The following is a 92,823-nucleotide window of genomic DNA, read 5'->3' as shown; positions in this document are numbered from 1 at the left end:
TGTCTCCGCATGGAGAATCCCACCGTGGATACACCCCCACTCGCCACGCATCTCACGATGTGCGTCGGCCTCCCCGCAAGCGGGAGGGCGAAGTGAACCAGCCGATAAGCTTACGCGCCTCACATGCGATCGCCCTGCCTTGGAATGGGAGGCCGCTTTGCTCGCCAGAGCAGCGCTCTGGTCTCTCCACGGCACAGCGGTGCGCGGCTGGACCCCCATCCCGGCCTTGCCGTTTTCAAGAGGAAAGAGAAGACGGCCGGGATGACGGTCATCATGCTTTCCGATTCTGCAGAGCTGCTCTGCAGGCGAAGATTTTTCTCCGCCGCCCCTTGGGGTTTTCATGCACCTGCATTAACTCCCTGTAACATTTGGTGCGGGGTGCCCCGCAGCAGTTGCGGGGAACGACATGACTGTAACCACCGGAGACCTGCGTCCGACCTCTGCCACGTGGCGCACGCCGCTCGTCATTATCGTCTGCGGCTGCGCGATCGCGCTGCTCAGCTTCGGCCCGCGCGCCAGCCTCGGCTTCTTCGTGCAGCCGATGAGCAAGGAATTCACCTGGGGCCGCGACGTGTTCGGCCTCGCGCTGGCGCTGCAGAACCTGTTGTGGGGCCTCGGCCAGCCGATCGCCGGCGCGATTGCCGACCGCTTCGGCCTGCTGCGCGTCATGATCGTCGGCGCGCTGCTCTATGCGGCCGGTTTGCTGCTGATGCGCTATTCGTCGACGCCGCTGTCGCTCGATATCGGCGCCGGCGTGCTGATCGGTTTTGGTCTTTCGGGCTCCTCCTTCAACCTCGTGCTGTCGGCGTTCAGCAAGCTGCTGCCGCCGGAGCGGCGCGGCATCGCGCTCGGTGCCGGCACGGCCGCAGGCTCGTTCGGCCAGTTCCTGTTCGCGCCGTTCGGCGTCGCGATGATCGACAATTTCGGCTGGCAGGCCGCGCTGATGCGGCTTCCAACTCGCCTTCATCACCGTACATCTGCCGGCCTATCTCGCCGACCGCGGCATTCCGGCGACGACTGGCGGCTGGGTGATCGCGGCGATCGGCCTGTTCAACATCATCGGCTCGCTCAGCGTCGGCTGGCTGCAGAATCTGTTCCCGAAGCGCTACATCCTGTCGGTGATCTACTTCACCCGCGCGCTGTCGATCGTTGCCTTCATCTCGTTCCCGATCACGACCTTCTCGGCGATCGCATTCGGCGCGATCAGCGGCCTGACCTGGCTCTCGACGGTGCCGCCGACCTCGGCGCTGGTCGCGCTGATGTTCGGCACGCGCTGGTTCGCGACGCTGTACGGCTTCGCCTTCGTCAGTCATCAGGTCGGCGGCTTCCTCGGCGTCTGGCTTGGCGGCATCGTGTTCGAGCAGTTCGGTTCCTACACGCCGATCTGGTGGCTCTCGGTGCTGTTCGGCGTGCTGTCGGCGCTGATCAATCTGCCGATCGTCGAAAAGCCGGTGGTGCGGCCGGTTGCGCAGCCAGCCTGATGGGTTAAACATGCCCGGAAACAGGCTTTCCGGGAGTGCACATCGTGGCAACGTTCAAGGCGATCAGGATCGACAAGGCGGACAAGGGTACCGCCGCCACGCTCACCCAGTTCGACGGCGCCGAACTGATGGACGGCGACGTCACCGTGCGGGTCGAGTGGTCGACGCTGAACTACAAGGACGGTTTGGCGCTGACCGGCAAGGCGCCGGTGGTGCGCCGGTTCCCGATGATCGCCGGCATCGATTTCGCCGGCACCGTCGAGCAATCCGGCCATCCCGCCTGGAAGGCGGGCGACAAGGTCATCTGCAACGGCTGGGGCATGGGCGAGACCCACCTCGGCGCCTATGCCGAGAAGGCCCGCGTCAAGGGCGACTGGCTGGTACGGCTGCCTGACGGCATTTCAGCACGCGATGCGATGGCGGTCGGCACTGCCGGCTACACCGCGATGCTCTCGGTGCTGGCGCTGGAGAAGCACGGCCTGACCCCGAAGAGCGGCCCGGTCGTGGTGACCGGCGCGGCCGGCGGCGTCGGCTCGGTCGCGGTCGCCGTGCTGTCCAAGCTCGGCTACCACGTCATCGCCTCGACCGGCCGCCAGTCGGAAGCCGGTTATCTGAAAGGTCTCGGCGCTGCCGAGGTGATCGACCGCGCCGAACTGTCCGGTGCAGCGAAGCCGCTGGCGAAGGAGCGCTGGGCTGGCGGCGTCGACAGCGTCGGTTCGACCACGCTGGCCAATCTGCTGTCGATGACGAAATACGGCGGCGCCATCGCGGCCTGCGGCCTGGCCGCCGGTATGGATCTGCCGTCGTCTGTTGCGCCTTTCATTTTGCGGGGAGTGTGCCTTCTCGGTATCGACTCGGTGATGTGCCCGATCGAGCAGCGGCGAGTTGCCTGGGCCCGCCTGGCCAGCGATCTGGACAAGGTAAAACTCGCTGATATTACTCACGAAATTGCGCTGGATGAGGTCGTCCCCTATGGCGCGAAAATCCTCGCCGGCGAGGTTCGCGGGCGGATCGTGGTAAAAATAGTCTGAGGGCGTTCAGACTTTACCAACCAAGCTGCTCCAATGTTGCCACTGTTGGTATGGTAAGCAGCGGGTAAAGAGACTTGCAGCATGATCCCGGCGGGGAAATCCTCGCGGATGGCGTCGCCGTAAGGGTCATGCTCAACAAGGAGCGAGCCCGCGCTCGTAGGGTGGAGTAGCTGCATGCTTGCGCGTTTGGTGTTGGGGGCCGTGACGGCCGGAGCAATGGCCGTACCGGCGTTCGCAGGCATGATGAACGCCGACGAGGCGCGCAAATTTGTCGCCGGCAAGGTGTTCGCCTTCACCTGTTTCGACGGCACCCGCGGCGCCGGTCGCATCCTCGACGACATGGGCGCCGCCGGCTCGATCCAGTTCTCCGGCTCCGGTCCGATCCGCCATGTCCGGCTGCCCGGCAACACGCTGCAAGTCCGTGGCCAGAGCGTTTGCGCCTCGCTGAAGGGGATTCCGTTCGAACCCTGCTTCAATCTCGACAAGCAGGACGACCGTTCGTTCCGCGGCTCGGTTTCCGGCATGGGCTTCGCCTATTGCGATTTCCGCCACCAGGGCGCGCAGCAGATGCTGATGGCCCGGTCGGTGGCGCGGCCCCGCTCGCTGCATCCGCGCACCCGTTCGGCGGACGCCTCGCAGACCGAGGTGTCGCGGGTCGAAACGCCGCGGGTCGAGAGCTCAAAGCTCGAGCCGGTCAAGGCCGAGCCGGCCAAGGTCGAAAGCGCCCCGGAATTGCGCCGCTCGACCGACTGACGCGCGACCGTCATTGCACATCAGCTCCTTGTTTGCGCATGATCTTTTCGGAAAACCGGGATCGCGCTCGAAGTCTCGTCCTTTCGAACTGGCCCGAATATCCGCCGCCAAGCCGTAGTCATACGGATGGCGGCGTTTGCGCTGGTGGCTACTCAATAGCCGACGTTCACCGGAACGTGGGGACCACGCATTTGAGCACAGTTATGGCGCAGTATTTTTTTCGCATCAGTGATGGCGATTACGCGGGCGCGTCCGATCATCCGACGGAATTCGAGAGCCGGGACGCGGCCTGGGCCGAGATGACGAAGGTGTGCGGCAACTTCCTCGGCAGCATCTCGCGCAATCTCCAGCAGAACAGCGAATGGCACATGGAGTTGCTCGACGAGGGCAGGAAGCCCGTATTCAGAATCCGTCTGGTCGCGGAATCCGTCGATTGACATCTGCCGCTGCCGCTTATCCTTCCGCCTGCGCGACGGGCGGTGGTGCCTGCCTGCGAAACAGGATCCGCTGGTACAGCCAGCCGATCGCGACCAGCACGATGCCGAGGCACATGAACGACAACGCGCGATAGACGCCGGTCAGCGTCGACATGGCGACCATGAACGCCTTGAGGATCGTCAGGCCGATCACCGCCGCGGAGGCGAGCCGCGCCCGCTGCGAGTTGACCAGGATACCGATGCCAAGCAGCGCGACGCCGAACATCAGCCAGGCGAACGAGTAGGTATATTGCTCCGCATCGGTGGTCTCGCCGCGGCTCAGCACCGGCCCGTGGTAGAGCCGGCGAATTTCGAGGCTGACATAGGCGAGCGCCAGGATCAGCGCGCCGCCGGCGATCGTGTTGGCGTAGCTCGCCGGGCGGTGGCCGGCCACCGCGTAGGACAGCAGCAGCGCCAGCACTGCCGGCAACGCATACCCGAGCAGCAGCAAATTGATGAAGCTGCCGCCGACGTCCCGGTACCACAGCAGCGGGTTCTCCAGCCCGAGCAGCCCGAACACGCTGGCAAGTCCGGCAAAGACCGCGAGCAGGATCGCGGCCACATTGCGGACAATGCTGCCGCTGCGCAGCCGCAGGCGCTCCAGCCCGATCGCCATCGCAAGTGCCACGCAGACCTGCATCGCGATCTCGGTCAGTCCGGCGGCGCTGCGATAGACGTCGCCGCTGTTGACGGCATGACGGATCTCCATGAAGGCGAGCAGCACCGTGAACAGCACGGCGGCGGCTTCGACCATCCGGAGCGGCACGTCGTCGCCGTTGCGGCGCAGGAAATGGCTGCCAGCCCAGAACGACAGCGCCGGGATCCCGTAGCCCCACAGCAGCCAGTTGAAGATCGGCGTGCTGCCGACGGCATCGCCCGCGATGCGCGGCTCATAGCCGATGCGCAGCACCACGATGCCGGCGAGGATCGCGGCAAGCCAGCGCAGGAACGGGATCGGCCGCTGCACCGAAATCCACGCCGTGCCAGCCGACACCAGCGCCAGCGCGATGGTGAGCCAGCCCTTGTCGAGCGCGAAGGTGAGCGCGAGCGCGAGCGAGGCGAGCGTGCCGGTGGCTGACAGCGCGATCGAGGGTGACAGCTCCGGCCGTTCGCCGCGCCGCGTCAGCGCTTCGGTCGCGGCGGCATAGCAAGCCGCGAGCAGCACGGCGAGGATCGCGAACGGCACCGACCGATCCAGATGCGCGATCCGCGCATAGAGCGTGACCAGCAGCGCGATCGGAGTGAAGACCGCCGCGGCGGCCCAGGTCACCATGACCTGCATGGCGGTAAAGCGCAGCTGCGCGAAGAAGCCGGCGATGCCGAACGCCGCGGCGAAAATCGCCGCGGTGATAAGATGCAGCGAGACGGAGCCGTCGGTCGGCAACGGGCCGATGCCCGGGATGGCGCCGCCCGGCAGCACCAGGGTATCGACGTTGGCGCGGACGGCCCATTCGCCGAACACGATGAAGACGAAGATCGATGCGGCGCCGACCGCGCGCACCGCGGCCGGCGCGCGCCAGCCGACCAACAGGGTACCCGCGACCAGCAGCGCGAAGCTGATCATCGCGATGTCGGCATGATAGCTGTTCAGCACGATCAGCATCGCGCCGAGCAGATAGGCGGCAAGTGAGCCTGACGAGATCGGCTCGATCGCCTCGCCGTCGCTCTCGGGGCCGAACATGAAACCGCAGACCACCAGCAGCGCGGCAAGCATGAACCCAGCGATGACATGGAAGGCGTGCGGCGCGACCATGTGGGGTCCGCATTGCAGGCAGGGGAAGGTCCACAGCAGCGCGAACAGGATCGTCGTGACCGCAAGCCAGCGCCACAGGCGGATGCGCGCAAGTCCGAACGAGGCCGCGGTGACGATGGCGAGATAGATATAGAGCGACCAGAAGTCCGGCTTGTCCGACGAGACCAGGAGCGGGGTGACGAAGGCGCCGACGATGCCGAGCCCGGCGAGCGCCGGTCCGTGCAGCAATGCGGCCGCGAGCGTGCCGAGCGCGACCATGCCAAGCAGGATGAACGCGGTCGGCGGCGCGAGGAAGTCGTACAGCGCATAGGCGGCATAGACGGTGGCGAAGGCCACCGCGGTGCCGGCAGCGGTGAGGATCGCCGGAATGTTGGCGATCGGCAGCGGGGCGATGCCCGAGATATTCTCCTTGCGCCGCGTCCATTCGCCGGCCGCAAGCAGCGCCAGTGCGAACAGTCCGCCGAGCATGGTGCGCACGCCGGGGCCGAGCAGGCCGGCTTCGATCGAATAGCGCACCATGAAGAAACCGCCGAGCGCGAGTGTCAGGCCGCCGATCCACACCACCCAGCGGGTGCCGATGGTCTCCTCGAAGCCGGCAGCCGGCTGCTGCAGCGGCGGTGGTGCGGCGCCGGGCGCGCTTGCGTCCGGCTGGTCCTCCGCCTCGGGCAGGATAGGAGGTGGCTCGGGGAGTGGTGGCGGCTGCGTGGCGGAAGGCGCCATTGGTGGCGCCGGCTCGAAGTCCTGCGTCGGCGCCAACGGAGGCGGCATGACCGGCCGTGCCGCAGTCCATGTAGCAACCTCGATCGCATCCAGCCGTCGCCGCAGCGCGGCGACCTGGCTCATCGCCTTTTGCGCGAAAGCAATCGCGATAATGGCGATGGCAAGTGTGAGGAAATCAAACGGCGAGTCGAACATTGCGCCTTCGGCAAAGCGCGCCGGAGCCTTCGGCCCGTCGCAACTTATTATGTGCAGCCTGGAAGCTCGGAAGTTCAAGCCAAGGGGTGTGGCACGTTCGTGCTATTCCAGATCGATCCGGAATGGGCTGCCCTCGACGGTCATGCTGCCCGGCCCCATCGCCTCGAGCGCGCGCAGCATTCTCCCCTCGCGCCCCAGCGCCTTGTCGGCGAGGCTGACGATCAGCCGGTTGGGCTGCGCGATCGGCGAGGCTTCGCGGATCAGCCGGGCGATCGCCATTTCATCGCGGTGCGGATTGAGCGCGCAGGCGGCGGCAAAGGCGCTCGCAGTCGAGCGGCTGATCCCGGCATAGCAGTGCACCACCATCGGCGCGCGGCGATCCCAGCCGCGCACGAAGCTCAGCACCCGCTCAATATGCGTCTCGTTGGGCGCGACGAAGCCGTCCATCACTTCGGTGATGTCGTCCATCGATACCTTCAGATGATTGGCGGGAAGCACCGAGGGCGGCCGCGGTACCTGATCGACATTGGCCATCACGGTCAGCACATGGCTTGCACCAGTGATGCGGACCGTGTCGGACAGCGCGGCAAGCGAGCAGACGTGAAGCATGGTGGTCCTTAGGTACGTTGGCGCAATTATAGCCGCTGCCGCAGGGCGGGCAAAGCGAAGCGGGTGCGCACCCTACGAAACTACAATGCTGCGCTGCTACACGTGCAGTGCGTTGAACCGTTCGAGGAACTGCTTTTCGGCCCGGGCCGCAGTCCACGGCGTCAGGTAGTCGCGCTCGGTCGCCTCGGGCAGGCCGGGATCGCGGCCGAACAGCCGCTTGGCCTCGGCTTGCGAGAATCCCGCAAGATGCGTCGCCTCGAGATAGGCGGCGCCGCGATCGGCGGCCTTGATCTGCTGCGTGATCTCGTCTGCGAGTACGGCGGGCAGGCCGAAGCGGATGTGGATCGCGGACAGCAACCGCTTCTCCACCGCCTTGTAGTCGCCGCCCAGCACCGCCTTGAACGGCGAGATCATGTCGCCGATGACGTATTCCGGCGCGTCATGCAGCAGCGCGGCGAGGCGGTGGCGGATATCGACGCGCGGCGTCTGCTGGCGCATCACGGCCTCGACCAGTAGCGTATGCTGCGCCACCGAAAAGATATGTGCGCCGGAGGTCTGTCCGTTCCAGCGCGCGACCCGCGCCAGCCCATGCGCGATGTCGACGATCTCGATGTCGAGCGGCGACGGATCGAGCAGGTCGAGCCGGCGTCCGGAGAGCATGCGCTGCCAGGCGCGGACGGTCTCCGTCGATGGACGCACGGTCATTTCGCCTTGAGCCGCGGCGTGCGGAGCTTGCCGCTGCAGGCCTCGTGACAGAAGCAGCTGACGAGATGATCGTTGACCATGCCGGTCGCCTGCATGAAGGCATAGACGATGGTCGGGCCGACGAACTTGAAGCCCCGCGCACCGAGCTCCTTGGAGACCTTGATCGAGACCGGCGTCGAGGCCGGCACGCTCGCAGTGGTCTTGAACTGGTTGACCTTCGGCTTGCCGTCGACGAAGTCCCACAGGAATTTCGAGAAGCCGGGACCTTTCTCCATGATCTCCAGATACGACTTGGCGCTCGCCACAGCGCCCTCGATCTTGGCGCGGTTGCGCACGATGCCGGCATCGTTCATCAGCGCATGCACCTTCTTGTCGGTGTAGCGCGCAATCTTCTCGGGCTGGAAATCGTCGAAGGCTTTGCGGAAATTCTCGCGCTTGCGCAGGATCGTGATCCAGGACAGGCCGGCCTGGAAGCCGTCGAGGATCAGCTTTTCATAGAGCGCGCGGTCGTCATACTCGGGCACGCCCCATTCGGTGTCGTGATAGGCGATGTAGAACGGGTCTTCGCCCGGCCACGGGCAGCGCATCTTGCCGTCGGGATGCAGCTTGGCGGTGCGGCTCATGCGATGTTCTGTTTGGGCGGGGTGCGGACGACGTCGGGATCGGCGAGGCGAAGCGACAGCCCGCCCGCGGTCAGCGGCAGACCGGCGTCGAGCGCATCGGCGACGCGGTCGATGCGGACCAGCGCGAGGCCTTTCTCGCCCGCAGTCGAGCCGATGGTGCCGACCTGCTTCTCGCCGGCGAGGATGGTCGCACCGGCTTCGGGCGAGGGGCCGTCGAGGAGGATCTTCACGGTGCGGGTGCGCGCGGTGCCGCGATGCTGCATGCGCGACACGACCTCCTGGCCGACATAGCAGCCCTTGTCGAAGTCGACGCCGTTGAGGCGGTCCATGTTGGTCTCGTGCGGGAACGCATCGCCATACATGAAGTCGAGCCCGCCCCGCGGCACGCCGGTCGCGATGCGGTGCGCCTCATAGGCGCTGCTGTCGACGAGATCGGCACCGAGAATAACGGAGTAATCATCTTCGACGTCCGCATGTGGAGCCACCACGAGACGCCAGCCGAGTGCCGTATCGCGAGGATCTATGAATGCTATACCCGCCGTCATCCTGGGCTCGCCATCCCAGGCTGCCAGCATCTTAAGCCGATCGGAGAAGTCCTCGACGCTGACCTTCGCGCGTAGCTTGTAGAAGGTGAGCTTGTCGGCAAGTCGCTTCGCAAGTGCACGCGGCACATCCAGCAGAAAGCCACCGCCATGGTCGTCCGGGAGCTCGGTGATCAGGAAATCAACGATGATCTTGCCCTGCGGCGTCAGCAGAGCGCCGAACTTCGCCTGCCCCGGGCGCAGCTCGGTGATGTCGGTCGTGATGAGGCCGTTGAGGAAGTTGCGGGCGTCGTCGCCTGCGACCTTGACCACGCCCCGATCCGGAAGAAATGCTGCTTTCATTCGAAAAAACGGCTCTTTTTCAAGTTCCTTTGGGAAATGCCGGAGCCGGATTTCCCCCTGCCAAGCTAAGGCGCTACAGTGCCTCGAACAAGGCCCGCGCGACTGTGGAAAGCGGGCGTCGAGGACCGATGAATCAGCATTTTGACACCATTCTAAAATCCGGCACCGTGGTCAATCAGGACGGCGAGGGTGTGCGCGATATCGGCGTGGTCGGCGGCCGCATCGCCGCGATCGGCTCGCTCGGCCAGGCCTCGGCCGGCGAGGTGATCGATTGCAAGGGCCTGCACATCCTGCCCGGCGTGATGGACACCCAGGTGCACTTCCGCGAGCCCGGGCTGACGCAGAAGGAAGACCTTGAGACCGGCTCGCGCAGCGCGGTAATGGGCGGCGTCACCGCGGTGTTCGAGATGCCGAACACCAACCCCCTGACCGTCACCGAGGCGGCGTTCACCGACAAGATCAACCGCAGCCGCCATCGCATGCACTGCGATTTCGCCTTCTTCATCGGCGGCACCCGCGAGAACGTGCAGGACCTGCCGGAGCTCGAGCGCGCGCCGGGCTGCGCCGGCGTCAAGGTCTTCATCGGCTCCTCAACCGGCGCGCTGCTGGTCGAGGACGACGAGAGCCTGCGACGGATTTTTCAGGTAATCCGGCGCCGTGCCGCGTTCCACGCCGAGGACGAATACCGCCTCAACGAGCGCAAGCCGCTGCGGATCGAGGGCGATCCGCGCTCGCATCCGGTATGGCGCGACGAGACTGCCGCGCTGATGGCGACCGAGCGCCTGGTCAATCTGGCGCGCGAGACCGGCAAGCGCATCCATGTGCTGCACATCTCGACCAAGGAAGAGATTCTCTACCTGCGCGACCACAAGGACGTCGCATCCTGCGAGGCGACGCCGCATCACCTCACCATGGCCGCGCCGGAGTGCTACGAGCGGCTCGGCACGCTGGCCCAGATGAACCCGCCGGTACGCTCGGCCGATCATCGTGCCGGCATCTGGTACGGCGTCGAGCAGGGCATCATCGACGTGCTCGGCTCCGACCATGCGCCGCATACGCTGGAGGAGAAGTCGAAGGCCTATCCGGCCTCGCCGTCGGGGATGACCGGCGTGCAGACGCTGGTGCCCTTGATGCTCGACCACGTCAATGCCGGCCGGCTGTCGCTGGCGCGGTTCGTCGACCTCACCAGCGCAGGGCCGGCGCGACTGTTCAACATCGCCTGCAAGGGCCGCATCGCCGCAGGCTATGACGCCGATTTCACGATCGTCGACCTCAAGCGTAGCGAGACCATCACCAACAAATGGGTCGCCTCGCGCGCGGGATGGACGCCTTATGACGGCGTGCGGGTGCAGGGCTGGCCGGTCGGCACCTTCGTGCGCGGCAAGCGGGTGATGTGGCAGGGCGAGCTCGCGACGCCGTCAACGGGCGAGCCGGTCCGCTTCCTCGAGACGTTGCGGCCTTAAGGTATCTACTGCCGCGCCAGCACCAGCGAGAACTCGCCGTTGCGCAGGCGCGCAGGCAGGTTCTCGGCGAACGTCGCCACCGCGTCCTCGCCATAGGTGGTGACCAGCTCGGCGAGCGCCGCGAACAGGCTGGCCTGCGCCAGGCAGTCGCCGTCGACGCCATCAAGACGTGCTTCCGCCCAGGCCTGATTGAGGTAACTCAGCGCGGCCTGTTTCTGCTCGTGATCGGGACGCGGGTCATGGGGGAGGGGAAAGGACGCTGGATGGCGCATGCAACTTCATCAAAATGTATCCGCGGTCCGGGATCGAACCGCGGCAAGATCGTCGAGGTGTAGCACGCATCCCCCTACCGCCTAGCCCAAATCTTTAGAAAAGGTTAACGGGCCCTTGGGCATTTATGCGAATGAAGCGCCGATATGGTCGAGCACCGCGCGAGGTGAGGCGCAAAGATGGCTCGCGCCTGCCTCGATCAGCTCCGCAGAGCTGCCATAGCCGTAGGTGACGCCGACCGGGCGGATTCCGTTCCGTTTCGCGCCGATCACGTCGTGACTGCGATCGCCGATCATAACGGCAGCGGCCGCATCGACGCCGGTCTGCTCGAGCGCATAGGCCAGCAGCTCGGCCTTGTTGACGCGGGTGCCGTCGAGCTCGGAGCCGAACACGTGGTCGAAATGATCAGCCAGCCCGAAATGCGCGACGATCCGCGTTGCGAACACATGCGGCTTCGAAGTCGCCACGAACATGCGCCGCGGCGCCGCGCGCAGGGCGGCCAGCACCTCGGCAATGCCGGGATAGACCGCGTTCTCGAACAGCCCGACATCGCCGAACCGCTCGCGGTAGAACGCCACCGCCTGGTCGGCATGTTCCTCGCCTCCGAGCAGCGTCGCAAAGCTCGCCCGGAGCGGCGGCCCGATGCACCAGGTCAACTCGTCCTGGGACGGAACCGGGCGGCCAAGTTTGCGCAGCGCATACTGGATCGAGCCGGTGATGCCGGGCTTCGGATCGGTCAGCGTGCCGTCGAGGTCGAAGAAGATCGCAGTCTCAGTTGGCATAACGGGCCGTCAGGTCGCGGGAGATTTTCGAGCCCTCCTCAATGTAGCGGCGGATCGCAACGGCGGCGGCCGGCGTGCAGGTCCGGTAGGTCTGCTGGAACCCGTTATAGCCGCGGTTGAAGCCGGCGATCATGCGGGCGCGGCGGTCGCCGGTGGGGGTTTCGGCGTCGATCAGGGCCTGCATCTCGTTACGCCACTTGGTGCCTTCGTTGGCGTTGCAGATGCCGCGCAGATAGTGCAGCGCGCCGAGGATCTCGGCCAGCCGCTGCAGGTCACCGTCGAACGGCGCGGGCGCGTCCTGCGCGCGGGCGGGCGTCGCGAGGCATGCCGACAGGAGCAAAACAACGGTCAGAAATGCTTTGGTCATCAGGGGTTCCGGGACGGCCCGTGTATGCCCGCGCAATGCGCCCGAGGCAAGGCAGGCGGGAAGCAACTCATCGCCCGGAACCGGCCTCAGACCAGCCTCCGGGCCGCCGCAACCACGTCCTGGAGCCCACCGGTGACCTTGAGATCGCCGATCTCCTCCGGTGCCAGCCATTTGAAGTCGTCATGCTCGTCGTTCAGCACCACCTCCCGGGAGACCCAGCGCGCCGCGAACGACATGATCAGATAGTGCCCGCCGCCGGGCCCGGCCGGCAGCACCTCGCGCCAGCCGGAGAGGCCCAGGATCTCGATCCGCAACGCCGTCTCCTCGTCGACCTCGCGGTGCAGGGCGGCGTGCAGGGACTCGCCGAACTCGACTCGGCCGCCGGGCAGTGAGTAGAAGCCCCTGCCCGGCGAGCGGGCGCGGCGCACCAGCAGCACCTTGCCGTCGCGAAAGATCGCGCCTGAGACGGCAAGCTGCGGGCGGGACGGAGGTTCGGGAGAGGTCACGGTCATCGGGGCAACAGCATGCCCGATAAATCAGGCGCCTGCCATGATGCTGTCGACATCGGCCTCTGCCGCGCCGTTGATCACGCCCGCGGTCTGCATCACCAACGGCTTGACCCAGACGATCGCCTGCTCGGCGAGCGCGATCCGACTCTTGTCCTGCTGCAACCGGCGCATCGCCGAGCCGACCTCGGTCAGGATCCGCGTCATGCTGTCGGTGAGGTGGTCGAATTCGGCGCGAATGTCGACATCCGCCGCCTCATAGGCTTCGATCGCCAAATCGCGCGCCTTGAAATTAGAGGCGATGAAATGCTCGGCATAGGACAGCGGCCGCCATTCCAGGAAATCGCTGGCGCATTCCGGCATGTCCGGAATCATCTCCAGCAGCATGATGGCTTCGTTGAAATGATTGAGGTAGTCGGTCGCAAGCCCGGTGCGCGGATTGATGTTGCCGGCGCGCAACTGCGCTGCCCGCGCCTCGTCGGGATACGTCGGTCGCGGGGATGAGCCCGCTATGGCGGCCGTTGAGGTCATCGCTCGCACTCTTTAACGGTTGGGGTTAAAGCGGAATAAATGGATACTATCCTGGACGGGATATGTGCGGACGCTTTGTGATCACCTCGCCGCCTGCGGCCTTGCGGGAGATGTTCGGTTATATCGAGCAGCCGAATTTCCCGCCGCGGTATAATATTGCGCCGACCCAGCCGATCCCGGTGGTGCTGCTGCAGAATGGCGGCCGGCACTTTCAATTGATGCGCTGGGGCCTGATCCCGTCCTGGGTCAAGGACCCCCGCACCTTCTCGCTTCTGATCAATGCCCGCGCCGAGACGGTACGCGAGAAGCCGGCGTTCAAGAATGCGATCAGGCGGCGCCGCGCGCTGGTCCCGGCCGACGGCTACTACGAATGGCAGGATGCGGGCGGCCGCAAGCGGCCGTTCTTCATCCATCGCCGCAACGGCGAGCCGGTCGCCTTCGCCGCGCTCGCCGAATGTTGGATGGGGCCGAACGGCGAGGAACAGGACACCGTCGCGATCGTCACCGCGCCGGCGAGCCGCGATCTCGCAGCCCTGCATCACCGCGTGCCGGTCACGATCAGGCCGGACGATTTCGCGCGCTGGCTCGACTGCCGCACGGACGACGCCGATGAGGTGATGCCGCTGCTGAAAGGTCCCGATATCGGCGAGTTCGCCTGGTACCAGGTGACGACACGCGTGAACAGCTTTGCCAATGACGATGCGCAACTCACGCTGCCGATGACCGCCGAAGAGATCGCGGCGGAAGAGGCCCCACCGCCAAAGAAGGTAGTGCCGCGCAAGGTGGCGCCTCCGTCGGAGGATGACGGGCAGGGGTCGTTGTTCTAGAGGGCGCACGCACAACTCTCTCCATCCGTCGTCCTGGCGAAAGCCAGGACCCATAACCACCGAATTTGATTGTGAACGAGACCGTGGCCCCGGCGTCGTGCAACCAGTGACGCTTGGGGGAATGAGTCCCGGCTTTCGCTCTTGCGCATTCTGAGATATCTGCTGCCTTGAATGCAATCAAAGATTGTACTACGCTCGCGCAGCCACCGATTTTGTGACGTCATTGCTACACCGGAGATTGTCATGCAAGAGAGCGATTTGAAGCAGTTCGAAAGCCTGCCTCATTCCACATCGTGCCGGCTGATCGATTTCGATGACGTACGGGTTGTGCCCGGCATCGTGCCGAAATCCTTCATTCTGATCGTGTCGGGCACCAAGCCATGGGTGACGATGAAGGTCGAGCTGCACCCTCTGATCTACATCAGGCAGCCCGAATATTGGGGGATCGAGGTGGTCGGATGCCAGAGCGGCATCGGCCTGCCGCAAACCGCGCCCTATCAGGTCTCGCTCGACATTTCCCATCTGCTCGGCACCAAGGGCGTCGAGGTGGTCGGCGCCTCGACCAGGGAGCAGATCAACGTGCCCTGAGTTCGCCCTGAGTTTGCGGGCTGCAAAGCGCAAGCGTGCCATCGCGAACACGGCGAATGATGGGCAGGGCGCTCGGCGCGCCAACGTGAGGTGACCACGCCGGTCGGCTCCCTTCCTCTTGCGAGCTCGCAAGGGGAGGGAAACCTTCCGTTGCTGCTTCCCTCACTCGCGCGGAATCAGCGCCTCGAGCCTCGCCTGGACAAGTGCGATTGCCATCACCCCCTTAGCGAGGCGACGCCCTCGATCTCGATCAGCATCTTCGGGTCGGGCAGCGCCACCACCACGCAGGTGGTGCGGGCGGGATAGGGCGCCGGGCCAAGCGCGCCGGCATACAACACGTTCATCGTTGCGACGTCGCTTGCGCGGGTCAGCAGCACGTTGACCTTGACAAGATCGCGGATCGTCGCGCCGGCCTCGTCAAGCACGCGCTTGAAGTTGATCACGACATTGGCGAACTGCGCCTCGAAGCTGTCGGGCAAGTTGCGGTCGGCGTCGAAGCCCGGAATGCCCGAGATGAACAGCAGGTCGCCGACGCGAGCGCCGAACGAGAGCGGCGGCGCCTTGACGCCGGGCGGAGGAGGAAAATGCTGGATGGGCATGGTTCACCATTCTGTGTACGGAGCGCTTTCAAGCGACGCGAACTACCCGTCCGCGTGAAGGAAGCGCGTCAAAGCTAGGTTTTGGCCCGTGCAAACCGGGTTTCGCGTAAGAACACGCCCCGATGATAGGCTCCGCGGCGTCGGCGACAAGCTCAACTCTGTGTGCTCTTGCGGACACATCAATGGTGTCGCCCATCGGCTAGATTGGCGCGACTCGATCTGCCTCCCACTCCGCCTGGAGAATATCCCATGAGATTGTCGTCCGCCGCCCGCGCCGTGCTGTTTGCATTGGCGCTGCTCACCGGATCGTCCGCCGCGCTGGCTGACGAGGGCGCCGTGACGCTCGTGATCTTCAAGGGCGGCTGGGTGTTCGGCGGCTCCGCCGGCAAGGGCGTCATGACCTTTCACGGCAAGACCTACGGGCTGACGGCTGGTGGGCTGGATTACGGACTCGTGTTCGGCGGCTCCCAGACCACGTTGCAGGGACGCGTGCGCAACATCCGCCGTCCCCAGGACATCGCTGGCGTCTACGCCGCGGCGGGCGCCGGCGTTGCGCTCGGTGCCGGCGTGCGCGGCATCCTCTTGACCAACCCGAACGGCGCGGTGCTCGAATTGAGCGGCAAGCAGGTCGGGCTGATGGCCAATTTCGACCTCAGCGGGCTGGCGATTTCATTGAAGGAATAGCGGAGGCCATGAGCGACGCGTAGCCCGGATGGAGCGAAGCACAATCGGGGCCGACAATCTCCGCGGAAGCGGCCGTCCCGGATTACGCTTCGCTCCATCCGGGCTACGAGTTGATCCACTCCGCCAGCTCACGCCACGGCTGCAACGTCCACGCTCCTGACGCGGCGCCCGATGGCGACGGCAGCACGAATACGTCGGGAAAGCCGCGCAGTGGCGCCTGCCGGCCGAACGCGAGCGCGCTGGTCGGCCGGTGATAGAACAGGCTCGCCGCCTTCTTGCTGGTGAACGCGACCGTCTTCGGCAGATAGGTCTCGATCTTCGCCCGAAAGCCGATCACGTCGAACGACTGCCGCGCGATCTCATGATCCATCCCGGCGCCGGTCTTGGAGAGATCGGTGAAGCCGATGCCAAGCGCAAGCAGCGCCGCGAACTCATCCGGCCGGTAACGCCGCGGCGTGATCCCCGCTTCATGCAGCGCGCGCCAGAAGCGGTTGCCGGGATGGGCGTAGTAATGCCCGACCGCGGCCGAGCGCGTGCTCGCGGCGGTGCCGACGAAGACGAGGCGCAGGTTGGCGCGGAGCTGGTCGGGGAGGCGGTGGGAAACGTGGGACATCTGGCAGGATGGAATGGGTGACGCGTAGCCCGCGTGAGCGATAACGATATGCGGGATGGAAGACCCGGCTATCGCTATCGCTCATCCGGGCTACGTTTATCACGCCTGTTGCTCGAACCTGCTACTGCGCCGGCGCCTTGATCTTTTCCTCGGTCGCAACAGTCTCCGCTGCCCTGCCCGCGCGGACCATCAAGAACGCTCCCGAGAACCGCGTGCCCGGAATGCGCCAGCGGCCATCGATCTCCGTCGCCTCCGCATTGACCGTGCCTTCGTAATGCACCGTGTGGTAGCCGTAGCCCGGCGGCTCGTAGCGCTTGACGAACGACACCGTGCTGCCGGCGCGATGGCCCGCAAGCGAGGCGTTGTGGGTGCTGAGCGGACAGCCGGGCGTCACGCAGGGCTCGGTCACGCTGCCGCTGACCGCGCCGCGGGCCTCGATCAGCGTCGCCAGGAAGGTCACCATGCCGGCGCCCGGCTGAACGTAGCTGCCGTCCCAGACACCGGTCAGATTGTCGGTCATGGCGATCCCAGATCAGGTATGGACGATGCCTAGCCCGCATGAGCGCAAGCGACATGCGGGATGGATCCAAACCCTGGATATCGCCTGCGCTCATGCAGGCTACGCGAGGATCGATCTGGTGTGCGCAGCGCCTCAACGCAAGTTGTGCGTCTGATCCCACGTTGCCTGCTTCGGCAAAAGGGTCTGTAATCGATCTCAATAGATCAAGAAGCCGGAGCGGAAGCATGGGAGAGGCCAAGACCCATTACGAGGTGATCGTCGTCGGCGCCGGCGTCGCGGGTATCTACCAGATCAAGCGGCTGGCCGATCTCGGCATCGACGCCACCGTGCTCGAAGCCGCGCCCGATCTCGGCGGCACCTGGTACTGGAACCGGTATCCCGGCTGTCGCTTCGATTCCGAAAGCTACACCTACGGCTTCTCGTTCTCGCGCGAGCTGCTCGACGAGTGGCACTGGAAGGAGCGCTTCTCCGGCCAGCCGGAGAACCTGCGCTACCTCAACTACGTCGCCGACAAGTTCGATCTGCGCAAGCATATGCAGTTCAATTGCAAGGTCGAGGCGATGCGGTTCGACGAGACGCGCGATCTCTGGCACCTTGTGGTCAGCGACGGCCGCGAGCTGACCTGCCGTTTCGTGGTGCTCGCGATCGGATTGCTCTCGGCGCCGACCATGCCGCGCGTGCCCGGGATCAGCGACTTCAAGGGTCGCTCCTTCCACACCTATTACTGGCCGCACGAGCCGGTCGACCTCGCCGGCAAGCGGGTCGCGGTGATCGGCACCGGCGCCACCGGCATTCAGCTGATCGGCGAGATCGCCGACAAGGTCGGCGAGCTCACCGTGTTCCAGCGCCGCCCGAACTGGAGCGCGCCGCTCAACAACGGTGCGATCTCGGAAGCTGAAATGGCCGACATCCGCGCGCGCTACGACGAGATCTTCGCCGCCTGCGCGGTGACGCCGGGCAGCTTCGTGCATGGACCGCAGAGCCAGGGTTTCTACGAGGTGAGCCGCGAGGAGCGGCTCAAGCTGTGGGACAGGCTTTATGATGAGCCAGGCTTCGGCATCTGGCTGGCGAACTACCGCGAGATCTTCATGGACGAGGCCGCCAACGCCGAGCTGTCCGAATACATCGCCGGCCGCATCCGCCAGCGCGTGAACGATCCGAAGGTCGCCGAAAAGCTGATCCCGCGGGATCACGGCTTTGGCGTGCAGCGCCTGCCGCTGGAGACCAACTACTTCGAGGCCTACAATCGCGACAACGTGCATCTCGTCGATCTCAGCGAGACGCCGCTGGTCCGCGTCACCGAAACCGGCCTGCGCACATCGGCACGCGACTACGAGTTCGACATCATCGTCTACGCCACCGGCTTCGACGCCATCACCGGCGCCTACGACCAGATCGATATCACCGGCGTCGGCGGCGAAAAACTGGCCGACAAATGGAAGCACGCGCCGTCCACCTTCCTCGGCATGCTGGTCCACGGCTTTCCGAATTTGCTGATGCCGACCGGCCCGCAAAGCGCGTCGGCCTCGACCAATTTTCCACGCGGCATCGAGAACGGCGTCGGCTGGTGCACCGATCTGCTGAAATACATGTGGGACCGGGGCTACACGCGTGCCGACGCCACACTGGAAGCGCAGGAGCGCTGGACCGCGCATGTCGCCAAAATGTACGAGATCATGCTGATGCGGAAGGCCAAGTCGTGGTTCACCGGCTACAACTCCAACGTCGCAGGGCACGAGGAGGGCACGGTGCGGTACTTCGTGTACAACGGCGGCACGCCGAAGTTCCTGGGGATCATCAACGGCGTGGCGGCGAAGGGGTACGAGGAGATTGAGTTTCGTGCTGGACCGCGGGACGGTATGCGAGCGGCTGGCGCCAGCGTGTCGGCATAGTTCGTAGCCCGCGTGAGCGGCTTGTCCGCCATAGCTCGAAGAGCGACGGCGGAAGCGACACGCGGGAGAGATGCAGCCCCGGATATCGCTGCGCTCATCCGGGGCTACATCGTCAAACAAAGAGCCAAAGCGCGATGAGGATTGAACCACCTCATTGCGCTATAGTTAGGTTAGCGAAGTGTCACCTTCTTGCTGAAGGCGGCGAATGCCGGTTCCGCCTCTGCCACAAACAAAAAGACCGGGCACTCGGGCCCGGTCTCGTGTTCAGCGGGAGTGCTGTAGCCTCACAACACCCGATTGCTCTCCTTCACCTTGTCCGCATCGAGATACACGCTGCTCCCCATCTCCTTGAACTTGGCGCTCATCTGGGCCATCCCCTGTTCCTTGTCGTTGAGCGTTGCGGCGTAATCCCGCACGTCCTGGGTGATCTTCATCGAGCAGAACTTCGGGCCGCACATCGAGCAGAAATGCGCGACCTTGTGGGCTTCCTTCGGCAGGGTCTCGTCGTGGAAGTTCTTCGCGGTGTCCGGGTCGAGCCCGAGATTGAACTGGTCTTCCCAGCGGAAGTCGAACCGCGCGCGGCTCAGCGCATCGTCGCGCAGTTGGGCGGCGGGGTGGCCCTTGGCGAGATCCGACGCGTGGGCGGCGATCTTGTAGGTGATGACACCGGTCTTGACGTCGTTGCGGTCGGGGAGGCCCAGATGCTCCTTCGGCGTGACGTAGCAGAGCATGGCGCAGCCGAACCAGCCGATCATCGCCGCGCCGATGCCCGAGGTGATGTGGTCGTAGCCCGGCGCGATGTCCGTGGTCAGCGGCCCGAGGGTGTAGAACGGCGCCTCGCCGCATTCCTTGAGCTGCTTGTCCATGTTGATCTTGATCTTGTGCATCGGCACGTGGCCGGGACCCTCGATCATGACCTGGCAGCCCTTGTCCCACGCGATCTTGGTGAGCTCGCCGAGCGTCTCGAGCTCGGCGAATTGCGCGCGGTCGTTGGCGTCGGCGATCGAGCCCGGGCGCAGGCCGTCGCCGAGCGAGAACGAGACGTCATACTTGCGCATGATGTCGCAGATCTCCTCGAAATGCGTATAGAGGAAGCTCTCCTTGTGGTGCGCCAAACACCACTTCGCCATGATCGAGCCGCCGCGCGAGACGATGCCGGTGACGCGCTGCGCGGTGAGGTGGATGTAGGACAACCGCACGCCGGCGTGGATCGTGAAGTAGTCGACGCCCTGTTCGCACTGCTCGATCAAGGTGTCCTTGTAGAGCTCCCAGGTCAGCTTGACGGGATCGCCGTTGCACTTCTCCAGCGCCTGGTAGATCGGCACGGTGCCGATCGGCACCGGCGAGTTGCGCAAAATCCATTCGCGGGTGGTGTGGATATTGCGGCCCGTGGAAAGGTCCATCACGGTATCGGCGCCCCAGCGGATCGCCCACACCATCTTGTCGACCTCTTCCTCGACCGACGAGGTCACCGCCGAGTTGCCGATATTGGCGTTGATCTTGGTCAGGAAGTTGCGGCCGATGATCATCGGCTCGAGCTCGGCATGGTTGATGTTGGAGGGGATGATGGCGCGCCCGCGCGCGATCTCGCTGCGCACGAACTCCGGCGTGATGAAGGCCGGCACCGCGGCGCCGAAGCTCTCGCCGTCGGCGAGCGCAGCCTCGGCACGCTCCAGCTGCTGCTTGCGGCCGAGATTCTCGCGCTCGGCGACGTAGATCATCTCCTTGGTGATGATGCCGGCGCGGGCAAACTCAAGCTGGGTGATCTTGTGGCCGTCGAGCCCGCGCAGCGGCTTGTGATGCGCGTTGAAGGCCTTGGCGGCATGGGCGGCGCCGACATTGCCGTTATCCTCCGGCTTGATGTCGCGGCCCTGATATTCCTCGACGCCGCCGCGCTCCTTGACCCAGGCGAGGCGGTTGCGCGGCAGGCCGGTGTTGACGTCGATGGTCACGGCCGGGTCGGTGTAGGGGCCTGAGGTGTCGTAGACCGGCAGGTTCGGCTCGCCGGCGCCCTCGGACAGCATGATCTCGCGCAGGGGCACGCGCAAGTCGGGCGCGGCTGACGGCGTCGCGAAGATTTTGCGCGAGGCAGGGAGCGGACCGGTGGTGACGGCGGGACGGGTGTTGTCCGGGTTGGAGCGGATATTCATGAGGGATCCTCCTTCTTAACTGTTGTAAATGCTGTTGACCTCGTCACCCTGAGGTGCTCGCGCAGCGAGCCTCGAAGGGTCGACGAGCCGAGCCGTCGACCCTTCGAGGGCCGCTGAAGAAGCGGCCACCTGCAGCGACAAAGGCGAAGCCTTTGCGCGAGGGTGACGGGTTGAATAGTGTGCGACGCCGCGCATCACGCGGCCTCCGCTTCGAGGCCGAGCCACTGCCGCACCCGCGCGTCGGGGTCGGCGTTCTGGGTGACATCGGAGACGACGGCGATCGAGTCGGCGCCGGCCGCGAAGATCTCGGCCGCGTGCTCGAACTTGATGCCGCCGATCGCGACAAGGGGGATCGCGCCGATCCGTTTCTTCCACTCCGTGATCTTGGGAATGCCTTGCGGCTCGAACCGCATCGACTTCAGCGTGGTGAAGAAGATCGGACCGAGCGCGACATAGTCGGGCTTGGCGGCGAGCGCGGTGGCGAGCTCGGCATCGTCATGGGTGGAGATGCCGAGCGTCAGCTTGGCGTTGCGGATCTCGGCGAGGTCGGCGGCCGCAAGGTCCTCCTGGCCGAGATGCAGATGCTCGGCGCCGGCGACGATCGCCGCGCGCCAGTAATCGTTGACCACGAGCTTGGTCGGCGTGCCCTTGGTCACCGCGAGCGCGTCGGTGACGATCTGCAGTGCTGCGCCGTCGTCGAGCTCCTTGGCACGGAGCTGGATGGTGCCGACGCCGAGCTTGGTCAGGCGCTCGACCCAGGCGACCGTGTCGACCACGGGATAGAAGCGATCAGGATACGGCATGCCAGAACGGTGTCCCAACGACAGGGGTGGAGGGGGAGGCGAAGTCGCGGGCCTCCATCAGGCCGGCTTCATAGGCGGTGCGCCCGGCTTCGACGCCGAGGCGGAAGGCATTGGCCATCGCGACGGGATCGGCGGCCTTGGCGACGGCAGTGTTGAGCAGCACGGCGTCGTAGCCGAGCTCCAGCGCCTCGGCGGCATGCGATGGCGCCCCTAAGCCGGCATCGACCACCAGCGTGATGTCGTGCAGCCGGTCACGCAGCAATCTCAAGGCATCGCGGTTGATGATTCCCTTGGCGCTGCCGATCGGCGCGGCCCACGGCATCACCACCTTGCAGCCGGCGTCGACCAGGCGCGAGGCGACCGACAGATCCTCGGTGCAATAGGGAAACACTTCAAAACCGTCCTTGATCAGGATGGTCGCGGCTTCGACGAGGCCGACCACGTCGGGCTGCAGCGTGTCGTTGTCGGCGATCACCTCGAGCTTGATCCAGGGCGTGCCGAACAATTCGCGCGCCAGCTTGGCGGTGGTGACGGCCTCCTTGACGCTGCGGCAGCCGGCGGTGTTCGGCAGCACGCTGACGCCAAGCTCGCGGATCAGCGACCAGAACGCGTCCCCGGTCTTGCCGCCCGCGGCTTCTCGTCGCAATGAAACGGTGACGATACTCGCGCCCGAGGCGCGGATCGCCGCCTGCATGATCGCGGGCGAGGGGTACAGCGCCGTGCCGATCAGAAGGCGGGAGGGGAAGGATTTGCCGTAGAAAGTGACCATAGATCCGTGTCTCTCTGCTCTCAGCCCCGCACTCGATCGTCGTCCCGGCGCAGGCCGGGACCCATACTCCGCGGCCCTTCAATGGGGCGCACGGGGCGCCGTTCTTTCCGACGATTCCCGGTCGTGGTTATGGGTCCCCGCCTGCGCCGGGGCGATGTGGGGAGAGAGCCTGTGCGCATGCCCATCACCCTCCCTGCCGCGGCGTGATGATCTCGATTTCGTCGCCGGCCTTCAGCGCGGTCTCGGCCCAGCGGCTCTTCGGCACCACGTCATAGTTCAGCGCGATCGCGAAATGGGTGCCCTCGTAGTCGAGCTCGCTCAAGAGCGCGGCGACGCTGGCTGCGCTGATCTCCCGCTGCTCGCCGTTGACGATCACGCGCATTGCATCACCTCATTGTCGATTTCGCCGCGCGCGAGATAGGCGAGCGTCAGCTCGGCCAGCGCCGGCGCCAGCAGGAAGCCGTGACGGTAGAGTCCGTTCACCGTGATGCGTTCCGGCTCGATCCTGATTTTGGGCAGATTGTCGGGAAATGCCGGCCGCAGCCCGGCGCCGAATTCGACGATGCGCGCCTCGCCGAATGCCGGATGCACGACATAAGCGGCGCCCAAGAGCTCGAGTGCCGAGCGGACGCTGACGCCGGTATCCTCGGCCTCGATCGAGGTGGCGCCCAGCATGAAGCGGCCGTCGCCGCGCGGGATCACGTAGAGCGGCCAGCGCGGATGGATCAGCCGCACCGGGCGCGCCAGCTCGACCTCCGGGGTCTCGATGATGATCATCTCGCCCTTGACGCCGCGCAGGCCACGCTCACGGTCGCGCGCCGAAAGGCCGCGGCAGTCGATCACGAGACCGTCGAGATCGCCGGCCTCGGCCTCGCTGCCGAAGCGGATAGCGCCGCCGGCGCGCTCGATCGCTGCATGCAACTGCGGCAGCACGCGGCGCGGCTCGACATGGCCCTCGCCCGGATAGAACAGGCCATCGCGGAAACGGCCCTCCAGCGACGGCTCCAGCTCGCCGATCCCTTGCGCATCCAGCCGACGGTGGCCGCTGGTCATGCGGGCGAAGCGCTCGAAATCGGCGCGGTCGCGCGGATGCGCCACCACCAGCGAGCCGTTGAACGGGGTTTTGGGAAAATGCCGCCGCCACAGATCGAGCGAGCGGATGCCGAGCCGCGAGATCGCGGGCTCGGCGCTCTCGGCCTCGCACCACGGCGCGAGCATGCCGCCCGCCCAATGGCTTGTGGATTCCGTCATCGCGGCGTCACTGCGCTCATGCAGGGTGACGGCACGTCCGGCCTCTGCGAACAAGAGCGCATGCCAGGCGCCGGCTATGCCTGCGCCGATGATGGAGACGGGGGAATCCCCCCGCGGTCTTGACGTCTGATACATCCCTGTCCCTTCGCCGGCATGACCCGGATCAGGTTCAAAGGGTCACCGCGGTCCCGGACTTGCCGCCACTCTGGCGGGTCCAAGCTTGCGGTATCTCAGCTCCTCCTTCGGAGCACCCCTCGGAACGGCCCCAATGTAGGCGGATGGCTGGGCGTGTCAACGTGTATGCAGGAACTGCACGGCGCGATGTGCCGCCGCCTTCGGCGTATCGGGTGCGGTTGCGCTGCCGCAGCGCGCGTCGTTATGGTGGTGAATAGTAAGTGGTGAAGCGTGAGCCGGCGCCCGCATCGTGGCGGGCTGTCAGCGCCGTCACCCCTTATTTTGCAGCCTGTTCCGGCTTGGCCTCGGCGGTCTCGGCGGTCACCTGATCCTGCCGGGCAAGCTCCTTCGGCGGTGCACTCACGCCGCCGTGCTTCGCCTCGTTCAGGTGCATGCCGCGCTGGCGCTTTGCGACATAGTAATACCCGCCCGCGAAATAACGCACGGCTCGATCATGATTGCCGCCTGCGGCGCGGAACGCGCCGGCGAGGTATTTAATGCCGTATTTGAGATTGGTCGCAGGGTCGCGCAGCCCCTCGGCGGTGCCGGTGTAGCCGAGCCCGCGCGCAGTGCCGAGCTTGATCTGCATCAGCCCGATGGTGCCGCCCGCAATCGCGGCGATCCAGGCAACAGTCTGAGAGATCGTCATGTCTGGTCAATCGGGCCGGTCAGGTTCGGCGGTTTCATTGGTACGGCGAGCGGGCAGGAATATGGCAAAGCCGTGCAAAATGGAACCGACGCGTACGTGATTTTGCGGAATCGCAGATGACGCGCAAAGCGCTGCAAATTGTCAGGATCGATTTTCCCGTATGTCGCACGCAGCGGATTGTCGTGCAAACGACTCAACAAAGGTCTACACTGGCAAAGGCGACGTGCAGGGGTTTCAGTCAGCACGATTGTCCATTCCAAGCATAAAAAGGATTTCTACTCGGGAGATGCGCCATGACTCGTCAGGATTTGGCCCGCCAAGATCTTGGTTTCATGCCTCGTGAAAATCCCTGTGCGCAATGCGGCAAGCCGATCGCGCGGCCGGACTGGGTCGAGCATGGCGACGGCCGCACGTCCTACCTGTGGCATTGCCGCGCCTGCAATTACCGTTTCGAAGCCATCGCGATCTACGACGACGTCCAGCTCACGCCGCTCGCTGCCTGAGCGCAACGAGTGACCTGATCAGGCCGCGGATTTCTGCAACTGCTGCGGCTGCTTTCGTGCGGGCAGCTCGATCCGCACCACGAGCCCGTGCGGCTTGCGGTCGTGCAGCGACAGCGTGCCGCCATGGGCGAGCACAATGGCGTTGGCGATCGACAGCCCGAGGCCGAAGCCCTCGTCCTCGTCCATGTTGCGCGCCTGGTCGCCGCGCACGAATGGCTCCAGCACGCTCGCCTTGTGCGCATCCGAAATGCCGGGGCCATCGTCTTCGACGTCGATGGCGAGGCGGTCGCCTGCGACGTCGAGCCGGACCGCGACCTCGCCGCCGAAGCGTACCGCGTTCTCCACCAGATTGGTGATGCAGCGATGCAGGTCGGCGGGCCGCGCCGTCGCCATCGCATGCTGCGGGCCGATGTAGCCGACCTTGTGGCCCATATCGGCGAACTGGTCGGTGACCAGATGCAGCGTGCTGGCGATGTCGACCAGCGTCATCTCCTCCAACTTGCGGTCATTGCGCAGGAACGACAGCACCGATTCCAGCATCGAGCGCATCTGGTCGAGGTCGCGCAGCATGCGGTGGCGATGGGTCTCGTCCTCGATGAACTCCGCGCGCAGCCGCATCCGCGTGATCGGCGTGCGCAGATCATGGCTGATCGCGGCCAACGTCCTAGTGCGGTCGTCGATCAGTGCGGTGATGCGCTCGCGCATCCGGTTCAGCGCTTTCGCCAGCGAGCGGATCTCTTCCGGACCGCGCTCCGGCAGCGGGGCAGCGGCACCGTCGAGGCTGAAGGTCTCCGCGGCCCTGACGAAGCTCGACAGCGGCGCCGTGAGCGCCCATGCCGCCCACAGGCTCAGCAGGGTGACGCTGATCACGGCGAACAGCACCGTCATCAGCCACGGCCCCGTCCAGAATGGGCGCATGTGCTGGTCTGGTACCAGGTTTGCGGCGATCATGTCGCCGTCGGGGAGGCGGATCGCGATGCGGCGGGTCTCGCCGTCATGCGGCGTGACGCCCGCCTCCCGCGGCAGCAGGAAGACGCGATAGCCGGCGCCCAGCCGCCGCAAGGCGTGGAGGCTCTGCGTGTCGGGGTCGGCCATCGGGACGGTCTCGTCCGGCAGGTCGCCGACCGCAAGCTGCGGGAAGGCGCGCGTGATGTCGGCCGCGAGCCGCGGCCGCTCCGACGCTGGAGCACGTCCCAGCAGCTGTGCGGCGGCGGCAAGCTGGGTGTGCCAGCGATCCGGCGGGTCGGCCTGGTCGGGCCGATGGATCAGGAAGGTCGCGGTGATGATCAGGTGCAGTGCGACGATCGACACCACCACCAGCGCCGCCATCTGTGCGCCGATACCGCGCAGTGTCAGGACGCGCAGCAGCTTCATGACCATTATCAGTTGCTCGCAGCGGCAACCGCCTCCACCCGCGGGGTGAACACATAGCCGCCGGAGCGCACCGTCTTGATCATGGTGGCCTCCTGCGGGTCGGGCTCGATCTTGCGGCGGATGCGGCTGACCAGAACGTCGATCGAGCGTTCGAACGAACCGGCGCTGCGGCCCTGGGTCAGGTCGAGCAGGCTGTCGCGCGACAGCACGCGGCCGGGCCGCTCGCAGAACGTCCTGAGCAGGTCGAACTCGGCGCTGGTCATGGCGACGCGCGCACCCTCCGGGTTGCGCAGCTCGCGCAAACGGATGTCGATCTTCCAGCCGAGGAAGGTCAGCACTGTCGCACCCTCGATCGCGCTGGCGTTGCGCGCGGCAGCCTGGCGGCGCAGCACCGCGTTGATCCGCGCCAGCAGCTCGCGCGGGTTGAACGGCTTTGCCAGATAATCGTCGGCGCCCATCTCGAGGCCGAGGATGCGGTCGACGTCCTCGCCGCGCGCGGTCAGCATGATGATCGGCGTCTGCGATTCCGCGCGCACCTTGCGGCACAGGCTGAGCCCGTCCTCGCCCGGCAGCATGACGTCGAGCACCAGCAGGTCCACGCGATGATCGGTCATCGCGCGGGCCATCTCGCGTCCGTCGGAGGCGGTGGTGACATGACAGGAATTGGTGCGGAGATATTTTGCGATGAGGGTCCGCGTCTCGCGGTCGTCCTCGACGACAAGGATGTTGGGCGTGGCCTGGGTCATACCCTTCTTTGTGTCCATGATTCGGGGAAAGTGGCTCAGGAATTTTGTTTCGGTTTGTTTCTGAAATCTTGCCCGACAATGGACGCTAACGAGTCGTCTGCGTGGTGAAAAGTTAGCGTTCTGTCATCAAACTAATTCATTGAAACAACGGGACAATCTCGCCAATTCGGATTTCGGGCGCGGCCGTCGCCGCCAGCCGCGCGCGCTCGCGATGCCCGCCGGGCAACCGGCCTTTTACAGGTGTGCTGCGGCGACCATGCGGCGCGCAAAAAGCCAGGAGGCGGCTGCCGGACCGGGGGCGGAACCGGCTCTCCGGCAACGCGTTGATTCATCTCTGCGAGTCGAAAGGCTGGGAGGGTGAAATGGCTGTCGAGGTCAAGACCAGGCCGCATCAGCTCATTGCAAGCGATCGCGTCGAAGGCACGGCGGTGCGCCGGCCCAACGGTGACATGATCGGCCATATCGAACGGCTGATGATCGACAAGATCTCCGGGCAGGTGTCGTACGCGGTGCTCAGCTTCGGCGGTTTCCTCGGCATCGGCACCAACCTCATTCCGCTGCCCTGGGGCAGGCTGCACTACAACCCGAAGTTCGAGGCCTACGAGCTCGACATCGAAGATGACGAGCTGAAGCGCGCGCCGTCGTTCCGGGCCGACAAGGATTTCGACTGGGGCGACCGTTCACAGGAGGTCGAGCTGCATCGCTTCTACGGCGTCCCGCCCTATTGGGGCGGCTTCTGACCGCGCACGTTGCCTGCGCGCGCTGTCGCGATCGTAGGCGCATTGCGCGCCGGCGGGCACGCTGTGCCACGCGATTCTAGGGTTCACTTGCCAAGATTCGGTTCACTTGCCAAGATTCGCGTGCCAAGGGGCGCGATTTCGCTGGCAGTTGTCTCGGCTTGACGCACGTTCCCTCGAAGAAGGGCGGTTTTTTCGTCGCATCTTTCGTAGGAACACTTACGAAGATTACGGGTTCTCCATGTATCGATTTTGCGAACTGAGGAGAGCCACCGATGTTAGTCAAATCATTCGTCGCCGGCGTTGCCGGCTCGGCGATGCTTGCGGCCGTTGCGTTTGCGCAGACGCCAACCGACACCAAGAGTGACAAGACCAATGCGTCACCGCCGCCGGCGAGCACAACGACCAGCACAACGTCGACCTCGTATACGGGCAACTGGCGTACGTCCAAGGTCGTCGGTCTCAGCGTCTACAACGACAAGAACGAGAGCGTCGGCTCGATCAATGACCTGCTGATGGAGAAGGGCGGCGCGATCAAGGCGGTCGTGGTCGGCGTCGGCGGCTTCCTCGGCGTCGGCGAGCACCTGGTTGCGTTGCCGCTCGACAAGGTGAAGTTCGTCAACGAGCCGGTCGCTTCAACGAGCGCCAGCACGTCGAGCCCGGGCAGCACCAGCAAGACGACGACGACGACGGGCGCCGCACCTGCGGCATCGACGTCGAAGCCGAATCCCTGGTACCCGGACCACGCCGTGATCAGCGCGAGCAAGGACGAGCTGAAGGCGATGCCCGAGTTCAAGTACTCGACCGACTAACGCGTATCGCATCAAATCAAGGCAGAGCGCGCCCGGTGCCGCCGGGCGCGTTTTTGCGTCCGGGTACGTAAAACCTGAATCAAGGGCCTAAGGGTTGAGTCAGGTAACAGGCACTTTCGAATCTCAGGCCATGCAGGTCTGCCGCTGAAGAGGGGTCCTGAGGTCGCTGAACCGGCGGCTCTCTCGCCGCTATAATCAAGCCTCAACGAATTGGGCTTAGGTCTTCATCCCTCACACGGGTGAAACATGATCGGCGAGACGGATCGAGAGAACGGCAATTCCTCAGTGGCTCGAATTCGCGGGCGGTATCCGCAGTACACGCGGCGCCGGCTGGAGCGCTTTGCCGAACGGCTGCAGCGCAGGATTCACAGCGATCGCGTCAAGGTCACCTCGATCGAGCTGGCCGGTCCGACGGAGCGGATCAGCCTCGCGGAGGCGCTCAAGCTGGACTACCGGCCGGTCGAACTGGGCCAGCCGCTGGGGCCGCTCTGGGCGACGTATTGGGTCCGCGTTGTGGCCAAGGTGCCAGAGGACTGGGCCGGCTCGCGCGTCGACCTCTATTGGGACAGCCGCTCGGAGGCCCTGGTTTGGCTGGACGGGCGCTCGACACAGGGACTGAATCCCGGCCGGCACGTCGCCCCGCTCATCTCATCGGCACGCGGCGGAGAGACTCTCAGCCTCGTCGTGGAGGTCGCCTGCAACGGCCTGTTCGGCGCGTTCGGAAGCGACACGCAAGCCTACGCGCTGGCGGCGTGCGAGCTGCGCCGCTTCGATCCGGAGGCCTGGTCGTTCTATTTCGATTACGACGTGCTGCGCCAGCTCGAGGCCGACCGGGATCCGTCGACCAGGAGCAGGGCCTACGGCGCCGTTGGCGAGAGCGCGCAACCGGCGCTGGACCGCACCTGGGCGGGGCGGCTGCTGCACGATCTCAATCGCGTCTGCAATATCGTCGATCCCGACGACCGCGCGACTTGGCCGGCGGCGCGGGCTATCCTCGACGAGTTGCTCGCGGCGCGCAACGGCACGATCGCTCACGAGATGACGGCGATCGGCCATGCCCATCTCGATACCGCTTGGCTGTGGCCATTGGCGGAAACAAGGCGCAAGGCGCAGCGCAGCTTCTCCACGGCGGTCAGGCTGATGGACCGCTATCCCGATTTCAAGTTCGCCTGCTCGCAGGCCTACCAGTATCTCGTGATCGAGCAGAACGATCCCGACTTGTTCGCCCGCATCCGCGCCAAGGCTGCGGCCGGCCAGTGGATCCCGGTCGGCGGCAGCTGGGTCGAGCCGGACTGCAATCTGCCGTGGGGCGAATCGATCTGCCGCCAATTCCTGTACGGCCAGCGTTATTTCGAGCGCACCTTCGGCGCACGCTCCACCGTGTTCTGGAATCCCGACGTGTTCGGCTACGACGCGCAGCTGCCGCAGCTGATGCGCTCGGCGGGAATGGCGCGCTTCCTGACCCAAAAGCTGTCGTGGAACAAGTTCACCTCGCCGCCGCATCACAGCTTCCACTGGCGCGGCCTCGACGGCACCACGGTGCTGGCGCATTTCCCGCCCGCGGACACCTACAATGGCTCGACGCAACTCGCCGAGCTTCGCTATCACGCCGCCAATTACAAGGATGCCGACCGGTCGCCTGATGCACTCTATCTGTTAGGCTACGGCGATGGCGGCGGCGGCGCCGATGAAACCATGCTGGAGACGTTGCAGCGCACGAAGGATCTGCAAGGGCTGCCGAGGATTCAAATTCGCACGGTCGACGAATTCTTCGACCGTCTGGCAAGGTCCGCAGAAAATTTTGCCACGATCGAGGGCGAGCTCTATCTCGAATATCACCGCGGCACCTACACCACACAGGCCGAGATCAAGCGGCTCAACCGCGCCTGCGAGGCCGGCCTTCAGGCGCTGGAATTCGTGACCAGCGTTGCGGCCGCGTGGCGCAAGCCGGCGCCGTCGGCGGAGGAGATCGAAGCGCTCTGGCGCACGCTGCTGGTCAACCAGTTTCACGACATCATCCCGGGCAGCAGCATCGGCGAGGTCTATGAGCGGACCGAGGCCGAGCTCGCCGGCGTCGAGGAGGAGGCGAGGCGCCGCACGCGCGCCGTGCTTGATACACTTTGCGAGACGGGCGAGGGCGGCTGGACGCCGGTCAATACGCTGGGCAGCGCGCGTGCCGGAATCGCCGCTGATCCCGACGGCATGCTTCATCGTGTCGTCGCCGCGCCGTTCGCCGCGGGAGAGACGACCGCGATCGATGAGCGCGTCACCGTCGTGTCCGATGCCGACGGTTTCGTGCTGACGAATGCGGTCCTCGCGGCGCGCGTCGACCGCGCCGGTCACGTCCGCTCGCTGGTGCATTTGCTGACCGGCCGCGAGACCATGGCCGCGCCCGGCGCCCGCTTCCTGCTGCTGGAAGATCGGCCGCTCGACTTCGAGGCATGGGATATCGATCCGTTCGCGCTGGAGACTGCGCGCGAGGCGACCGGAGAGGTCGCCTGCGAGGTGGTGCTCGACGGTGGGCTGCGCGGCGAGATCCGTTTCAAGCGCAAGCTCGGCCGCGCCAGCCATCTGTCCCAGGTGATTCGCCTCGATGCCGGTGCCGATCACCTCGCGTTCGAGAGCACGGTCGACTGGCAGGAGCGCAGGACGGCGCTCAAGGTGATGTTTCCTGTCACCGTGCGCGCGCCGCATGCGACCTATGAAACCATGTTCGGCGCAACCGAGCGGCCGACGCACGCCAACACGGATGCCGATGCGGCCAAATACGAGGTTCCCGGTCATCGCTGGGCCGACATCGGTGAACCCGATTTCGGCGTGTCGCTGTTCAGCGATTGCCGGCATGGCTATTCGACCTCAGGCAATCAGCTCGCACTGACGCTGTTGCGCGGACCGATCTCGCCCGATCCGGAGGCTGATATCGGGCTGCACCGGATAGGCTATGCGATCTATCCGCATGCCGGCGACTGGCGCACTGCCGACACCGTCGGCAAGGCACTTCGCTTTGCCCGACCGGTGCTCTGGATCAACCGACGTCCAGCCGAGCCGCTGCGGCAGTCGTTCCTGAAGGCGTCTTCGCTCAACGTGGTCGTCGATACGATCAAGCCCGCCGAGGACGGCGAGGGCTGGGTCGTGCGGCTCTATGAAAGCACCGGCGCTCACGCCGCCGTGACGTTGGAGTTCGGCGTCGATATCGCTGCGGTATGGACGAGCAATATCCTGGAAGACCGGATCGGCGCCCTGGCGGTCGAGGGGCGGACGTGCCGTCTGCCGCTGCGTCCGTTCCAGATTGTGACGCTGCGCGTCCTGGGAGCCTGATCGGGTGCAGCCGGCAGGCCGATCGGCTTTCCGGCATCCCACTGATTTTTCTGGCAATTTTTGCGCGACACGGATAGTTGAAGCGTTGTGATCAAATGTATCGCATCCGATTAAATCGGAATACTTGAAATTGACCGACAGCATTCCTTTATCAGGCGCGAGCGAATTAATCGCATGCGATTAAAATCGCAAGGAGCGCGATCATGATCACCACGATTTCTCATGCGGCCAAGGCGGCCCTCAAAACCGTTGCGCTGGCCGCGGCGCTGTCGGCCTTCGCGGCCACGGCCGCCTCGGCCCAGGCTGCGATTTCCGAGCCGGCTGCGTATCAGGCGCTGTATCCGTACCGCGACGTCCTCAACGGCGGTGCACCGACCCGTGCAGCCGCTCTTGTGCTGCAGCCGCCGGCGGTGTTGCAGGCGATTCAACAGCGGGAGGCCGGCATCGGCATCCCCGCCGAACTGCCGCGCCATCGCCGCCATCACCGGCGCTGAGTAAACAGGGAACCGCTTTCGACAACACAACGCCGCCTGCTTGAAATACGGCAGGCGGCGCCGGTTCTAGCCCCGGGAAGGATAATGCAAAATCCCGGCGCCTATAGGTCAACCGGTCCACGCCGAGGTTCACGTTTGGAATTGGCAATCCCGAACTTGTGATGTTCGGGATTGCGGGTTTGTCATCTTCTCGCTCCGACAAAATGCCGGGGCACGGAAAGTGTTCAGTTCGACTTCACCAACGGACAGCCGCCCTTGTCGAGCGGGCGGAACGCCTCGTCGCCGGGCACGGTGGCGATCAGCTTGTAGAGGTCCCACTCGCCCTTCGATTCCTCGGGCTTCTTGACCTCGAACAGGTACATATCGTGCACCATGCGGCCGTCGATCCGGATGTGGCCGTTCTTGGCGAAGAAGTCGTTGATCGGCGTCTTGCGCATCTGCTCCATCACTTTCGGCGCCTCATCGGTGCCGATGGCCTCGATCGCCTTCAGGTAGTGCATGGTCGCCGAATAGAGGCCGGCCTGGATCATGGTCGGCATGTGGCCGACCTTCTCGTTGAAGCGCTTCGAGAAGGCGCGGGTCTCATCATTCATGTCCCAGTAGAACGCGTCGGTGACGATCAGGCCCTGCGTCGCCTTGATGCCGAGCGAATGGGTGTCGGTGATCTCCTGCAGCAGCGCGATCATCTTCTGGCCGCCCTGGGTCAGGCCGAACTCGGAGGCCTGCTTCAATGCGTTGGTGGTGTCGCCGCCGGCATTCGCCAGCGCCACGACCTTGGCTTTCGACGCCTGCGCCTGCAGCAGGAAGGACGAGAAGTCCGACGAGTTGAGGGGATGACGCACGTCACCGAGCACCTTGCCGCCGCTTTCTTTGACGACATTGGCGGCGTCGCGCTCCAGCGCCATGCCGAAGGCGTAGTCGGCGGTGACGAAGAACCAGGTGTCCTCGCCGCGCTTGACCATCGCCTTGCCGGCGACGTTCGACAGGGCATAGGTGTCGTAGGTCCAGTGCACCGTGTTGGGCGAGCAGGCCGTGCCGGTGATGTCGGAGGAGCCGCCGCCGGAATTGATGTGGATCTTGTTCTTCTCGCGCGTCAGCGCCGAGATCGGCAGCGCGACCGAGGAGGTGGGGACGTCGAAGATCGCATCGACCTTCTCGTTGTCGTACCAATTGCGCGCGATGTTGATGCCGACATCAGGCTTGTTCTGGTGGTCGGCCGAGACCATCTGGATCGGCACGCCCTTCACCTTGCCGCCGTAATCGGCGATCGCCATCTCGACCGCGGCGACGGACCCCTTGCCGGTTGCGTCCGCATAGAGGCTCGACATGTCCGTGAGCACGCCGATCTTGACGACATTGTCCGAGATCTGGGCGTTGGCCGCGCTGCCTGAGGCCGCGAGCGCAAGACCGGCCGCCGCTGCGGCCAAGAGCGATTTCATGATTGTTCTCTCCCTGACTTTCTTGTTGAGGGGTGCTTCCACGACGCCCTTCTATCCGGTGCGGCAAGCTGTCGCAAAGCCGACTTTTTGCGCAATCGTTGCGACGTCGGGGCGCGGGCCCGGCATCGGAGTGCCGGGTTACCTCGCACGTTCGCGAGTTTCTGCTTGAACGTCGGGCGCGCTTGCCTGATGCTTCGATGCGCTGCGCTCGCTGGGTATTCTTCGCGAACCTGAACGCAATCTCGCTATCTCCACTGCAAACTCCCTGGAGGCTCGCATGCCGAATGCGAACGTCGTTCTGGGCAATGATGGCATCAACGACCTCAGCGGCAGTGCTGGCCGCGACCTGATCTACGGCTTCGATCCGAACGGAGCGCAGGGCAATGTCGGCTCGATCACGGCAACCCGCGTCGCAACCGGACTGACCGGCGCACTCTATGCCACCGCGGCTCCGGGCGACTCGGGGCGGCTGTTCGTCGTTCAGCAGAACGGCACGGTGCGGATCGTCGATCTCGTCACCGGGCAATTGCTGCCGACGCCGTTCCTGACCGCGAATGTCGATGCCAATGGCGAGCGCGGCCTGCTCGGCCTGGCGTTCGACCCGGACTATGCAACCAACGGCTTTGTCTATGCCTACATGACGGTGACGACGGGCGGCGCGCACAACGAGATCGTGCGCTATCACGTCAATCCGGCAAATCCCAATACCGTGGACGGCATGACGACGGTCATGAGCCTCGGAAATCTGTCCAGCGCCACCAACCACAACGGCGGCTGGATCGGGTTCGGCCCCGATGGCTACCTCTACGCGGCGGTCGGCGACAACGCCAATGGCAACAATGCGCAGACCGCGGCCAACCTGTTCGGCAAGATCGTGCGTATCGACGTTCATGCCGACGCATTTCCGGCAGACCCCAACAAGAACTACGCCATCCCGTCCGACAACATGTTCGTCGGCACGGTGGGCGCCGCCGCCGAAATTTTCGCGCTCGGTCTTCGCAATCCATTCCGCGACAGTTTCGATCGCGGCACCGGCGAGTTCTACATCGCCGATGTCGGCGCGAGCAGCTGGGAGGAGATCGACATCGGGCGCGGCGGCCGTCTACACGCTGCGCTACGACGGCAGCGCCTGGGTTGCGACCGACCGGACGTCGCAGATCCATACCGACGTCGGCGTCATCTCGTTCCCGACCTCGTTCGGCGAGGATGCCAGGGGCAATCTCTACATCGTCACCAATGGCGGCGACGTGTTCCGGCTGACGCCGGAGGTGGTCTCGGCAGACCAGGGCGACCGGTTGCGCGGCCTTGGCGGCGACGACATGATGTTTGGCGGCTCGGGCAACGATCTCCTCGATGGCGGCACCGGTGAGGATACGACGACCGGCGGAGCCGGCGCCGATCGCTTCGTGTTCGCGCCGGGCTATGGCTCTGACATCATCAATGACTTTGCGGCAGGCGCCGGCAGCGGCGACCGGATCGGCCTTGCCGGCTTCGACGTCCACTCGCTCTCCGGCGTCCTCGCGCATGCGACACAGCTCGGCGCCGACACCGTGATCGACGTTGGCGGCGGCGACAAGCTCACGCTGCTCGGTGTCACCAGGTCCAATCTCGCCGCGGATGATTTCGCGTTCGACTCGATCGGTCAGAGCGATTTCGGCGGCAATGCCCGTGACGACATCCTCTGGTTCCGCGACAACGGCGCCGTCTCGGTCTGGGACGATGCGCAGATCGGGACCGCGCATCTCGTCGGCTCCGGCATCGCCGCCGGCTGGCACATTGCGGCCAAGGCCGATTTCGACGGCGACGGCGCCAGCGATGCGCTGTGGCAGAACGCCAACGGCGCGGTCTCGATCTGGGATAGCGCGCAGGCCGCTGGTGCGCATATCGTCGCCAGTGCGGGCCTCGTTGCCGCAAGCTGGCACATTGCCGGCACGGGCGATTTCGACGGCAACCATCATGACGACATCCTGTGGCGCAACGACAACGGCGCAGTCTCGATCTGGAATGACGGCCAGATCGGCGGCGCGCACATCATCGCCAGTGCCGGCACCGTTCCCGCCGGCTGGCACATCGCCGGGACCGGCGATTTCAACGGCGATGACCGCAGCGACATCCTGTGGCGCAACGACAACGGTGCGGTTTCGATCTGGGATAGCGGCCAGGTCGCCGGCGCGCACATTGTGGCTTCGGCAGGCGTGGTACCGAACGCGTGGCGGATCGCCGGCACCGGCGACTTCGACGGCAATGGCGTCAGTGATATCCTGTGGCGCAACGACAACGGCGCGGTTTCGATCTGGGATAACGGTCAGATCGGCGGCGCGCACGTTGTGGCCTCGGCAGGCGTGGTACCGAACGCGTGGCAGATCGCCGACACCGGCGACTACGACGGCAACGGCCGTAGCGACATCCTGTGGCGCAACGACAATGGCGCGGTGTCGATCTGGGACAACGGCCAGATCGGCGGCGCACACATCATCGCCGCCGCGGGCGCGGTCTCCAACGACTGGGATATCGTCTAAAGCATGATCCGGAAAAGTGCGAAGCGGTTTTCCCTCGCGACAAACGCGGAACGCGTTTGCGCGGAGATCATGCTCAAACAAAACGCTAAGGCGCGATGATGATTCAACCGAATTTCATCGCGCCTTAGCCTCTGGCCGGTTCAGGTCACAGCGTCGGCAGCGCGGTCACGGCGGCCTTGATGGTGCCCTCAGTCTCCACGATCACCCGCAGCGTCTTCGAATCGAAGTCGATGCCGGCAAGCCGGATGCTGTTGACCTCGGCGTCGACGCGGAGGCCGTCCTCGTTCTTCTGCAAGTCGGCGATCGCGGCGGCGATCTTGCGCTGCGCGTTGCCGGCGAACGGCTTGAGGTCGACGATCAGCCGGTCGGCGAGCGCCTGCTGCACGCGCGGGATCGCCGCGCGCGCCGCGGCGCCGAGCAGGCCAAACGCGGCCTCGGATTCCACCGCCAGCTCGACATCGTCCAGCCGCAGCGTTTGCGCCTGCTGGTCGAGCCGCGGCCGGCCCCAGATATAGACGGTCGCCTCGGCGCCGAGGCCGAACCAGCTCGCCTTCTCCTTGGCGCGCACCAAAAGCGAGATCAGCAGGCGGTCGCCGGAGGCGGCGACGCTGGCGTGCTTGACGGTGATGTCGACCGGACCGGAGCCGTCCTCGGGAAAGGTCTTGTCCTTGACCTGCGCCTCGACCAGCTGGGTCAGCGTCGTGAAGGACATGTCGACCGGCAGCCCGATCGCGACCTGGCCGGGCATCGGCGGCACGATCGAGAGTTTCTCCGGGAACGGGCAGTTCGGCGTGGTCTGCTTCTCGGTGATCCGGGTCTCGGCCTCGATCCCCATCGTGATGATCATCGACGACGCGTCGACCTTCGGCTGCGCGGCGATGGCGCGGGTCGGCCGCAGCTCGAGCCACATCGGCGGCATCGACGAGGTGCCGCCGGTGCCCTGCAGCGGGATCGAGCGGCAGGCCTTGGTCCATTGCGTGCGTGCGCTGTTCTGGAACGCCGGATCGTTGCGCAGCCGCGCCTCGACCGCGGCGATCTGGTCGGCGACGGTCTTGTCGATCACCGGCTTGACCTGCGCCGGCACGCTGATGCGCACGCCCGCGGTCGACAGGCTGGTGTCGCCGAGATTGACCTGCGCCTGTAGGTTCGGCTCGATCCGCCAGGAGGCGCCGAGCTTCGGCCGCGCGGTCAGGGTGACGTTGCCCTTGATCTCGCCGGTGTCGTTGATGTTCTTGATGTTCACGGCACCGATCTGCTTGGCGACGTTGCCGCCGAGCAGGCTGCCGAGCGCATCGTTCACCGCGCTGTTGGCCTTCGCCGAGAGCGAGCCGGTGACCTTCAGCGACCCGTCGATCGGGGTCGACAGCGTCAGCACGTCCTGCGCGCCGGTCAGCGCGATCGGGCCGCGCGAGGCGGTCCAGCCGATATCGGCATTCTGCAGGATCTGCGTCGCCGGATTGGGCGCCTTGCCGGCGAAGGTCTTCGGCGCGCCGCGTTCGGCGGCGTCGCGGATCGCCGACAGCGCGACCGAGACCTGCGCCACGATCGTCGATGAGCGCGGCGCCGCCGGCAGCGGCGGCCGTTCCACGATCTTGGGCGGCTGCACCGGCGCGCTCGGCGCGATCCAGTCCATGGCCTTCAGAGCGATCAGGAACGAGACCGCAACCACCGCGATCCCGATCAGGATCGTCATCGGACGCATCGAAAGACGCATCATGTCCCCGGATGAAATGAACTTGACACAAGTTGTACAGGCCTGCCGACGAGGGCGCCAGTGTGGCCGGATCACGCTGCTTCGGGGGCAGAAGTTTGCGTTACCTCACAAAGCGGCGACGCGGTTAACGGCGGGCAAAACGACAACGGCCCCGGCTGCCAGGCCGGGGCCGTGTTTGTTTAACGATGATAGCGGTTCAGCGGACGGCCGAGCCGAGGTCGGCGCGGCGGTAGGTCATCGGCAGCACGATCACCTTGGTGCCGACGCTGACCCGCGAATAGAGGTCGCTGACGTCCTCATTGGTGAGGCGCAGGCAGCCGGAGGAAACGCGGGTGCCGATGGTCTCCGGGGCGTTGGTGCCGTGGATGCGGTACACGGTGCCGCCGAGATACATGGCGCGGGCGCCGAGCGGGTTGCCGGGGCCGCCGGCCATGTGGCGCGGCAGATAGGGCTGGCGGGCGATCATTTCCGGCGGCGGGGTCCAATCCGGCCACTCCGCCTTCTTGGTGATGTGCTGGGTGCCGGACCAGGTGAAGCCGTCGCGGCCGACGCCGATGCCGTAGCGCATCGCCTGGCCGTTGCCGAGCACCAGGTAGAGATAGGTGTTCGGGGTATCGATGATGATGGTGCCGGGTGCCTCGCGGGTCGCATAGGCGACGACCTGGCGGCGGAGGCGGGCGGGCAGCACGGTGCTGCGCTCTTCCTCCTGGACCTGCGGCATCTGCTGCACCGGCGGCGGAACGGCCTCGGTCGGCGGCGTCAGGATGAAGGGGAAGGGAGCCAGCGGCGCAGCCGCGGCGGAAGCGGAAAAGGCAACAGCGCCAATCGCCAGCGCGCCAAAGGCGGCGGCAGCGAGACGCGAGTTCAGCTTGCTGGACTTGAACATTGTCGACCCCTGTTGTTTGCGCCCTGCGCGCCCGTTTGGCGCGTCGTTGGGGCAAAGCAGTACAGGCCAGCCGTTTCAGGACGTTTGCACGAAATCGCCAAAATGGTTTCGTGGCGTTAGGGAATTGTTTCGTGCCTGTTTCGTCGGAGAGTTAACCCGGCGTTGCCAGGCGGCGCCGCCGGGGATAGCCGGCCGTCGCCGGCGGGGGAGCGCTCGGCCAAAAACTCGAAAAACAACCCCATGCAAAGGAGCCGGCGGCTGCCGGCGTTCGACGCGTGACTTGACTCGTCGGGCAACTCAGGGGTATTATTCCATTATTCCGAAATGGTGCGGCCCGCGTGACGTCGCCGCCTAGCTGGCGCGCATCCGCGGCAGGCCCGGCCTGTCGCCGCCGAGCACGGCGCGGCGATCGGCGATGGCGTGGTGGAATTGCTCCAGCGTCAGCCCGATCACGGCAAGGTCCCCTTCCTCGATCGCGCCGTCGTCGTAGCAGTCGAGCGCCTCACGCAAGAGATCGTCCGCCTCGCTCATCATCGTCTCGAGCGCCTCCGGCGTTTCGGCGCCGCGCACCTTCGAGATCAGCGCCAGCAGATTGTCGCGATGGGCGATGTACTGCTCGCGCTCGTCGCGCTTCATGTAGTGGCGCAGCCATGCGATCGCCGAGCCGAGGCCGGAGAGCAGCAGGATGCCGCCCCAGATGTAGTCCGAATACTTCTCGAGGAAGGTGCGCTCGGTGCCGTCGATATAGGCGGCCGCACCCTGGTGCGCCGGCAGCGCGGCATCCTTGTCGGTGTCGGGCTTCTCGATCTTGGCCGCGGACGGCACGTCGCGAGCGACCTGCAGGCGCAGCGTGAACATTTGCCGGACCAGCGCGCCGACGGTTGCCTCGTCGAGCTTGTGCTGCGCCACCACCAGGTGATTGATGCTGACGGTCTCGACCTTGTCCTCCGGACGCGCCGGCGACGACGAGAAGATGCTGCCGGCGATCTCGTCGGACTCATAGAGCGGATGCTTCTGCGCGATCGCCTCCGAGACGTCGATCGGCAGGAAGCGCGGCTCGCCGCGCGCGGCCGCGGTCGCCGCGATTGCCTCGGTGGTGATCTTGCTGTCGAGCGGACCGACGGCCATGTAGGCGTCGAGCGAGGGATCGCGCGCCAGCTCGGCGATCTGCTTGATGCTGAACTGACTGACCGCGACCTTGTCGGGGTTGACGCCGGACTCGGTCAGGATCACGCGTAGCAGCGTGACGTTGGCTTGCGTGCTGCCGATCACGCCGATCTTGTGACCGGCGAGATCGTCGATGCTCTTGACCCGCGACCCCGTGGAACGTTTGCCCTTGGCGCCGGAGGGGGCCCACAGCACGACGACGTTCTTGCGCAGGATCGCAAGCGATTCCGCGCTGGCCGGCAGGTTGAGATCGCCGCGGGCCACCGCAAGGTCGACCTTGCCAGCGGTGAACAGCGCGATGCTTTCGGCGGCGCCTTGCGTCGCGACCGGCTTGAGCCGCACCGCGCTGCCGTCATGCGCAAACGCCTGCGCGAAGGCCTGCACGATCTTCACATCCTCGCTGCCAGCCGGGCCGACGGCGATCTGCAGCGTGGTCGGACGCAGGACGTAGTAGAGCGCACCGGCGGCGAGACCGAAGACCAGCATGCCGGCTGCAAGGATCAGCAGCGACGAGTTCCGCCGCCTGACCCTGCGCCGTGCGGCGCGAAGAGTGTCATCCTGCTCTGACATCATACTGTCATGTTATCCGAAAAAGCGGCGCTGTGCCCTGAAAAAGAACCTAACATTTCGATGACGTCATACGTTTGAAACATCCATGTCAGAACGTCGTGCGAGCAGAATCAAATTAACGATTTGGATCTCCTGCAATGCGCATCCTCGTAGCGACTGATGCTTGGCATCCGCAAGTCAACGGCGTCGTCCGGACGCTGACCTCGCTGTCGCGGAGCGCCGCGACGCTCGGCGCCGAGATCACCTTCCTGACGCCGGAAGGCTTCCGCTCGGTCGGCGTGCCGACCTATCCGGGCCTGCGCATGGCGCTGCCGAACCGCCGCGAGATCGCGCGCCGGATCGAGGACTTGGCACCCGAGGCGATCCACATCGCAACCGAAGGTCCGATCGGCTGGGCGGTGCGCGGCTATTGCAGGCGCAACGATCTTGCCTTCACGACATCGTACACGACGCGCTTCCCCGAATACGTCTCCGTGCGTACGGGAATCCCGGACAGCGTCGGCTACGCCGTGCTGCGCCACTTCCATGCCGCCGCGTCGATGACGATGGTCGCGACCGACTCGCTGCGGCAGGAACTGTCCGAGCGCGGCTTCCGCAAGCTCGGCTTCTGGACCCGCGGCGTCGACACGAAATTGTTCAACCCCGACCAGCCGGCGAAGCTCGATCTGCCGCGGCCGATCTTCATGACGATGGGCCGCGTCGCGGTGGAGAAGAACCTCGACGCCTTCCTGTCGCTCGACTTGCCGGGCTCCAAGGTCGTGGTCGGCGACGGCCCGCAAAAGGTCGCGCTGGAACAGAAATATCCCGGCGCGATTTTCCTTGGCGAGAAGAAGGGCCAGGATTTGACCTCGCACCTCGCCGCCGCCGACGTCTTCGTGTTCCCGAGCCTCACCGACACGTTCGGCGTGGTGCAGCTCGAGGCATTGGCCTGCGGCACGCCGGTCGCCGCGTTCCCGGTCACCGGTCCGAAGGATGTGATCGCGGACCATCCGATCGGCGCGATCGATCATGATTTGCGCGCCGCCTGCCTGCGTGCGCTGACGATGTCGCGCGAGACCTGCCGCAACTTCGCGCTGGAGCGTTCCTGGGAAAACAGTGCGCGTCAGTTCATCGGCAATCTGGCCACGTTGCAGCCGAGCCGCGCGCCGCGGCCTGCCCGCCGCGTCGCCGGCCGGACCGCCGTTCCGAATTAACCTTTCAATCGAACGAAAGCAGACGAGAGACCATCTATGGCTGACATCCTCAAGCTGGACGCAAAGCGTTCCTTCGACCGCGAGACGGTCGAGCAGGCCTATGACCGCTGGGCGCCGATCTACGACCTCGTGTTCGGCGGCGTGTTCAGCAAGGGCCGGCAGGCGGCAATCCAGGCCACCAACAAGATCGGCGGCCGCGTGCTCGAAGTCGGCGTCGGCACCGGCATTTCGCTGCCGCTCTATAGCCCGAATGTCCGCATCTTCGGCACCGACATCTCCGAAGCGATGCTGGAAAAGGCCAAGAAGCGCGTCAGCGAATACGGCCTGAAGAACGTCGAGGGGCTCGCGGTGATGGACGCCGAGAAGCTCGAATTCCCCGATAATTCGTTCGACGTGGTGATGGCGCAGTACGTGCTGTCGGCGGTGCCGAACCCGGAGGCCGCGCTCGACGAGTTCGCCCGCGTGGTGCGCCCCGGCGGCGAGCTGATCATCCTGACCCGGGTCAGCGCCGATGCCGGCGTGCGCCGCTTCATCGAGCAGAAGCTGCAGCCGGTGGTGCGCCCGCTCGGCTTCCGCACCGCCGAATTCGCCTGGTCGCGCTACACCAAGTGGCTGGCCGGCGCCCGCGGCATGGAGTTGGCCGAACGCCGCCTGATCCCGCCGCTCGGCCATTTCTCGCTGGTCCGCTTCCGCAAGGCTGATGTCGCCAAGGCCGCCTGAGGTGGCCTGAGCCACCGTCGTTGCCGGCCTGAGGCGGCGCACAGCGCGCCTCGAACCGGGAAACTCCGGTGCCAATCCTCGGCCTCATCCGCTGCGAAAGCGCGTGCCGGATGAGGCGAGGTCACTCTCCGGTTGCGTCAACGCGTCGCTCCGCATCATTATATGTCATTATGATGATGTCACACACGCTACATCGAATCTCTGTAAACCCAGTTCCGAACGATGTTGGGGGAACCAATGATCAAGAATTTCCTGCAAGAGCTGCGTACCCAGCGCTGGGATGACCATCGCTACTATCATCACAGCCGCATCAACCAGAGCCTGCACTTCGTCAGCGCGCTGAGCTTCCTGTTCGCCTATGTGATGCTGTTCTTCGATCCGGTGGTGTCAGCACTGGTCGGCTGGCTGGTCTCGATGACCTCGCGCCAGGCCGGTCACTTCTTCTTCGAGCCGAAGGGCTACGACCACGTCAACCACGCCACCCACGAGCACAAGGAAGACATCAAGGTCGGCTACAACTTGCAGCGCAAGGTCGTGCTGATGGCGATCTGGGCGCTGTCGCCGATGGTGCTGTACTTCGATCCGACGCTGTTCGGCCTGTTCAAGCCCTGGGTCACGATGGGTGACTTCACCCGCCAGGTGGCCAAGGTCTGGCTTGCGGTCGGCATCGGCGGCCTGCTGTTCCGCACCATCCACCTGTTCTTCATCCGCGACGTCGAGACCGGCCTCGTCTGGATGACCAAGATCATCACCGACCCCTTCAACGACCTAAAGCTCTACCACAAGGCGCCGCTGTTCCTGATGAAGGGCGAGCTGATCGACCCGGGTCTCGAAAAGCACGTCAAGCACGCTGCCTGATCGTTGTCCCCAACCTCTTCGAACTGCGTCATGCCCGGGCTCGTCCCGGGCATCTACGTCTTGGGGCTTCCGTGAAGAGATCAGGCCAAGCCGCTCGCCGCGACGGGACTGCACTCCCTCTCCCGCTTGCGGGGGAGAGCTGGGGTGGGGGTGTCGCCGCTTGCGATCCTCTTTGCGAGGAGAGAGCCCCCACCCGGATCGCATCTGGCGATGCGATCCGGCCTCCCCCGCAAGCGGGAGAGGCAAGGGAAGGCCGTAGATGTCGTGCGCTCGCTTCACCTCGCCCCGCTTGCGGGGAGAGGTCGGATCGCATCGTCGGATGCGATCCGGGCGAGGGGGGCTCACCGCGAGTCCGTCTGTTACCGATTTTGTGGAGAAAGCCCCTCACCCCAACCCTCTCCCCGCAAGAGCGGGGCGAGGGGGCGATAGAGCGGTGCCCGCGCTCAGCGCCTGAACTTCGCTGCGGCCATCTCGCGCAAAATCTGCCGCTTGATGTTCTTGTTGGTGAGGCCGTCCTTGTGCCACCACCAGCCGTCGCGCTTCATCTTCTCGGACGCCGCGACGAACCGCTCGGTGACCTCGGCGAAGTCGGTGTCGCTGTAGTTGAGGGTGAAGATCAGCCGGCCGGTGCCGACCCAGCTCAGCGCCAGGCCCTCGGCGCGCAAATAGTATTGCAGCATCCAGTTATAGCGGGACGGCTCGGTGTAATAGACCGTCCAGATCGACGAGATGTTGCCGACGCGCACCGGCAGGCCCTGCGCTTCGAGCCGGTCGTTGAGCGCCTTGGCGCGGCCGTTCCAGGTCCCGTCCAGCCCGTTGTAGATCGAGCGGAAGTTCGGGCTGGCGAGGCGGCTCAGGAACTCGTCCATCGCCGTCATGACGTAGGGATGCGAGTTGAAGGTACCGCGGGCGAAGCAGACGTCGGCCGGGCGGTCGTCGCGGAAGCGCCGCATCAGGTCCTTGCGGCCGCACACCACGCCGATCGGCAGGCCGCCGGCGAGGCTCTTGCCGTAGGTCACCATGTCGGCCTTGACGCCGAAGTACTCCTGGGCGCCGCCGGCAGCGAGGCGGAAGCCGACGAACACCTCGTCGAAGATCAGCACGATGCCGCGCTCGGTGCAGACCTCGCGCAGCTGCTTCAGCCATTCGGTGTAGGCGGCGCGGTCGAATTTCGAGCGGCGCGAGGAATCGACCAGCGCGGAATCGCCGGGCGCGTTGGAATTCGGATGCAGCGCCTGCAGCGGATTGACCAGCACGCAGGCGATGTCCTTGCGGGTGCGCAGCACGTGCAGCGTCTTCTCCGACATCTCGGCGAGCGTGAAAGTCTCGTGCGGCGACACCGGGTTGCCGACACCCGGCTGCACGTCGCCCCACCAGCCGTGATAGGAGCCGGCGAAGCGGACGAGGCGCTTGCGCCTGGTGTGGTAGCGCGCGAGCCGCACCGCCTGCATCACGGCCTCGGTGCCGGACATGTGGAACGAGACCTCGTCGAGGCCGGAGATCTCGCACAGGCGCTTCACATTGTCGGCGATGACCGGGTGGTAGGGGCCGAGCACCGGACCGAGCGCATGGGCGCGCTTCTCACCCTCGGCGATGCACTCCTTGTAGAAGTCGTTGCCGAAGATGTTGACGCCGTAGGATCCGGTCAGGTCGTAGAACACATTGCCGTCGACGTCGGTGACGGTGACGCCGCTGGAGGCCTGCATGAAGGTCGAGGTGCCAAGATGCTCGCGCACCAGTCGGCTGTACTGGAACGGCACCCGGTAGGTTTCAGTGAACTGCAGGTCGGAGATGCGCTCCGCGACCTCGGCGGTCAGCGCGCGGCCCTTCGGGTAGCGCTCCTGGTAGACGCCGGCGAGACGGAAGAAGCCGTCCTGGCGCTGCATCGCGACCTCGGACGGCGCACCGTCGGAGCGGAAGAACGCGTCGATGTCGAATTCGTATTTCGGCACCATCCGCGCCACCATCTTGGACATCTTGGAATGTCCGGCCAGCGAGCGGTGCTTGGCCCGCGACAGCGCGAGGCGGGCCTGGATTTTGGGGAAAGCTGCGGCGGCGCCGGCGAGCGCGGCGGCGGACAGCGAGAGAATCGGAAGGGATGTTTCCATGACAGAAGCGCTAGCCTCGGCACCTAACAGATTCATGACAGTCAAGGGCCTGATCTCGGCATTCACCCAGCAGGAGGACCTCAATTTCCTGCTCACCAACCGGATTCCGCGGGCGGCCCTGACCCGATTCATGGGCTGGTTCTCCAAGGTCGAGAACCCCTTGGTGCGCGATGCCTCGATCGCCTGCTGGAAGCTGTTCTCCGACCTCGATCTGTCGGAGGCGAAGAAGACCGAGTTCAAGAGCCTGCACGACTGCTTCACCCGCGAGCTCAAGCCCGGACTGCGTCCAGCGGTGGCCGACCCCGCCATCATCGCCAGCCCCTCGGATGCGATCATCGGCGCGCATGGCGCGATCGAGGATGGGCAACTGTTCCAGGTCAAGGGTGCGCCCTATTCGCTGCTCGATCTGGTCGGCGATCCCGCACTGGTCGAGCAGCACCGCAACGGCCGCTTCGTTACGCTGCGGCTGACGTCGAGCATGTATCATCGCTTCCACGCGCCCTACGACCTTGCGATCGACAAGGTCACGTTCATTCACGGCGACGTCTGGAACGTCAATCCGATCGCGCTGAAGCGGATTGAGCGGCTGTTCTGCAAGAACGAGCGCGCGGTGCTGCGCGCGAAGCTTGCGACCGGTGAGGCGCTGACGCTGGTTCCGGTCGCGGCCATCCTGGTGGCGAGCCTGCGCCTGCATTTCCTCGACGTCACGCTGAACGCGCAGACGCGGGGACCGGTGGATTTCCCCTGCGACGCGCATGTAAAAAAGGGCGACGAACTCGGCTGGTTCGAACACGGCTCGACCATCATCGTGCTGGCGCCCGGCAATTTCGAGTTCTGCGACAATGTTGCGGAAGGAGCGCGGATCAAATGCGGCGAGCCGCTGCTGCGAAAACCGCTCAAAGCGTTTTCAAGCGAAGTGAGCATCGGTTCGCGTGAAGAAAACGCGTCAAAGTAAGGATTTTGGGTTTCGGTTCTGATTCAATCAGAACCGAAGTCCCATCTTGATCTCGCTTTTTTCGCAGCCTGTCTTTATATGGTCGCGATCGTCCGAGACGATTTAAGCATCGCAACCCTTTAGGAACAGAGATGGCGCGGACGCCGGTGATGGCGGCGGGAGGCATTGTGCTGCGGCGGGAAGCACCGCCGCGGTTCGCCGTCGTGCGCCTGCGCAAGCGCAACGAGTGGGTGCTGCCGAAGGGCAAGCTCGATGACGGCGAGACGGCGCGTGCCGCCGCCGAGCGCGAGGTGCTGGAGGAGACCGGCCACGCCGTCGACGTGCACGAGTTCATCGGCACGCTGGTCTATGAGTCCGGCGGCCGCTCCAAGGTGGTGCACTATTGGCGCATGGATGCCGGCGGCAAGCCGGTGCGCGAGCTGATGAGCGACATCAGGGAGGTCGACTGGCTGCCGCTCGACCAGGCGCTCGAGCGTCTGTCGCGCGGCTATGAGCGCGCGTTCCTGGAAAATGTCGGGCCGATCGCGCTGCAGGCCGCAGCTCACGCCGAGCGCGAGCGGCGGGCACGTCTACGGGCCGCAGCCGCCGAGCGGCGCAAGAGCCGCCTTGCCGGGCGGGCGCCGGCCAGCGAGCAGGAGCCGGTCGTCGAGACACCGGTGATCGCAGAAGCGCCCGAGATCGTTAGCATCCAGGAGGTCGCGGAGGCGACCGAAGTGGCAGCAGCGACCGAGGTTGCGGAGGCGCCAGTGATCGAGCTCGCTCCGCCGGCTGCGGAGGTCCCCGCTGTCGCAGAGGCGCCGCAGCAGGATGTTGCCGACGCAGGCGATATGGCCGAGAGCAAGGACGTCGAGAGCGAACGGGACGCCTGCACGGCTTCGGCGGCAGCGTCGCCATCCTTTGCGTCTGAGATCGAACCCGCCGGCGCGGAGGCGCAGCCGATGCTGCGCAAGAACCTGCTCGAGCGCGTGCGGGATTGGCTGCGCCGCGCGGCGTGATCAGCCGCACGATCGCTTGCGCTGGGCAGCCAGAGCGTGCCCGCCCGCCGACCAATCGATGTCGCGCTGCAGGGCAATGCAATCGGCTGCAAGCTTGCGCGATCCCATCTCGCTTGCGATGAGCCGGGCCGCGTGGAGTTCGGTCGCGGCGCCACGGATGTCGCCGCGTTCGAACTGAAGCCGTGCGATCTGGAGCCGCAGCCGCACGGCCTGGACCCGGCCGTCGATGCTCGACCAGAGCTGGCGCGCCAGGTGCAGGTACTGCAAGGCGGCTTCATGATCCTGCCGGCCGAGCGCCAACATCGCCTGTGCCTCGTTGGTGAGCGCGCGGATCGACGGCATCGGCCAGCGATCCGGACTTCCGGACAGCTCGCGGATCAAGGCCTCGGCCTGCGCGTTGCGACGGGTGTGGGCCGCGACCAGCGCCAGATGCGCCAGCAGGATGCCGCGCCGCTGCAGCGTCCACCAGGTCTTGCCGATCAGGCTGCGCTCGAGGCCGGCGTAAGCCGCTTCGGCTTCGCCCCTCGCCAGCAGCAGCATCGCGCGGCCCGGCTCGGGACACCAGCCCAGCGCGTAGGCCCGGTCATAGGCTTCGAGCGCCGCGTCGTCATTGCCGATCGCGGCCTGGATATCGCCGAGCACGCGGTTGGCGTCGCCGATCGACCATGGCGCATCGCTGCTGAGCCGCGTCAGCGCGTCCTGGATGCGCGACAGCGCTTCCTCGAGCGAGCCGCGGATGCCGAGCACCTCGGAGCGGTGCAACTGGCACGATCCGGTCAGTTCCATGCCGCTGCCCGAGCAGAAGCCTTGGTAGCTCCGCGTCCACTGCTCGGCGCGCGCCCAGTCGCCGAACATCCGCGACGCCCACAGGACGTTGCAGTAGAGGATGCCGCCCATGATCGGATCCAGCGCGTTGCTGGAGAGCGCGAGCGCCGCGGCGTGGTCCTGGTCTGCCAGCCCGCCGCGGGTGTCGCCGAGGCACAGCCGGTAGAAGCCGCGATAGGCGAGGCTCAGCGCCTCGACGCCGATGGCGTCCTTGTGCCGCACGGCCGTATATGCGGCGTCGGCCAATGCGAGCGCCTGCTCCGGCTCGCCATCGAACGCGGCGAGCTTCGACTTCATCCACAGCACCAGCGCCGTCGTCGCCGGATCGTTCAGGTCGGACGCCCAATCCTCCGCGCGCGCGAGCCAGCCCTTGCCGATCGCGGCCTGGCCGCTCTCGAAGTGCAGTCCCGACAGCGTGATGGCATCGACCGCGGCACCGGCGGCATCGCCCGTCTTGACGCGGGCGCTGACCGCGCGAACCAGAATCGGGATCGCCGTCGTCGGCCTGCCGAGGCATTGCAGCGCCAGCGCCCAATCGTGCAGATCGTCGGCGGTAAGCGCGCCGTCTTCATGCGCGCTCTCGAACAGGCTGGCCGCCTGCAGCCACAGTTTTCCGGCGACGGCGTTCCGCGCGAGACCGATCGCGCCGGCGCTTTCGCCGGACTTGATGTCGGCGGCATGCATCGGCTGCCCGATCTCGCCGTCAGGGCTGAAGCGATAGCCCTTGCCTGGCAGATTGCGGATCGCATGCTCCATGCCGCCCTTGCGCAGCACGGCGCGCAGCGCGCTCACGGCGCGTTGCAGCGAATTGTCCGTGACTGTGACGTCGGGCCACACCGCATCCAGCAGTTCATCCTTGGAGACGACGCGGCCGCGGTGATGGACGAGATAGACCAGCAGGTCGAAGACGCGCGGCTGCAAAGCAACCTCTTGCCGCGCGCACAACACGACGCGGCCCGCTTCGTCAAGCTCGAACGGTCCAAAGGCGAAGGCCATGTCGTTGTGTCAGGCCATCGCGGAAAAGGTTCAGGCAAAGATCAGACAATGATCAGCCCGCGGTAAGGACAGGCGGCGGCGAGGGCGCCTATAGCTCCTCATGGCTCGCGATCATCGCGGCCCGCTGTTCAACTATTCGTCATGAGGAGCATTCCATGGAACTCTATGTCATTCGCCGTCCGAGCGCCTGGGCCAACATGGCCGAGCTGCAAGCTGCCGGCGCGGCCTCCGCGGAGATCGGCAACGAGCAGATGTCGGATCGCGTGCGCTGGATTCGCAGCTACGTGGTGCATGAGGCAGATGGTCGCATCGGCACGTTCTGCATCTACGAGGCGCGTGACGGCGATTCGATCCGCGAGCATGCGCGCCGCGTCGGCATGCCCGGTGAGGAATTCTACAAGGTTGCGACCACGGTCGTCGTGCGGGACGATCCGGTCGAACCGCCCATTGCAGCCGAGTGACGCTTTGCGAAGCGTCGGATGGTGCATCCCGGCTCGATGATCGTCCGGCGCGCCATCGTTATTTTTCGATCAAGGAAACGATGATGTTCTATTCATTCAAGGAGCCGGCATCAGGCTTGGTGCAGAAGCAGTTTTCCATGTTCCTGTCGCGCCTGCGCAGGATCGTCAACGTGTCGGTCGCACGCATGCTCGCAGCGCGCGAGCGGCAAGTCAGCCGCTTCATGCTGCGCCGGTTCGGCGGCCGGCCGTTGACGAGTGCCGACATCCGCCGCTCCCGGCTGATCGCACGACGCACGCTGTTCGCGCTGGTGGTCGCGGGCTTGTCCGCGCCCGTGTTCACCCGGGCGGAAGAGCTGATCGTGCGCGGCCATCATGGCGCACGCGCGCAGCATGTGGCTTCGCAGCAACCTGACCGTCACCGCTGCCGCTATCGCTCGCAGTGGAACATCGTGGTCGCGTCTGCGATCCCGGCCATCCTCGACCAGCGCACGGAATAGCCCGCAGCACTTTTTCGCAATGCATTTCATCACGACACTCAACGGAGAGTTCAATGAACATTCAGACCGAAACGCCCGCCGTCGATCTCGCCGCCCTGAAGGCACGCCAGCAGGCCACCTGGAGCTCCGGCGATTATGCCATCGTCGGCACCACGCTGCAGATCGTCGGCGAGATGCTCTGCGAGGCGGTCGACCTGCGCAGCACCCAGCGCGTGCTCGACGTCGCCGCCGGCAACGGCAATGCGACGCTTGCCGCGGCGCGCCGCTTCGCCGATGTGGTCTCGATCGACTATGTCGGCGCGCTGCTCGAACGCGGCCGCGAGCGCGCGGCGGCCGAGCGCCTGCCCGTCACGTTCCAGGAGGCGGACGCGGAGAAGCTGCCGTTCACTGACGCGAGTTTCGACGTCGTGCTGTCGACGTTCGGCGTCATGTTCGTCGCCGACCATCAGCAGGCGGCAAATGAATTGCGCCGGGTCTGCCGCATCGGCGGCAAGATCGGCCTCGCCTGCTGGACGCCGGAAGGCTTCATCGGCCAGCTGTTCAAGACGATCGGCAAATATGTCCCGCCGGCGCCGGGCGTGAAGTCGCCGGCACTGTGGGGCACCGAGGCGCATCTCGAAACCATGTTCGGCTCGAAGGCGGCGATCGACGCCAAGCGCAGGCACTTCACCTTCCGCTACAGGTCGCGCGAACACTTCCTCGATATCTTCCGCACCTATTACGGTCCGGTGCTGAAGGCCTTCGGGGCGATCGACGCCGGCAAGCAGCAGTCGCTTGCCGCCGACATGTTCGGTCTGATGGACCAGTTCAACACCGCGAAAGACGGCACGCTGGTGATCCCCGGCGAATATCTGGAGACCGTCATCACCAGGCGCGGCTGATCCGCCGCTGCGTGTGCGTGTCAGCACGTCGCGCGACGCCGATCATTGACGTTGGTCTTTGCGCTCCGGTCTTGCGGGCCGCGCCAGCGGCGGCCGTCGCTGCGGCTGCTGGAAGCCGGGACGTGGCTGTGCACCCGGCCGCAGCAGGCCGGGCAGGCGGCCGCCCGGCAGCGCCTGCTGGAAGCCCGGCCGCGTCTCGCCCGGCACCGGCGGCACCATGCCCTGTCGCGGATATCCCGGCTGCGTCGGCTGCCGCACGCCGCCCGGCTGCTGGCCGGGCTGCTGCATGCGTCCCGGCGGCAAGCCGCCCTGACGCGCGGGCGATTGTTGCTGCACGCCCCCTTGTCGCGGATCCTGACGCGTAGGCGCCGGCTGCCCCGCCGGAGCTCGTCCGCCCGATGTGCGTGGCAGCGCGGCGCCGCCGGGCTGGCCCGGCAGGGCATGGCCAGCCGCGCCCTGCTGCTGTGTGCCCGGCTGCTGCTGCAAGCCTTGCCGGCCGGGGCGGTTTGGCTGGCCGGGCTGCTGCTGCAACTGGCCCGGACGGTTCTGCTGACCCGGCTGGCCCGGCGCGTTGCGGTTCTGGCCCGGCAGACCGTTCGGCCGCAACTGGTCCGGCTGCAGCGGCTGGCCGCGGTTCGGATAGGGCGCGGCGGGATTGTTGCGGCGGAAATCGGGATTGGCGCGGCGGAAGTCGCGCTGCTCGTTCACCATCTGGCGGCCGACGAATTGCGCCGAGTGCACCTGACGGACGAAGCCGCGATCGCGCGCCACCTGCTGCGCCGAGATTGTCAGCGGCACCGCGGCGAAGCGCGCACCCCCGATGCCCGGACGAATCGCAAAGCCGCTGGCGGCGCGCGTCAGCACGCCGAGCGAGACGCCGCCACGGTCGTGCACCTCGATGCGCCCGACATGGCCGTCCTCGTCGGGATAGAGCTTGATGCCGACATTGTTGCGGGTCGTGGTCGCGCCTTCGGGCACCTCGACGAGGCCGGTGGTGCCGCGGATGCCGAGCGTTGCGGTCGGCGTCGAGATCTTCATGTCGCCGGTCTTGGCGACCGCGGCGGCGACGAAGGCTGCCGTTCCCCTGGCGACGTCGAACAGCGCGTTGTTCTGCCTGCCGCCGTCCTCATAGACGTAAGCGTCGATCGTGATCGTGGTCGACGCCCTCAGGTTGAAGGTGGTGCCGTCGTTGAAGGTGATGCCGAGCGACGAGGTCGCGGCGGTCGCGACCTCGTCATTGGCGTAGATGTCGTCGCGGATTTGCAGCGCTGTCGTGGCGTTGTTGCGCTTGACGGTCGCCGTGCCCGTGAGCGTCGCGACGTTGCCGATCGGCTCGGGCGTGGCGGCTTGCGGACTTGCAGCGGGCGCCGGCGTTGCCGCGGGCGCCGGCACTGCCGGCGCCGCACTCGGAGCCGGCGCGGGCTGCGCCTGTGCCAGTTGCGTCAGGTCAGGCGCCGCGACAACTTCCGTGTGCCAGCCGCTCACGGCGCCGACACCGAGCAGAAGCGCGAAAGACAGCCTGCGCCACATCAGCATGGATTCCGGGAAGCATTCGGACGGAGGCGCAATTGAGCCGCGTCAGGCTGAATGCTGCATGAATGGTGCTGCCTTGTTGTCATGGCACGCCGACACGATCAAGCACCGCGCTCCACTGGGAGCACGGTGCCCGTTCGGTCCAGGCAGCAACCCTCAGCCGCGCTTGTGCGGAGTGATGGCGAGCGGCTTGCCCGGCCTCGCCGCGGGCGAATAGCTCGCCGGCTGCGCCGCCGGCGGCACATAGTGAAACACCGCCTTGCAGCCGTCGCTGAGCTGGGAGCGCTGGCGGATCATGCAGGCGGTGACGCGATCGACGTCGGGAATCTCGGCGCTGCACAGCCGCATCGCATCGCCGGTGCACATCTGCTGCTGCTCGTCGGTGTAGGCGTAGGATGCCGAGGTCAGCAGGCCGAGCGTGAAGGCGGTGGCGGCCAGCAGTTTGCCGTGACGGAGTGCGGAAACGGTGAAGGTCATGATTTCCCCCTGGTGTCGATCGCATCGAAGCGGTGCGTCGGCTGCATGCCTAGAGGCGCCTGGTTTCCGCAATTCTTCGTCGGGGCGTCAAAATGGTTTCGTCGCGCGCTCCGTTGGTTTCGTTGACCAGGCGAGCTATCGAATTTCGAAATCGAGGAGCGAATTGTCAGTTTGAGGCGATGATGTCCGCCGTGTGAAGCACGATCTGGTCGAGTTGGCGCGTCATCGGAAATTCACCTCTCCCCATCGGGGAGAGGTGAATCGAGAGGCCAAACCAGTTCAAGCTAACTTCATCCCGCTTTAGCTGACCCGTTTCCAGGTCTGGCCGCCGCAGAACATGCCGCCGAAGGCGCAGCCCTGCACGCGCATCGCATTCGGGCCCTTCATCGCGATGGTCGAATCGTAGTTGCGGCCGGAGTCGGGGTCGTGGATGCGGCCGCTCCACTTGCTGCCGTCGGGCTTCATGTTGATCAGGATCCGCTCGCCGCTCTTCTCGGCATAGCCGCAGAGATTGGCGCCGCATGGCTCGACGCGGACATTGCCCTTGTTCTCTTCGGTGGCCCAGACGCCGATCGGTCCAGTCGGCGCGGGTGCCGGCGCAGCCGCGACGGGAGCAGGTTGCGGCGCGGGCCGCGCGGCGACGGGAGCCTGTTCTGGCGTGCTGGGAGCGGCCTCGACCGGCGCAGGCGTAGCGGTTGTGACCGTTGTCGCCGGGGCGGGAGGAGCGGACGGTGTTGTGGCGGCGGTTGCGGCCGACGCAGCCGGTTGCGGCCGCGGAGCGGTGGCTTGAACCGGCGCGGACGGCGCAGGAGGCGGTGCGGTCGGCGAAACATCGTCCTCGTCATCATCGGCGTTCGAGCCAAGGCCCTTGTTGAGGTTGCCGAGCGTGCCGTTGTAGCCCGGGGCCGAGATGCGGATGCAGGACAGCGCGCTGCAATTGCGCGGTGCCTCGACGCGGATGCGCTGGCCGTCAATTTGCAGAGTGATGCCGGCACCGCCAGCCTGTGCAGCGGTGGTGGCCATCAGCAGCGCGGCGATCAAGGCGAGTTTTTTCATCGGGGCCTCCAGCGTTCAGCGGGTGAAGCGGTCTGGCCCGGACGTTACGCGCGATTGGTGAGGCCCTCTGTGATGCACGTCACGACGAGGCGATCGGGGCAACCATGAAGCACCTGAGCCTGATCGCGTCGCTGCTCGCGGGCAGCAGCGCCGCAGCGCACTGTGAATGTATGTCCACAAGCCGCACCAAACACTCACTGTCGTCTTCGAAAGCCAAGACCCATTACCCCAACTGCTTGTTGCTTGCGCGACGCCAGGGCCACTGTCCCGCCTTCAATCAAGTTCGGTGGTTATGGGTCCTGGCTTTCGCCAGGACGACGCGCGTGGTGAGACCGCGCGCGACGCGCTCTGTCGCCGTCACCCCCGAGAGAACGTGACGTATGCCCCACAAGCGGCACCAAGCATTCGGTGTCGTCCTGGCGAAAGCCAGGACCCATTACCCCAGCTGCTTGTTGTTGTGCGATGCCAGGGCCACACGATCCCGCCTTCAATCAAATTCGGTGGTTATGGGTCCTGGCTTTCGCCAGGACGACGGGCGTGGTGAGACCGCGCGCGACGCGCCCTGTCGCTGGAAAACAAAACGCCCGGCGGGGGCGACCGCCGGGCGCGAAATTCTGGGCTTCGTCTCAAATCTAGAACACGCCGAGAATAATGGCGCCGACGAAGGCTAACGCTATGTACGCGGCCACAATGCTCAGCTTGCTCAGCAGAGGACTCGCGAAATCCATTGGGAAGCTCCCTCGGTTCACAACGCTGCCCGCATTAACGCTAATGCTAGCAACTGGTTCCGAAGTGAAAAAGTCAGCCCTGCTGTCCGGCCGGCTATCGTCCGCGGGTCCGGATACCATTTCCGGTTCCATCGCATGGTTAAAGATACATGAAATCAATGCGTTGAAGAGTCTTTAAATAAATTAGCAGAACCTGCGCGCCATGACGCGTGGAGTTCGTTTGTATCTCGTCGGCTCCCTTGTCCTTGTTTCGCTGGCTGGTTGCGGCCGCGGTCTGTTTCAGACCGCCGAGCGCGAGCCGTGGCGGGCCGAGGCCGAGGCCGCTTGTCTGAAATCCGGCGCGGTCAAGGAAGGTCCTGACCTCGTTCGCATCGATCCGATCTCCGGACCGGGAGTCTGCGGCGCGGAATTCCCGCTCAAGGTCGCGGCGCTCGGCGAGGCCAGCTCGGCCTACGGGTTTGCCGACGATCTGCGGCCGCCGGCGCCGATCGGCAACCAGCCGCGCTGGCCGATCAACCAGCAGCCGAGTCCGCCGTCCGCGCAGGCGCCGTATTCAAGTCAGTCCGCGAGCCAGCCGGGCTACGGCAGTCAGCCGAGTTATGGCAGCCGGCAGAACGGACCGATCTCGCTGACCGCGCCCGGCGTCGCGTCCCAGCAGGACGAGATCGACCTGCCGCCCGAGGGCACGCCGGGCGCGGCAGCTGAGAAGCCTTATTATCCCGGCCTGCCGGCGAACCCGCAGCGCGACAGCGCGGCCGGACCTTATTCGCCAGCGCCGTATTCACAGCAGCCCGACGCCGCGCCGCGGCTCGGTCCGTCGCGCGGCAATCCGGTGATGGCCGTCGGTCCCGTCGCGGTGAAACCGGCGGCGACGCTGGCATGCCCGATCGTCTCGGCGCTCGAACGCTGGCTGGCCGATTCGGTGCAGCCGGCGGCGCAGCGCTGGTTCGGCACCCGCGTGGCCGAGATCAAGCAGATCTCGGCCTATTCCTGCCGCGGCATGAACGGCAACTCGCGTGCGCATATTTCCGAGCACGCCTTCGGCAACGCGCTCGACATCGCCGCCTTCACGCTTGCCGACGGCCGCCGCATCTCGGTGAAGGACGGCTGGCGCGGCCTGCCGGAGGAGCAGGGCTTCCTGCGCGACGTCCAGGGCGCGGCCTGCCAGCACTTCAACACGGTGCTGGCGCCGGGCTCCAACGTCTATCACTACGACCACATCCATGTGGACCTGATGCGCCGGGCCAGCCGGCGAATCATCTGCCAGCCGGCGGCGGTGTCGGGCGAGGAGGTTGCCGCGCGCGCCGGCGGCCGCAGCCCCTATGCAGCGCGCGAACCTTATGTCACAGGTTCTCTTGGCGGCAGAAGGCCGGTCGCGCCCCGGGGCAAGCCCGGGGCCAACGAAGAAGACGAATTCGCGGACGAATAGGGCGCGTCCGAACCGCCCCCGTATTCTTACCGGGTGACATCGTGCAAACGGTGGCCACTTTCTTGTTGCATATGCTCGCTGAGCCGGGCGCAACCGCGTGATTTGTTAGGGGACAGCTTTGCAAGACGCGCCGATTATTCTCGTCATCGAAGACGATCGCGACCTTCAGATGATGGTGGAGGACGCGCTGACGGACGGCGGTTTCGAGCCCGCGATCGCCCCCTCCGGCGAGGAAGCGCTGACGCTGCTGAAGGCTTTCAGGACCAAATACAGCGCGCTGGTCACCGACATCCGGCTGCTCGGCCGGCTCGACGGCTGGCGGGTGGCGCGCGGTGCGCGCGAGGTCGATCCGTCTTTCCCGGTGCTCTACATCACCGGCGGCGGCGGCGACGAGTGGCCGACCAAGGGCGTGCCGAACAGCATCCTGCTGCAAAAACCATTCTCGCCGGACGAACTGGTCGCGGCGGTGAAGAGGCTGGTCAAGGCGTAGCCGCCCCGACTGTCGCGCCGCGCGATCCCTGATGATAGACATTGCGTCGGTTCATCACGGGGATGTCGATCATGGCAGCAGGAAAAGTCGCGCTCGTCACCGCAGGCGGCAGTGGCATGGGAGCGGCCGCGGCGCGGCGGCTCGCGGCGGACGGATTCCACGTCGCGATCCTGTCGTCATCGGGCAAGGGCGAAGCGCTGGCGAACGAGCTCGGCGGCATCGGTTTCACCGGCTCGAACCGGTCGAACGATGATCTGAAGCACGCGGTCGACGGCGTCATGGCGCGCTGGGGCCGCATCGATGCGCTGGTCAACAGCGCCGGCCACGGCCCGCGCGCTCCCGTGCTGGAACTGACCGACGAGCAGTGGCACACCGGGCTGGACGTCTATCTGATGAACGTGATCCGCCCGACGCGCCTCGTCGCGCCGGTTATGCAGGCGCAGAGGTCGGGCGCGATCGTCAACATCTCCACCGCCTGAGCATTCGAGCCGAGCGCGATGTTTCCGACCTCGGCGGTGTTTCGCGCCGGACTTGCCGCCTTCACAAAACTGTTCGCCGACAGCTACGCCGCCGACAATGTGCGGATGAACAACGTGCTGCCGGGCTGGATCGACAGCCTGCCGTTGACCGACGAACGCCGCGACAGCGTGCCGATGAAGCGCTACGGCAAGGCCGAGGAGATCGCCGCGACCATCGCCTTCCTGGTCTCCGACGGTGGCGGCTACATCACCGGCCAGAACATCCGCGTCGACGGCGGATTGATGCGGTCGGTGTAAGGCTGCGGGCACCAAACACTCGGTGTCGTCCCGGCCTTCGCCGGGACGACGCGCAGAGAGAAACTGCGCTTTCGTGATTTTGCAGGAGACTGCTTCACCAGTTGCGTCTACACGCTGCATCTTGCGCTGCAGGCCGCGCGTGTCACACATGTGGTCACCTGAGATTGCACTTGTCGTGATGACAAACCGAACGCGCAGGTCTAGCCTTCCGCACAATCAAAACATATGGGAGGAATGGCATGCCAGACGCAGCGGTCGCAGCACGTGCTTCGGACTTCACGCAGGGCGGAACCACAGAGGTCGACGTCGCGGTCGTCGGCGCCGGTTTCGCCGGACTTTATCTGCTGCATCGGCTGCGCAAGGCCGGCCTGTCGGCGATCGCGCTCGAAGAGGGCGGCGATGTTGGCGGCACCTGGTACTGGAACCGGTATCCCGGCGCGCGCTGCGATATCCAGACCATCGACTACAGCTACACGTTCGATCCCGAGCTCGACAAGGTATGGACCTGGTCGGAGAAATACGCGACCCAGCCCGAGATCCTGCGCTATCTCGGCTTCGTCGCCGACCGTTACGATCTGCGCCGCGATATCCGCTTCGGCAGCAAGGTGACGAAGGCGACGTGGGACGATGCGAGCGAGCGCTGGCAACTCGAGACCAACAACGGCCCGATCTCGTGCCGCTACTACATCATGGCGACCGGCTGCCTGTCGTCGCCGAAGCCGCCGGAGATCGACGGCGTCAAGGATTTCAAGGGCGAGATCTATTTCACCGGCCGCTGGCCGCATCAGGGCGTCGACCTCAAGGGCAAGCGCGTCGCCGTGATCGGCACCGGCTCGTCCGCGATCCAGTCGATCCCGCTGATCGCCGAGCAGGCCGCGCAGCTCACCGTGTTCCAGCGCACGCCGAACTTCGCGCTGCCGGCGGGCAATGGTCCGGTGCCGGAAGATCGCAAGACCTATTTCGAGAGCGACCGTGCCGCCTATCGCGAGCAGGCGCGCCTGTCGATGGCCGGCGTGCCCTATCCGCAGCAGACCGTGGTGAGCTGGCAGCTGAGCGACGCCGAGCGCCGCGAGCGCTTTGAAAAAGCATGGGCGGCCGGCGACCTCGTCCATATTCTCACGCAGCTCTGGGCCGACCAGGCCGTTGACGTCGACGGCAACAGGATCGTCGCCGACCTGATCCGCGAAAAAATCCGCGCGGCCGTGAACGACCCGGCGACGGCCGAGGCGCTGACCCCCTACGACCATCCGTTCGGCGCCAAGCGGCCCTGCCTCGATACCAATTACTACGCGACCTACAACCGTCCGAACGTGACGCTGGTGAATCTGCGGCAGGAGCCGATCAAGGAGATCACCGCGAGCGGCATCAGCACGGACAAGCGCAGCTTCGACCTCGACGTCATCGTGTTCGCCACTGGCTTCGACGCGATGACCGGCGCCATCATGGCGGTGCATCCGATCTCGGGCCGCGGCGGCAAGTCGCTGTCCGACGTCTGGGCGCAGGGACCGCAGAGCTATCTCGGCGTCACCGTCGCTGGATTCCCCAATTTGTTCATGATCACCGGTCCCGGCAGCCCGTCGGTGCTGTCGAACATGGCGGTGTCGATCGAGCAGCATGTCGACTGGGTGGTCGAGCGGATCGCGTCGCTGCGCGATGCCGGCTTCACGACGATGGAGGCGACCGAAACCGCGCAGCAAGGCTGGCAGCACCACATGGCCGATTGTTCGATGCTGACGCTGCACCGGCTCGCCAACACCTGGTACACGGGAGCCAATGTGCCCGGCAAGCCGCAGGTGGTGATGCCCTATACCGGCGGCGTCGGTCCTTATCGCAGCATCTGCAACGAGGTGGTCAGCCGCGGCATGCTCGGCTTCAAGCTGTCGGGTCCAGGCGTCGCGACGCAATGCAATGACGGCGAGATCGTGCGGCTGCAGCCCGACGTGCGGCTGGTGCTGAACCTGCTCGGTGAGATGAACCTGCCGCCGCTCGAGACGATGGGCGCGCAGGGCGCACGCGACTTCCTCAACGAGTTCAACAAGGGCCGTCCGGCGGGGCGGCCGGTCGGCGAGGTCGGCAGCGGCATGTTGCAGGGCGCGGACGGCCCATTGCCGTATAAGCTGTACCGGCCGGCGTCGCCGGGGCCGCATCCGATCGTGGTGTATTTCCATGGCGGCGGCTGGGTGCTCGGCGACGAGCAATCCGACGATCCGTTCTGCCGCGACCTGTGCCGGCGCACCGACATGATCGTGGTCAGCGTCGGCTATCGCCACGCGCCCGAGCATCGCTTCCCGGCGGCGCCCGAGGACGGCTATGCTGCAACCCGCTGGATCGCCGCCCACGCCGCCGAGCTCGGCGGAAAAGCAGGGCCGGTGCTGGTCGCGGGCTGGAGTGCCGGCGGCAACATCGCCGCCGTCACCTGCCAGCTCGCGCGCGATCGCGGCGGGCCGGAGATCGCCGGCCAGCTCCTGATCTGTCCGGTCACCGACAGCGATTTCGATCGGCCGTCCTATGTCGAGAATGCGACCGGCTACTTCCTGACCCGCGGGCTGATGTACTGGTTCTGGGACATCTACTGTTCACCGGCCGACCGCACCGATCCGCGCGTCGCGCCGCTGCGCGGCAAGCTCGACGGCCTGCCGCCAGCGTTCATCGCGACCTGCGAGTTCGATCCGCTGCGCGACGAGGGCGTCGCCTATGGCGAGGCACTGGCGAAGGCGGGTGTTCCGGTCGAGCAGCTGAAGGCACACGGCCACTTCCACTCGTCGTTCACGATGGTCGACGTCATCATCACCGGCGTCAGCGGCCGCGTGAAGATGGCGCGGGCGCTGCGCCGCTTCGCGGGACTGCCGGAGGAGATCGAGCAGGACAACGTTGCTGCGCCTAGGATCAACGCTGCGGCGAACTAGTCGCGGGCGCCGCTTCACCTCGCCCCGCTCGCGGGGAGAGGTCGGAACGCATCGCTAGATGCGTTCCGGGTGAGGGGGATTCGCCGCGAGTCCGTCTCCAACCAGTTTGTGGATGCAGCCCCTCACCCCAACCCTCTCCCCGTAAGAACGGGGAGAGGAACGCAGTGTCTTGCAACCTAACCCAGTTCGAACGTCGTGACGCCGAACACGCGATCGATCCGCAATTGCGAGATCGCGCCGGTGTACATCCGCGCGGTCTCAAACACCGGCGCGAGTCCGAGGCTTTGCGCGAGTGCCACGGCGTCGCGGTTGATGTCGGGGACATCGAGGAAGATTCCGCCGCCGCCGCTGCTCGCGAGCAGGGCCGACAGCACGGTCTCGGCACCGGCGCGGTCATCGGCGATCAGCGGCCCGATCTTGCGGCCGCTCCGGCACGGACGGATCACGCCCCAGCCGGCCAACCGGCCATCGCGCATCTGCGCCCGTCCGACATGCCCAGGCGTATTGATCCAGGCGCGCAGAAAGGCCGGGCGCGGCGCCGGAAACACCGTCGCGTCATCGGCTTCGATCAACGCTGCCGGCACATCGGTCAGCGCGATGGTATCTGCATTAGGCGCAGGCGGCGCAGCGACCACGCCGCCGTAACGGATGTTGGCGTAGGCGAGCTCGAAGCCCGACTTGCGGTAGTTCGCCTGCTGCGCCACCACGCCGTCGAGCCCGATCACGCGCGGACACGCATGCGCGATCGCCGCGTTCCAGATCTTCAGGCCGTAGCCGCGCCCGCGCAGATCCGGCCGCACGATGTAGAAGCCGAGGAAGGCGAAGCGCATGCCGTAATTGACGCAGGAGATCACCGCTGCGGGCTGCCCGTCGATCTCGCCGATGAAAAACCCTTGCGGGTCCTCGGCGGCAAAACAGGCGGCATCGGCGAGACCGGGATTCCAGCCCTCCGCCGCAGCCCAGTCCGCCGCGAGCGCGATCTCGTCCGGCTGCATGTGTCGGATGGTGAGGTCGGTCATCGATGGCTATCCTCGCGCTGGCGGCGCAGCGCGTATGATAGCGCACCGATATCTCCTCGTCATTGCGAGCGAAGCGAAGCAATCCATAGCTCGGCAGAACGGAAGCATGGATTGCTTCGCTTCGCTCGCAATGACGCGAGAGATCAGCCAGTTTGCTTCGGCCGGTACGCCGCGAAAAACACGCGCGTGGCGCTGTCGACCACGGTCGCGATCCGCTCCGGCGAGGGCGATGGCGCGGCCTGGAAGATGAAGGCCTGGAACAGCGTCGCCTGGCACATCTGCATGAACTGCCAGGCGGCGAGCTGATAGTCGTCGATCACGAGCTCGCCGAGTGCGGCGCGCGCCTCGAGATAGGCGGCGAAGCGGTCGACGGTGTGGGCGATCACATGGGTGTAGAACCGGCTGCCGAGCTCGGGCATCCGCTCGGCGATCGCCATCACGGTACGGATCGCCGAGCCGCCGCCGGGCCGGCACAGCATCCCGACATAGGCGCGGCCGAATTCGGGCAGCGTGACATCGACGCTGCGCGAAGGATCGAAATTGAAGATGATTTTGCCCTGGGCGAGCTTCTCCTCCTCGACGATCGCCGCGAACAGCCCGGCCTTGTCGGGGAAATAGACATAGAGCGTGCCCTTGGAGACCCCGGCGGCGCGGGCGATCTCGCCCATGCTGGCGCCGTCGAAACCGAGGTCCAGGAATACCTTGCGGGCGCCGTCCAGGATCTGGCGGCGCTTCGAGGATTCCTCCTCGACGAGGTGGGCGGGGCTGGGCGGTGCTGCAACCATTGGTTTAGCTTTTCGGCAAGAACTCAACGCAAAATGGCCGGTGGCAAGAATCGACGCATTATAATCTGCAGCTGTGTATGTAGATTGACCGAACGGTTCGGTCAATGATAACTATGGAACCGACGATGGCCGCGCGGCAAAATCCCGCACCGCGCGCATCGGGGATTTGTGGAGAGCCCTTTCATGGCCGCAGCGAGAGATCAGGCCGCGCGCATCGTTCGTGCCGAGCCGCAGACGGCGGCGGACGAGGTGACGCGTGATGCGTCCGCCGATCTCGCCGAGCAGGACGCCCCTGACATCGCCGATGAAGCGAAGCGCCGTCCTGCCGAGACGCCGGGCACACCTGCTTCCGCGCAGCCGGCCGCGCCGCCTGCCGCTGCCGCGCCGAAATCCGGCAAGCGCAAATTCGTGTTGATGGGCATCCTCGGTCTGCTCGCGCTCGCCGCCGCCGGCTATGCGACCTATTACCTGACGATCGGCCGCTTCTACGTCTCGACCGATGACGCCTATGTCCGTGCCAACAACACCATGCTCGGTGCGCGCGTCGCCGGCCACATCGCGGCGATCCTGCCCGGCGACAATACGCTGGTGCGGGCCGGCGACGTGATCTTCCGGATCGACGACGGCGACTATCGCATCGCAGTCGATGCCGCGCGCACCAGGATCGCGACCCAGCAGGCGACGATCGACCGCATCGGCCGCCAGGTCACCGCGCAGGAGAGCGCGGTGGAGCAGGCCAGGGCGCAGCTCGTCTCCGCCGAAGCCGGCCTGAAGCGCGCCGGTCTCGATTTCGATCGTCAGCAGGCGCTGAACAGCAAAGGTTTTGCCTCACGCGCCACCTTCGAGGTGTCCGAGGCTAGCCGCGATCAGGGTCAGGCCGCGGTGCGTTCGGCGCAGGCCGCGTTCGATGCCGCCAGGGACAATGTCGAGGTGACCCGGGCGCAGCAGGCCGAGGCCCGCGCCCAGCTCGCCGAGTTGCAGACCCAGCTCGCCAAGGCCGAACGCGACCTCGATTTCACCAAGGTCCGCGCGCCGGTCGACGGCACCTTCTCCAACCGAATGGTCAATACCGGCGACTACATCAATGTCGGCCAGCGGCTCGGCAATGTGGTGCCGCTCGACGGCGTCTTCATCGACGCCAACTACAAAGAGACCCAGCTCAAGCGCATCCGCCCGGGCCAGCGCGTGACGATCAAGGTCGACGCCTACGGCTTCCGCAAATTCACCGGCATCGTCGACAGCATCTCGCCGGCGGCAGGCTCGGTGTTCACGCTGCTGCCGCCCGATAACGCCACCGGCAATTTCACCAAGATCGTGCAGCGGCTGCCGGTCCGCATCCGCGTGCCGGCAAGTGTCGCCAAACAGGGCCTGCTGCGCGCCGGCATGTCGGTCTACACCACCGTCAACACCAGTGAGGGCGCGGCGGATGCCGACGCCGATACCGACCTCGACGCGCCGATGATGATCCATCCGCAGTGATGTCTGGCGGCTTCGGACCGGCGGTCCAAGCCCGGAGCCGATGAACCAATGGCTGACGCGACAACTGCCAATGCCTCCATGATGAACGCCGCGCCGGCGTCGGAGCGCATCCAGCCGAAGCGGCTGTTCGCGTTCATCATCATGGTGTTCGGGATGTTCATGTCGATCCTGGACATCCAGATCGTCTCGGCCTCGCTCAACGAGATCCAGGCCGGCCTCTCGGCCTCGTCGAGCGAAGTGTCGTGGGTGCAGACCGCCTACCTGATCGCCGAGGTGATCGCGATCCCACTGTCGGGCTTCCTGTCGCGCGCGCTCGGCACACGGCTGCTGTTCGCGATCTCGGCATTCGGTTTCACGGTGTCGAGCCTGCTCTGCGGCTTCGCCTCCTCGATCGAGCAGATGATCCTGTGGCGCGCGCTGCAGGGCTTCCTCGGCGCCGGCATGATCCCGACCGTGTTCGCCTCGGCCTATCTGATTTTTCCGCGCACCAAATTCTACATCGTGGCGCCGATCATCGGCCTGGTCGCGACGCTGGCGCCGACAGTCGGGCCGACGGTCGGCGGCTACATCACCGACCTGATGTCGTGGCACTGGCTGTTCTTCATCAACATCGTGCCGGGCATCCTGATCACCGTCGGCGTGCTGGCGCTGATCGATTTCGACCAGCCCAACCTGGCGCTGCTCGAGCGCTTCGACTGGTGGGGCCTGATCTTCATGGCCGGCTTCCTCGGTTCGCTCGAATATGTGCTGGAGGAAGGTCCGCAATATGAGTGGCTGCAGGACACCTCGGTCGCGACCTGCGCTGCGATCGGTTTCGTGTCTGCGATCTTCTTCTTCTGGCGCGTCCTGACCGCCGAGGAGCCGATCGTCGATCTCTACGCCTTCACCAACCGCAACTTCGCGGTCGGCTGCCTGCTGCAGTTCTGCATCGGCATCGGTCTTTACGGTCTCACCTACGTCTATCCGCGCTATCTCGCGGAGATCCGCGGCTACAGCGCGCTGATGATCGGCGAGACCATGTTCGTGTCCGGCATCACGATGTTCTTGATGGCGCCGGTGGTCGGGCGGCTGATGCTCAAGGTCGACCTGCGCTACATCATCGCGTTCGGCCTCGTCACCTTCGCGCTCGGCTCCTGGCAGATGACCTGGATCACGCGCGAATACGATTTTTACGAGCTGCTCGTGCCGCAGATCCTGCGCGGCATCGGCATGATGTGCGCGATGGTGCCGACCAACAACATCGCGCTCGCCACGCTGGCGCCGGAGCGCGTCAAGAACGCCTCCGGCCTGTTCAATCTGATGCGCAACCTCGGCGGCGCGCTCGGGCTCGCCGTCATCAACCAGGTGCTCAACGACCGCACCGACCTGCACATCTCGCGCCTGCACGACCGCGTCACCTGGGGCAACGCGACCGCGGTCGAGACGCTCAACAATTTCACTCAGCGTATGCAGGGCATGGGCGACTCCGCCCTGATGGCCATGAAGCAGCTCTCGCAGATCGTGCACCGCCAGGCCGCGGTGATGAGCTATGGCGACGCCTTCTTCATGCTGTCGCTGTTTTATGTCGGCCTCAGCCTCGTGGTGCTGTTCGTCAACAAGCCGCCCTCGATGACCGCCGGCGGCGGCGACGCGCACTAGGGGTGTTGTCGTAGCCCGCATGAGCGAAGCGACATGTGGGACCGGTGCATGCTAGGACTCATAATCGCATCACGTGACGGCACGAGCGGCCCCGGATATCGCTTCGCTCATCCGAGCTACAATGTCCCCGTCCCGCATTGACGTGCATTTGTGTTTACCGCCAATAATCAGATGACGCTCCTCGTAGCCCGCATGAGCGAAGCGACATGCGGGAACGGCGTTTCAGCACGTGAGGCTGCATGGTCCGATACCGACGTAACTTCATTCCTGGCGGAACATTCTTCTTCACGGTCACGCTCGCCGACAGGCGATCGAGCATGCTCGTGGATCAGATTGCCGAACTTCGGAAAGCATTCAGCGTAGCTCGTCGCGAGCGTCCGTTTACGATCGATGCGGTTGTGATACTGCCGATCACCTGCACGCCATCCTGACGCTGCCCTCAAATGACTCCGATTTTGCCGGTCGCTGGCGTCGCATCAAAGGGCAGTTCAGCAGTCAGTTGCTTGCTGCGTCGGTTCAGCTAGTACGTTCGCCGAATGGCGAATTGGCGCTATGGCAAAGGCGGTTTTGGGAACATACCATCCGTGATGAGGACGATTTCGCTAGGCACGTCGACTACATCCATTTCAACCCGGTCAAGCATGCGCTGGTGCGGCGTGTTTGGGATTGGCCGTATTCCTCGTTTCACCGCTATGTGAGGGAAGGGCTGCTGCCGCACGATTGGGGGGGCGACGTAAAGGACGGCGGAGGGTTTGGGGAGCGCGCCGAGTGATGGGGCTTGCGCTGTTCGTAGCCGCATGAGCGAAGCGACATGCGGGGAAGAGCGCGTCTGGACTCATCGTCCCGATAAACGACGGCACGAGCGGCCCCGGATATCGCTTCGCTCATCCGGGCTACGAAGGGGCCGATCGAGCGCAGTGAGTACGTTACGCGATTGACACACATTGCCGCACTCACGGCGATGTTACCTTGCCAATCACGCGTGATGCATTTATAAGCAGCGCTTCGTTGCTCGAACCGGGGAGATGCGCATGAATTCGTATATTTCGCAGATCGCGCGCCCGCGTTCGATGATGCTGGACGCGTCAGCGCGTTAGCTCCCAGCTCTGATCGGGGCCTATCCCCGATCATCCAAGCTTCCCAACACCTTACCGATTGTTCTCTGCGTTGCTTGCGGCCGGATTCCGTCCGCGCATCGCCTTAAATGGAGCCGGCCGGCGCGGATCATGCGTGGCCGGAATGGGCCATGACCACTGCTACGACCAAACGACCGGCCGCGATCCGGATCGTGCTTCCGTTCGTCTTCCGCCACTGGCTGGAGCAGCCGCTGCGGGCTGCGATCGTCACCGCGGGATTTCTCGGCGCCACCGCCGCCGACCTGTTCATGCCGGTCTATTCCGGCCACCTGGTCGACGCGCTGACCGCGGGCGCGGCGAGCCCCGACGCGCGCCAAGCCGCGTTGCTCGCCTTCGGCGCGATCGTCGGGCTCGGCCTGCTGTCGGTAATCCTGCGGCTGGTCGGTATCCAGACCATCGTGCCGTTCACGCTGCAGTCGATGTCCGATATCGGGCAGCGCGCCTTCATGCGCGTGCAGCGTTTCTCGACCGACTGGCACGCCAATTCGTTCGCCGGCTCCACGGTGCGCAAGATCACGCGCGGCATGTGGGCGCTCGACGTGCTGAACGACACTGTACTGATGGCGCTGCTGCCGTCGGTGGTGGTGCTGTTCGGCTCGATGATCCTGCTCGGCCTGCACTGGCCGCAGCTCGGCGCGGTGGTTGCGGTCGGCGCGGTGATCTATGTCGCGATGACGATGGCGTTCCAGATCGGCTACGTGGCGCCGGCCGCGCGCATCTCCAACGCATGGGACACCAAGGTCGGCGGCACGCTGGCGGATGCGCTGACCTGCAACGCGGTGGTGAAGTCGTTCGGCGCGGAGGTGCGCGAGGATATCCGGCTCGGCGGCGTGATCGGCCGCTGGCGGCGGCGGGTGCGGCGGACCTGGTTCCGCTACAACCACACCGGCGCGGCGCAGCTCCTGGTGCTGCTGTGCTTCCGCGCCTCGGTGATCGGCGGTGCGATCCTGCTGTGGGCGGCGGGCCGCGCCACGCCGGGTGACGTCACCTATGTGCTGACCAGCTACTACATCATCCACGCCTACCTGCGCGACGTCGGCATGCACATCAACAATCTGCAGCGCTCGGTGAACGACATGGAGGAGCTGGTTGCGATCCATGCCGAGCCGCTCGGCATCGTCGACGCCGTCGATGCGAAGCCGATCGACATCGAAGGTGGCCGCATCGTGTTCGACAACGTGACCTTCCATTACGGCGGCCATCGCCGGCCGCTCTATGACGGGCTATCGATCGACATCGATGCCGGCGAACGGGTCGGCCTGGTCGGACGGTCCGGCTCCGGCAAGACCACCTTCGTCAAGCTGCTGCAGCGGCTCTACGACGTCTCCGGCGGAAAAATCCTGATCGACGGTCAGGACATCTCCAAGGCGACGCAGCAATCGCTGCGCAGCCAGATCGCGATCGTGCAGCAGGAGCCGATCCTGTTCCATCGCACGCTGGCGGAGAACATCGCCTACGGCCGGCCCGGCGCCAGCATGGAGGCGATCGAGCAGGCGGCGCGGCTTGCCAATGCGCACGACTTCATCATGCGCCTGCCGAAGGGCTACGGCACGCTGGTCGGCGAGCGTGGCGTCAAACTGTCGGGCGGCGAGCGGCAGCGCGTGGCGCTGGCGCGCGCCTTCCTGGCCGATGCTCCGGTCTTGATCCTGGACGAGGCGACCTCGAGCCTCGATTCCGAATCGGAGGCGCTGATCCAGCAGGCGATGGAGCGGCTGATGAAGGGCCGCACCTCGATCGTGATCGCACACCGGCTGTCGACCGTGCGCAGCATGGACCGCATCCTGGTGTTCGATCGCGGCGAGATCGCCGAGCAGGGCACGCACGAGGTGCTCGCCGCGCGGCCGAACGGCATCTACCGTTCGCTGTTCGAGCGGCAGGCCACCGAGTTCGGCCAGATCGCGGCGGCCGAGTGAAACGGTACGCGGCTGACGGGATGTCCTGTCAGCCGCGTTATTTCGGCCCGATCTCGCTCCACACCAGTGCGACGCCGGACAGGAACAGCAGCGCCAGCACGATGTCGGAGAAATTGCGGTCGCTGAGCGCGTGGTAGACGCGCGAGCCGAGCCAGGCGCCGAGCAGCGTGCCCGGAAAGGCGCAGGCCGTCAGCCAGACGATGTCCGGCTTCACTAGTCCGCTTGCGACCTGCACGCAGAGCGCGGCGAACAGAATGGTGAAGTTGAAGGTCTGGAACACGCCGCGCCGTTGTTCCTTGCCCCAGCCGCGCACGCTCGCCCACAGGATCGGCAGTGGACCGGACAAGCCCGCCAGGCCGCCGAGGATGCCGCCGGCAAAGCCGATGGCGCCGTCGGTCCATTTGCCGCCGAAGGCGATCGACATCGGCTTCTTCTGCAGGAACAGCGCGACCGGGAACACCAGCAGGAAGATGCCGATGGTGAGCTTGAACAGGGCCGGATCGGCGCGTGCGATCAGCAAAATGCCGATCGGTACGCCGGCGAGGCCGCCGATGATGAACGGCCAGATCAGGCGGAAGTCGATGCTCTTCCAGATCGATGGCAGCGTCGAGAGCTGCGCGATGACAGAGCAGACCAGCACCAGCGGCACCGCCAGCGTCGGCGGCAGCACGTAGAGCCAGATCCCGAGCGCCATCAGCGCCGTGCCGAACCCGGCGAGGCCGGAGACGAAACCGCCGGCCAGCGCGCCGGAGAACAGGATCGCGTAGCCCACTGCGGTCATCCTCGTCTCGTTTTCTTGGTCATTGCCGCGACGTTTACACGAGGCGAGCAGCGGGTACTATTCGAAATCGCAGCTCCTCAACGATAATCAAAAATGGAAATCCCCATGACTGCCAACTCCTCCAAAACCTTTCTGGTCTGTCACGGCGCCTGGTCGGCGGGATGGGCGTGGAAGAAGATGCATCCCCTGATGCGGGCCGCCGGGCACCGGCTGATCACCCCAAGCTACACCGGGCTGGGCGAGCGCGTGCATCTGGCGCATCAGGCGCTCGACCTGGAGGCGCACATCACGGACATGCTCAATGTCATCAACTATGAGGACCTCGGCGACATCGTGCTGATCGGCCATTCCTATGGCGGCATGGTCGCGACCGGCGTTGCCGACCGCGTCCGCGACCGCATCGCGCAACTGATCTATATCGACGCCTTCGTGCCGCGCGACGGACAATCGCTGTTCGACCTCAACGAAGTGGCGATCGAGAGCATGCGCAAGGCCGCGCGCGACGGCGACGGCTGGCGCATCCCGCCGATGCAGACGCCGCCTGATACGTCGGCCGCCGACGTGGAATGGCTGAGCGCGCGCCGCGTCGCGACGCCGATCAAATGTTTCGAGCAGAAGCTGAAGTTGCAGCACGGTGAGCCGGCCCTGCCGCGCAGCTATATCTACGCCACCCGCATCACGCCCGCCGACACGTTCGGGCAATTCTCCAGACGCACCAGGAACGAAGCCGGCTGGCGCCACTTCGAGATCGACGCCAGCCATTCGCCGAACGTGACGGCGCCGGAGGCGCTGATGGAGCTGTTGCAAGGGATCGTGGACGAAGCCTGAGTAGCCGATGTGTCCCTGTCATTGCGAACGGAGCAAAGCAATCCATGCCTTCGCTTGCGGCAAGATGGATTGCTTCGCTTCGCTCGCAATGACGTGGGGGATGCAGAGATCGAGGAGTGGCCGCGGATCTCCGATGAGGACCGCGCCGAGACCGACTTGAACGCTTAAGGCACGTAGCCCGGATGCAGCGCCGGCGCCAAATGGCGAGGGGCCCGGCGCACTACGCCGAGCCCCTCATTGGTAGAAGCATCAGCCGGCCTGTAAGCCGGGTTCTGTAGGGCACCATTCTTTCGAATGGTACGTGACGGCCATTCCTCTGGGACAGGGTTTGCACCTTGCCTCGAGCAACCTACCCGGACAGCGGGCCTGACATCGCCCTGCGGTGTTATCGCGCGAGCGCGAACTAACCGCGATGCTGTCCCTATTCGGTTTTGCTCCCGGTGGGGTTTGCCATGCCGTCGCCGTTGCCGGCAACGCGGTGCGCTCTTACCGCACCTTTTCACCCTTACTCCCTCCGGGGAGGGAGCGGTTCGATCTCTGTGGCACTTTCCCTGGGGTCGCCCCCGCCGGACGTTATCCGGCACCGCATGTCGATGGAGCCCGGACTTTCCTCCCCCGCGGCCTTTCGGCACCAGCGGGAGCGGCCGTCCGGCCGACTGACACCCTGAGCCAATGAGCGTTTTGGCCGGTCCCGTCAAGCGGATAAGGGGCCGCGAAGGCGGCCGAAATAAATTATCCTGAAAATGTCGTTTTGGCCGTCGCCAGTTCGACTGGGTGTCGGCGATCCAGCCGAACTAGAGGAGAAGCGAGATGCAATACCTGCTGCTGATCTATCAGAACGAGGTCGAATACGCGAAGAACGATGCCGAGACCGCCAAGAAGATGGAGGCGGAATACGGCGTCTTCACCCAGCAGATCATCCAGAGCGGCAATTACAAGGCCGGCGAGCGGCTGCGGCCGACCACGACCGCGACCACGGTCCGCGTCCGCGACGGCAAGGCGCTGACCACCGACGGCCCGTTCGCTGAGACCCGTGAGCAACTCGGCGGCTTCTACATCGTCGACGCCAAGAATCTCGACGAGGCGATCGCGATCGCGGCGCGGATCCCGAGCGCGCGGCTCGGCTCGATCGAGGTGCGGCCGATCTGGGAGTATAACAGATAGGGAGCCGCCATTTTCGGGTTCGCTCGCGCAGGAGCGCGGGCGAACCGAAGCGGCAATGTTGGACCTGATGACCCCGAGCCAGATCGAAAAAGTCTTCCGCGACGAGGCGGGCCGCGCGCTCGCGACGCTGATCCGTCTCGTCGGCGATTTCGATCTGGCCGAGGATTCCCTCCAAGACGCCTTCGCGGTGGCGCTGGAGAAATGGCCGATCGGCGAATTCCCGTCCAATCCGCGCGCCTGGCTGGTCAATGTCGGCCGCAACAAGGCGATCGACCGGGTGCGGCGCGCCGCCAATTTTCGCGGCAAGCAGCAGGAATTGACGCATCAACTGCTGCTCGATGCCGAGCCGTCGGCCGAGCCGGTCGATGCGACGCTCGACGACGATATGCTGAGGCTGATCTTCACCTGCTGCCATCCGTCCTTTGCCGCGGAGGTCCGGGTCGCGCTCACCCTGCGCACGGTGTGCGGGCTGACGACAGCGCAGGTCGCGCGCGCCTTCGTGGTGAGCGAGGACGCGATGGCGCAGCGTCTGCTGCGCGCCAAGCAGAAGATCAAGCTCGCCGGCATTCCCTATGAGGTGCCGGAGCGCGAGGCGCTGGAGTCACGGCTCGACGGCGTGCTGGCCGTGATCTATCTCGTCTTCACCGAAGGCTATGCCGCGACCGCGGGCGAGGATTTGATGCGGCCCGATCTGGCGCGCGAAGCGATCCGGCTGGCGCGGTTGCTCAACGCGCTGATCCCGGCGCGCGGCGAGATCAAGGGCCTGCTGGCGCTGATGCTGCTGCATGACGCGCGCCGCGCCGGCCGGCAGACCGCCGGCGGCGACATCGTGCTGCTCGAGGAGCAGGACCGTTCGCTGTGGGATTTCCAGCAGATCGCCGAAGGCCTCAAGCTGGTCGAGGAGGCATTGCGGATGCCGGGCCGGCCGCAATCCTACGCGGTGCAGGCCGCGATCGCCGCGCTGCATGCCCGGGCGCCGAGCTATCAGGACACCGATTGGCCGCAGATCGCCGGCCTCTACGAGGTGCTGCTGCGGATCAGCCCATCGCCGGTGATCGAGCTGAATCTCGCGGCCGCGGTGTCGATGGTCGATGGCCCGGCCCGCGCGCTCGATCTGATCGACGCGCTCGAAGCCCGCGGCGATCTCAGGGGGTACGACCAGCTTCCCGCCGTGCGCGCCGACCTGTTGCGCCGTCTCGGCCGCAAGGCGGAGGCGCGGCAAGCCTATCTCGCCGCGACCGCCGCGACGCAGCTCGAGCCGCTGCGCCGCCTCTACGCGCGGCGCATCGCGGAGATGGAGTGAAGGTTCTTCGCCGCGTGGGTCATGCCGGGCGGGAGTTGTCCGGCGCCCTGACGGCATCGGCATCGCCGCCTTGGCCGCGCGCGCTCCACAGCCAAATCGCCAGCGAACCCGAACGGCCGCGGACTCGCGTCTCGATGGGCCCGGTCAGCGATCCGGATTTGGAGAGGGCGACATCATCCCCGGCGGCACGAAGCAGTTCGTCGCTGACACAAATTTCGACGTGATGATTGGCCGCCACTTCCATCAGGCGGTTGGCGACATTGACGGTGTCGCCGGTTGCCGTGATGTGGCGATGGCTGGTGCCGCCGAGGCGGGATGCGACGATCGTCCCGAAATGCGCACCTAGCTTGTAGCCCAGCCGCGATGCGACCGGCGTCGGCAAGGCGCCCAGCCAGCCGGACGTGCTTGTCGAGAGGCTCACGGCGCAGTCGATCGCCCTGATCGCGTCATCGGCTGCGGGCTGCGGAAGTCCGAACAGCACCATCGCACCATCGCCGAGAAAGCCCGTGATCGTGCCGCGATGCTTCACCACGTCCTTGTCGATCAGTCCGTGAAATTCGTTCAGCAGCTCCCTGACGCGGTCGGGCCCGATCGTCTCGCTCAGGGACGTGAATCCGGACAGGTCGATGAACAGGACGGCGGCATTCTGGCGAACCGGCTCGGCAAGAAAATTCGGATCGGCGGCGAGCCATCGTTGAATGCTGGGGGCCTGAAACTGGCCGAGCACTTCGCTCTTCATGGCAAAATAATGCGCCCGTCGCCGACCCCACCAGAGTTGAACGACGCCGAACAGCAGCACGGGAGGCGCGGTGGCGGCCAGCGGCACCGCCGCGCTCAGCCACACCCCCGACGATGCGGCGAGGAACGTTGCGGCCATCCACAGCAGCACGACGCCCGTCGCGGCGACGATGCCCACCGTGCTCCGCCGCCAGGCCAGCAGGCCGACGATCATCATCGGCAGGAGGATGCAAACGATGCCGTCCGCGACCTGGATCGATCGGCCATGCCAGACAACGTCTCCGGCCAACAGGCCGGCGATCGCCGTCGCCATCACTTCCACACCCGGCATCAGCGGCTCGAACGGCGTGGGGAAGAAGTCACCGCCGCCGGTGACGGCGGCGCCGACGACGACAACCCTGCCGGCGATCGCCGCGGCGGGCGGCTCGCCCGCCAGCAGCGCAGCGGCGCTGATGGTGCGTATCGTTCGGCGCGGGCCGTAGAAGCTGATCGGGATTGCATGATCGGCGTCGGTCGGAATCGAGAGCGGACCCAGGACGAGGCGGTTCGGCTCGATCGCAGGCTCGACCCCGGTGGCGAGGCTGGCGACGCGAAGCGGGAACGACAATGCGATCCCGTCGCCGGTGCGGAACAGCATCGGCATTGCGCGCGGGACGCCGTTCTGGTCGGTGGTCACATTGACGACGCCGACCGACGCCCGCTCGGCAAATTGCTTCAGCGGCCAGAGAAATCGTTCAGCCGACGGCAGGGCCCCAAGTGGCTGATCTCTCTGAACCGGAATCGATTGGCTGTGCTGGGGAAACACCGCAGCTGCGGCAATCGCGGCCGGAGCCGTCCCGAGCGCATCGGCCAGCGCGGCATCACCGGCCTCGGAGCCCTTGTCGAGCAGCAATATGTCCAGTCCGATCGCCTTCGGCTTCAGCCGGGCGATCGCATCGACAAGTCGGGCAAGATCGCTCCTTGCAAGCGGATATTTGCCGAGCTGCCCGACGACGCTATCATCGATCTCGACGATGGTGACGAGATCGGGCGGCGCCCTCACGCCGCGCAACACCGTTCGAGAATCCGTGATCGCCGACTCGGCACGGTCGAGCGCGCGCAAATGGCCCTGGGCTTGCAGGAAATAGACCCCGCCTCCCCACAGCGCTGCCAGAACGACCGGCAGAAGGCCCTTGAGATGCCGTCGCATCGGCGCCGGTGCTTACTGGCCCAATCTTGCCATCAAGGCGGCGACGCGCGCGGGCGCCCAGCGCTTGACGAGGAGGGGAGCCGTGCCCTCGACGTCCACGCCCTCGCCAGGTCCGAGAATGACGCTCTGCCGGCCGGATCGGCGCGCGACTGCGACGCGTCCGTTGACGACGAACACCGACGTCTTCTGCGCCGTGGTGTCGACGGCCCATTTGGTGCCGCGCACCGCCGCGATCGCTTGCGGCGTCGTCACTGTGAACCGCTTCCCCTTGGCTACCTTGGGCACCTCGAGCAGGATCGCCTGACTGCCCAGCTCGACGGAGTCGACGCGGCCGTCGCGGTTGGTGTCGTTCAGCGTGTACTGCGCGCCGTTTTCGGCGGTGATGGTGATGCCGCCGTCACAGCGCAGCGTTTGCGCAGTGCTCGCCGTGTTCACCGGCTGACATTTGACGTCGCTGGTCTGAGCAACGGCCAGCTCGCTCAAAAACAGATAAAGCAAAATCGCGCCGATCGATCGCGCAAATATCGTCATGGTGTCACCTTCCGCTTCAAATAGCTTGGAGTACGGCAGCAGTCGTGACGTGCCGCCATCCTAAAGGAAGAAGCAAATCATTGCTAACGGCGCACTTGACGCAGCTTGGAGGCGGAAATGAGGATCGTGCATCGGGCGCAGGGGGGCGTGCCAGGGCACTGTTGCTGCGTTATGCGCCCGACATGTCGGCTTTGCCGCGGCGTGTCTGCAGGCGCGGCGGCGACGATGATCAAGGCCTTGTCGGAAAAGTGAAGCGGCGTCTTACCTGGTCGTAGCGGCGACCACCGGTGCGTCCGAGTCCGGCGGCAGGCTCGCGAGCAGCGCGTGCAGCGTTGCCATGGTCGACTGGTCGGCGATCCCGTCGACGCGCTCGGGGCGGAAGTGGCGCTGGAAGGCGGTGACGACCTCCATGGTCGCACCGTCGAACTTGCCGTTGGCCGGGGCGTTGTACCCGTAACGGCGGAATGCGGCCTGCATTCTGGAGACGTCGTCGCTGATCGCACCGAGCTGGAGCTGCGGGCCACGCACGATCGGCGCGGGCTGCACCCAGTGGCCGACGCCGGAATTGGCCAGCGAGTGCCACGGGAATTTCTCGCCGGGATCCTTCTTGCGCGCCGGCGCCACGTCGGAATGGCCGAGCACGCGATGCGAGGGCACCTTGCGGCGGAGCATGATGCCGCGGCACAGCGCGATCACCGCCGCGATCTGGCGCAGCGGAAAGTCGGGATAGCCCCAGTCGTGTCCGCGATTGACGATCTCGACGCCGATCGAGCAGGAGTTGATGTCGTCCTCGCCGGCCCAGAACGACACGCCGGCGTGCCAGGCGCGCTTGCTCTCCGGCACGCACTGCACGATGCGGCCGTCCTCGAGCACGACGTAGTGCGCCGAGACCTCGGTGCCCGGGGTGCAGAGCTGCGCGATCGCGCCCTCGACGTCGGGCATGCCGGTGTAGTGCAGCACGATCATGTCGGGCTCGCGGCCATCCGCGCGCTCGCCGAAATTGGCCGACGGGATCACATCGGAGGCGATCGAGGAATCGGGTGTAAACGTCTTCATGTCGGCAACAGCCCTGGGAATCGGAAGGGCGCGTTGTCGCTTCGAATCGGAGCCACCAGACGAACCAGAAGCCATCAGATCACTGAAACCCGGCGGGAGAACGGCATGATATATCGATAAGACAATTGCGTTTACTATTCCTTTACCTTACGGAACCGCATCCGGCCGCCGGGTTCCATCGCGCTCGTCTGCGCGCGGGGGACCGAGACTACCCATCAACGGATAAAAGGTGAAGGAATCCACTAACGGATCATCAACCGTTTCTTAACGCTAAGTGCCGTTACTGAGAGGTGAAGTGCCGAACCGGTTCCGGGGGACGGCCGAGGTCCGCTTTTGCGCGAAATCCCATGGAAACCCAGCCAATTCCGGTCGGATATCAGGATTTGCGACCGGGGATGGGAGCCAGCTCATGCATCTCGCGGCGGCTTTCTGACCGGGACCGCCTGGCAAGGCGCGAGGATTCGAGGCGCAATGAGCCGGCGCGCGTCCATGATTCGTCCTGCATGCGCAGCTCCGCTCCGGGGCGGCGCATGAGCAGCCATGTCCGTCATATCTCCGTGCTCGGCCGCGAGGCGGTCGACTATCTCGCCCCGCGCGCGGGCGGCATTTATGTCGACGCAACCTTCGGCGCCGGCGGCTACAGCCGCGCGATCCTCGATGTCGCCGGCACGCGCGTGATCGGCATCGATCGCGACCGCACGGCCATTGCCGGCGGCTTCGACTTGGTCGACGGCGCCGGCGGCCGGCTGACGCTGGTCGAGGACCGCTTCTCCGAACTGGCCGAGGTCTGCGCCGCCCAGGGCGTCGATGCGGTCGACGGCGTCGTGATGGATGTCGGCGTCTCCTCGATGCAGCTCGACCAGGCCGAGCGCGGCTTTTCGTTCCGTCTTGATGGTCCACTCGACATGCGGATGGGGCAGAGCGGTCCGACCGCCGCCGACGTGGTCGCGAGGGCCTCCGACAAGCAGCTCGCCGACATCATCTACATCTTCGGCGAGGAGCGGCATTCGCGTGCCGTCGCGCGCGCCATCGTCGCCGCGCGCAAGGAGGCGCCGATCGCGACGACGCAGGCGCTCGCCGACATCGTCGCCAAGGTGGTGCGCGCCAAGCCGAACGAGATTCATCCGGCGACGCGGACCTTCCAGGCGCTGCGCATCTTCGTCAACGAAGAGCTCGACGAGCTGCATCAGGCGCTCGCCGCGGCCGAGCGTGTGCTGAAGCCGGGCGGCCGGCTCGTCGTGGTCTCGTTCCATTCGCTGGAAGACCGCATCGTCAAGAACTTTCTCGCCGAACGCGGCAAGGTCTCCGGCGGTTCGCGACATCTGCCCGAGGTCGCGCAGTCGGCGCCGAGCTTCAAGATCCTGACCAAGCGTCCGGTGACGCCTGATGACGCCGAGACGTCGGCCAATCCGCGGGCGCGCTCCGCCAAGCTGCGGGCCGCCGAGCGGACCGCGGCGCCGGTGCACGCCGCCGACGCGCTGCCGTCGTGGCCGCGGCTCGCAGACGTCTTGCGGGGAGGGTGACGATGCGCCTTCTCCACTTCGTCGTGATCGGCATGCTGATCTTCGCGGCGTCCTATGTCTACCGCATCAAGATGGAATCGACCGCGCGGGTCGAGCGCGTGCTGCGGCTGAACGCGGAAATCCGCGAGCAGCGCGACGCGATTGCGCGGCTGCGTGCGCAATGGGCCAAGCTCGATGCGCCGCTCAGGCCGCGCCCGACAGCACGACCGGGTCGATTGCCGGGCCCGATCAGCCTGCTGCGGACCAGCCGTCGCCGGCGGCTGACTCCGATCAGGCACCCGGAGAGCAGCAATGACCGGACCAGCCATGACCGATCCGGCAAACGCCAAGAAACCGCTAGAGCCCTGGAGCCAGCGGCTGATCCGCACGCTGCTCTACGGGAGCAATGTCGACCGCGCCGCGAAGGCGCGCGCCCGCGTCGGCTTTGCGATCCTCGCCTTCGCCGCGGTTTATGCCGTGCTGGCCGGGCGTCTTGTGCTGTTCGCGGTCGGCGCCGACGGTCACGGCGCGCGCCGCACCGCCTCGCAGGATGCGATCGCGACCGCGCGCCCCGACATCACCGACCGCAACGGCGCGATCCTTGCGACCGACGTCAAGGCACCGAGCCTGTTCGGCGAACCGCGGCGCATCATCGACAAGGACGAGGCGATCGAGCTGCTCACCGCGACCTTGCCCGATCTCGACACCGGCGAGGTGCGCGACCGCCTGTCGTCGCGCAAAGGCTTCGTCTGGCTGAAGCGCGAGATCTCGCCGAAGCAGCAGCAGGACATCCACCGCCTCGGCATTCCCGGCATCGGCTTCCTGCGCGAGAACAAGCGCGTCTATCCGACCGGCAACGAGGTCGCCCATTTGATCGGCCTCGTCAACATCGACAACCAGGGCATCGCCGGCATGGAGAAGTGGCTGGACAATAACGGTCTGGCCGATCTGCACCGCGCCGGCTTCGCGACCGACCGGCTGCAAAAGCCGGTCGAGCTGTCGGTCGACCTGCGCGTCGAGCACGCGCTGCGCGACGAGCTGCTGAAAGCCAAGGAGAAGTTCAAGGCCAAGGCCGCGTCGGGCATCGTCTCCAACGTGCGCACCGGCGAGATCGTCGCGATGGTGTCGCTGCCGGATTTCGATCCCAACAATCCGAAGGAAGCGCACGATCCCGATCGCATCAACCGCCTGACCACCGGTGTGTACGAGATGGGTTCGACCTTCAAGGCGTTCACGCTCGCGATGGCGCTGGACTCCGGCAAGTACGATCTCAACTCGATGTGGGATGCGCGGGGACCGCTGCATTACGGCAAGTTCGCCATTCATGACGATCACGCGTTGGGCCGCATGATCAACATGAAGGAGGTGTTCTACTATTCATCGAACGTCGGTGCGGGCCGCATCGCGATGGCGATGGGCGTCGATGCGCACAAGGCGTTCTTGCGCAAGATGGGGCAGCTTGAGCGGTTGCGCACCGAACTGCCGGAGAGCGCCTCGCCGATCGTGCCGAAGCGCTGGGGCGAGCTCAACACCGTCACCATTTCGTTCGGTCACGGCATCGCGGTCGCGCCGCTGCAGGCGGTGATGGGCATCGACGCGCTGGTCAATGGCGGCTACCTGATTCCGCCGACCTTCCTGAAGCGCACCGAGCAGGAAGCGATGGCGCTGGCCAAGCGCGTCATCAAGCCCGAGACCTCGGACAAGATGCGCTATCTGATGCGGCTCAATGCCGAGATCGGCACTGCGAAGAAGGCCGACGTCAAGGGCTACTATATCGGCGGCAAGACCGGCACCGCGGAAAAGGTCATCAACGGCCGTTACGCCAAGAAGCGCGTGCTGAACGCCTTCACCGCGATCCTGCCCGCCGACAATCCGAAATATCAGCTCTTGATCATGCTGGACGAGCCGCAGCCGCTGAAGGAAACCTACGGTTTCATCACCTCGGGCTGGAATGCGGTGCCGACCGGTGGCAATGTGATTGCCCGAATTGCGCCGATTTTGGGTATCGAACCGCGATTCGACCTGCCGCCGTCCGACCGCCTTATTCTTGCGGCATCCAGAGCAACCCAGTAAGGCGTAAATTCACGCGGCGCGACGAGCGCGCCGGCCTGGACTGGAAGATCATGAGACTTCGCGACCTCTTCGGCGATGATGCCACGATCGACCCGAGTGCCGACAATCTCATGGTCGGCGGACTTGCGGTCGATAGCCGCGCGGTGAAGCCGGGCGACCTGTTCTTCGCGCTGGCAGGCGCCAAGACCGACGGCGCGCGCTTCGTCGACGCGGCGATTGCGGCGGGCGCCGTTGCCGTTGCGAGCGACCATCCGCCGCAGGGCGCGCGCGTGCCGTGCGTCGTCACGCCGAATCCACGCCGCGCGCTGGCGCTCGCCGCCGCAAGTTTCTATCCACGCCAACCCGCGACGATCGCCGCGGTGACCGGTACCAGCGGCAAGACCTCGGTCGCGGCCTTCACGCGCCAGATTTGGCGGCGGCTCGGCCATGCCTCGGCGAGCATCGGCACCATCGGCCTCGTGTCGGACAAGCGCACCGTCTACGGCTCGCTGACCACGCCCGATCCGATTGCGCTGCACCGCCAGCTCGATGAGATCGCGGCCGACGGCGTCACGCATCTGGCGTTCGAGGCCTCCTCGCACGGCCTCGACCAATATCGTCTGGACGGCGTGCGCATCGCCGCCGGGGGCTTCACCAATCTGTCGCGCGATCACATGGATTATCATCCCGATGTCGCGCATTACCTCAACGCCAAGCTGCGGCTGTTCCGCGATCTCGTCGCCGATGGCGGCGCCGCCGTGATCTCCGCCGATCATGATTGCTCGGCGCAGGTGATCGAGGCGGCACGCGCCCGCAAGCTGCGCATCATCGCGGTGGGACGCAACGCCGATGCGGGCGAGGGCATCCGCCTGCTCGATGCAGCGATCGAAGGCTTTGCGCAGCGGCTTGTGATCGAGCACCAGGGCCACAAGCGCACCATCCGCCTGCCGCTGGTCGGCGAATTCCAGATCGAGAACGCGCTGGTCGCGGCCGGCCTTGCCATCGGCACCGGCAGTCCGGCCGACGCTGTGTTCGGCAGTCTCGAACATCTTGAGGGCGCCAAGGGGCGGCTGGAATTCGTCGGCGAGCACAATGGCGCGCCGATCTTCGTCGACTATGCGCACAAGCCCGACGCGCTCGCCAAGGCGTTGCAGGCGCTCAGACCCTACGCGAAGCGCAAGCTGGTCGTGATCTTCGGCGCCGGCGGCGACCGCGACGCCGGCAAGCGGCCGATCATGGGCGCGATCGCGGCCGAGAACGCCGACGATGTCATCGTCACCGACGACAATCCGCGCAGCGAGAAGCCGGAAGCGATCCGCGCCGCGATCATGGCGGCGGCGCAAGGCGCGCGCGAGATCGCTGATCGTGCCGAGGCGATCCGCGCCGGAATTGCCGGTCTCGAGCCCGGCGATGCGCTGGTCGTCGCCGGCAAGGGTCACGAGGTCGGGCAGATCATCGGCAACACGACGTTGCCGTTCAGCGATCATGAAGCGGTTGCTGCCGCGCTGGCTGCGGAGGGCGCATGAGCACGATGTTGTGGACCTCGGACGCGATGGTGACGGCGATGCACGCCGCCACGCAAGGCGTGTTGCCGGAAGGGATCACCGGCCTTTCGATCGACAGCCGCACCATCGCGCCGGGCGAGGCGTATTTCGCGATCAAGGGCGACGTCCATGACGGCCACAGCTTTGTCGAGAATGCGCTGAAGGCGGGTGCGGCGCTCGCCGTGGTCGAGGCGGCGCAACGCGAAAAATTTCCGGCCGATGCTCCGCTGCTGGTGGTCGATGACGTGCTCGCCAGCCTCGTCGAGCTGGCGCGTGCCTCGCGCGCCCGACTTGGCGCCAAGATCATCGCGGTGACGGGCTCGGTCGGCAAGACCTCGACCAAGGAGGCGCTGCGGCGCGTGCTGTCGGCGCAGGGCGAGACCCATGCGTCCGTCGCCTCCTTCAACAACCATTGGGGCGTGCCGCTCTCGCTGGCGCGCTGCCCGGCGAGCGCGCGCTTTGCGGTGTTCGAGATCGGCATGAACCACGCCGGCGAGATCACGCCGCTGGTCAAGCTGGTGCGGCCGCATGTCGCCGTCATCACCACGGTCGAGCCGGTGCATCTGGAATTCTTCTCCGGCATCGAGGCGATCGCCGATGCCAAGGCGGAGATCTTCGCAGGCGTCGAGCCGGACGGCGCCGTCGTGCTCAACCGCGACAATGCGCAGTTCGCCCGGTTGCAGAAGCAGGCGAAGAAGGCCGGCATCTCCCGCATCGTGTCGTTCGGCAGCGACAAGCGCGCGGAGGCGCGGCTGATCGATCTGTCGCTGCATGCGACCTGCTCGGCAGTGCATGCCGACATCCTCGATCACGACATCACCTACAAGATCGGCATGCCGGGCAAGCACATGGCGATGAACTCGCTCGCGGTGCTGGCCGGCGCGTCGCTGCTCGGTGCCGACATCGCGCGCGCGGCACTGTCGCTGTCGCAGCTCGAGGCGCCGACCGGGCGCGGCCTGCGCCGTACGCTCGAGGTCGGCCACGGCGAAGCGACGCTGATCGATGAGAGCTACAACGCCAATCCGGCCTCGATGGGGGCTGCGCTCAACGTGCTCGGGCAGGCCCAGGTCGGACCGCACGGCCGCCGCATCGCCGTGCTCGGCGACATGCTGGAGCTCGGGCCGACCGGGCCAAAACTGCATCGCGACCTGTTCGAGGCGATCAAGGCCAACCACATCGACCTCGTATATTGTTGTGGTCCGCTGATGCGGAATTTGTGGGATGCCCTTTCCGCCGGCAAGCGGGGAGGCTATGCCGAGAACTCGGCGGCGCTCGAAGCGCAGGCGGTCGCCGCGGTCCGCGCCGGCGACGTGATCATGGTCAAGGGATCGCTGGGATCGAAGATGAAAGTGATCGTCAGCGCGCTGCAAAAGCGCTTCCCCGACAGAGCCGCGCACGAAGAAGCGGTATAGGGCTTACTGAATGTTCTACTGGTTGATCGAGCTGTCCAATACTGTGCCAGGCTTCGGAGTATTCCGCAGCGCCCTCAATGTCTTCCGCTATATAACTTTCCGCACCGGCGGTGCGATGGTGACCGGCGCGCTGTTCGTCTTCCTGTTCGGACCGTGGATCATCGATCATTTGAGGCTGCGGCAGGGCAAGGGCCAGCCGATCCGCACCGACGGCCCGCAGTCGCATTTGATCTCCAAGAAGGGTACGCCCACCATGGGCGGCCTGATGATTCTCTCGGGGCTCGTGGTGTCGACGCTGCTCTGGGCCAACCCGCTCAATCCCTATGTCTGGATCGTGCTGGCGGTGACGCTCGGCTTCGGGTTCGTCGGCTTCTATGACGATTATTTGAAGGTCACAAAGCAGTCACACGGCGGCTTCGCCGGCAAGCTGCGGCTGATGATCGAGGCGCTGATCGCGCTCGCCGCCACCTACGCGCTGGTCCGGCTCGGCCGCGACGTCTCCTCGACCTCGCTGGCGATTCCGTTCTTCAAGGACGTGGTGATCAATTTCGGCTGGTTCTTCGTCATCTTCGGTGCCTTCGTGATGGTCGGCGCCGGCAACGCGGTGAATCTGACCGACGGTCTCGACGGCCTCGCCATCGTGCCCGTCATGATCGCGGCGGCGAGCTTCGGCATGATCTCGTATCTGACCGGCAACGCGGTGTTCTCCGACTATCTGCAGATCAACTACGTCGCCGGCACCGGCGAGCTGGCAGTCTTGTGCGGCGCGGTGCTCGGTGCCGGCCTCGGCTTCCTCTGGTTCAACGCGCCGCCGGCCTCGATCTTCATGGGCGATACCGGTTCGCTCGCGCTCGGCGGCATGCTCGGCGCGGTCGCGGTCGCGGTGAAGCACGAGATCGTGCTTGCGGTGATCGGCGGCCTGTTCGTGCTGGAAGCGGTCTCCGTGATCGTGCAGGTCACCTCGTTCAAGCTCACCGGCAAACGCGTGTTCCGGATGGCGCCGCTGCACCATCATTTCGAGCAGAAGGGCTGGACCGAGCCGCAGATCGTGATCCGCTTCTGGATCATCTCGGTGATGCTGGCGCTCGCCGGCCTCTCCACGCTGAAGCTGCGCTGACCATGATCCCCGTCACCTCCTTCGCAGGCAAGACGGTCGCGGTGTTCGGCCTCGGCGGCTCCGGCCTTGCGAGCTGCCATGCGCTGAAGGCCGGCGGTGCCGAGGTGATCGCGGCTGACGACAACGCCGACAATGTCGCCAAGGCGGTGCAGGCCGGCTTCACGACCGCGGATCTGCGCACCGTCTCCTGGGCGAATTTCGCCGCGCTGATCCTCACCCCCGGCGCGCCGCTCACTCATCCGGCGCCGCACTGGAGCGTGCTGAAAGCGCGCGAGGCCGGCGTCGAGGTGATCGGCGATATCGAGTTGTTCTGCCGTGAGCGGCGCCGCCACGCGCCGAACGCGCCTTTCGTCGCCATCACCGGCACCAATGGCAAGTCGACCACCACGGCGCTAATAGCGCATCTGATGAAGTTCGCGGGCTACGACACCCAGATGGGCGGCAATATCGGCACCGCGATCCTGTCGCTGGAGTCGCCGCGGATGGGCCGCGTGCATGTGATCGAGATGTCGTCCTACCAGATCGATCTATGTCCCTCGCTCGATCCGTCGGTCGGCATCCTGCTCAACGTCACCGAGGACCATATCGACCGCCACGGCACGCTTAAACATTACGCCGCGGTGAAGGAGCGGCTGGTCGCAGGCGTGCAGACGGGCGGCACGTCGATCGTCGGCGTCGATGACGGCTGGTGCCGCGACATCGCCGACCGGCTCGATCGCGCGGGAAAGCGCGTCGTGCGCATCTCCGTCAAGAATCCGCTGCCCGACGGACTTTATGTCGAGCACGAGACCATCGTGCGCGCATCCGGCGCCGCGCGCAGCGAGGTGGCGCGGTTAGGCGGCATCGGCTCGCTGCGCGGCCTGCACAATGCACAGAATGCGGCCTGCGCCGCGGCCTGCACGCTCGCGATGGGCATCTCGACCGACGTGCTGCAGAACGGCCTGCGCAGCTTTCCCGGCCTCGCGCATCGCATGGAGCAGGTCGGCCGCCGTGGTAATGTGCTGTTCGTCAACGACTCCAAGGGCACCAATGCCGACGCCGCCGCGCACGCGCTGTCGTCCTTTGCCGACATCTTCTGGATCGCCGGCGGCAAGCCGAAGGCCGGCGGCATCACCAGCCTGACCGGCTATTTCCCGCGCATCCGCAAGGCGTATCTGATCGGCGAGGCGGCGCAGGAGTTTGCCGGCACGCTCGGCAACGCCGTCCCGCACGAGATGTCCGGCACGCTCGACGTCGCCATCGCCAGCGCCGCGCGCGATGCCGAGGCATCGGGACTCGAGGAAGCCGTCGTGCTGCTGTCGCCCGCCTGCGCCTCCTTCGACCAGTACCGCAATTTCGAAATCCGCGGCGCCGCCTTCCGCGACCTCGTCAATGGATTGCCCGGCGTGAAGCCGGTGGTGTAGCCGTAGGCCGCGCAACTCACTCGGTGTCGTCCTGGCGAAAGCCAGAACCCATTACCCCGATTGCCAATTGCTGCGCGACGCTGGGGCGCGATCCCGGTTGCAACTACATGCGGTGGTTATGGGTCCTGGCCTTCGCCAGGACGACGCTGGTGTGTGCGGCCAGCGTAAACCACCCCCCTCAAAAGTTACCCATCCCGTTAACCCCCTGGCAACCATCCTGGGCCACGAATGGATGCTACCTCTGCCATCTGGGGACGCCCATGCTCGCCCGTGACCAACGCACCCCGTTCTCGGACTGGTGGTGGACCGTCGACAAGCTGCTGCTGGTCGCGATCGCCGGGTTGATGCTGGCGGGCGTCATCCTGTCGCTGGCGGCGAGCCCGCCGGTGGCGACCCGGATCGGGCTCGATCCCTTCCACTTCTTCAACCGGCATGTGCTGTTCCTGGTGCCGTCGCTGATCGTGCTGATCGGGGTGTCGTTCCTGTCGCCGCGGCAGATCCGGCGTACCGCGCTGGTCGTGCTCGCGGTCTCGATCGCACTGATCGTGCTGACGCTTCTGATCGGGCCCGAGGTCAAGGGCTCGCGGCGCTGGATCACGCTGCTCGGCGTCAACATCCAGGCCTCGGAGTCGGCCAAGCCCGCCTTCGTGATCGTCGCGGCCTGGCTGTTTGCGGAATCGACCAAGCGGCCGGAGATGCCGGCGACCACGATGGCGATGGTGCTGCTCTTGACCCTGGTCGCACTCCTCGTGATGGAGCCCGACTTCGGCCAGACCATGCTGATCCTGACGGTGTGGGGCGCGCTGTTCTTCATCGCCGGCATGCGGATGATCTGGGTGCTGGGGCTGGCGGGCGCCGCCGGTGCCGGCCTGTTCGGCGCCTATCTGTTGGTGCCGCACGTCGCCGGGCGCATCAAGCGCTTCATGAATCCGGCCTCCGGCGACACCTTCCAGGTCGACACCGCGATGGAGGCGTTCTGGAACGGCGGCTGGTTCGGGCTCGGACCGGGCGAGGGCATCGCCAAGCGCAGCCTGCCGGACAGTCACACCGACTTCGTGTTCGCGGTCGCCGCGGAAGAGTTCGGCATCATTCTCTGCCTGATGCTGGTCGCGCTGTTCGCATTCATCGTGATCCGCACGCTGACGCGCGCCTACGCCACCGACGACATGTTCTCGCGCTTCGCCGCATCGGGCCTTGCGATCCTGTTCGGTGTCCAGGCGGCGATCAACATGGCGGTCAATCTGCAATTGATCCCGGCCAAGGGCATGACGCTGCCGTTCATCTCCTATGGCGGCTCCTCGATCGTCTCGCTGGCCTATGGCGTCGGCATGATGCTGGCGCTGACGCGGCAGCGGCCGCGCACTGAAATCGAATCAATGGAAGGCGCGAGTTCCCTGCGCGCCTACGCGTAGTGTCTCGTCATTGCGAGGACTTGCTTCGCTTCTCTCGCAATGACGGAGCAATGCTTGTAGAAGGCGTTCGATGGACAACGCACCTCTGATCCTGCTGGCGGCCGGTGGCACCGGCGGCCATCTGTTCCCGGCCGAAGCGCTCGCCGTGGAATTGATCCGGCGCGGCCTGCGCGTGCGGCTTGCGACCGACGGGCGCGCGCTGCGCTACTCCGGCCTGTTCGGCCGCGAGAGCATCGACCTCGTGCCGAGCGCCACCGTGCGCAGCCGCAATCCGATCTCGCTGGCGCGCACCGCGCTGACGCTGGGCTACGGCATGCTGGTCGCGACCAATGTAGTGCGGCGCTTGAAACCGTCAGCCGTGGTCGGCTTCGGCGGTTATCCGACGCTGCCGCCGCTGCTGGCGGCGCGCCTGCTCGGCGTGCCCGGCATTATTCATGACGCCAACGCGGTGCTCGGCCGCGCCAACCGTTTCCTGTCCAGCCGCGTCAACGCGATCGCGACCTCGCTGCCCGGCGTGCTCGACCGCGATCCCGCGCTTGCCGGCAAGGCGACCACCGTCGGCACGCCGATGCGGCCCGCGATCCTCGCCGCCGCGGCCGTGAAATACACCTCGCCCGAATCCGGCGGCCCGCTGCGTCTGCTGGTAGTCGGCGGCAGCCAGGGCGCGCGGGTGATGAGCGACATCGTGCCGCCCGCGATCGAGCAGCTCGATCCCGCGCTGTGGAGCCGGCTGATCGTGACCCAGCAGGTGCGCGAAGAGGACATGGCGCGGGTGCGCGCGATCTACGACAAGCTCAAGATCAATGCCGAGCTCGCGCCGTTCTTCTCGGATTTGCCGGCACGGCTGGCGTCGAGCCAATTGGTGATCTCGCGCTCCGGCGCCGGCACTGTCGCCGAACTCGGCGCGATCGGCCGCCCCTCGATCCTGGTGCCGCTGCCCGGCGCGATCGATCAGGACCAGTTCGCCAATGCCGGCGTGCTGTCGGACGCGGGCGGCGCGCTGCGCATCAAGCAGGCCGACTTCACGCCGGAGCGGCTGGCGGCGGAGGTGTCCGCATTTGCCGCCGAGCCCGGGAAACTGACCGCAATGGCGGATGCGGCGCGCGGCGTCGGCCGGCTCGATGCCGCGGAACGGCTGGCCGATCTGGTGGTGAAGGTGGCGGGAATTTAGGCCGATTTCGAGCGGTTTTCGGCCATGGAACGTCCCAGCCGGGCTTGTCCCGGCGAGCCGCGTCTTTCATAAGTCGGTGAATTGCCGGGGTGAGTCCGGACACGATGAAGGTGTTAGCAACATGAGACTGCCGCGCGAGATCGGGCCCATTCATTTCGTCGGGATCGGCGGCATCGGCATGAGCGGCATCGCCGAGGTGCTGATCAATCTCGGCTACACCGTGCAGGGCTCGGACGCCTCTGACAATTACAACCTCGATCGGTTGCGCAAGAAGGGCGCCAAGGTTTCGGTCGGCCACGCTGCCGAGAACGTCGACGGCGCCGAGGTCGTGGTGGTGTCGACCGCGATCAAGCGCGACAATCCGGAACTGATGGCCGCGCGCGCGCGGCGCCTTCCGGTGGTGCGGCGCGCCGAGATGCTGGCGGAGCTGATGCGGCTGAAGCGCTGCGTCGCGATCGCCGGCACCCACGGCAAGACCACGACCACCACGATGGTGGCGACCTTGCTCGACGCCGGCGGGCTCGATCCGACCGTGGTCAACGGCGGCATCATCAATGCCTACGGCTCCAATGCGCGGCTCGGCGACGGCGACTGGATGGTGGTCGAGGCCGACGAGAGCGACGGCACCTTCCTGAAGCTGCCGTCCGACGTCGTGATCGTCACCAATATCGATCCCGAACATCTCGATCACTTCAAGACCTTCGAGGCGATCCAGGACGCGTTCCGCAATTTCGTCGAGAACGTGCCGTTCTACGGCTTTGCGGTCATGTGCATCGATCACCCGGTGGTGCAAGGCCTGGTCGGCAGGATCGAGGATCGTCGCATCATCACCTATGGACAGAATCCGCAGGCGGACGTGCAGCTCAAGGAGCTGACGCCGATGGGCGGCGGCTCCAAATTCACGGTCGCGATCCGCGATCGTGCGACCGGCGCAGTCCACGAGATTGCCGATATCAACCTGCCGATGCCCGGCCGTCACAACGCCTCGAATGCGACGGCGGCGATTGCCGTCGCGCATGAGCTCAGCGTGTCCGACGATGTTATCCGCCAGGCGATGGCAAGCTTCGGCGGCGTCAAGCGGCGCTTCACCAAGACCGGTGAATGGAATGGCGTCACCGTGATCGACGATTACGGCCATCACCCGGTCGAAATCGCGGCCGTGCTGAAGGCGGCGCGGGAATCCACCAACGGCAAGATCGTCGCCGTGGTGCAGCCGCATCGCTTCACGCGTCTGCAATCGCTGTTCGAGGAGTTCTGCACTTGCTTCAATGACGCCGACGCGGTCGTCGTTGCCGAGGTCTATCCGGCCGGCGAGACGCCGATCGCGGGCATCGACCGCGACCATTTCGCCGCCGGCCTGCGCGCCCACGGCCATCGCAACGTGATTCCGCTGCCTGACGCCGGCGCGCTCGCGAACATCGTGCACGGCCTCGCCAAGCCCGGCGACCTCGTCGTCTGCCTTGGCGCCGGCAACATCACGCAATGGGCCTACGCGTTGCCGGATCAATTGAAGGCGCTGGGGTGATGCTATTCATTGCTTGTTATCAGCACTACCTGTGTGGCTCACCCCTCTCCCTAGCCCTCCCCCGCAAGGGGGGAGAGAACCCGGCCGCCGGTGCGTCCCTGACTCTTGCAACGAGTCAAAGCGCCGCCGTGATGCATTGTAAGGTGAGCACCCTCGTCAGGCTCCCTCCCCCCTTGCGGGGGAGGGTTGGGGAGAGGGGTAAGCCCAGGGCGCTGACAGCATACGTAATGCAACGCTTTCTCAACCAAGATCGCGAAGCAGCATGACCTTCCCCGACATCACGCCGGATTTGAAATCCGCGATGCCGCTGCTGCGCGGGCGGCTGCTGGCGAACCAGTCGCTGGCCGAGCTGACCTGGTTTCGCGTCGGCGGTCCGGCGCAGGTGCTGTTTACGCCGGCTGACGAGGATGATCTCGCCTATTTTTTGAAACAGCTGCCGGCGGAGCTGCCGGTCTATGTCGTCGGCGTCGGCTCCAACCTGATCGTGCGCGATGGCGGCATGCCGGGCGTGGTGATCCGTCTCGCGCCGCGCGCTTTCGGTGAGATCAGCGCGGCTGGTGACATCGTCACCGCCGGCGCGGCGGCGCTCGACAAGCGCGTGGCGGAGACCGCAGCGGCGGCCGGCATCGGCGGCATGGAGTTCTTCTACGGCATTCCGGGCACCATCGGCGGCGCGCTGCGCATGAACGCCGGCGCCAACGGCGGCGAGACCAAGGACGTGCTGCTGGAAGCCACCGGCATCGGCCGCGACGGCACCAGGCACACGTTCAGCAATGCCGACATGAAGTTCGTCTACCGCAACAGCGGCGTCGATCCCTCCATCATCTTCACCGCGGCGCGCTTCCGCGGCCGCATCACCGATGCCGAGACGATCCGCGCCCGCATGGCCGAGGTGCAGACGCATCGTGAGACCGCGCAGCCGATCCGCGAGAAGACCGGCGGTTCGACCTTCAAGAATCCGCGCGGCAACAGCGCCTGGAAGCTGATCGATGCGGCCGGCTGCCGCGGCCTCAAGGTCGGCGGCGCGCAGGTTTCGGAGATGCACTGCAATTTCCTGATCAACACTGGCACTGCCACCGGGCACGACATCGAGACGCTCGGCGAGACCGTGCGCGCGCGCGTGAAGCAGACGTCGGGGATCGAGCTGCACTGGGAAATCAAGCGGATCGGGAACAGCTGATGCAGGTCACCATTCTCTTCGGCGGCACCAACAAGGAGCGGCTGGTCTCGGTGGCGAGCGCGCAGGCGCTGCACCGCGCGCTGCCCGAGGCCGACCTCTGGTTCTGGGATGTCGACGACACCGTGCACACGGTGACGCCGGAAAAGCTGCTCAATCATACACGCCCGTTCGAGGTCGACTTCAAGCCCGACGGCAGCGGTCTCGCGCTTGCGGAGGCGCTCGACAAGGCCGCCGCGGATGCGCGCGTGCTGGTGCTCGGCCTGCATGGCGGCCGCGCCGAGAACGGTGAATTGCAGGCGATGTGCGAGTTGCGCGGCATCCCGTTCACCGGCTCCGGCTCGGCGTCGTCGCATCTGGCGTTCGACAAGCCGTCGGCCAAGCGCTTTGCCGCCATCGCCGGCGTGAACGTGCCGCAGGGCATCGCGCTCGACGATATCGAGCAGGCGTTCACCGCGCACGGCAGGCTGATCGCAAAACCCGCAAAGGACGGATCGAGCTACGGGCTGATCTTCGTCAACGCGCAGCAGGACATCGTCGCCGTCCGCAACGCCGCGAAGACCGAGGACTATCTGATCGAGCCGTTCGTTGCCGGCGTGGAGGCGACTTGCGGTGTGCTCGAGCAATCCGACGGAGCAGTGTTCGCGCTGCCGCCGATCGAAATCGTGCCGGCGGAGGGCGGCTTCGACTACACGGCCAAATACCTCCTGAAGTCGACGCAGGAGATCTGTCCCGGCCGCTTTGCGCCCGAAGTCAGCACCACGATCATGGATCATGCGCTGCGCGCCCACCGCGCACTGTCCTGCACCGGTTACTCCCGCAGCGATTTCATCGTGTCGCCAAAGGGGCCGGTGTACCTCGAGACCAACACGCTGCCGGGGCTTACGGCGGCATCGCTGTACCCGAAAGCGCTGAAGGCTCAGGGCATTGGCTTTGCCGATTTTCTCCGCGACCAGATCGAGCTGGCGTGCCGCCGGGCGTCAAAATAGGGGCGGGACCTGGCCGAGTCGGCCGAGAATGGAACCCGCCGCTGTTGCTAAAATACTAACGGGTTCGGGGCAAAGTACTCAGAGCGTTGATCAAAACATGCTCTGGCCCGAGTTCATTTACCGTTTGTTTACCAGGAAGCCCGAAGGTTAACGCTGGCGGCGCATGTAGCGCTTGGCTGCCGGGGCGTGAGCTGTCGCGGATTACCGCTTCGAGGATCGCAACCAGGGAACAGGGGGCCACTCTAATCCCACCGGTATCTGCTGAGACGTGACCTGTGCCGGGACCCGCGTGGGTTTGCGGGCACAACATGTGACGAGCTCGTGCAATGGACGGTGCAGGACGCCTCACCCGATCGCTGCGATCGCTGGGGCCTCAAGCTGACCTGAAGGCAGCCGCTATTGGAGCGGTGGTGCTGGCGCGCGAGTATGCCGGCGCCTGGCTGGCGAGGCGCCGCCAGCGTCCCGCGAAGAAGCCGCCGGTGGTGATCGACCGCGAGCCGCCCAACCGTTTCATCCTTCTGGTCGAGCGTTATCTGCCGCGCCGCGTCGGTGTGGTGGCCACATTCGCGATCCTGCTCGGCAGCGCCGGCCTCGGCATCGTCAAAGGCGGCCATGTCGATGAGTTCGTCACCGCGCTCAGCGATACCCGCAACGCGCTCGCCAATGCCGCGGGCTTCCGCATCACCACGGTCGGCATCAACGGCCGCAAGCAGCTGAGCCAGGACGAGGTGCTCGCGATCGGCGGCGTCAACGGCCGTTCGTCGCTGCTGTTCCTCGATGCCGAGACCGTGCGCGACCGTCTCAAGGCCAATCCCTGGATCGCCGACGCCACCATCCTGAAGCTCTATCCCGGCCGGCTGCAGATCGACATCGTCGAGCGCACCGCGTTCGCGCTGTGGCAGGAGAATGGCCGGCTCTCGGTCATTGCCGCCGACGGCGCGGTGCTCGAACCCTACGTCTCGCGCCGTTTCCTGAATTTGCCGCTGGTGGTGGGCAAGGGGGCCGACACGCGCGCGAAGGACTTCCTCGCGCTGCTCGACCGCTACCCGCAGGTTCGCGCCGTTACCAAGGCCGCGATCTTCGTCGGCGAGCGGCGCTGGAACCTGCGGCTGAAGGACGGTCTCGACA

General features: G+C 65.8%; 79 protein-coding genes, 1 other RNA gene, 5 pseudogenes and 1 riboswitch (1 of these 86 cut by a window edge). Of the genes and pseudogenes, 48 read left to right on the top strand and 37 right to left on the bottom strand.

What is annotated here, in order from left to right; translation table 11 throughout:
- The first annotated feature begins 406 nt into the window (after positions 1-406).
- From J6500_RS10590 to J6500_RS10575, 4 genes and pseudogenes are all read left to right on the top strand, one after another.
- Positions 407-1,481 (top strand): annotated as a pseudogene (locus J6500_RS10590) (MFS transporter).
- A gap of 44 nt (positions 1,482-1,525) precedes the next feature.
- Positions 1,526-2,512: an acrylyl-CoA reductase (NADPH) gene (gene acuI / locus J6500_RS10585; protein ID WP_225712625.1), complete on the top strand. Its 987-nt coding sequence runs from the start codon at positions 1,526-1,528 to the stop codon at positions 2,510-2,512.
- Between the two features lie 174 nt (positions 2,513-2,686).
- Positions 2,687-3,265 carry a hypothetical protein gene (locus J6500_RS10580; protein ID WP_225712624.1) on the top strand — a complete coding sequence of 193 codons (579 nt, stop codon included), beginning with the start codon at positions 2,687-2,689 and terminating at the stop codon, positions 3,263-3,265.
- A gap of 203 nt (positions 3,266-3,468) precedes the next feature.
- Positions 3,469-3,702 carry a DUF6894 family protein gene (locus J6500_RS10575; protein WP_225712623.1) on the top strand — a complete coding sequence of 78 codons (234 nt, stop codon included), beginning with the start codon at positions 3,469-3,471 and terminating at the stop codon, positions 3,700-3,702.
- Positions 3,703-3,718: 16 nt separating this feature from the next.
- Here J6500_RS10575 and J6500_RS10570 read toward each other — a convergent pair whose 3' ends face one another.
- The 5 genes from J6500_RS10570 to ygfZ all read right to left on the bottom strand — a co-directional run bounded on the left by J6500_RS10570 (position 3,719) and on the right by ygfZ (position 9,230).
- Positions 3,719-6,409, bottom strand: coding sequence for a DUF2339 domain-containing protein (locus J6500_RS10570; RefSeq protein ID WP_225712622.1), 2,691 nt, complete (start codon positions 6,407-6,409; stop codon positions 3,719-3,721).
- Between the two features lie 102 nt (positions 6,410-6,511).
- A complete protein-coding gene (locus J6500_RS10565; RefSeq protein ID WP_225712621.1) occupies positions 6,512-7,018 on the bottom strand; it encodes a tyrosine phosphatase family protein in 507 nt (168 codons plus the stop codon).
- A 96-nt stretch (positions 7,019-7,114) separates the two neighbouring features.
- Entirely contained in the window at positions 7,115-7,723 is a 609-nt protein-coding gene (locus J6500_RS10560) for a YfbR-like 5'-deoxynucleotidase (protein ID WP_225712620.1), read from the bottom strand.
- Positions 7,720-8,346: a DNA-3-methyladenine glycosylase I gene (locus tag J6500_RS10555; RefSeq protein ID WP_225712619.1), complete on the bottom strand. Its 627-nt coding sequence runs from the start codon at positions 8,344-8,346 to the stop codon at positions 7,720-7,722. Before J6500_RS10555 ends, J6500_RS10560 begins: the two co-directional genes overlap by 4 nt.
- Complete coding sequence (gene ygfZ, locus J6500_RS10550) at positions 8,343-9,230, bottom strand: CAF17-like 4Fe-4S cluster assembly/insertion protein YgfZ (protein WP_225712618.1); 888 nt, start codon at positions 9,228-9,230, stop codon at positions 8,343-8,345. Before ygfZ ends, J6500_RS10555 begins: the two co-directional genes overlap by 4 nt.
- Before the next feature lie 128 nt (positions 9,231-9,358).
- Here ygfZ and J6500_RS10545 point away from each other — a divergent pair, with 128 nt between their 5' ends.
- The gene (locus J6500_RS10545; protein ID WP_225712617.1) at positions 9,359-10,693 is read left to right on the top strand and encodes a dihydroorotase; all 1,335 of its coding nucleotides are present in this window, start codon (positions 9,359-9,361) and stop codon (positions 10,691-10,693) included.
- Positions 10,694-10,698: 5 nt separating this feature from the next.
- Here J6500_RS10545 and J6500_RS10540 read toward each other — a convergent pair whose 3' ends face one another.
- From J6500_RS10540 to J6500_RS10520, 5 genes are all read right to left on the bottom strand, one after another.
- On the bottom strand, positions 10,699-10,965 hold the full coding sequence (locus tag J6500_RS10540) for a hypothetical protein (protein ID WP_211982752.1): 267 nt from the start codon (positions 10,963-10,965) through the stop codon (positions 10,699-10,701).
- Between the two features lie 123 nt (positions 10,966-11,088).
- A complete protein-coding gene (locus J6500_RS10535) occupies positions 11,089-11,745 on the bottom strand; it encodes an HAD family hydrolase (RefSeq protein ID WP_225712616.1) in 657 nt (218 codons plus the stop codon).
- Positions 11,735-12,112: a TIGR02301 family protein gene (locus J6500_RS10530; protein ID WP_225712615.1), complete on the bottom strand. Its 378-nt coding sequence runs from the start codon at positions 12,110-12,112 to the stop codon at positions 11,735-11,737. Before J6500_RS10530 ends, J6500_RS10535 begins: the two co-directional genes overlap by 11 nt.
- A gap of 86 nt (positions 12,113-12,198) precedes the next feature.
- Positions 12,199-12,618 (bottom strand): NUDIX hydrolase, encoded by a 420-nt coding sequence (locus J6500_RS10525; RefSeq protein ID WP_225712638.1) that lies wholly within the window; start codon positions 12,616-12,618, stop codon positions 12,199-12,201.
- Between the two features lie 30 nt (positions 12,619-12,648).
- The gene (locus J6500_RS10520; protein WP_225712614.1) at positions 12,649-13,149 is read right to left on the bottom strand and encodes a hypothetical protein; all 501 of its coding nucleotides are present in this window, start codon (positions 13,147-13,149) and stop codon (positions 12,649-12,651) included.
- Between the two features lie 62 nt (positions 13,150-13,211).
- Between J6500_RS10520 and J6500_RS10515 the strand changes: the two genes are divergently transcribed.
- Together J6500_RS10515 and J6500_RS10510 are read left to right on the top strand one after the other, a co-directional pair.
- A complete protein-coding gene (locus tag J6500_RS10515; protein WP_225712613.1) occupies positions 13,212-13,976 on the top strand; it encodes an SOS response-associated peptidase in 765 nt (254 codons plus the stop codon).
- 243 nt (positions 13,977-14,219) lie between these two features.
- Positions 14,220-14,564, top strand: coding sequence for a hypothetical protein (locus J6500_RS10510; RefSeq protein ID WP_225712612.1), 345 nt, complete (start codon positions 14,220-14,222; stop codon positions 14,562-14,564).
- Positions 14,565-14,779: 215 nt separating this feature from the next.
- Here J6500_RS10510 and J6500_RS10505 read toward each other — a convergent pair whose 3' ends face one another.
- Positions 14,780-15,163, bottom strand: coding sequence for a RidA family protein (locus J6500_RS10505; protein ID WP_225712611.1), 384 nt, complete (start codon positions 15,161-15,163; stop codon positions 14,780-14,782).
- A 249-nt stretch (positions 15,164-15,412) separates the two neighbouring features.
- On the opposite strand from J6500_RS10505, the gene J6500_RS10500 reads away from it, so the two are divergent.
- Positions 15,413-15,847, top strand: a complete 435-nt coding sequence (locus tag J6500_RS10500; protein WP_225712610.1) for a hypothetical protein — start codon at positions 15,413-15,415, stop codon at positions 15,845-15,847.
- A 103-nt stretch (positions 15,848-15,950) separates the two neighbouring features.
- On the opposite strand, the gene J6500_RS10495 is transcribed toward J6500_RS10500, so the two are convergent.
- Together J6500_RS10495 and J6500_RS10490 are read right to left on the bottom strand one after the other, a co-directional pair.
- A complete protein-coding gene (locus J6500_RS10495) occupies positions 15,951-16,460 on the bottom strand; it encodes a mismatch-specific DNA-glycosylase (RefSeq protein WP_225712609.1) in 510 nt (169 codons plus the stop codon).
- A gap of 121 nt (positions 16,461-16,581) precedes the next feature.
- Entirely contained in the window at positions 16,582-16,980 is a 399-nt protein-coding gene (locus tag J6500_RS10490) for a hypothetical protein (RefSeq protein WP_225712608.1), read from the bottom strand.
- 224 nt (positions 16,981-17,204) lie between these two features.
- On the opposite strand from J6500_RS10490, the gene J6500_RS10485 reads away from it, so the two are divergent.
- Positions 17,205-18,872 (top strand): flavin-containing monooxygenase, encoded by a 1,668-nt coding sequence (locus J6500_RS10485; protein ID WP_225712607.1) that lies wholly within the window; start codon positions 17,205-17,207, stop codon positions 18,870-18,872.
- Positions 18,873-19,156: 284 nt separating this feature from the next.
- Here the strand turns inward: J6500_RS10485 and thiC are convergent, their stop codons facing one another.
- The 6 genes and pseudogenes from thiC to J6500_RS10455 form a co-directional block, all read right to left on the bottom strand.
- A complete protein-coding gene (thiC, locus tag J6500_RS10480) occupies positions 19,157-21,022 on the bottom strand; it encodes a phosphomethylpyrimidine synthase ThiC (protein ID WP_225712606.1) in 1,866 nt (621 codons plus the stop codon).
- A 194-nt stretch (positions 21,023-21,216) separates the two neighbouring features.
- Positions 21,217-21,825 (bottom strand): thiamine phosphate synthase, encoded by a 609-nt coding sequence (thiE, locus tag J6500_RS10475; protein ID WP_225712605.1) that lies wholly within the window; start codon positions 21,823-21,825, stop codon positions 21,217-21,219.
- Complete coding sequence (locus J6500_RS10470; protein WP_225712604.1) at positions 21,812-22,594, bottom strand: thiazole synthase; 783 nt, start codon at positions 22,592-22,594, stop codon at positions 21,812-21,814. The genes thiE and J6500_RS10470 overlap by 14 nt, the downstream gene beginning before the upstream one ends.
- Positions 22,595-22,778: 184 nt before the next feature.
- Entirely contained in the window at positions 22,779-22,976 is a 198-nt protein-coding gene (gene thiS / locus J6500_RS10465; protein WP_225712603.1) for a sulfur carrier protein ThiS, read from the bottom strand.
- Positions 22,967-23,980: an FAD-dependent oxidoreductase gene (locus tag J6500_RS10460; RefSeq protein WP_225712602.1), complete on the bottom strand. Its 1,014-nt coding sequence runs from the start codon at positions 23,978-23,980 to the stop codon at positions 22,967-22,969. The genes thiS and J6500_RS10460 overlap by 10 nt, the downstream gene beginning before the upstream one ends.
- A riboswitch (TPP riboswitch) is annotated at positions 23,968-24,110 on the bottom strand. It overlaps the preceding gene by 13 nt.
- A 186-nt stretch (positions 24,111-24,296) precedes the next feature.
- Positions 24,297-24,626 (bottom strand): annotated as a pseudogene (locus tag J6500_RS10455) (lytic transglycosylase domain-containing protein); the annotation flags it as partial.
- Positions 24,627-24,961: 335 nt separating this feature from the next.
- On the opposite strand from J6500_RS10455, the gene J6500_RS10450 reads away from it, so the two are divergent.
- On the top strand, positions 24,962-25,171 hold the full coding sequence (locus J6500_RS10450; RefSeq protein WP_225712601.1) for a hypothetical protein: 210 nt from the start codon (positions 24,962-24,964) through the stop codon (positions 25,169-25,171).
- Positions 25,172-25,189: 18 nt separating this feature from the next.
- On the opposite strand, the gene J6500_RS10445 is transcribed toward J6500_RS10450, so the two are convergent.
- Both J6500_RS10445 and J6500_RS10440 read right to left on the bottom strand, forming a co-directional pair.
- A complete protein-coding gene (locus J6500_RS10445; protein ID WP_225712600.1) occupies positions 25,190-26,545 on the bottom strand; it encodes an ATP-binding protein in 1,356 nt (451 codons plus the stop codon).
- 8 nt (positions 26,546-26,553) lie between these two features.
- A complete protein-coding gene (locus J6500_RS10440; RefSeq protein ID WP_211981910.1) occupies positions 26,554-27,291 on the bottom strand; it encodes a response regulator in 738 nt (245 codons plus the stop codon).
- Positions 27,292-27,653: 362 nt separating this feature from the next.
- Between J6500_RS10440 and J6500_RS10435 the strand changes: the two genes are divergently transcribed.
- From J6500_RS10435 to J6500_RS10420, 4 genes are all read left to right on the top strand, one after another.
- Positions 27,654-28,031, top strand: a complete 378-nt coding sequence (locus tag J6500_RS10435) for a PRC-barrel domain-containing protein (protein ID WP_225712599.1) — start codon at positions 27,654-27,656, stop codon at positions 28,029-28,031.
- A gap of 272 nt (positions 28,032-28,303) precedes the next feature.
- Positions 28,304-28,840: a PRC-barrel domain-containing protein gene (locus J6500_RS10430; protein WP_225712598.1), complete on the top strand. Its 537-nt coding sequence runs from the start codon at positions 28,304-28,306 to the stop codon at positions 28,838-28,840.
- A 246-nt stretch (positions 28,841-29,086) separates the two neighbouring features.
- Positions 29,087-32,158 carry an alpha-mannosidase gene (locus J6500_RS10425; protein WP_225712597.1) on the top strand — a complete coding sequence of 1,024 codons (3,072 nt, stop codon included), beginning with the start codon at positions 29,087-29,089 and terminating at the stop codon, positions 32,156-32,158.
- 203 nt (positions 32,159-32,361) lie between these two features.
- Positions 32,362-32,652, top strand: coding sequence for a hypothetical protein (locus tag J6500_RS10420; protein ID WP_225712596.1), 291 nt, complete (start codon positions 32,362-32,364; stop codon positions 32,650-32,652).
- A 224-nt stretch (positions 32,653-32,876) separates the two neighbouring features.
- On the opposite strand, the gene J6500_RS10415 is transcribed toward J6500_RS10420, so the two are convergent.
- Positions 32,877-34,091, bottom strand: coding sequence for an ABC transporter substrate-binding protein (locus J6500_RS10415; protein ID WP_225712595.1), 1,215 nt, complete (start codon positions 34,089-34,091; stop codon positions 32,877-32,879).
- 277 nt (positions 34,092-34,368) lie between these two features.
- Between J6500_RS10415 and J6500_RS10410 the strand changes: the two genes are divergently transcribed.
- Positions 34,369-35,460 carry a PQQ-dependent sugar dehydrogenase gene (locus J6500_RS10410; RefSeq protein WP_225712594.1) on the top strand — a complete coding sequence of 364 codons (1,092 nt, stop codon included), beginning with the start codon at positions 34,369-34,371 and terminating at the stop codon, positions 35,458-35,460.
- Positions 35,411-36,610, top strand: a complete 1,200-nt coding sequence (locus J6500_RS10405; protein WP_312018211.1) for a VCBS repeat-containing protein — start codon at positions 35,411-35,413, stop codon at positions 36,608-36,610. Before J6500_RS10410 ends, J6500_RS10405 begins: the two co-directional genes overlap by 50 nt.
- Positions 36,611-36,755: 145 nt before the next feature.
- On the opposite strand, the gene J6500_RS10400 is transcribed toward J6500_RS10405, so the two are convergent.
- From J6500_RS10400 to J6500_RS10390, 3 genes are all read right to left on the bottom strand, one after another.
- Positions 36,756-38,324, bottom strand: a complete 1,569-nt coding sequence (locus tag J6500_RS10400; protein WP_225712636.1) for a DUF4403 family protein — start codon at positions 38,322-38,324, stop codon at positions 36,756-36,758.
- A gap of 196 nt (positions 38,325-38,520) precedes the next feature.
- A complete protein-coding gene (locus J6500_RS10395) occupies positions 38,521-39,210 on the bottom strand; it encodes a L,D-transpeptidase (protein WP_225712593.1) in 690 nt (229 codons plus the stop codon).
- Between the two features lie 351 nt (positions 39,211-39,561).
- Entirely contained in the window at positions 39,562-40,947 is a 1,386-nt protein-coding gene (locus J6500_RS10390) for a TAXI family TRAP transporter solute-binding subunit (RefSeq protein WP_225712592.1), read from the bottom strand.
- A 137-nt stretch (positions 40,948-41,084) separates the two neighbouring features.
- On the opposite strand from J6500_RS10390, the gene J6500_RS10385 reads away from it, so the two are divergent.
- From J6500_RS10385 to J6500_RS10375, 3 genes are all read left to right on the top strand, one after another.
- Positions 41,085-42,140: a glycosyltransferase family 4 protein gene (locus tag J6500_RS10385; protein ID WP_225712591.1), complete on the top strand. Its 1,056-nt coding sequence runs from the start codon at positions 41,085-41,087 to the stop codon at positions 42,138-42,140.
- Positions 42,141-42,176: 36 nt separating this feature from the next.
- A complete protein-coding gene (locus J6500_RS10380; RefSeq protein ID WP_225712590.1) occupies positions 42,177-42,860 on the top strand; it encodes a class I SAM-dependent methyltransferase in 684 nt (227 codons plus the stop codon).
- A gap of 237 nt (positions 42,861-43,097) precedes the next feature.
- Positions 43,098-43,718, top strand: a complete 621-nt coding sequence (locus J6500_RS10375) for a hypothetical protein (RefSeq protein WP_225712589.1) — start codon at positions 43,098-43,100, stop codon at positions 43,716-43,718.
- 443 nt (positions 43,719-44,161) lie between these two features.
- Here the strand turns inward: J6500_RS10375 and J6500_RS10370 are convergent, their stop codons facing one another.
- Positions 44,162-45,826, bottom strand: a complete 1,665-nt coding sequence (locus J6500_RS10370) for an aminotransferase class III-fold pyridoxal phosphate-dependent enzyme (RefSeq protein ID WP_225712588.1) — start codon at positions 45,824-45,826, stop codon at positions 44,162-44,164.
- 34 nt (positions 45,827-45,860) lie between these two features.
- Between J6500_RS10370 and asd the strand changes: the two genes are divergently transcribed.
- The gene (asd, locus tag J6500_RS10365) at positions 45,861-46,781 is read left to right on the top strand and encodes an archaetidylserine decarboxylase (protein WP_225712587.1); all 921 of its coding nucleotides are present in this window, start codon (positions 45,861-45,863) and stop codon (positions 46,779-46,781) included.
- 131 nt (positions 46,782-46,912) lie between these two features.
- A complete protein-coding gene (locus tag J6500_RS32205) occupies positions 46,913-47,776 on the top strand; it encodes an NUDIX hydrolase (RefSeq protein WP_225712586.1) in 864 nt (287 codons plus the stop codon).
- Here the strand turns inward: J6500_RS32205 and J6500_RS10355 are convergent, their stop codons facing one another.
- Entirely contained in the window at positions 47,777-49,597 is a 1,821-nt protein-coding gene (locus J6500_RS10355; protein ID WP_225712585.1) for a winged helix-turn-helix domain-containing protein, read from the bottom strand.
- Positions 49,598-49,752: 155 nt separating this feature from the next.
- Between J6500_RS10355 and J6500_RS10350 the strand changes: the two genes are divergently transcribed.
- The 3 genes from J6500_RS10350 to J6500_RS10340 all read left to right on the top strand — a co-directional run bounded on the left by J6500_RS10350 (position 49,753) and on the right by J6500_RS10340 (position 51,436).
- Positions 49,753-50,058 (top strand): nickel-binding protein, encoded by a 306-nt coding sequence (locus J6500_RS10350; protein ID WP_225712584.1) that lies wholly within the window; start codon positions 49,753-49,755, stop codon positions 50,056-50,058.
- Between the two features lie 116 nt (positions 50,059-50,174).
- Positions 50,175-50,555 (top strand): hypothetical protein, encoded by a 381-nt coding sequence (locus tag J6500_RS10345; protein ID WP_225712583.1) that lies wholly within the window; start codon positions 50,175-50,177, stop codon positions 50,553-50,555.
- 53 nt (positions 50,556-50,608) lie between these two features.
- Positions 50,609-51,436: a class I SAM-dependent methyltransferase gene (locus J6500_RS10340; protein WP_225712582.1), complete on the top strand. Its 828-nt coding sequence runs from the start codon at positions 50,609-50,611 to the stop codon at positions 51,434-51,436.
- A gap of 42 nt (positions 51,437-51,478) precedes the next feature.
- Here J6500_RS10340 and J6500_RS10335 read toward each other — a convergent pair whose 3' ends face one another.
- From J6500_RS10335 to J6500_RS10325, 3 genes are all read right to left on the bottom strand, one after another.
- Positions 51,479-52,966 (bottom strand): FecR domain-containing protein, encoded by a 1,488-nt coding sequence (locus J6500_RS10335; RefSeq protein WP_312018210.1) that lies wholly within the window; start codon positions 52,964-52,966, stop codon positions 51,479-51,481.
- A gap of 159 nt (positions 52,967-53,125) precedes the next feature.
- Positions 53,126-53,446 carry a hypothetical protein gene (locus J6500_RS10330; protein ID WP_225712580.1) on the bottom strand — a complete coding sequence of 107 codons (321 nt, stop codon included), beginning with the start codon at positions 53,444-53,446 and terminating at the stop codon, positions 53,126-53,128.
- Positions 53,447-53,746: 300 nt separating this feature from the next.
- The gene (locus J6500_RS10325) at positions 53,747-54,502 is read right to left on the bottom strand and encodes a DUF2147 domain-containing protein (RefSeq protein WP_225712579.1); all 756 of its coding nucleotides are present in this window, start codon (positions 54,500-54,502) and stop codon (positions 53,747-53,749) included.
- A 930-nt stretch (positions 54,503-55,432) separates the two neighbouring features.
- On the opposite strand from J6500_RS10325, the gene J6500_RS10320 reads away from it, so the two are divergent.
- From J6500_RS10320 to J6500_RS10305, 4 genes and pseudogenes are all read left to right on the top strand, one after another.
- A complete protein-coding gene (locus tag J6500_RS10320; RefSeq protein WP_225712578.1) occupies positions 55,433-56,659 on the top strand; it encodes an extensin-like domain-containing protein in 1,227 nt (408 codons plus the stop codon).
- A gap of 118 nt (positions 56,660-56,777) precedes the next feature.
- Positions 56,778-57,149 (top strand): response regulator, encoded by a 372-nt coding sequence (locus J6500_RS10315; RefSeq protein ID WP_225712577.1) that lies wholly within the window; start codon positions 56,778-56,780, stop codon positions 57,147-57,149.
- A gap of 71 nt (positions 57,150-57,220) precedes the next feature.
- Positions 57,221-57,925, top strand: a pseudogene (locus J6500_RS10310) (SDR family oxidoreductase).
- Between the two features lie 239 nt (positions 57,926-58,164).
- Entirely contained in the window at positions 58,165-60,831 is a 2,667-nt protein-coding gene (locus tag J6500_RS10305) for a flavin-containing monooxygenase (protein ID WP_225712576.1), read from the top strand.
- 176 nt (positions 60,832-61,007) lie between these two features.
- Here the strand turns inward: J6500_RS10305 and J6500_RS10300 are convergent, their stop codons facing one another.
- Positions 61,008-61,850, bottom strand: coding sequence for a GNAT family N-acetyltransferase (locus J6500_RS10300; protein WP_225712575.1), 843 nt, complete (start codon positions 61,848-61,850; stop codon positions 61,008-61,010).
- A 143-nt stretch (positions 61,851-61,993) separates the two neighbouring features.
- On the bottom strand, positions 61,994-62,635 hold the full coding sequence (locus J6500_RS10295) for a TetR/AcrR family transcriptional regulator (RefSeq protein ID WP_225712574.1): 642 nt from the start codon (positions 62,633-62,635) through the stop codon (positions 61,994-61,996).
- A gap of 183 nt (positions 62,636-62,818) precedes the next feature.
- On the opposite strand from J6500_RS10295, the gene J6500_RS10290 reads away from it, so the two are divergent.
- From J6500_RS10290 to J6500_RS10275, 4 genes and pseudogenes are all read left to right on the top strand, one after another.
- The gene (locus J6500_RS10290; protein WP_225712573.1) at positions 62,819-64,114 is read left to right on the top strand and encodes an HlyD family secretion protein; all 1,296 of its coding nucleotides are present in this window, start codon (positions 62,819-62,821) and stop codon (positions 64,112-64,114) included.
- A gap of 48 nt (positions 64,115-64,162) precedes the next feature.
- Positions 64,163-65,752 (top strand): DHA2 family efflux MFS transporter permease subunit, encoded by a 1,590-nt coding sequence (locus tag J6500_RS10285; RefSeq protein WP_225712572.1) that lies wholly within the window; start codon positions 64,163-64,165, stop codon positions 65,750-65,752.
- A 239-nt stretch (positions 65,753-65,991) separates the two neighbouring features.
- Positions 65,992-66,524: pseudogene (locus J6500_RS10280) on the top strand (REP-associated tyrosine transposase).
- A gap of 474 nt (positions 66,525-66,998) precedes the next feature.
- Entirely contained in the window at positions 66,999-68,801 is a 1,803-nt protein-coding gene (locus J6500_RS10275) for an ABC transporter ATP-binding protein (protein ID WP_225712571.1), read from the top strand.
- Positions 68,802-68,838: 37 nt separating this feature from the next.
- Here J6500_RS10275 and J6500_RS10270 read toward each other — a convergent pair whose 3' ends face one another.
- The gene (locus J6500_RS10270) at positions 68,839-69,582 is read right to left on the bottom strand and encodes a sulfite exporter TauE/SafE family protein (protein ID WP_225712570.1); all 744 of its coding nucleotides are present in this window, start codon (positions 69,580-69,582) and stop codon (positions 68,839-68,841) included.
- 105 nt (positions 69,583-69,687) lie between these two features.
- Here J6500_RS10270 and J6500_RS10265 point away from each other — a divergent pair, with 105 nt between their 5' ends.
- Positions 69,688-70,410: an alpha/beta fold hydrolase gene (locus tag J6500_RS10265; protein WP_225712569.1), complete on the top strand. Its 723-nt coding sequence runs from the start codon at positions 69,688-69,690 to the stop codon at positions 70,408-70,410.
- 245 nt (positions 70,411-70,655) lie between these two features.
- On the opposite strand, the gene rnpB is transcribed toward J6500_RS10265, so the two are convergent.
- Positions 70,656-71,070, bottom strand: an RNA gene (gene rnpB, locus J6500_RS10260) — RNase P RNA component class A.
- Between the two features lie 150 nt (positions 71,071-71,220).
- Between rnpB and J6500_RS10255 the strand changes: the two genes are divergently transcribed.
- Together J6500_RS10255 and J6500_RS10250 are read left to right on the top strand one after the other, a co-directional pair.
- Positions 71,221-71,574 carry a YciI family protein gene (locus J6500_RS10255; protein ID WP_225712568.1) on the top strand — a complete coding sequence of 118 codons (354 nt, stop codon included), beginning with the start codon at positions 71,221-71,223 and terminating at the stop codon, positions 71,572-71,574.
- 67 nt (positions 71,575-71,641) lie between these two features.
- On the top strand, positions 71,642-72,877 hold the full coding sequence (locus J6500_RS10250) for an RNA polymerase sigma factor (RefSeq protein WP_225712635.1): 1,236 nt from the start codon (positions 71,642-71,644) through the stop codon (positions 72,875-72,877).
- A gap of 19 nt (positions 72,878-72,896) precedes the next feature.
- Here J6500_RS10250 and J6500_RS10245 read toward each other — a convergent pair whose 3' ends face one another.
- The 3 genes from J6500_RS10245 to J6500_RS10235 form a co-directional block, all read right to left on the bottom strand.
- On the bottom strand, positions 72,897-74,804 hold the full coding sequence (locus J6500_RS10245; RefSeq protein WP_225712567.1) for a CHASE2 domain-containing protein: 1,908 nt from the start codon (positions 74,802-74,804) through the stop codon (positions 72,897-72,899).
- A 12-nt stretch (positions 74,805-74,816) separates the two neighbouring features.
- On the bottom strand, positions 74,817-75,335 hold the full coding sequence (locus J6500_RS10240; RefSeq protein WP_225712566.1) for a FecR domain-containing protein: 519 nt from the start codon (positions 75,333-75,335) through the stop codon (positions 74,817-74,819).
- 261 nt (positions 75,336-75,596) lie between these two features.
- On the bottom strand, positions 75,597-76,466 hold the full coding sequence (locus J6500_RS10235; RefSeq protein ID WP_225712565.1) for an N-acetylmuramoyl-L-alanine amidase: 870 nt from the start codon (positions 76,464-76,466) through the stop codon (positions 75,597-75,599).
- Between the two features lie 455 nt (positions 76,467-76,921).
- On the opposite strand from J6500_RS10235, the gene rsmH reads away from it, so the two are divergent.
- The 13 genes and pseudogenes from rsmH to J6500_RS10165 form a co-directional block, all read left to right on the top strand.
- On the top strand, positions 76,922-77,914 hold the full coding sequence (rsmH, locus tag J6500_RS10230; protein WP_376707787.1) for a 16S rRNA (cytosine(1402)-N(4))-methyltransferase RsmH: 993 nt from the start codon (positions 76,922-76,924) through the stop codon (positions 77,912-77,914).
- A 2-nt stretch (positions 77,915-77,916) separates the two neighbouring features.
- Positions 77,917-78,102, top strand: a pseudogene (ftsL, locus tag J6500_RS10225) (cell division protein FtsL); the annotation flags it as partial.
- Positions 78,103-78,220: 118 nt separating this feature from the next.
- Positions 78,221-79,966, top strand: coding sequence for a peptidoglycan D,D-transpeptidase FtsI family protein (locus J6500_RS10220; protein ID WP_376707788.1), 1,746 nt, complete (start codon positions 78,221-78,223; stop codon positions 79,964-79,966).
- A 50-nt stretch (positions 79,967-80,016) separates the two neighbouring features.
- Positions 80,017-81,471: a UDP-N-acetylmuramoyl-L-alanyl-D-glutamate--2,6-diaminopimelate ligase gene (locus J6500_RS10215; RefSeq protein ID WP_225712562.1), complete on the top strand. Its 1,455-nt coding sequence runs from the start codon at positions 80,017-80,019 to the stop codon at positions 81,469-81,471.
- The gene (locus J6500_RS10210; RefSeq protein ID WP_225712561.1) at positions 81,468-82,901 is read left to right on the top strand and encodes a UDP-N-acetylmuramoylalanyl-D-glutamyl-2,6-diaminopimelate--D-alanyl-D-alanine ligase; all 1,434 of its coding nucleotides are present in this window, start codon (positions 81,468-81,470) and stop codon (positions 82,899-82,901) included. The genes J6500_RS10215 and J6500_RS10210 overlap by 4 nt, the downstream gene beginning before the upstream one ends.
- Positions 82,902-82,911: 10 nt before the next feature.
- Positions 82,912-84,018, top strand: a complete 1,107-nt coding sequence (mraY, locus tag J6500_RS10205) for a phospho-N-acetylmuramoyl-pentapeptide-transferase (RefSeq protein ID WP_225712560.1) — start codon at positions 82,912-82,914, stop codon at positions 84,016-84,018.
- 2 nt (positions 84,019-84,020) lie between these two features.
- Complete coding sequence (gene murD / locus J6500_RS10200; RefSeq protein WP_225712559.1) at positions 84,021-85,421, top strand: UDP-N-acetylmuramoyl-L-alanine--D-glutamate ligase; 1,401 nt, start codon at positions 84,021-84,023, stop codon at positions 85,419-85,421.
- 260 nt (positions 85,422-85,681) lie between these two features.
- Positions 85,682-86,833, top strand: coding sequence for a putative lipid II flippase FtsW (gene ftsW, locus J6500_RS10195; protein WP_225712558.1), 1,152 nt, complete (start codon positions 85,682-85,684; stop codon positions 86,831-86,833).
- Between the two features lie 70 nt (positions 86,834-86,903).
- A complete protein-coding gene (murG, locus tag J6500_RS10190) occupies positions 86,904-88,004 on the top strand; it encodes an undecaprenyldiphospho-muramoylpentapeptide beta-N-acetylglucosaminyltransferase (protein WP_225712557.1) in 1,101 nt (366 codons plus the stop codon).
- A gap of 121 nt (positions 88,005-88,125) precedes the next feature.
- Complete coding sequence (gene murC, locus J6500_RS10185) at positions 88,126-89,529, top strand: UDP-N-acetylmuramate--L-alanine ligase (RefSeq protein ID WP_225712556.1); 1,404 nt, start codon at positions 88,126-88,128, stop codon at positions 89,527-89,529.
- A 262-nt stretch (positions 89,530-89,791) separates the two neighbouring features.
- A complete protein-coding gene (gene murB / locus J6500_RS10180; protein ID WP_225712555.1) occupies positions 89,792-90,709 on the top strand; it encodes a UDP-N-acetylmuramate dehydrogenase in 918 nt (305 codons plus the stop codon).
- Positions 90,709-91,695, top strand: coding sequence for a D-alanine--D-alanine ligase family protein (locus J6500_RS10175; protein ID WP_225712554.1), 987 nt, complete (start codon positions 90,709-90,711; stop codon positions 91,693-91,695). Before murB ends, J6500_RS10175 begins: the two co-directional genes overlap by 1 nt.
- Positions 91,696-92,021: 326 nt before the next feature.
- Positions 92,022-92,823: the 5' portion of a cell division protein FtsQ/DivIB gene (locus J6500_RS10165; RefSeq protein WP_225712553.1), read on the top strand. Its footprint extends 209 nt past the window's final position; only the first 802 of its 1,011 coding nucleotides appear in the window; its start codon is at positions 92,022-92,024; its stop codon lies beyond the right edge, outside the window.

Source organism: Bradyrhizobium semiaridum, from assembly GCF_020329505.1.
GTDB classification, from domain to species: Bacteria; Pseudomonadota; Alphaproteobacteria; order Rhizobiales; family Xanthobacteraceae; genus Bradyrhizobium; species Bradyrhizobium semiaridum.
This window is presented reverse-complemented; position numbering and strand designations above follow the sequence as displayed.

Bases quoted from the DNA above. Each gene is read 5' to 3' on its own strand.
- J6500_RS10580 (WP_225712624.1), top strand. From the start codon at position 2,687: ATGCTTGCGCGTTTGGTGTTGGGGGCCGTGACGGCCGGAGCAATGGCC.
- J6500_RS10575 (WP_225712623.1), top strand. From the start codon at position 3,469: ATGGCGCAGTATTTTTTTCGCATCAGTGATGGCGATTACGCGGGCGCG.
- J6500_RS10570 (WP_225712622.1), bottom strand. From the start codon at position 6,409: ATGTTCGACTCGCCGTTTGATTTCCTCACACTTGCCATCGCCATTATC.
- J6500_RS10565 (WP_225712621.1), bottom strand. From the start codon at position 7,018: ATGCTTCACGTCTGCTCGCTTGCCGCGCTGTCCGACACGGTCCGCATC.
- J6500_RS10560 (WP_225712620.1), bottom strand. From the start codon at position 7,723: ATGACCGTGCGTCCATCGACGGAGACCGTCCGCGCCTGGCAGCGCATG.
- J6500_RS10555 (WP_225712619.1), bottom strand. From the start codon at position 8,346: ATGAGCCGCACCGCCAAGCTGCATCCCGACGGCAAGATGCGCTGCCCG.
- ygfZ (WP_225712618.1), bottom strand. From the start codon at position 9,230: ATGAAAGCAGCATTTCTTCCGGATCGGGGCGTGGTCAAGGTCGCAGGC.
- J6500_RS10545 (WP_225712617.1), top strand. From the start codon at position 9,359: ATGAATCAGCATTTTGACACCATTCTAAAATCCGGCACCGTGGTCAAT.
- J6500_RS10540 (WP_211982752.1), bottom strand. From the start codon at position 10,965: ATGCGCCATCCAGCGTCCTTTCCCCTCCCCCATGACCCGCGTCCCGAT.
- J6500_RS10535 (WP_225712616.1), bottom strand. From the start codon at position 11,745: ATGCCAACTGAGACTGCGATCTTCTTCGACCTCGACGGCACGCTGACC.
- J6500_RS10530 (WP_225712615.1), bottom strand. From the start codon at position 12,112: ATGACCAAAGCATTTCTGACCGTTGTTTTGCTCCTGTCGGCATGCCTC.
- J6500_RS10520 (WP_225712614.1), bottom strand. From the start codon at position 13,149: ATGACCTCAACGGCCGCCATAGCGGGCTCATCCCCGCGACCGACGTAT.
- J6500_RS10515 (WP_225712613.1), top strand. From the start codon at position 13,212: ATGTGCGGACGCTTTGTGATCACCTCGCCGCCTGCGGCCTTGCGGGAG.
- J6500_RS10510 (WP_225712612.1), top strand. From the start codon at position 14,220: ATGCAAGAGAGCGATTTGAAGCAGTTCGAAAGCCTGCCTCATTCCACA.
- J6500_RS10505 (WP_225712611.1), bottom strand. From the start codon at position 15,163: ATGCCCATCCAGCATTTTCCTCCTCCGCCCGGCGTCAAGGCGCCGCCG.
- J6500_RS10500 (WP_225712610.1), top strand. From the start codon at position 15,413: ATGAGATTGTCGTCCGCCGCCCGCGCCGTGCTGTTTGCATTGGCGCTG.
- J6500_RS10495 (WP_225712609.1), bottom strand. From the start codon at position 16,460: ATGTCCCACGTTTCCCACCGCCTCCCCGACCAGCTCCGCGCCAACCTG.
- J6500_RS10490 (WP_225712608.1), bottom strand. From the start codon at position 16,980: ATGACCGACAATCTGACCGGTGTCTGGGACGGCAGCTACGTTCAGCCG.
- J6500_RS10485 (WP_225712607.1), top strand. From the start codon at position 17,205: ATGGGAGAGGCCAAGACCCATTACGAGGTGATCGTCGTCGGCGCCGGC.
- thiC (WP_225712606.1), bottom strand. From the start codon at position 21,022: ATGAATATCCGCTCCAACCCGGACAACACCCGTCCCGCCGTCACCACC.
- thiE (WP_225712605.1), bottom strand. From the start codon at position 21,825: ATGCCGTATCCTGATCGCTTCTATCCCGTGGTCGACACGGTCGCCTGG.
- J6500_RS10470 (WP_225712604.1), bottom strand. From the start codon at position 22,594: ATGGTCACTTTCTACGGCAAATCCTTCCCCTCCCGCCTTCTGATCGGC.
- thiS (WP_225712603.1), bottom strand. From the start codon at position 22,976: ATGCGCGTGATCGTCAACGGCGAGCAGCGGGAGATCAGCGCAGCCAGC.
- J6500_RS10460 (WP_225712602.1), bottom strand. From the start codon at position 23,980: ATGTATCAGACGTCAAGACCGCGGGGGGATTCCCCCGTCTCCATCATC.
- J6500_RS10450 (WP_225712601.1), top strand. From the start codon at position 24,962: ATGACTCGTCAGGATTTGGCCCGCCAAGATCTTGGTTTCATGCCTCGT.
- J6500_RS10445 (WP_225712600.1), bottom strand. From the start codon at position 26,545: ATGAAGCTGCTGCGCGTCCTGACACTGCGCGGTATCGGCGCACAGATG.
- J6500_RS10440 (WP_211981910.1), bottom strand. From the start codon at position 27,291: ATGACCCAGGCCACGCCCAACATCCTTGTCGTCGAGGACGACCGCGAG.
- J6500_RS10435 (WP_225712599.1), top strand. From the start codon at position 27,654: ATGGCTGTCGAGGTCAAGACCAGGCCGCATCAGCTCATTGCAAGCGAT.
- J6500_RS10430 (WP_225712598.1), top strand. From the start codon at position 28,304: ATGTTAGTCAAATCATTCGTCGCCGGCGTTGCCGGCTCGGCGATGCTT.
- J6500_RS10425 (WP_225712597.1), top strand. From the start codon at position 29,087: ATGATCGGCGAGACGGATCGAGAGAACGGCAATTCCTCAGTGGCTCGA.
- J6500_RS10420 (WP_225712596.1), top strand. From the start codon at position 32,362: ATGATCACCACGATTTCTCATGCGGCCAAGGCGGCCCTCAAAACCGTT.
- J6500_RS10415 (WP_225712595.1), bottom strand. From the start codon at position 34,091: ATGAAATCGCTCTTGGCCGCAGCGGCGGCCGGTCTTGCGCTCGCGGCC.
- J6500_RS10410 (WP_225712594.1), top strand. From the start codon at position 34,369: ATGCCGAATGCGAACGTCGTTCTGGGCAATGATGGCATCAACGACCTC.
- J6500_RS10405 (WP_312018211.1), top strand. From the start codon at position 35,411: ATGATGTTTGGCGGCTCGGGCAACGATCTCCTCGATGGCGGCACCGGT.
- J6500_RS10400 (WP_225712636.1), bottom strand. From the start codon at position 38,324: ATGCGTCTTTCGATGCGTCCGATGACGATCCTGATCGGGATCGCGGTG.
- J6500_RS10395 (WP_225712593.1), bottom strand. From the start codon at position 39,210: ATGTTCAAGTCCAGCAAGCTGAACTCGCGTCTCGCTGCCGCCGCCTTT.
- J6500_RS10390 (WP_225712592.1), bottom strand. From the start codon at position 40,947: ATGTCAGAGCAGGATGACACTCTTCGCGCCGCACGGCGCAGGGTCAGG.
- J6500_RS10385 (WP_225712591.1), top strand. From the start codon at position 41,085: ATGCGCATCCTCGTAGCGACTGATGCTTGGCATCCGCAAGTCAACGGC.
- J6500_RS10380 (WP_225712590.1), top strand. From the start codon at position 42,177: ATGGCTGACATCCTCAAGCTGGACGCAAAGCGTTCCTTCGACCGCGAG.
- J6500_RS10375 (WP_225712589.1), top strand. From the start codon at position 43,098: ATGATCAAGAATTTCCTGCAAGAGCTGCGTACCCAGCGCTGGGATGAC.
- J6500_RS10370 (WP_225712588.1), bottom strand. From the start codon at position 45,826: ATGGAAACATCCCTTCCGATTCTCTCGCTGTCCGCCGCCGCGCTCGCC.
- asd (WP_225712587.1), top strand. From the start codon at position 45,861: ATGACAGTCAAGGGCCTGATCTCGGCATTCACCCAGCAGGAGGACCTC.
- J6500_RS32205 (WP_225712586.1), top strand. From the start codon at position 46,913: ATGGCGCGGACGCCGGTGATGGCGGCGGGAGGCATTGTGCTGCGGCGG.
- J6500_RS10355 (WP_225712585.1), bottom strand. From the start codon at position 49,597: ATGGCCTTCGCCTTTGGACCGTTCGAGCTTGACGAAGCGGGCCGCGTC.
- J6500_RS10350 (WP_225712584.1), top strand. From the start codon at position 49,753: ATGGAACTCTATGTCATTCGCCGTCCGAGCGCCTGGGCCAACATGGCC.
- J6500_RS10340 (WP_225712582.1), top strand. From the start codon at position 50,609: ATGAACATTCAGACCGAAACGCCCGCCGTCGATCTCGCCGCCCTGAAG.
- J6500_RS10335 (WP_312018210.1), bottom strand. From the start codon at position 52,966: ATGTGGCGCAGGCTGTCTTTCGCGCTTCTGCTCGGTGTCGGCGCCGTG.
- J6500_RS10330 (WP_225712580.1), bottom strand. From the start codon at position 53,446: ATGACCTTCACCGTTTCCGCACTCCGTCACGGCAAACTGCTGGCCGCC.
- J6500_RS10325 (WP_225712579.1), bottom strand. From the start codon at position 54,502: ATGAAAAAACTCGCCTTGATCGCCGCGCTGCTGATGGCCACCACCGCT.
- J6500_RS10320 (WP_225712578.1), top strand. From the start codon at position 55,433: ATGACGCGTGGAGTTCGTTTGTATCTCGTCGGCTCCCTTGTCCTTGTT.
- J6500_RS10305 (WP_225712576.1), top strand. From the start codon at position 58,165: ATGCCAGACGCAGCGGTCGCAGCACGTGCTTCGGACTTCACGCAGGGC.
- J6500_RS10300 (WP_225712575.1), bottom strand. From the start codon at position 61,850: ATGACCGACCTCACCATCCGACACATGCAGCCGGACGAGATCGCGCTC.
- J6500_RS10295 (WP_225712574.1), bottom strand. From the start codon at position 62,635: ATGGTTGCAGCACCGCCCAGCCCCGCCCACCTCGTCGAGGAGGAATCC.
- J6500_RS10290 (WP_225712573.1), top strand. From the start codon at position 62,819: ATGGCCGCAGCGAGAGATCAGGCCGCGCGCATCGTTCGTGCCGAGCCG.
- J6500_RS10285 (WP_225712572.1), top strand. From the start codon at position 64,163: ATGGCTGACGCGACAACTGCCAATGCCTCCATGATGAACGCCGCGCCG.
- J6500_RS10275 (WP_225712571.1), top strand. From the start codon at position 66,999: ATGACCACTGCTACGACCAAACGACCGGCCGCGATCCGGATCGTGCTT.
- J6500_RS10270 (WP_225712570.1), bottom strand. From the start codon at position 69,582: ATGACCGCAGTGGGCTACGCGATCCTGTTCTCCGGCGCGCTGGCCGGC.
- J6500_RS10265 (WP_225712569.1), top strand. From the start codon at position 69,688: ATGACTGCCAACTCCTCCAAAACCTTTCTGGTCTGTCACGGCGCCTGG.
- J6500_RS10255 (WP_225712568.1), top strand. From the start codon at position 71,221: ATGCAATACCTGCTGCTGATCTATCAGAACGAGGTCGAATACGCGAAG.
- J6500_RS10250 (WP_225712635.1), top strand. From the start codon at position 71,642: ATGACCCCGAGCCAGATCGAAAAAGTCTTCCGCGACGAGGCGGGCCGC.
- J6500_RS10245 (WP_225712567.1), bottom strand. From the start codon at position 74,804: ATGCGACGGCATCTCAAGGGCCTTCTGCCGGTCGTTCTGGCAGCGCTG.
- J6500_RS10240 (WP_225712566.1), bottom strand. From the start codon at position 75,335: ATGACGATATTTGCGCGATCGATCGGCGCGATTTTGCTTTATCTGTTT.
- J6500_RS10235 (WP_225712565.1), bottom strand. From the start codon at position 76,466: ATGGCTTCTGGTTCGTCTGGTGGCTCCGATTCGAAGCGACAACGCGCC.
- rsmH (WP_376707787.1), top strand. From the start codon at position 76,922: ATGAGCAGCCATGTCCGTCATATCTCCGTGCTCGGCCGCGAGGCGGTC.
- J6500_RS10220 (WP_376707788.1), top strand. From the start codon at position 78,221: ATGACCGATCCGGCAAACGCCAAGAAACCGCTAGAGCCCTGGAGCCAG.
- J6500_RS10215 (WP_225712562.1), top strand. From the start codon at position 80,017: ATGAGACTTCGCGACCTCTTCGGCGATGATGCCACGATCGACCCGAGT.
- J6500_RS10210 (WP_225712561.1), top strand. From the start codon at position 81,468: ATGAGCACGATGTTGTGGACCTCGGACGCGATGGTGACGGCGATGCAC.
- mraY (WP_225712560.1), top strand. From the start codon at position 82,912: ATGTTCTACTGGTTGATCGAGCTGTCCAATACTGTGCCAGGCTTCGGA.
- murD (WP_225712559.1), top strand. From the start codon at position 84,021: ATGATCCCCGTCACCTCCTTCGCAGGCAAGACGGTCGCGGTGTTCGGC.
- ftsW (WP_225712558.1), top strand. From the start codon at position 85,682: ATGCTCGCCCGTGACCAACGCACCCCGTTCTCGGACTGGTGGTGGACC.
- murG (WP_225712557.1), top strand. From the start codon at position 86,904: ATGGACAACGCACCTCTGATCCTGCTGGCGGCCGGTGGCACCGGCGGC.
- murC (WP_225712556.1), top strand. From the start codon at position 88,126: ATGAGACTGCCGCGCGAGATCGGGCCCATTCATTTCGTCGGGATCGGC.
- murB (WP_225712555.1), top strand. From the start codon at position 89,792: ATGACCTTCCCCGACATCACGCCGGATTTGAAATCCGCGATGCCGCTG.
- J6500_RS10175 (WP_225712554.1), top strand. From the start codon at position 90,709: ATGCAGGTCACCATTCTCTTCGGCGGCACCAACAAGGAGCGGCTGGTC.